The sequence below is a fragment of the Micromonospora sp. NPDC047521 genome (assembly GCF_055587305.1).
Window position 1 is genome coordinate 572,376 of record NZ_JBVJGN010000001.1, and the last position, 113,133, is coordinate 685,508.

108 protein-coding genes and 2 pseudogenes (2 of these 110 running past the window's edge) are annotated in these 113,133 nt (G+C 71.5%); 52 read left to right on the top strand and 58 right to left on the bottom strand.

Translation table 11 applies throughout. The annotated features are described in order from the left end of the window. The 7 genes from ACZ6N8_RS02695 to ACZ6N8_RS02725 form a co-directional block, all read right to left on the bottom strand. A protein-coding gene (locus ACZ6N8_RS02695) for a hypothetical protein (protein ID WP_466007030.1) crosses the window boundary here: on the bottom strand, positions 1-1,577 show its 5' portion. Its footprint begins 115 nt before the window's first position; 1,577 of the gene's 1,692 nt are visible here — the first part of the coding sequence; it begins with the start codon at positions 1,575-1,577; the stop codon falls past the left edge of the window. Positions 1,578-1,642: 65 nt separating this feature from the next. Next, entirely contained in the window at positions 1,643-2,611 is a 969-nt protein-coding gene (locus ACZ6N8_RS02700; protein WP_364370676.1) for an NAD(P)/FAD-dependent oxidoreductase, read from the bottom strand. Between the two features lie 105 nt (positions 2,612-2,716). Continuing rightward, positions 2,717-3,370, bottom strand: coding sequence for a rhomboid family intramembrane serine protease (locus tag ACZ6N8_RS02705; RefSeq protein WP_354817536.1), 654 nt, complete (start codon positions 3,368-3,370; stop codon positions 2,717-2,719). 114 nt (positions 3,371-3,484) lie between these two features. Continuing rightward, complete coding sequence (locus ACZ6N8_RS02710) at positions 3,485-4,162, bottom strand: aggregation-promoting factor C-terminal-like domain-containing protein (protein WP_466007031.1); 678 nt, start codon at positions 4,160-4,162, stop codon at positions 3,485-3,487. Between the two features lie 276 nt (positions 4,163-4,438). Next, entirely contained in the window at positions 4,439-5,854 is a 1,416-nt protein-coding gene (locus ACZ6N8_RS02715) for a PhoH family protein (protein ID WP_466007032.1), read from the bottom strand. A gap of 403 nt (positions 5,855-6,257) precedes the next feature. Beyond that, positions 6,258-6,593 carry a hypothetical protein gene (locus tag ACZ6N8_RS02720; protein ID WP_466007033.1) on the bottom strand — a complete coding sequence of 112 codons (336 nt, stop codon included), beginning with the start codon at positions 6,591-6,593 and terminating at the stop codon, positions 6,258-6,260. Between the two features lie 31 nt (positions 6,594-6,624). After that, on the bottom strand, positions 6,625-6,969 hold the full coding sequence (locus ACZ6N8_RS02725; protein ID WP_145786311.1) for a hypothetical protein: 345 nt from the start codon (positions 6,967-6,969) through the stop codon (positions 6,625-6,627). A 264-nt stretch (positions 6,970-7,233) separates the two neighbouring features. On the opposite strand from ACZ6N8_RS02725, the gene ACZ6N8_RS02730 reads away from it, so the two are divergent. The 3 genes from ACZ6N8_RS02730 to otsB all read left to right on the top strand — a co-directional run bounded on the left by ACZ6N8_RS02730 (position 7,234) and on the right by otsB (position 9,085). After that, on the top strand, positions 7,234-7,677 hold the full coding sequence (locus ACZ6N8_RS02730; protein WP_364368076.1) for an XRE family transcriptional regulator: 444 nt from the start codon (positions 7,234-7,236) through the stop codon (positions 7,675-7,677). Between the two features lie 162 nt (positions 7,678-7,839). Then, on the top strand, positions 7,840-8,193 hold the full coding sequence (locus ACZ6N8_RS02735; protein ID WP_466007034.1) for a hypothetical protein: 354 nt from the start codon (positions 7,840-7,842) through the stop codon (positions 8,191-8,193). 67 nt (positions 8,194-8,260) lie between these two features. After that, entirely contained in the window at positions 8,261-9,085 is an 825-nt protein-coding gene (gene otsB / locus ACZ6N8_RS02740; protein WP_364368082.1) for a trehalose-phosphatase, read from the top strand. A 20-nt stretch (positions 9,086-9,105) separates the two neighbouring features. On the opposite strand, the gene ACZ6N8_RS02745 is transcribed toward otsB, so the two are convergent. The 4 genes from ACZ6N8_RS02745 to ACZ6N8_RS02760 form a co-directional block, all read right to left on the bottom strand. Continuing rightward, positions 9,106-9,876 carry an isoprenyl transferase gene (locus ACZ6N8_RS02745; RefSeq protein WP_139585087.1) on the bottom strand — a complete coding sequence of 257 codons (771 nt, stop codon included), beginning with the start codon at positions 9,874-9,876 and terminating at the stop codon, positions 9,106-9,108. A 31-nt stretch (positions 9,877-9,907) separates the two neighbouring features. Continuing rightward, positions 9,908-11,050, bottom strand: coding sequence for an NAD(P)/FAD-dependent oxidoreductase (locus ACZ6N8_RS02750; RefSeq protein ID WP_466007035.1), 1,143 nt, complete (start codon positions 11,048-11,050; stop codon positions 9,908-9,910). A 495-nt stretch (positions 11,051-11,545) separates the two neighbouring features. Continuing rightward, the gene (locus ACZ6N8_RS02755) at positions 11,546-12,403 is read right to left on the bottom strand and encodes a hypothetical protein (protein ID WP_466007036.1); all 858 of its coding nucleotides are present in this window, start codon (positions 12,401-12,403) and stop codon (positions 11,546-11,548) included. 37 nt (positions 12,404-12,440) lie between these two features. Continuing rightward, positions 12,441-14,285, bottom strand: a complete 1,845-nt coding sequence (locus ACZ6N8_RS02760; RefSeq protein WP_466007037.1) for a phosphoenolpyruvate carboxykinase (GTP) — start codon at positions 14,283-14,285, stop codon at positions 12,441-12,443. A gap of 135 nt (positions 14,286-14,420) precedes the next feature. Between ACZ6N8_RS02760 and ACZ6N8_RS02765 the strand changes: the two are divergent. The 4 genes and pseudogenes from ACZ6N8_RS02765 to ACZ6N8_RS02780 form a co-directional block, all read left to right on the top strand. Next, positions 14,421-14,507: pseudogene (locus tag ACZ6N8_RS02765) on the top strand (GtrA family protein); the annotation flags it as partial. A gap of 18 nt (positions 14,508-14,525) precedes the next feature. Then, entirely contained in the window at positions 14,526-15,260 is a 735-nt protein-coding gene (locus ACZ6N8_RS02770; protein ID WP_466007291.1) for a GtrA family protein, read from the top strand. A gap of 64 nt (positions 15,261-15,324) precedes the next feature. Continuing rightward, positions 15,325-16,026: a GtrA family protein gene (locus ACZ6N8_RS02775; RefSeq protein ID WP_466007038.1), complete on the top strand. Its 702-nt coding sequence runs from the start codon at positions 15,325-15,327 to the stop codon at positions 16,024-16,026. Continuing rightward, positions 16,023-16,661: a MaoC/PaaZ C-terminal domain-containing protein gene (locus ACZ6N8_RS02780; RefSeq protein ID WP_466007039.1), complete on the top strand. Its 639-nt coding sequence runs from the start codon at positions 16,023-16,025 to the stop codon at positions 16,659-16,661. Before ACZ6N8_RS02775 ends, ACZ6N8_RS02780 begins: the two co-directional genes overlap by 4 nt. 44 nt (positions 16,662-16,705) lie before the next feature. Here the strand turns inward: ACZ6N8_RS02780 and ACZ6N8_RS02785 are convergent, their stop codons facing one another. Further along, complete coding sequence (locus ACZ6N8_RS02785; protein ID WP_466007040.1) at positions 16,706-17,278, bottom strand: PH domain-containing protein; 573 nt, start codon at positions 17,276-17,278, stop codon at positions 16,706-16,708. A 196-nt stretch (positions 17,279-17,474) separates the two neighbouring features. Further along, a complete protein-coding gene (locus tag ACZ6N8_RS02790; RefSeq protein WP_466007041.1) occupies positions 17,475-18,350 on the bottom strand; it encodes a biotin--[acetyl-CoA-carboxylase] ligase in 876 nt (291 codons plus the stop codon). Positions 18,351-18,434: 84 nt separating this feature from the next. Here ACZ6N8_RS02790 and ACZ6N8_RS02795 point away from each other — a divergent pair, with 84 nt between their 5' ends. Then, entirely contained in the window at positions 18,435-20,018 is a 1,584-nt protein-coding gene (locus ACZ6N8_RS02795) for an acyl-CoA carboxylase subunit beta (protein WP_466007042.1), read from the top strand. 97 nt (positions 20,019-20,115) lie between these two features. Here ACZ6N8_RS02795 and ACZ6N8_RS02800 read toward each other — a convergent pair whose 3' ends face one another. From ACZ6N8_RS02800 to ACZ6N8_RS02815, 4 genes are all read right to left on the bottom strand, one after another. Further along, positions 20,116-20,970, bottom strand: coding sequence for a hypothetical protein (locus ACZ6N8_RS02800; protein WP_466007043.1), 855 nt, complete (start codon positions 20,968-20,970; stop codon positions 20,116-20,118). After that, complete coding sequence (locus tag ACZ6N8_RS02805) at positions 20,963-21,463, bottom strand: SigE family RNA polymerase sigma factor (RefSeq protein ID WP_466007044.1); 501 nt, start codon at positions 21,461-21,463, stop codon at positions 20,963-20,965. Before ACZ6N8_RS02805 ends, ACZ6N8_RS02800 begins: the two co-directional genes overlap by 8 nt. A gap of 63 nt (positions 21,464-21,526) precedes the next feature. Next, positions 21,527-22,510, bottom strand: a complete 984-nt coding sequence (locus ACZ6N8_RS02810) for a ketopantoate reductase family protein (protein ID WP_466007045.1) — start codon at positions 22,508-22,510, stop codon at positions 21,527-21,529. A gap of 22 nt (positions 22,511-22,532) precedes the next feature. Continuing rightward, the gene (locus ACZ6N8_RS02815) at positions 22,533-23,276 is read right to left on the bottom strand and encodes a M50 family metallopeptidase (protein ID WP_466007046.1); all 744 of its coding nucleotides are present in this window, start codon (positions 23,274-23,276) and stop codon (positions 22,533-22,535) included. A 101-nt stretch (positions 23,277-23,377) separates the two neighbouring features. Here ACZ6N8_RS02815 and ACZ6N8_RS02820 point away from each other — a divergent pair. Then, positions 23,378-23,930: pseudogene (locus tag ACZ6N8_RS02820) on the top strand (Uma2 family endonuclease). Between the two features lie 124 nt (positions 23,931-24,054). Continuing rightward, positions 24,055-24,807, top strand: coding sequence for a GH25 family lysozyme (locus tag ACZ6N8_RS02825; protein ID WP_466007047.1), 753 nt, complete (start codon positions 24,055-24,057; stop codon positions 24,805-24,807). Between the two features lie 82 nt (positions 24,808-24,889). On the opposite strand, the gene ACZ6N8_RS02830 is transcribed toward ACZ6N8_RS02825, so the two are convergent. Both ACZ6N8_RS02830 and ACZ6N8_RS02835 read right to left on the bottom strand, forming a co-directional pair. Next, entirely contained in the window at positions 24,890-25,117 is a 228-nt protein-coding gene (locus ACZ6N8_RS02830; RefSeq protein ID WP_466007048.1) for a hypothetical protein, read from the bottom strand. Positions 25,118-25,182: 65 nt separating this feature from the next. Continuing rightward, positions 25,183-27,141, bottom strand: coding sequence for a serine/threonine-protein kinase (locus tag ACZ6N8_RS02835; protein ID WP_466007049.1), 1,959 nt, complete (start codon positions 27,139-27,141; stop codon positions 25,183-25,185). A gap of 90 nt (positions 27,142-27,231) precedes the next feature. Between ACZ6N8_RS02835 and ACZ6N8_RS02840 the strand changes: the two genes are divergently transcribed. The 6 genes from ACZ6N8_RS02840 (at position 27,232) to ACZ6N8_RS02865 (ending at position 31,893) form a co-directional block, all read left to right on the top strand. Beyond that, on the top strand, positions 27,232-27,426 hold the full coding sequence (locus tag ACZ6N8_RS02840) for an acyl-CoA carboxylase subunit epsilon (RefSeq protein WP_139585073.1): 195 nt from the start codon (positions 27,232-27,234) through the stop codon (positions 27,424-27,426). 86 nt (positions 27,427-27,512) lie between these two features. After that, entirely contained in the window at positions 27,513-27,962 is a 450-nt protein-coding gene (locus ACZ6N8_RS02845) for a hypothetical protein (protein WP_364368129.1), read from the top strand. Continuing rightward, positions 27,959-29,323, top strand: a complete 1,365-nt coding sequence (locus ACZ6N8_RS02850; protein ID WP_466007050.1) for a hypothetical protein — start codon at positions 27,959-27,961, stop codon at positions 29,321-29,323. Before ACZ6N8_RS02845 ends, ACZ6N8_RS02850 begins: the two co-directional genes overlap by 4 nt. 22 nt (positions 29,324-29,345) lie before the next feature. Then, a complete protein-coding gene (gene mycP, locus ACZ6N8_RS02855) occupies positions 29,346-30,482 on the top strand; it encodes a type VII secretion-associated serine protease mycosin (protein ID WP_466007293.1) in 1,137 nt (378 codons plus the stop codon). A 92-nt stretch (positions 30,483-30,574) separates the two neighbouring features. Next, positions 30,575-31,243, top strand: coding sequence for a Maf family protein (locus tag ACZ6N8_RS02860; protein ID WP_466007051.1), 669 nt, complete (start codon positions 30,575-30,577; stop codon positions 31,241-31,243). Then, positions 31,240-31,893 carry an O-methyltransferase gene (locus ACZ6N8_RS02865; protein WP_466007052.1) on the top strand — a complete coding sequence of 218 codons (654 nt, stop codon included), beginning with the start codon at positions 31,240-31,242 and terminating at the stop codon, positions 31,891-31,893. The genes ACZ6N8_RS02860 and ACZ6N8_RS02865 overlap by 4 nt, the downstream gene beginning before the upstream one ends. A 69-nt stretch (positions 31,894-31,962) precedes the next feature. Here the strand turns inward: ACZ6N8_RS02865 and ACZ6N8_RS02870 are convergent, their stop codons facing one another. The 3 genes from ACZ6N8_RS02870 to ACZ6N8_RS02880 all read right to left on the bottom strand — a co-directional run bounded on the left by ACZ6N8_RS02870 (position 31,963) and on the right by ACZ6N8_RS02880 (position 34,430). Beyond that, positions 31,963-32,718, bottom strand: coding sequence for an ABC transporter permease (locus ACZ6N8_RS02870; RefSeq protein WP_466007053.1), 756 nt, complete (start codon positions 32,716-32,718; stop codon positions 31,963-31,965). A gap of 18 nt (positions 32,719-32,736) precedes the next feature. After that, the gene (locus ACZ6N8_RS02875) at positions 32,737-33,696 is read right to left on the bottom strand and encodes an ATP-binding cassette domain-containing protein (protein WP_466007054.1); all 960 of its coding nucleotides are present in this window, start codon (positions 33,694-33,696) and stop codon (positions 32,737-32,739) included. A 122-nt stretch (positions 33,697-33,818) separates the two neighbouring features. After that, complete coding sequence (locus ACZ6N8_RS02880; RefSeq protein ID WP_466007295.1) at positions 33,819-34,430, bottom strand: PadR family transcriptional regulator; 612 nt, start codon at positions 34,428-34,430, stop codon at positions 33,819-33,821. 139 nt (positions 34,431-34,569) lie between these two features. On the opposite strand from ACZ6N8_RS02880, the gene ACZ6N8_RS02885 reads away from it, so the two are divergent. Both ACZ6N8_RS02885 and ACZ6N8_RS02890 read left to right on the top strand, forming a co-directional pair. Beyond that, positions 34,570-36,321, top strand: a complete 1,752-nt coding sequence (locus tag ACZ6N8_RS02885; protein WP_466007055.1) for an acetyl/propionyl/methylcrotonyl-CoA carboxylase subunit alpha — start codon at positions 34,570-34,572, stop codon at positions 36,319-36,321. 69 nt (positions 36,322-36,390) lie between these two features. Further along, positions 36,391-37,830, top strand: a complete 1,440-nt coding sequence (locus tag ACZ6N8_RS02890) for a GuaB1 family IMP dehydrogenase-related protein (protein WP_466007056.1) — start codon at positions 36,391-36,393, stop codon at positions 37,828-37,830. Here the strand turns inward: ACZ6N8_RS02890 and ACZ6N8_RS02895 are convergent. Continuing rightward, positions 37,796-39,427, bottom strand: a complete 1,632-nt coding sequence (locus ACZ6N8_RS02895) for a DHA2 family efflux MFS transporter permease subunit (RefSeq protein WP_466007057.1) — start codon at positions 39,425-39,427, stop codon at positions 37,796-37,798. The two genes, ACZ6N8_RS02890 and ACZ6N8_RS02895, sit on opposite strands and share 35 nt — an antisense overlap. Positions 39,428-39,484: 57 nt before the next feature. Here ACZ6N8_RS02895 and ACZ6N8_RS02900 point away from each other — a divergent pair, with 57 nt between their 5' ends. Beyond that, the gene (locus tag ACZ6N8_RS02900; RefSeq protein ID WP_466007058.1) at positions 39,485-39,973 is read left to right on the top strand and encodes a MarR family winged helix-turn-helix transcriptional regulator; all 489 of its coding nucleotides are present in this window, start codon (positions 39,485-39,487) and stop codon (positions 39,971-39,973) included. Between the two features lie 19 nt (positions 39,974-39,992). Here ACZ6N8_RS02900 and ACZ6N8_RS02905 read toward each other — a convergent pair whose 3' ends face one another. Then, positions 39,993-40,538 (bottom strand): TetR/AcrR family transcriptional regulator, encoded by a 546-nt coding sequence (locus tag ACZ6N8_RS02905; protein WP_466007059.1) that lies wholly within the window; start codon positions 40,536-40,538, stop codon positions 39,993-39,995. An 84-nt stretch (positions 40,539-40,622) separates the two neighbouring features. Here ACZ6N8_RS02905 and ACZ6N8_RS02910 point away from each other — a divergent pair, with 84 nt between their 5' ends. The 4 genes from ACZ6N8_RS02910 to ACZ6N8_RS02925 are packed head-to-tail and all read left to right on the top strand — an operon-like array spanning position 40,623 to position 45,345. Beyond that, positions 40,623-41,069 carry a DoxX family protein gene (locus ACZ6N8_RS02910; RefSeq protein WP_466007060.1) on the top strand — a complete coding sequence of 149 codons (447 nt, stop codon included), beginning with the start codon at positions 40,623-40,625 and terminating at the stop codon, positions 41,067-41,069. A gap of 24 nt (positions 41,070-41,093) precedes the next feature. After that, entirely contained in the window at positions 41,094-41,576 is a 483-nt protein-coding gene (locus tag ACZ6N8_RS02915) for a MarR family winged helix-turn-helix transcriptional regulator (RefSeq protein WP_466007061.1), read from the top strand. Next, positions 41,570-43,303 carry an ABC transporter ATP-binding protein gene (locus tag ACZ6N8_RS02920; protein ID WP_466007062.1) on the top strand — a complete coding sequence of 578 codons (1,734 nt, stop codon included), beginning with the start codon at positions 41,570-41,572 and terminating at the stop codon, positions 43,301-43,303. The genes ACZ6N8_RS02915 and ACZ6N8_RS02920 overlap by 7 nt, the downstream gene beginning before the upstream one ends. Continuing rightward, the gene (locus ACZ6N8_RS02925) at positions 43,300-45,345 is read left to right on the top strand and encodes an ABC transporter ATP-binding protein (protein ID WP_466007063.1); all 2,046 of its coding nucleotides are present in this window, start codon (positions 43,300-43,302) and stop codon (positions 45,343-45,345) included. Before ACZ6N8_RS02920 ends, ACZ6N8_RS02925 begins: the two co-directional genes overlap by 4 nt. A 4-nt stretch (positions 45,346-45,349) precedes the next feature. Here ACZ6N8_RS02925 and thrS read toward each other — a convergent pair whose 3' ends face one another. Continuing rightward, positions 45,350-46,567: a threonine--tRNA ligase gene (gene thrS / locus ACZ6N8_RS02930; RefSeq protein WP_466007064.1), complete on the bottom strand. Its 1,218-nt coding sequence runs from the start codon at positions 46,565-46,567 to the stop codon at positions 45,350-45,352. Positions 46,568-47,084: 517 nt separating this feature from the next. On the opposite strand from thrS, the gene ACZ6N8_RS02935 reads away from it, so the two are divergent. The 5 genes from ACZ6N8_RS02935 to ACZ6N8_RS02955 all read left to right on the top strand — a co-directional run bounded on the left by ACZ6N8_RS02935 (position 47,085) and on the right by ACZ6N8_RS02955 (position 49,783). Next, on the top strand, positions 47,085-47,702 hold the full coding sequence (locus ACZ6N8_RS02935) for a DedA family protein (RefSeq protein WP_466007065.1): 618 nt from the start codon (positions 47,085-47,087) through the stop codon (positions 47,700-47,702). An 80-nt stretch (positions 47,703-47,782) separates the two neighbouring features. Further along, positions 47,783-47,932 (top strand): hypothetical protein, encoded by a 150-nt coding sequence (locus tag ACZ6N8_RS02940; protein ID WP_466007067.1) that lies wholly within the window; start codon positions 47,783-47,785, stop codon positions 47,930-47,932. A gap of 179 nt (positions 47,933-48,111) precedes the next feature. Continuing rightward, entirely contained in the window at positions 48,112-48,444 is a 333-nt protein-coding gene (locus ACZ6N8_RS02945; protein WP_466007068.1) for a helix-turn-helix domain-containing protein, read from the top strand. Positions 48,445-48,544: 100 nt separating this feature from the next. Next, complete coding sequence (locus ACZ6N8_RS02950; RefSeq protein WP_466007070.1) at positions 48,545-49,171, top strand: DUF998 domain-containing protein; 627 nt, start codon at positions 48,545-48,547, stop codon at positions 49,169-49,171. 69 nt (positions 49,172-49,240) lie between these two features. Next, positions 49,241-49,783, top strand: a complete 543-nt coding sequence (locus ACZ6N8_RS02955) for a hypothetical protein (RefSeq protein ID WP_466007071.1) — start codon at positions 49,241-49,243, stop codon at positions 49,781-49,783. Positions 49,784-49,798: 15 nt separating this feature from the next. Here ACZ6N8_RS02955 and ACZ6N8_RS02960 read toward each other — a convergent pair whose 3' ends face one another. Continuing rightward, positions 49,799-51,202 carry an NAD(P)H-quinone dehydrogenase gene (locus ACZ6N8_RS02960; RefSeq protein ID WP_466007073.1) on the bottom strand — a complete coding sequence of 468 codons (1,404 nt, stop codon included), beginning with the start codon at positions 51,200-51,202 and terminating at the stop codon, positions 49,799-49,801. Between the two features lie 106 nt (positions 51,203-51,308). Between ACZ6N8_RS02960 and ACZ6N8_RS02965 the strand changes: the two genes are divergently transcribed. Then, a complete protein-coding gene (locus tag ACZ6N8_RS02965) occupies positions 51,309-51,764 on the top strand; it encodes a gamma-glutamylcyclotransferase family protein (RefSeq protein ID WP_357988726.1) in 456 nt (151 codons plus the stop codon). 72 nt (positions 51,765-51,836) lie between these two features. On the opposite strand, the gene ACZ6N8_RS02970 is transcribed toward ACZ6N8_RS02965, so the two are convergent. The 4 genes from ACZ6N8_RS02970 to ACZ6N8_RS02985 form a co-directional block, all read right to left on the bottom strand. Continuing rightward, the gene (locus ACZ6N8_RS02970) at positions 51,837-52,796 is read right to left on the bottom strand and encodes a GNAT family N-acetyltransferase (RefSeq protein WP_466007075.1); all 960 of its coding nucleotides are present in this window, start codon (positions 52,794-52,796) and stop codon (positions 51,837-51,839) included. A 64-nt stretch (positions 52,797-52,860) separates the two neighbouring features. Then, positions 52,861-53,595, bottom strand: coding sequence for an SCO6745 family protein (locus ACZ6N8_RS02975; protein WP_466007077.1), 735 nt, complete (start codon positions 53,593-53,595; stop codon positions 52,861-52,863). A gap of 74 nt (positions 53,596-53,669) precedes the next feature. Beyond that, positions 53,670-54,614, bottom strand: coding sequence for a hypothetical protein (locus ACZ6N8_RS02980; RefSeq protein ID WP_466007078.1), 945 nt, complete (start codon positions 54,612-54,614; stop codon positions 53,670-53,672). 3 nt (positions 54,615-54,617) lie between these two features. Further along, a complete protein-coding gene (locus ACZ6N8_RS02985; RefSeq protein WP_466007079.1) occupies positions 54,618-55,247 on the bottom strand; it encodes an MBL fold metallo-hydrolase in 630 nt (209 codons plus the stop codon). A 93-nt stretch (positions 55,248-55,340) separates the two neighbouring features. On the opposite strand from ACZ6N8_RS02985, the gene ACZ6N8_RS02990 reads away from it, so the two are divergent. Further along, the gene (locus ACZ6N8_RS02990; RefSeq protein ID WP_466007296.1) at positions 55,341-56,303 is read left to right on the top strand and encodes a DUF4349 domain-containing protein; all 963 of its coding nucleotides are present in this window, start codon (positions 55,341-55,343) and stop codon (positions 56,301-56,303) included. Here ACZ6N8_RS02990 and ACZ6N8_RS02995 read toward each other — a convergent pair. Together ACZ6N8_RS02995 and ACZ6N8_RS03000 are read right to left on the bottom strand one after the other, a co-directional pair. Further along, positions 56,260-57,519 (bottom strand): amidohydrolase, encoded by a 1,260-nt coding sequence (locus tag ACZ6N8_RS02995; RefSeq protein ID WP_466007081.1) that lies wholly within the window; start codon positions 57,517-57,519, stop codon positions 56,260-56,262. The genes ACZ6N8_RS02990 and ACZ6N8_RS02995 overlap by 44 nt on opposite strands. Before the next feature lie 530 nt (positions 57,520-58,049). Then, on the bottom strand, positions 58,050-59,633 hold the full coding sequence (locus tag ACZ6N8_RS03000; protein ID WP_466007083.1) for an acyl-CoA mutase large subunit family protein: 1,584 nt from the start codon (positions 59,631-59,633) through the stop codon (positions 58,050-58,052). A gap of 205 nt (positions 59,634-59,838) precedes the next feature. Here ACZ6N8_RS03000 and ACZ6N8_RS03005 point away from each other — a divergent pair, with 205 nt between their 5' ends. Together ACZ6N8_RS03005 and ACZ6N8_RS03010 are read left to right on the top strand one after the other, a co-directional pair. Next, positions 59,839-61,896, top strand: a complete 2,058-nt coding sequence (locus ACZ6N8_RS03005) for a serine/threonine-protein kinase (RefSeq protein WP_466007085.1) — start codon at positions 59,839-59,841, stop codon at positions 61,894-61,896. Between the two features lie 48 nt (positions 61,897-61,944). Further along, positions 61,945-63,612 (top strand): phospho-sugar mutase, encoded by a 1,668-nt coding sequence (locus ACZ6N8_RS03010; RefSeq protein WP_466007087.1) that lies wholly within the window; start codon positions 61,945-61,947, stop codon positions 63,610-63,612. Between the two features lie 139 nt (positions 63,613-63,751). Here the strand turns inward: ACZ6N8_RS03010 and ACZ6N8_RS03015 are convergent, their stop codons facing one another. Further along, entirely contained in the window at positions 63,752-64,429 is a 678-nt protein-coding gene (locus tag ACZ6N8_RS03015; RefSeq protein WP_466007089.1) for a GOLPH3/VPS74 family protein, read from the bottom strand. 74 nt (positions 64,430-64,503) lie between these two features. Continuing rightward, positions 64,504-65,136 carry a uracil phosphoribosyltransferase gene (upp, locus tag ACZ6N8_RS03020; RefSeq protein ID WP_139585043.1) on the bottom strand — a complete coding sequence of 211 codons (633 nt, stop codon included), beginning with the start codon at positions 65,134-65,136 and terminating at the stop codon, positions 64,504-64,506. Positions 65,137-65,263: 127 nt separating this feature from the next. Here upp and deoC point away from each other — a divergent pair, with 127 nt between their 5' ends. The 10 genes from deoC (at position 65,264) to ACZ6N8_RS03070 (ending at position 77,030) form a co-directional block, all read left to right on the top strand. Then, entirely contained in the window at positions 65,264-66,223 is a 960-nt protein-coding gene (gene deoC, locus ACZ6N8_RS03025; RefSeq protein WP_466007091.1) for a deoxyribose-phosphate aldolase, read from the top strand. 6 nt (positions 66,224-66,229) lie between these two features. Further along, the gene (locus ACZ6N8_RS03030; protein ID WP_364368220.1) at positions 66,230-67,660 is read left to right on the top strand and encodes an aldehyde dehydrogenase family protein; all 1,431 of its coding nucleotides are present in this window, start codon (positions 66,230-66,232) and stop codon (positions 67,658-67,660) included. After that, positions 67,653-68,477 (top strand): aldehyde dehydrogenase family protein, encoded by an 825-nt coding sequence (locus ACZ6N8_RS03035; protein ID WP_364368223.1) that lies wholly within the window; start codon positions 67,653-67,655, stop codon positions 68,475-68,477. Before ACZ6N8_RS03030 ends, ACZ6N8_RS03035 begins: the two co-directional genes overlap by 8 nt. Positions 68,478-68,846: 369 nt before the next feature. Further along, positions 68,847-69,305: a BlaI/MecI/CopY family transcriptional regulator gene (locus tag ACZ6N8_RS03040; protein WP_466007093.1), complete on the top strand. Its 459-nt coding sequence runs from the start codon at positions 68,847-68,849 to the stop codon at positions 69,303-69,305. Positions 69,306-69,313: 8 nt separating this feature from the next. Then, positions 69,314-70,219, top strand: a complete 906-nt coding sequence (locus ACZ6N8_RS03045) for a M56 family metallopeptidase (protein WP_466007095.1) — start codon at positions 69,314-69,316, stop codon at positions 70,217-70,219. 306 nt (positions 70,220-70,525) lie between these two features. Further along, complete coding sequence (locus tag ACZ6N8_RS03050) at positions 70,526-71,779, top strand: cytochrome ubiquinol oxidase subunit I (protein ID WP_466007097.1); 1,254 nt, start codon at positions 70,526-70,528, stop codon at positions 71,777-71,779. An 11-nt stretch (positions 71,780-71,790) separates the two neighbouring features. Next, the gene (locus ACZ6N8_RS03055) at positions 71,791-72,798 is read left to right on the top strand and encodes a cytochrome d ubiquinol oxidase subunit II (protein WP_466007099.1); all 1,008 of its coding nucleotides are present in this window, start codon (positions 71,791-71,793) and stop codon (positions 72,796-72,798) included. Further along, positions 72,795-74,471, top strand: coding sequence for a thiol reductant ABC exporter subunit CydD (gene cydD / locus ACZ6N8_RS03060; RefSeq protein ID WP_466007101.1), 1,677 nt, complete (start codon positions 72,795-72,797; stop codon positions 74,469-74,471). The genes ACZ6N8_RS03055 and cydD overlap by 4 nt, the downstream gene beginning before the upstream one ends. Then, positions 74,468-76,288 carry a thiol reductant ABC exporter subunit CydC gene (gene cydC, locus ACZ6N8_RS03065; RefSeq protein ID WP_466007102.1) on the top strand — a complete coding sequence of 607 codons (1,821 nt, stop codon included), beginning with the start codon at positions 74,468-74,470 and terminating at the stop codon, positions 76,286-76,288. Before cydD ends, cydC begins: the two co-directional genes overlap by 4 nt. 67 nt (positions 76,289-76,355) lie before the next feature. Next, a complete protein-coding gene (locus tag ACZ6N8_RS03070) occupies positions 76,356-77,030 on the top strand; it encodes a permease prefix domain 1-containing protein (protein WP_466007104.1) in 675 nt (224 codons plus the stop codon). Positions 77,031-77,053: 23 nt separating this feature from the next. Here the strand turns inward: ACZ6N8_RS03070 and ACZ6N8_RS03075 are convergent, their stop codons facing one another. Next, positions 77,054-77,395 (bottom strand): PadR family transcriptional regulator, encoded by a 342-nt coding sequence (locus tag ACZ6N8_RS03075; protein ID WP_466007105.1) that lies wholly within the window; start codon positions 77,393-77,395, stop codon positions 77,054-77,056. Between the two features lie 160 nt (positions 77,396-77,555). Here ACZ6N8_RS03075 and ACZ6N8_RS03080 point away from each other — a divergent pair, with 160 nt between their 5' ends. Both ACZ6N8_RS03080 and ACZ6N8_RS03085 read left to right on the top strand, forming a co-directional pair. Then, positions 77,556-78,515 (top strand): DNA primase, encoded by a 960-nt coding sequence (locus tag ACZ6N8_RS03080; RefSeq protein WP_466007106.1) that lies wholly within the window; start codon positions 77,556-77,558, stop codon positions 78,513-78,515. Positions 78,516-78,554: 39 nt separating this feature from the next. Then, on the top strand, positions 78,555-80,963 hold the full coding sequence (locus ACZ6N8_RS03085; protein ID WP_466007298.1) for a transposase: 2,409 nt from the start codon (positions 78,555-78,557) through the stop codon (positions 80,961-80,963). A gap of 186 nt (positions 80,964-81,149) precedes the next feature. Here ACZ6N8_RS03085 and ACZ6N8_RS03090 read toward each other — a convergent pair whose 3' ends face one another. The 4 genes from ACZ6N8_RS03090 to ACZ6N8_RS03105 all read right to left on the bottom strand — a co-directional run bounded on the left by ACZ6N8_RS03090 (position 81,150) and on the right by ACZ6N8_RS03105 (position 86,299). Then, positions 81,150-81,743 carry a GTP-binding protein gene (locus ACZ6N8_RS03090; RefSeq protein WP_466007108.1) on the bottom strand — a complete coding sequence of 198 codons (594 nt, stop codon included), beginning with the start codon at positions 81,741-81,743 and terminating at the stop codon, positions 81,150-81,152. A 1-nt stretch (position 81,744) separates the two neighbouring features. Beyond that, positions 81,745-82,119: a DUF742 domain-containing protein gene (locus tag ACZ6N8_RS03095; RefSeq protein WP_354817333.1), complete on the bottom strand. Its 375-nt coding sequence runs from the start codon at positions 82,117-82,119 to the stop codon at positions 81,745-81,747. A gap of 98 nt (positions 82,120-82,217) precedes the next feature. Continuing rightward, the gene (locus ACZ6N8_RS03100) at positions 82,218-82,622 is read right to left on the bottom strand and encodes a roadblock/LC7 domain-containing protein (RefSeq protein WP_007455462.1); all 405 of its coding nucleotides are present in this window, start codon (positions 82,620-82,622) and stop codon (positions 82,218-82,220) included. Next, positions 82,619-86,299, bottom strand: a complete 3,681-nt coding sequence (locus tag ACZ6N8_RS03105; RefSeq protein WP_466007111.1) for a sensor histidine kinase — start codon at positions 86,297-86,299, stop codon at positions 82,619-82,621. The genes ACZ6N8_RS03100 and ACZ6N8_RS03105 overlap by 4 nt, the downstream gene beginning before the upstream one ends. 460 nt (positions 86,300-86,759) lie before the next feature. Here ACZ6N8_RS03105 and ACZ6N8_RS03110 point away from each other — a divergent pair, with 460 nt between their 5' ends. Continuing rightward, positions 86,760-87,095 carry a hypothetical protein gene (locus tag ACZ6N8_RS03110; RefSeq protein WP_466007113.1) on the top strand — a complete coding sequence of 112 codons (336 nt, stop codon included), beginning with the start codon at positions 86,760-86,762 and terminating at the stop codon, positions 87,093-87,095. A 4-nt stretch (positions 87,096-87,099) separates the two neighbouring features. Here ACZ6N8_RS03110 and ACZ6N8_RS03115 read toward each other — a convergent pair whose 3' ends face one another. Beyond that, positions 87,100-88,173, bottom strand: coding sequence for an adenosine deaminase (locus ACZ6N8_RS03115; RefSeq protein ID WP_466007115.1), 1,074 nt, complete (start codon positions 88,171-88,173; stop codon positions 87,100-87,102). 45 nt (positions 88,174-88,218) lie between these two features. Then, positions 88,219-88,635: a PPOX class F420-dependent oxidoreductase gene (locus ACZ6N8_RS03120; RefSeq protein ID WP_466007116.1), complete on the bottom strand. Its 417-nt coding sequence runs from the start codon at positions 88,633-88,635 to the stop codon at positions 88,219-88,221. A gap of 59 nt (positions 88,636-88,694) precedes the next feature. On the opposite strand from ACZ6N8_RS03120, the gene ACZ6N8_RS03125 reads away from it, so the two are divergent. After that, on the top strand, positions 88,695-89,186 hold the full coding sequence (locus ACZ6N8_RS03125) for a MarR family winged helix-turn-helix transcriptional regulator (RefSeq protein ID WP_364368260.1): 492 nt from the start codon (positions 88,695-88,697) through the stop codon (positions 89,184-89,186). A gap of 1 nt (position 89,187) precedes the next feature. Beyond that, positions 89,188-90,198, top strand: a complete 1,011-nt coding sequence (locus tag ACZ6N8_RS03130; protein WP_466007118.1) for a putative RNA methyltransferase — start codon at positions 89,188-89,190, stop codon at positions 90,196-90,198. A gap of 2 nt (positions 90,199-90,200) precedes the next feature. Here ACZ6N8_RS03130 and ACZ6N8_RS03135 read toward each other — a convergent pair whose 3' ends face one another. The 3 genes from ACZ6N8_RS03135 to ACZ6N8_RS03145 form a co-directional block, all read right to left on the bottom strand. Then, positions 90,201-90,881: a DUF4272 domain-containing protein gene (locus ACZ6N8_RS03135; protein WP_357989575.1), complete on the bottom strand. Its 681-nt coding sequence runs from the start codon at positions 90,879-90,881 to the stop codon at positions 90,201-90,203. A gap of 111 nt (positions 90,882-90,992) precedes the next feature. Continuing rightward, positions 90,993-92,273, bottom strand: coding sequence for a thymidine phosphorylase (locus ACZ6N8_RS03140; protein WP_466007300.1), 1,281 nt, complete (start codon positions 92,271-92,273; stop codon positions 90,993-90,995). Positions 92,274-92,409: 136 nt separating this feature from the next. Beyond that, positions 92,410-93,120, bottom strand: coding sequence for a cytidine deaminase (locus ACZ6N8_RS03145; protein WP_466007120.1), 711 nt, complete (start codon positions 93,118-93,120; stop codon positions 92,410-92,412). A 301-nt stretch (positions 93,121-93,421) separates the two neighbouring features. On the opposite strand from ACZ6N8_RS03145, the gene ACZ6N8_RS03150 reads away from it, so the two are divergent. Continuing rightward, a complete protein-coding gene (locus ACZ6N8_RS03150) occupies positions 93,422-93,904 on the top strand; it encodes a nitroreductase/quinone reductase family protein (RefSeq protein WP_466007302.1) in 483 nt (160 codons plus the stop codon). 57 nt (positions 93,905-93,961) lie between these two features. Here ACZ6N8_RS03150 and ACZ6N8_RS03155 read toward each other — a convergent pair whose 3' ends face one another. From ACZ6N8_RS03155 to ACZ6N8_RS03190, 8 genes are all read right to left on the bottom strand, one after another. Further along, positions 93,962-95,242 (bottom strand): ABC transporter permease, encoded by a 1,281-nt coding sequence (locus ACZ6N8_RS03155; protein ID WP_387111586.1) that lies wholly within the window; start codon positions 95,240-95,242, stop codon positions 93,962-93,964. Between the two features lie 3 nt (positions 95,243-95,245). Further along, on the bottom strand, positions 95,246-96,622 hold the full coding sequence (locus tag ACZ6N8_RS03160; RefSeq protein WP_466007122.1) for an ABC transporter permease: 1,377 nt from the start codon (positions 96,620-96,622) through the stop codon (positions 95,246-95,248). Further along, complete coding sequence (locus ACZ6N8_RS03165) at positions 96,619-98,226, bottom strand: ABC transporter ATP-binding protein (protein WP_466007304.1); 1,608 nt, start codon at positions 98,224-98,226, stop codon at positions 96,619-96,621. The genes ACZ6N8_RS03160 and ACZ6N8_RS03165 overlap by 4 nt, the downstream gene beginning before the upstream one ends. 191 nt (positions 98,227-98,417) lie before the next feature. Then, the gene (locus ACZ6N8_RS03170; RefSeq protein WP_466007305.1) at positions 98,418-99,485 is read right to left on the bottom strand and encodes a BMP family lipoprotein; all 1,068 of its coding nucleotides are present in this window, start codon (positions 99,483-99,485) and stop codon (positions 98,418-98,420) included. Between the two features lie 279 nt (positions 99,486-99,764). Continuing rightward, positions 99,765-100,112: a hypothetical protein gene (locus tag ACZ6N8_RS03175; protein WP_387111581.1), complete on the bottom strand. Its 348-nt coding sequence runs from the start codon at positions 100,110-100,112 to the stop codon at positions 99,765-99,767. A 67-nt stretch (positions 100,113-100,179) separates the two neighbouring features. Further along, positions 100,180-101,091, bottom strand: coding sequence for a sugar ABC transporter permease (locus ACZ6N8_RS03180; protein ID WP_466007124.1), 912 nt, complete (start codon positions 101,089-101,091; stop codon positions 100,180-100,182). After that, positions 101,088-102,728, bottom strand: coding sequence for an ABC transporter permease subunit (locus ACZ6N8_RS03185; protein ID WP_466007126.1), 1,641 nt, complete (start codon positions 102,726-102,728; stop codon positions 101,088-101,090). The genes ACZ6N8_RS03180 and ACZ6N8_RS03185 overlap by 4 nt, the downstream gene beginning before the upstream one ends. Continuing rightward, positions 102,728-103,975, bottom strand: a complete 1,248-nt coding sequence (locus ACZ6N8_RS03190; RefSeq protein ID WP_466007128.1) for a sugar ABC transporter substrate-binding protein — start codon at positions 103,973-103,975, stop codon at positions 102,728-102,730. The genes ACZ6N8_RS03185 and ACZ6N8_RS03190 overlap by 1 nt, the downstream gene beginning before the upstream one ends. 197 nt (positions 103,976-104,172) lie before the next feature. Between ACZ6N8_RS03190 and ACZ6N8_RS03195 the strand changes: the two genes are divergently transcribed. From ACZ6N8_RS03195 to ACZ6N8_RS03205, 3 genes are all read left to right on the top strand, one after another. Continuing rightward, positions 104,173-105,219, top strand: a complete 1,047-nt coding sequence (locus ACZ6N8_RS03195; protein WP_364368295.1) for a LacI family DNA-binding transcriptional regulator — start codon at positions 104,173-104,175, stop codon at positions 105,217-105,219. Between the two features lie 74 nt (positions 105,220-105,293). Next, a complete protein-coding gene (locus ACZ6N8_RS03200; protein ID WP_466007130.1) occupies positions 105,294-106,928 on the top strand; it encodes a glycoside hydrolase family 13 protein in 1,635 nt (544 codons plus the stop codon). A gap of 204 nt (positions 106,929-107,132) precedes the next feature. Then, positions 107,133-107,504 (top strand): VOC family protein, encoded by a 372-nt coding sequence (locus tag ACZ6N8_RS03205; protein ID WP_466007131.1) that lies wholly within the window; start codon positions 107,133-107,135, stop codon positions 107,502-107,504. Between the two features lie 9 nt (positions 107,505-107,513). Here the strand turns inward: ACZ6N8_RS03205 and ACZ6N8_RS03210 are convergent, their stop codons facing one another. The 6 genes from ACZ6N8_RS03210 to ACZ6N8_RS03235 all read right to left on the bottom strand — a co-directional run bounded on the left by ACZ6N8_RS03210 (position 107,514) and on the right by ACZ6N8_RS03235 (position 112,179). Then, a complete protein-coding gene (locus ACZ6N8_RS03210; RefSeq protein ID WP_466007133.1) occupies positions 107,514-107,951 on the bottom strand; it encodes a hypothetical protein in 438 nt (145 codons plus the stop codon). Positions 107,952-108,031: 80 nt separating this feature from the next. Beyond that, complete coding sequence (locus tag ACZ6N8_RS03215; protein WP_466007307.1) at positions 108,032-108,397, bottom strand: GntR family transcriptional regulator; 366 nt, start codon at positions 108,395-108,397, stop codon at positions 108,032-108,034. Between the two features lie 20 nt (positions 108,398-108,417). Continuing rightward, the gene (locus ACZ6N8_RS03220; protein WP_387111561.1) at positions 108,418-109,341 is read right to left on the bottom strand and encodes a YhjD/YihY/BrkB family envelope integrity protein; all 924 of its coding nucleotides are present in this window, start codon (positions 109,339-109,341) and stop codon (positions 108,418-108,420) included. Positions 109,342-109,421: 80 nt separating this feature from the next. Then, complete coding sequence (locus ACZ6N8_RS03225) at positions 109,422-109,991, bottom strand: 2'-5' RNA ligase family protein (protein ID WP_466007135.1); 570 nt, start codon at positions 109,989-109,991, stop codon at positions 109,422-109,424. Between the two features lie 25 nt (positions 109,992-110,016). After that, entirely contained in the window at positions 110,017-111,042 is a 1,026-nt protein-coding gene (gene trpS, locus ACZ6N8_RS03230; protein ID WP_364368312.1) for a tryptophan--tRNA ligase, read from the bottom strand. Between the two features lie 33 nt (positions 111,043-111,075). Beyond that, a complete protein-coding gene (locus tag ACZ6N8_RS03235; protein ID WP_466007136.1) occupies positions 111,076-112,179 on the bottom strand; it encodes a hemolysin family protein in 1,104 nt (367 codons plus the stop codon). A 229-nt stretch (positions 112,180-112,408) separates the two neighbouring features. Here ACZ6N8_RS03235 and galE point away from each other — a divergent pair, with 229 nt between their 5' ends. Beyond that, positions 112,409-113,133 carry the 5' portion of a UDP-glucose 4-epimerase GalE gene (gene galE / locus ACZ6N8_RS03240; RefSeq protein WP_466007309.1) on the top strand. 223 nt of this gene lie beyond the right edge of the window, so the window shows 725 of its 948 coding nt (coding positions 1-725); the start codon lies at positions 112,409-112,411; its stop codon lies off the right edge, out of view.

Genomic DNA, 113,133 nt, shown 5'->3' on the forward strand with positions numbered 1-113,133 from the left:
TACGGCGGGCGCGGCCGGTACCGGCGTTCGTACGCGCGAGCCGGGTCGACAAACCGGGAGATCCGGATGGCAAGCAACACACCCGGCACCGTGGCCAGTAGGGCGATCGCCACAGCGACCCTGCCCTGCGGTGGGTTGCCGAACAGCCAACCGACGAGCGGCAACCCGGCCAGGAGCGCGGTGAGCAGAAGCCCGGTCAGCGCCCAACCGATCCACCGGGATGACGCGCCCTGGTAACGGGCCCGGACGAGCAGAGCCACCGCCGGCAGCACGCCCATCGGCAGCGTGACAGCCGCCAGGGCCATGAACGTGAGGCCGTCGTCCTCACGGTCCCACACCGCGACCAACGGGCTCGCCGCGACAAGCATCGACAGGCCGCCGGCGAACCCCCACCAGCGTGGACCCTCACCGCGGCGGATCGCCAGGTGACCGGCGAGCACGGTGACCGCGCAGCCGAGGGTGAGCGCGAGCGCCACGGCGAGCAGCAGGTCCGTCCGGCGGCCACCGGGGCCGCCGTCCAGCGGGGGCGGATCTTCCCAGCGGGCCTCCTCCGAGTACCGCCCCTCCAGAAAGCCCTTCCGTTGCCACGCGCCATCCGACCCGCGGTGCAGGACGCCGTCCCGGCCGTTGGCTACAAGCACCTCGTGGCCTCCGCCGGCGGCGGGATAGACGATCAGGTCCCGGGAGGCGAAGTGCCGGCTGACGTCACCCGGGTTGTAGGACTGGCGGGCCAGCCCCTCGCGGCGCGCGTCCGACACCTCCCACGCCACCCGCCACGTCGTACCCGCGTCGTCGCTCTGCTCCACCCGCAGGTGACCCTCGACCGCCCGGTAGCACCGCTGCGGCTCGGCCGGCACGCACGCCTGCCGCTGCCCGGCGCCCTGGCCGGACAGCCGCCGCTGCTCGTCGAGGGTGGCGTTGCGCCAGGTGATCCCCCGGTTGTCGCTGACCAACCACGACCCGTCGGCCGGCCGGGTCGGCCAGTCCCGGCTGTTGTATCCCATGCCGGCCGAGATGGCCGGTTGACCGTCGAGCAGCGCGGTGCCCACGGCGTAGGGGTAGTAGACCGCGCTGGTGGCGGCCACCGCCAGCACCGCGGGCGGCAGCACCACAAGCAGCCGGACCGCCCGGGCGGTCCGTCGACGCACCGGCCGGCGGCGCGAACGCGTCCAGCTCCACCAGGCCAGAGCGAGCGCGGGCAGGGTGAGCAGATCGGTCCGATCGGCCCGGACCAGCGACGGACCGGCCAGCACGGTCCACGCCGACGAGGCCAGCTCGGCGGCGTACCCGCTGGATTTGACGACCGCGAACCCGGCGCCAACCGACGCCAGGGCGACAAGCGCGGCGGCCCGGGCGGGCAACCGCGGCACCAGGAGGGTCAGCAGCACCGCGACCAGCGGCGGGGTGAGCACCAGGCCGGCGACGTCGCTCAGCTTGCCGGTCAGCAGGCCCGGGAAGGCCGCCTTCAGCACGTGGTCGTTGACCAGCAGCACGGCCAACGCGAGCAGGGTGCTGGGGTGACAGAGCCAGGACAACGTCGTCGGCGCGCCGTCGCGTGGTGTCTCGGGATCCGTCATCCCCCCAGGGTCGGGGCGGCCAGTCTCGATCCGGACACGGAGCGGTCAGTGTCCGATACCGACGGTCAGCCGGCGTCGGAGGAGTGCCCCGGGAAGAGATGCGCGCTCGGGTCGATGGCCACCGCCGCGTTGTTGACCGCGGTGGCCGCCTCGCCGAAGCCGGTGGCGATCAGCCGGACCTTGCCCGGGTACTCGGTGATGTCACCGGCCGCGAAGACCCGGGGGAGGTTGGTGGCCATGGCGCTGTCCACCAGGATGTGCCGGCGGTCCAGCCGCAGTCCCCATTCGGCGAGAGGGCCCAAATCGGCGGTGAAGCCGAGCGCCGCGACCACCGTGTCGACAGGCAACGTCTCGGTCGCGCCACCGCGCACGGTCACCTCGGCCCCGGTCACCGCGCCCTCTCCGAAGAGCCTGGTGACCTCGGCGTTGACCACCACCCGGACCGGCAGGGACAGCACCCGGGCGACAGTCGAGGCGTGCGCCCGGAACTTCTCCCGCCGGTGTACGAGAGTCACCGAACGGGCCAGCGGTTGCAGAGCCAACGCCCAGTCGAAGGCGGAGTCACCGCCACCGACGATCAGCACGTCCCGATCGGTCAGCTCCGCCGGCTCGGTCACGAAGTAGACGATCCCGCTGCCGGGAGCCGCGTCGGCGCAGGGCAACGGCCGGGGGCTGAAGCTGCCCAGCCCGCCGGTGACCACCACGGCGCCGCAGCCGAGCTGCTCACCACCGGCCAGGCCCAGCACCGGCCGCTCGTCGGCGTACGAGAGCTTCTCGGCCCGGGTGTTGAGCAGGTACTGCGGGCCGAACGGCGCCGCCTGGGCCACGAGGTTCGCCACCAGGTCCCGGCCCTTGACGGCGGGAAACCCGGCCACGTCCAGGATCAGCTTCTCCGGATACATCGCGGTGACCTGACCACCTGGCTCGGGCAGCGCGTCGATCACCGCCACCGACAACCCGCGGAACCCGGCGTAGTACGCGGCGAAGAGGCCGGACGGCCCGGCCCCGATCACGGCGATGTCGACCTCACGCATGGCGTACCGTCGCTTTCCGCTCACGGATCAACGCTTGCAGATCTCGACCGTAGGCGGGTGGTGGCGGTCGGGCAAGCATGTCCCAGAGGCGCGCCGACGAGCAGGTCAGGGCAGGCTGAGTGTGGACCCGGAGTAGTCCGGCCCGTCGACTGTGGGCCGGCGACGACGGAACAGGATCGCGGCGACCACCCCGCCGAGCAGCCCGAACAGGTGCCCCTGCCAGGAGATCCGCTCGTCGGTGGGGAGGATGCCGACGAGCTGCCACCCGTAGAGCAGGCCGACCAGCAGGAAGACCGCGAAGTTCCACCAGCTGCGCTCGACGATGCCCCTGGTGAGCAGGATGCCCAGGTAACCGAAGATCACCCCGCTGGCGCCGACCACCACCGAGTTGGGCGAGCCGGTGAACCAGACGCCGAGCCCGCTGACCAGGATGATGATCAGGGTCGACCAGAGAAACCGACGGGCGCCGGCGGCCAGCACGAACGTGCCGAGCAGGATCAGCGGGATGCTGTTGCTGTACAGGTGGTCGAAGCCGTGGTGTAGGAACGGGGAGAAGAAGACCCCGTCCAGGCCGTCGATGCGGTGCGGGATGATGCCGGCCGTGGCGTCGAGGCCGAACGCGAGCCCCTGGTCGACTGCCTCGATGAGGAAGAGGAACGGGACCACCGCGCACATGGCGACGAAGGCCCGGCCGAGCGCGGCGTAGAACGCCTCGGTGCCGAACCGGAAGGGGTCGCCGCTTGGCGGGTGCAGGCTCACCCCCCAACTGCTATCAGCAAAAAGGGTCCGCCGCCACTCGCGTCCCGTAGGCCCACCTGGTGTACGCGCGACGGCGGGGCGGGTGGTCGCCCACCCGCCCCGCCGTCGACGATGTCAGTAGTGGCCGTTGTTCTGGAAGTAGTTCCAGGCGCCACAGGGCGTCTTGTACCTGCCCTTGATGTAGCCCAGCCCCCACTTGATCTGGGTGGCCGGGTTGGTACGCCAGTCGTCCGCGACCGAGCTCATCTTGCTGCCCGGCAGCGACTGCGGGATGCCGTACGCGCCGGAGGAGGAGTTGCTGGCCTTGTGGTTCCAGCCGCTCTCCTTGGTCCAGAGCTTCTCCAGGCACGGGAACTCGGCGATGCCGAAGCCCGCGTCGATCATCAGCGCGCACCCGGTCTTGCGGTTGCCGCTGTACTCCGCGCAGGACGCGGGGATCGGCCCGTTGTACGGCTTGGCTGCCGCGTTGGCCGCGTCGCGCTCGCGCTTGCGGGACGCCGCCGCAGCCTCGGCCTTGCGGGCCCGCTCGGCGGCCTCCTTGGCGGCCTGCGCCGCCCGCAGCTTGGCCTGGTACTCGGCGGCCCGCTGCCTGGAGACCTGCACCTGGTGCGCGGCGTGCCGCTCGCGCTGGTACGCGAGGTCGGCCTTGTCGACTTCGAGGCTGACCTGTTCGGTCAGGCCCTGTTGCTGGGTTTCCCGGTCTTCGCCCAGGTAGAAGCCACCGGCGACGCCAACGGAGAGCAGCGCGACAGCGGCCGTACGGGCGCCCAACCGGCTCCACAGCCGACTCACGAAGAGGTCCCTTCGTCGGGGGCAAGGACGCGGCGCGGCCCCGGCCACATCTGGCCGTCGGCCGTGCCACGAGCGCCCCGACCGGTTGCCGGCCGCGCCGACGCACCGACCTTCGCCGATGCCGTCCGTCCCGGGACGAACGATCGTCAACGATGCTCATGGTGCGTGGGCGCTCGTGGGACACCATCGCGCACAGTGAGACCGATGGGAAACGGACCGAGCGCTTTGTGATCTGCGCCACACAGAAAATAGGGATAAAACCCTACAAAAGCACCATCACAGCGGGATGTCCTCCAGAAGATCCGTCACCATCGCGGCGATCGGCGACCGCTCCGAACGGCTGAGCGTGACGTGGGCGAAGAGCGGATGACCCTTGAGCGCCTCGATCACGGCGGTCACCCCGTCGTGCCGCCCCACCCGAAGGTTGTCCCGCTGGGCCACGTCGTGCGTGAGCACCACCCGGGAGCCCTGCCCGATCCGGGACAGCACGGTCAGCAGGACCCCCCGCTCCAACGACTGGGCCTCGTCCACGATCACGAAGGCGTCGTGCAGGCTGCGCCCCCGGATGTGGGTCAGCGGCAGCACCTCCAGGATGCCCCGCGACGTGACCTCCTCCAGCACGTTCTCGTGCACCACCGCCCCGAGCGTGTCGAAGACCGCCTGGGCCCACGGCGACATCTTCTCCGACTCCGAACCCGGCAGGTAGCCCAGCTCCTGGCCACCGACTGCGTACAGGGGGCGGAACACGATCACCTTCTTGTGCCGGCGCCGCTCCATCACCGCCTCCAGGCCGGCGCAGAGCGCCAACGCGGACTTGCCCGTGCCGGCCCGCCCGCCCAGCGAGACGATCCCGATCGACTCGTCGAGCAGCAGGTCCAGGGCGACCCGCTGCTCGGCCGACCGGCCGTGCAGCCCGAACGCCTCCCGGTCCCCCCGGACCAGGCGTACCGACTTGTCAGGCAGCACCCGGCCGAGCGCCGAGCCGCGCGTCGAGTGCAGCACCAGGCCGGTGTGGCACGGCAGCCCGGCCGCCTCGTCCACGTCGAGCGTCTCCCCCGCGTACAGCGAAGAGATCTGCTCCTCACCCAGCTCCAGCTCGGACATGCCCGTCCAGGTCGGGTCGCTGGCCTGACCGTGCCGGTACTCGTCGGCCCGCAGGCCCACCGAGGCGGCCTTGACCCGCAGCGGCATGTCCTTGCTGACCAGCGTGACCTCCCGCCCCTCGGCGGCGAGGTTGAGCGCGACGGAGAGGATCCGGGCGTCGTTGCTCTCGGTCCGGAAGCCGGGTGGCAGCACTCCGTCGTCGGTGTGGTTCAGCTCCACCCGCAGGGTGCCGCCGGCGTCGTTGGCGGGCACCGGCGTGTCCAGCCGGCCGTGCCTGACGCGCAGCTCGTCGAGCATCCGCAGCGACTGCCTGGCGAACCAGCCCAGCTCCGGATGGTGCCGCTTGCCCTCCAGCTCGGTGATGACCACCAGCGGCAGCACCACCTCGTGCTCGGCGAACCGGTGGAACGCCGCCGGGTCGGAGAGCAGCACTGACGTGTCCAGGACGAACGCCTGGCCCGATGGTCGCGGCTCCTTGGGGTCGGCCGGCGCGGTCGCCGCCGTACGGCGGCTCCTGGTGGCGCGGCGGGTCGTGGCAGTCGCGGCCGGGGTCTGATCGGCACCGGCGGTGGTACGGCGAGTCGTCACAGGCCTGCTCCGACGGATGGGCACCCGCCACCCGTGTTCCGCCTCCTCCGGTGCCCGGGGACACGGGGTCGGATGCGGAACCCCGTGTGCGAGGTCGCAGATCCGGGCGGACCGGCTGGCTCGGGAGAACCCCGTGCCATGCCTAGACGCTAGCCGCGCCGGACCGTCGCGGCTAGAGGGCGATCGTGGATCTCCGAAGTCGGGCGTGTGAACAGGCACGGGGCACGCCCCGAGTGGACGCGGCGGATCCGGCCGGGATGCATGCCCCCTGCGCGCATCCCGGCCGGTGGGGTCACCGTCACCGGTCTGACGTGACCCCGACGGTGCGTGTCCGCCGCGGACGACGCACCGCGATCGTGGCGCCGGTCGACGGGACCGCGCTCGTGGCGGCCCGCCGGCCGGCTCAGCCGGACCGTCGAACCAGGGTGCCGGTCGGGTGCCGCCCGGTGATCGGGGCGGCCGGCGCGGTGAACGACGAGCCGGTGTAGGTGGTGCCGGGACGGGCGACGGTGCCGGCCGAGCGCGTCACGTCGGCCGGGGACACCGACAGGGCCGACGCGATCGCCGCCTGCGCGTCGCGTCGACGCCGGTTCCAGGCGCCCCGGTCACCGTCGAAGTAGCCCTGCCGGTAGCCGAAGCGGTAGCCGATGCGGTAGCTGAGCTGCCCGTGCAGCCGTCCGGCGGCGTAGCTGGTGGCACCGAGCACCAGGACGAGGAAGACCGCGAGGAACGGGCTCATCGGGCGGCTCCGGCCCGGCCCGGTCGCCGGATCATCGCTCCTCCGGCTCGATGGTGGTCGGGTCCGCGACGAGCAGCCGGTCCAGGTCGTCGGTGCTGACCTCCTCGACCAGCTCGACGCTGATCCGGCAGCCGTCGAGCACGACCTCGGCGACCGAGGACCGGCGGATCTCGCCGCCGGCGTCGTACACGCGGACGCTCAGCTCCGGACAGCCGAGATGGGTACGCCAGGCGTTCCACTCGGTGCGGTCTCCGACACTCAGTGACAGATAGCGGCAGCCTCGGGCGAGGTAGAGGCGCCATGGGGCGGTCAGCCCGGCGGCGACCCCCTCGGCGATCAGCCCGAAGGCCTGGGCTCGGGTGGCGAGCTCGGTCACCACACCCCCTCGGAACCGGGGGCGTGACGCATGTGAGCACCAGTCGTCTCATGCACGTGACACACCGTAGGTTGTCCCATGAGCGTGACAGTATCAGCTTTTCGTCTGTTTACCTCCACCACTACGGGCATCTATTCTGCCCGGGTGAGACCCCTCAAGAGCGGCACTGGATCGTTTACCGGAAATCTGAGCGGCTTGTCACGTTCGCGTGACAGTGGCATGCCCGGACGCACGTCCGCCGATGCCTCGCCGTACGGTCACGAGGTGACCGAGACGGCCAACGCGCGGAAGATCGCCTTCGCCACCTTCGTCCGCCGCGCCCTGGACGAGGCGCGGGCGACAAGGGCCTGGAGCGGCACCGAGGTGTCGCGGCGCACCGGTGTGTCCCGGCAGACCATCAACAGGTGGGTCCGGGGCGACTGGGCCAGCGACCCGGAGGCCGAACGGGTGGTCGCCTTCTGCGAGGGCCTGGGGCTCAACCCGGCCGCCGCCTTCACCGCGCTCGGTTGGGACCGCACCGCGACAGGTCCGCGCGCCGGCCAACCGGCCCCTCCGATGGACCCAGACGTGGAGGCGCTGCTGCGCCGGCTGATCGACCCGAACGTGTCGGACGCGGAGAAGTTCCACATCCGTGAAACCATCAGATACCTCGCATACCGCCCAACGTTGCCGGTCGATGTCCGAAAAAGGGGCAATCAGGCAGGCTAGTTCCTCAGATGGCGAAAGAACGCCTGGTCGGGTTCATTCGTTTCCCTCCGGGGCCGGAACGGGCACGCTAGCGTCCCTATTCGTACTGCTTGGGCTCGTCGTCGGCGGGGGGACGGGACAAGGCCGAACCCAGCCCTGCGGGACAGAAGGAGGGGTCTGTCCATGACCCTGAAGTGGTTGGCAGTCGTGGTCGCCACCGTGTCGATGACACTGTGGGTGACCGGCAACGTGGTGACCCTCGTGGTCAACGGCGGGCAGCTTCCGCTGCTCGTCAACCTTCTCGTGCTCATCACCGCCGGCACCGCGGTCATCCTGGCCGTCGTCGCCGAGCTGCACGAGCGGCTCAACGACCGGATCAGCGCCCTCACCGAGTTCCTGGTGGCACGCCTCAACGAGATCGAGAGCCACACCGGGGACCGCAACACCGGCTTCGTGGAGGGCTACCTGTTGAGCCACGGCCAGGACGCGGCGGTGGTGCCGTTCGGACGGCGTGGTCGGGGAGCCGCCGAACGCTGACCGAGGGCCGCCGAGTGGGTCCGCTCGGCCAGGAATGAGCCCCGGGCGCCGGGGTACGCTGACGCGCGTGCCGCCGTTGAATCTGGGCAATCAGCAGCCGAGGACCCCGTTGAACGCCGACCAGGCCTGGCGAACCACCGCCGGCCGGGCCGCCGGGACGGTCCTCTTCTTCGACTTCGACGGGACACTGGCGCCCGTCGACGACGACCCGACCGCGGTACGCCCCGCTCCCAGGGCGTTGGCCGCGATCGAGGCGCTGGCCCCGGTCGTGCAACGGGTTGCGATCGTCTCCGCCCGACCTGTCGAGTTCCTCCGGGAACGCCTCGGCGGGCTGACCGGCGTGGACCTCTACGGCCTCTACGGGCTGGAGCACAGCCACTCCGACGGCGAGATCGTCACCGAGCCCGCCGCGCTGCCCTGGGTGCCGACGATGGCGGAGCTTGCCGACCTGGCCCGCGCGGAGTTGCCGCCGGGGACACTCGTCGAGTTCAAGCGGCTCTCCGTGGCGCTGCACTGGCGTACGGCGCCGCAGCTGGGCGCGACCGTGCAGCAGTGGGGGCAGGAGCAGGCCGACCGCCTGGGTCTACGGGTGCAGGCGGGGCGGATGGTGCTGGAGCTCAAGCCCCCCGTCGACCGGGACAAGGGCATGGTGATCGGAGAGGTCATCAGGGACGCCACAGGCGCGTGGTATTTCGGCGACGACGTCTCGGACATCAAGGCGTTCGCCGCGCTGCGCGCCCGCGCCGCGGCCGACCCGGACTTCTTCGGTGTCTGCGTGGCGGTCGCCAACCCGGAGACCGGTCACGAGGTGGCCAACGCCGCCGACCTGACCATCGAGTCCCCGGACGCCCTGGGCGACTTCCTCACCGAGGCGCTCACCCACCTGCCCTGACCGGCCCCGGCGGGCCGGGGTCAGGCGCCGTAGCGGCGCTGGCGCGTGGCGTACGAGCGCAGGGCGCGCAGGAAGTCGATGTGCCGGAAATCCGGCCAGTTGAGTTCGCAGAAGTAGAACTCCGAGTGCGCGGACTGCCACAGCATGAACCCGGACAGCCGCTGCTCGCCGCTGGTGCGGATGACCAGGTCGGGGTCGGGCTGGCCGCGCGTGTAGAGGTGCTCGGAGATGTGCTCGACGTCCAGCACCTCGGCCAGTTCCTCGATGGTGCCGCCGGCGGCCGCATGTTCCAGCAGGAGCGAACGGACCGCGTCCGTGATCTCCCGCCGGCCGCCGTACCCCACCGCGATGTTGACCTCCGCGCCGCCGCTGCGGTCGCGGGTGCGTTCCTCGGCGCCCTTGAGCGCCGTCGCGGTCTGCGCCGGCAGCAGGTCGAGCGCACCGACGATGCGCAGTCGCCAGGGGTTGCCCTCCTCGGCCAGCTCCACCACCAGATCCTCGATGATCTTCAGCAGTGGATCCAGTTCGCTGGCCGGTCGGCGCAGGTTGTCGGTGGCGAGCAGGTAGAGGGTCACGTGCCCGATGCCGGCCTGGTCGCACCAGCCGAGGACATGCTTGATCTTCGCCGCGCCGACCCGGTGCCCGTCGTTCGGGTCGACGAAGCCCATCTCCCTCGCCCACCGACGGTTGCCGTCGCACATCACCCCGACGTGCCGGGGCACCGGCTTACCCGCGAGCTTCGCCGTGAGCCGGCGCTCGTACACGGAGTAGATAAGGTTCCGCAGCGTCATCACCTAGCAGCGTAGCGACCCGCCAGCCGGATCACCGCCTCGGAGCCCGATCACCGCCGGGCAGACCGGCGCCGATCATGGCCAGGGTACGAGCGGTGAGCCGCCCGTCACCCAACCCCAACTCGACCACGTCGTCGAAGACCCGGTCGTCCCGACGGGCCGCCCGCACCGCCGCGTCGACCACCCGCCGACGCCGCGCCAGCCACGCCGCCACCGAGCTGTGCCGCAGATGGGTGCCGAGGCGACGGCGCAGCCCGTGTGCGTAGCGGCGGGCGGCGGTCTCGGGCGCACGGGCGGCCGCCGAGCCGGCAAGCGCGCCGGAGAGCAGCGCGTAGAAGATGCCCTCACCGGTGAACGGATTGATCAACGACAGCGCGTCGCCGGCCAGCAGGGTGCGACCCTGCCCCGGTGCGGGTCGGTGGGTGGACAGCGGCAGGTGGTGGGCGCGCAGCGCCGTCACCGTGGCCAGGTCGGTGCCGGGAAGCAGCGCCACCAGCCGGTCCAGCAGGTAGCCGCGGCTCAGCGGCTCGCCCCGCAGCACCTCCCCGTACCCGACGTTCGCCCGCCCGTCGCCGATCGGGAACGACCAGGCGTACGCCGGCCAGCGCGCCTTCGAGGTGACGATGAGCTGCTCGGGTGGCCCGGGCAGCGCCGGAGCGTACCCGCGGATGGCCAGTGCGAGGTGCCGGTCCGGGTTCACCGGATGGCCGAGCGCCCGGCGCACCACCGACCCGGCACCGTCCGCGCCCACCACCACCCGACCGGACACCTCGCCGTCGAGCACCACCCGGTCGGCGCGCGGCTCGACCCGGCGTACGGTGTGCCGCCGCAGCTGCGCCCCGGCGCCCACCGCCGCCGCCACCAGCCGCGCGTCGAAGACCTCCCGGGGCACGGTGTACGCAGGTCGGGGCAACGCCCGGGCCACCGAACCGCCCCCCGGGGCGACCATCCGCAGCGCGGGCAGCGGAGCGTAACCGGCCACTGCCTCGGGCACCCCCAGCTCGGCGAGCACGTCCACCGAGTGCGCCGCGATCCCGTCGCCGCACGCCTTGTCCCGGGGAAAGTCGGCCCGGTCCAGCAGCAGCACACTCGCTCCGGCCCGGCGGGCCGTCAGCGCGGCGGCAGCTCCGGCCGGGCCGGCCCCCACCACCACCACGTCGAACTCGTCGCCCACCACGCGCCTCCCTCCGGCCGACGCGACTGCTCCCGCATCGCCCCACGATTCGCCCGCGCCGGCTGTTGTGACCGACGCCACCCCGCCATCCTGCCCCCTGCCCGCCCGCGCAGACCGCTCCCGCACGGCACCGCCTCGCGGTGCCCGCCAGAGCACCGGCCCGAGACACCCGTCCGAGCACCTGTAGACCTGCCCCACACTGGGCATCGATCACCGCCCTGGAGCGAGCGGACGCCCTCGTCGTTCCAAGGGTGGTCGCCGTCCGAGCCGATCCCCTGGAGCGTGTGCGCATGATCGTGCTCGATCCAGGAAGTAGTGGCCTCCTCGATACGCCGACACCACTACTTCCTGGATCGAGCACGATCTTGGCGCGGGGCGCGGGGCGCGGGGCGCGGGACGCGGGACGCGGGACGCGGGACGCGGGACGCGGGACGCGGGACGCGGGCGCGGGGCGCGGGCGCGGGACGCGGGCGCGGGCGCGGGACGCGGGCGCGGTCAGGCCGGAGCGGCGTCGGGGGCGCGGGCGGCTCGGCGCAGGCCGTAGAACGTGAGCCCGGCGGCGGCGAGCAGCGGGCCACCGTCACGGATCAGGCCGTCGACCCCCAACAGCCACCAGCACAACGGCAGGTCCACCGCGAGGACGACAAGAGTGACGGCGACCAGCAGGCCGCGTGCCCAGTCCTTGCCGCGCATCAGGAACGCCGTGCAGAACAGCACCGCGTAGCTGGCGGCGATGCCGGCCCCGAACCAGAACAGCACCGCCGGTACGGCGCTGAGCCGGCCGTCCAGGATGGAGCCGCCGGCCACCAGCGCCGGCACCAGCATCAGCGGGCTGTAGGTGAACGCCGCCACCCGGCTGGTGAGCAGCCAGGCGCTGGCCTGCGGTCGGCGCGGCGGGGTTTCCCGCCAGGAGATGCCGTCCCGGTCGATGACCAGCCTCGGCCGGTGCCGGACCAGGTGCCCGGCCAGCGCCGACGAACGGTAGAGCAGCCAGACCACCGCCACGCAGAGCGCGGTGAGGACGCCGAAGCCGAGCAGCCCGGGCAGCGGCGGCACGCCCTGCCGGGGCACGATCAGCCGGCCGACCGCGAAGATCGTGGTGACCGCGAGGATCAGCCCGAACGGGCGGGCCACCGTACGGCCCCGCCGGACGTGCCCGATGAGCAGCAGGAAGCCGAACGAGCGCAGCATCGCCCAGCCGGTGCGTACCGCCAGCCCGAAGCCCTGCTCCGGGGCGTACCACCAGTTGAGCAGCTCGACCACGACGGTGGCCGCCGCGGTCGTCGCGAGCAGGAAGGTGAGCACCCGGACGGCGGACGGCCGCCGGACCTCGGTCTCGGCGGCCGTCCTCATGGAATCCGATGATGCCCGCGAAGGGCGTCTTTCACACCTACCGCTGCGGCTGCGCGGCGTCCAGGCGTGCGCGCAGCGCGTCCAACTCGGCCCACAGCACGCCGGGCAGCTTGTCACCGAACTTCTCGAACCACTCGGTGATCATCGGCAGCTCGTTGCGCCACTCCTCCGGGTCGACCTTGAGCGCGATCCGGACGTCCTCCGGAGTCATGTCCAGGCCCTCGACGTCAAGCGCGTCGGGTGCCGGAACCATGCCCACCGGCGTCTCCACCGCGTCGGCCTTGCCCTCGATCCGCTCGACGATCCACTTGAGCACCCGGGAGTTCTCCCCGAAGCCCGGCCAGAGGAACGAGCCCTCCGGGTCCTTGCGGAACCAGTTGACGTAGTAGATCTTCGGCAGTTTCGCCTCGTCGCCGTCGGCGCCCTTGCCCATCTCGATCCAGTGCCTGAAGTAGTCACCCGCGTGGTAGCCGATGAACGGGAGCATCGCCATCGGGTCCCGGCGGACCACACCGACCGCGCCTGACGCGGCGGCGGTCGTCTCCGACGAGAGCGTCGCACCCATGTAGACGCCGTGCACCCAGTCGCGGGCCTCCGTCACCAGCGGGATGGTGTCCTTACGGCGACCGCCGAAGAGGATCGCGTCGATCGGCACCCCGTTGGGGTCGAAGTACTCGTCGGCGAGGATCGGGCACTGGGTGATCGGGGTGCAGAACCGGCTGTTGGCGTGCGAGGAGAGGCCCTCGCTCTCCGGCGTCCAGTCGTTGCCCTTCCAGTCGATCAGGTGCGCCGGCGGCTCACCCATGCCCTCCCACCAGATGTCGCCGTCGTCGGTGAGGCCCACGTTCGTGAAGATCGAGTTGCCCCGGTCCAGCGTGCGCATGGCGTTGGCGTTTGTCTTCCAGTCGGTGCCGGGCGCGACGCCGAACAGGCCGTACTCCGGGTTGACCGCGTAGAGCCGGCCGTCCGGGCCGAACCGCATCCAGGCGATGTCGTCGCCGATGGTCTCGACCTTCCAGCCCGGGATGGTGGGCTCCACCATCGCCAGGTTGGTCTTGCCGCACGCCGAGGGGAAGGCGCCTGCGATGTGGTGGACCTTGCCCTCCGGCGAGGTGATCTTGAGGATCAGCATGTGCTCGGCGAGCCAGCCCTCGTCCCGCCCCATGACGCTGGCGATCCGCAGCGAGTAGCACTTCTTGCCGAGCAGCGAGTTGCCGCCGTAACCCGAGCCGTACGACCAGATCTCCCGGGTCTCCGGGAAGTGCGAGATGTACTTGGTCTCGTTGCACGGCCAGGCCACGTCCTGCTGACCGGGGGCGAGCGGCGCGCCGATCGAGTGCAACGCGTGCACGAAGTCCGCGTCGTTCCCCATCGCCTCGAGGACCTTCGCGCCCATCCGGGTCATGATGCGCATGGACGCGACCACGTACGGGCTGTCGGTGATCTCGACGCCGAACATCGGGCTCTCGGCCTCGACCGGGCCCATCACGAACGGGATGACGTACATCGTGCGGCCCCGCATCGAGCCGCGGTACAACTCGGTCATCGTCCGCTTCATCTCGGCCGGCGCCATCCAGTTGTTGGTGGGGCCGGCGTCCGCCTCGTCGACGGAGCAGATGAAGGTGCGCTCCTCGACCCGGGCGACATCCGTCGGGTCGGTGCGCGCGTAGAACGAGTTGGGCTTCTTCTCCGGGTTCAAACGGATCAGCGTGCCGGCCTCGACCAGTTCATCGGTGAGGCGGCGCCACTCCTCGTCGGACCCGTCCACCCACACGACCCGGTCGGGGGTGGTCAGTTCTGCGACCTCACGGACCCAGGCGAGCAGTTTCGGATGGGACGTCGGGGCCTGATCGATACCCCGCACAACAGCCGGAGCAACCATGACACATCTCCTTGTGGTCGACGCTGACCGATCTATGGGATGCACGAGTCTCAGCGGCGCGATGCGTCGCTTCGTGGAAACCTGGGATTGGGCTCAGCGTAAACCGGGCAGCCTTCCGAGTCAGTGGGACTGGTTGTGAAGAACTGCACAAGGTACGGCCACGCTGCGGCATCACGATCTGATACCCGCTTTCCCGCGCAGTTTCACGCAAATCTTGTTGTGTACCCCGGCCGACGTGAGGTGCGGTCGGTCGTGGACCTGCCCCGCCGACCGATCCGTGGATTCCCGTTCGGAGGCGGGTCAGTCCTCCCATTTGGTTACGCTGTGTGCAGCGGAGGCGCACCCGGTGATCAGCCGGCACGAGCGTCGACGCCCACTCGTCGTTGCTCCCCCGCTGACTGGTCACCAGCCGGTAGGCTCGGCCCTGTGGCCGCCACGATGACCGGGGAGCAACCGGGCCCCCGGCAGACCCGACGGGGTCCGCTTCGGGCGCTGCTCGACCGCTTCGGTCACCTCTTCCGCGAGTTGAGCAAGTTCGCCACGGTGGGCGGGATCGCCTTCCTCCTCGACTTCGCGCTGTTCAACTACCTGACCACCGTGCGCGGGGTCGAGCAGGTGACCGCGAAGACGATCTCCACCGTGATCGCGGCCACCGTCGCCTTCGTCGGTAACCGGTTCTGGACGTGGCGGCACCGCCAGCGCAGCAACCCCGCGCGGGAGTACGCGCTGTTCTTCTTCTTCAACGCAGTCGGTCTCGGCATCGCGGTGGCCTGCCTCGCGATCAGCCGGTACGGGCTGGGCAGCATCTGGCCGTCCGTGTTCCAGACGCCGCTGGCCGACAACATCGCCAGTTTCGTCGTCGGCACGGGCCTCGGCACGCTGTTCCGATTCTGGTCCTACCGGCGGTTCGTCTTCGTCGAAGCGGGAACCCGGACCGTTCCGCAGGTGAAGCACGACCGTGACCACGGGGCGTGACCTGCCGCCCACCTTCGTCCAGCCGGTGATCGCCGGCCTCTCCGACTGCCCTAAGGTGTTTCGCATGCGTCTTGTCCGTCTGCTGCCTGAGCGCTGGCAGAAGTTCATCCACGAGGCGCTCAAGTTCGGCATCGTCGGCGGCATCAACACCGTCATCAATTACGCGGTGTTCAATGTCCTTGCACTTACCGTTTTCGTCAACGGTCAGTTGAAGGCGACAGTGATCGCGACAATCGTCGCCACGATCACGTCATATCTGATGAATCGCCACTGGACGTACCGGGATCGCCCGAAATCGGCACTTCGCCGGGAGTACGTCCTGTTCTTCCTGTTCAACGGTGCCGGCCTGCTTATCGAACTCGGCGCCGTGGCGGCGGCCAAGTACGGGCTCGGCGTACACGGGCTGCTCGCCCTGAACGTGGCGAAGACCGCGGGTGTCCTGCTCGCCACACTGTTCCGGTTCTGGTCCTACCGGACGTTCGTCTTCCAGCCTGTCGCAGCGGCCGAGGCGGAGACCAAGCCCGAGCCGACCTGGCACGACATCCCGCGCGACGAATGGGACACGATGGCCGGCATGGACCCGGTCGCGGAACTCGCCGAGTCCGTCACCGAGCTGGAGGAGGCACAGGCCAGCGACCGTCCGGACCCGAGCGGCACACCCGTTCAGGGCCGGCCCGCACCGCTGACCGCCGGTCTCACCGCCGACCTGGACGCGGCGCTCGCCGCCGAACTGCACGCCGGCACGCGCCGCTCACCCCGCCGGTGACGACACCAGCCGCCCGGTCCGGCACCGGCACTCCCGCCGAACTGTTCTTCGAAGACCTCGTCCCGGGGCTCACCGTCGATCTCGGCGTGGTCACCGTGGACGGCGACGAGATGGTCGCCTTCGCCCGCCGCTTCGACCCGCAGTGGTACCACGTCGACCAGGAACTGGCCGCTGCCAGCCGGCACGGTGGCGTGATCGCCAGCGGCTTCTACACGGTCAGCCTCTTCATGCGGGCGTACGTCGACCACCTGCTGTCCCGGGCGGCGGCGGACGCCTCCCCCGGCCTGGAGGAGCTGCGCTGGCTCGCCCCGGTGCGCGCCGGGGACCGGCTCGCCGTACGGGTCGACGTGATGGGCGCGCGACCGTCGACCGCCCGCCCCGGGCTGGGTACGGCCACCCTCACCGGCACCATGCTCCGCCTCGGCCCGGACGGCCGGCCCGAGCAGGAGGTGCTGCGGACCCGGTTCCGTGGCTGGTTCGCCCTGCGCCCGACCGAGGACGACCCGACCGAGCCCGGTCCGACCGAGCCCGGCCCGGCCGAGGACGATCCGGCCGAGACAGACCGGGCCGGGGCGGACCGGGCCGAGACCAGCGCGACCAGGGCCGAGCCGACCGTGGCCGGACCGACCGGCTGAGACCACCCCGGCGGGTACGCCGGAACGATCTCAGCCGTTCGGGATCAGGTAGTGGTGTCGCGCAGCGGCTTGCCCTCGCGCATGTCGGCGAGGATGTCGCGCATCTCCCCGTCGCCCAGGGAGTGCTTGTCGTGCTGCGCCTCGACCAGCTCGTACAGGGTGGTCTGCACCCGGCTGACCCCCGGCACGTCGGCCAGCACGGACTGGCCGCGTTCGCCTGCCGACTCGATGGTGAGCGTGCCGCAGCCGAGCAGCCGCTCGACGAAGTGCTGGTTCATCGAGTGGTCGTTGATCCGGGTGAGCGGCAGGTCCCTCCGGTCGCGGGAGAAGACACCCTGCTGGAGCAGCACGCGTTCGTTGGTGAACAGGTAGTGGGTGGTCCGCCAGACCAGGAACGGCCACAGACCGAGCCACAGCACCGCGACCAGGGCGATCACGCCGATCACGGCCAGCGCGATCGAACCCCCGCTGGTCTCGGGCAGCAGGAGCACGCCGACCACCACCGCCGCGATGGCGAGCACCAGCACCACGATCGGCCGGATCAGCGCCTTCCAGTGCGGGTGCAGGTGCAGCACGACGTGCTCGTCCTTGGTGAGCACGTCTTCGGGAAACGCCACGACAACCTCCAACGCCATTTACTCGACGCGCAGACGGTAAACCCCCCAAGCCCCACCACAACATCCGCCACGCGGCCCCACCCCACCTCCCGCGATCTTGCACTTTCGGTCGCCGTTACGCGGCCTCTGCCCGTTTCGCCGGGACAGAAACTGCAAGATCGCGGAAGGGGGGCGGGGGCGGGGCGGGGGCGGGGGGTTAGCGGAGGTGGAGGACGTCTCCGGCGGATACGACGCGGGTTCCGGTGGGGGTGGTCAGTTGGAGCTGGCCGTCGTTGTCGATGCCGGTGGCGGTGCCGGTCAGGTCCTCGCCGTTGGGCAGCAGGACGCGTACCTCGCGGCCGATCGTCGCGCAGGCCGCCACGTACGCGTCGCGCAGGCCGCTGGCCACGGCGTCCCCGCCGGCGGAACGCCAGCGGTCGTACCAGTCGGCAAGGGCCCGCAGCAGAGCCCGCAGCAGCGGATCCCGGTCGGTGGCCGTCGCGCCGGCCAGTTGCAGCGAGGTGGCCGGCAGCCCGGTCGGGTTCACCGGCAACTCGTCGGCGCGCAGGGTCACGTTGAGGCCGACGCCGAGGACGATGGCCGGCGGTTGGGCCGAAGAGCGCCCGGGCACCGCCTCGGCCAGCACGCCGGCGCACTTGGCGTCGCCGATGAGCAGGTCGTTGGGCCACTTGAGGGTGGCCTCCAACTCGGCCAACCGGGCCACCGCGTCGACAAGCGCGACGCCGGCGAGCAGCGGCAGCCACCCGTACGCCGTGGATGGCACCGCGACCCAGCCGCGGTCCGGCACCGCTTCGCCGGGCCGCAGCAGCACGCTGGTGGCGATTCCGGCGCGCGGCGGTGACTGCCAGACCCGGCCGCGTCGACCACGGCCGGCGGTCTGCCGTTCCGCGACCACCACCAGGCCCTCCGGCTCGCCCGCCGCGGCGGCCTCGGCCACGTCCGCGTTGGTGGAGCCGGTCTCGGCGTGCAGCTCCAGGCGGGCCCACGGCCCGTTCGGCGCGACAAGCGCGCGCCGCAGCCGGGCCGCCGACAGCGGCGGTCGATCCAGATCGGTGTACGGGGAGCCCGGCATCCCGTCAGCCTACGGCGACGCCCGGGGAGGCATTGAGGCGTACTGCACAGCCGCGTCGACCTGAACCATCGTTATATTCCCTGGGTGACTACCGAGACCGGGACCAACATCCACAGCACCGCGGGCAAGCTGGCGGACCTGGAGCGCCGGGTCGACGAGGCGGTGCACGCCGGGTCGGCGCGCGCCGTCGAGAAGCAGCACGCGCGGGGCAAGAAGACCGCCCGCGAGCGGATCGAGATGCTGCTTGACGAGGGCTCCTTCGTCGAGCTGGACGAGCTGGCCCGGCACCGGTCCACGGCGTTCGGGCTGGAGCGCAACCGCCCGTACGGCGATGGCGTGGTGACCGGGTACGGCACGGTGGACGGCCGGCAGGTGTGCGTCTTCGCCCAGGACTTCACGGTCTTCGGCGGCTCGCTCGGCGAGGTCTTCGGCGAGAAGATCGTCAAGGTGATGGACCTGGCCATGAAGATCGGCTGCCCGGTCGTGGGCATCAACGACTCCGGTGGCGCCCGCATCCAGGAGGGCGTGGTGTCGCTCGGCCTGTACGGGGAGATCTTCTTCCGCAACGTCCGCGCGTCCGGGGTCATCCCGCAGATCTCGCTGGTGATGGGACCCTGCGCCGGCGGCGCGGTCTACTCCCCGGCCGTCACCGACTTCACCGTGATGGTCGACCAGACCTCGCACATGTTCATCACCGGCCCCGACGTGATCAAGACGGTGACCGGCGAGGACGTCGGCATGGAGGAGCTGGGCGGGGCCCGAACGCACAACACCCGCAGCGGCAACGCGCACTACCTCGCCACCGACGAGGACGACGCTGTCGACTACGTCAAGGCGCTGCTGTCGTACCTGCCGTCGAACAACCTCGACGAGCCGGTGGTCTTCGAGGCGCCCGCCGACCTGACGATCACCGACGAGGACCGCGAGCTGGACACGCTCGTCCCGGACTCGGCGAACCAGCCGTACGACATCCACACAGTCATCGAGCACGTCCTGGACGACGGGGAGTTCCTGGAGGTCCAGCCGCTCTACGCGCAGAACATCGTGGTCGGCTACGGCCGGGTGGAGGGCCGCCCGGTCGGCGTGGTCGCCAACCAGCCGATGCACTTCGCCGGCACCCTGGACATCGCCGCCTCGGAGAAGGCCGCCCGCTTCGTGCGCACCTGCGACGCGTTCAACATCCCGGTGCTGACCTTCGTGGACGTGCCCGGCTTCCTGCCCGGCACCGGCCAGGAGTGGGACGGCATCATCCGCCGGGGTGCCAAGCTCATCTACGCGTACGCCGAGGCGACAGTCCCGAAGGTCACCGTGATCACCCGCAAGGCGTACGGCGGGGCGTACGACGTGATGGGTTCCAAGCACCTCGGCGCGGACCTGAACTTCGCCTGGCCCACCGCGCAGATCGCCGTGATGGGCGCGCAGGGTGCGGTGAACATCCTCTACCGCTCGGAGTTGGCAGGCGCCGAAGACCCGGCGGCGGTCCGCGCCGAGAAGATCGCCGAGTACGAGGACACCCTGGCCAACCCGTACGTGGCAGCCGAGCGCGGGTACATCGACTCGGTGATCCCGCCGCACGAGACGCGCACCCAGATCGTCCGGGCGCTGCGTGTCCTGCGCACCAAGCGGGAGACGCTGCCGCCGAAGAAGCACGGCAACATCCCGCTCTGATCGGCTTCTGCTCTGCTCGCTTGATCCGCGCAACTTCGGGGAAACTGCTGCTTCCTGGCGCCGGGAGGCGGCAACATCCCTGAAGTTGTGCGGACGGTCAGCAGGCCGGGTTGGCGGCGACGCACATCCGGGCCGCCGCCGCCACGGCGAGCTGGACGAGTTCCGGTTCGCCGCCGTCCTGCAGGTTCCGGAGCACCGAGACGGTGTCGCCGACGCGGACGACGGCCACGAGGACCGGCGGCGGGTCCTTGGCGAACGGCTGCCCGGTCTGCACGTCCCGGGGGGCGGTGAGCGTGTTTCGCAGGATCGCGGCGTCGTCCCCGGCGAAGCCCCGCCGTGCCACCGCCCACCGGTGGACCACCTCCATCGTGTGCGGGCTGTCCGGTGTCTGCCACTGCTCGATGCTCCGCCACTGGGTGCACGGGGCGATCACGTCGTCCAGACCGGCGAGGACCTGCCTGGCCGTCTCGGGCTCCAGCCGGTAGAGGTCCTGCATCATCAGCGCGTCGCCCTCCACCAGGTCACCCGGAGCATGCTTGCGCATGAGGGTCTGTGAACGGGACACGATCGACGCCTGCCAGCCGTCCGATCGCCCCTGGCTCGTCCGGCAGTAGCCGAGTGTGTTCTCCAGCCGGACCGGCTCAGCGAGACCGGACTGGCTGAGCTGTACGTAGACCGGCTGCGGCAGGTCGGCCGGCTGCAGCAGCGCGTCGAGGGGGATCTCGTGCCGCATTGGCGACGCCGGGGCGCCCGACTGAATCGCTGGCGGGGACGTCCGGGGCGCGGCGACCGCCCCGGCGGACGCCCCGGCGACGGCCAGGACGACGCTGGCCGCCACGATCCGACGCTGGCTGCGGCGGCGGGCCCGGGCGCGGATCTCCGCCGGCTCGGGCCAGCGCACGTCAGCCAGCTCCCGCTGGATCTGTTCGACGATCGTCAAGTCGTCACGCATCGGTGGCCTCCTTGCGGTCAGAGACGGCGAGCAGGGCGGCGAGCGCGGTACGCCCCCGGGAGAGTCGGGCCTTGACCGTGCCCACCGGGGCCGCGGTCTCCCGCGCCACCTCGGCGACCGGCATGCCCACCAGGTAGTACAGGGCGATGGCGGTGCGCTGCTCCTCGGGCAGTAGGCGCAGCGCGGCGACCACCTCGACGGTGTCGGTGCCCGGCCCGGGGACCGTCTCGGTGGCCCCGTGCCGCAGGTACGCGCGGGCGCGGCTGCGCAGGCTGCGCCAGCGGCTGACCGCGATCCGGCTGGCCACCACCCGTACCCACGCCTCCGGGTCGTCGTACCCGCTGATCGTCGACCAGCGCTGCCAGGCCCGGATGTACGCCTCCTGCACCGCGTCCTGAGCCTCCACCCGGTCGCCGGTGAGGGCGTAGACGAAACCGAGCAGCCGTTGTCGGCTCCCCCGGTAGAACTCGTCGAACCCGTCGACGTCCGGCACCCCGCTACCTCCCCGTGTCGGTCGCAGGGAACACGCGCCGGGCAGGGCCGTCGGTTGCCCCGGTCAGGCGATCATCTTCTCCAGCTCGGCGAGCGGGAACTCGCCGGCCGGGATCCGCTCCCGGGCGGCCCGCCGTACCGCCCGCTGCACCGCCGCGTTGGCCGGCGTCGGTACGCCGTGCAGCCGACCGAGCAGGACGACCTCCCCGTTGAGGTGGTCGACCTCCGTTGAGCCGGTGCGCCGGGCGAGGCTCTGCCAGGTGGAGCCGCCGGATCGGGCCTCGCCGGCCACCGGGCGCTGCCCGACCAGGTCGCCGCGTTCGGCCTTCTCCTCCTGCGGGGAGGTGTGCGCGATGCCCGCTGCGGCGAGTACGGCGACGCCCTCGGCGCGTACCCGCTCGGCAAGCGCGTCGGGGATGTCCTGCCCGAGCAGCGCCTGGAGGCCGTTGCCGAGGTTGCTGAGCAGCTTGCCGTACTTCCAGCGCAGCACGTCCTCGCGTACTGGCGCGACGAATCCGGCGGCGGTCAGGTCGGCGGCGACGGCCCGGTCGGTGTCGTCGGCACCGTCCGGGTACCGCCCGATGTGGAGCATCCCCGGATGCGGATACCCGTTTGCCACCACCACTCCCGGTTGCAGGTGGGTGGCCGGCAACCAGACGCAGACGGGGTGCACGTCGGCGAAGAGCCGTAGCGCGGCCCGCTCGTTCGCCACCCCGTTCTGCGCGGTGACGAGCGGCAACCGCTCGCCCGCCGTACCGCCGCCGGCCACCGGCGCGTCCACCCAGGCGGCCAACGCCCCGGCGGTGTCCTGCGACTTCACGGTGAGGACCAGAACCGTGTCGGCGGGCAGGGGACGGTCACCGGGCCGGTCCACGGCGTCGAGCCGGACGGTGATGTCACCGTCGGGCTGGCGCAGGGTCAGGCCTCGATCGCGGATCGCTTCCAGGTGCGTCCCGCGGGCCACAAGCGTCACGTCGCGGCCGGCCTCGGCCAGCCGTGCCCCGATCGTTCCGCCAACCGCGCCGGCCCCGATGATCACGTATCGCATGGCCCCATTCTGCCCGGTGCGGCTAGAGGGTCAGGCCGGCGCTGGTGAGGATCGGGCCCGCCAACAACAGGGCGCCGGTGGCCAGGGCTGCGACGTTGACCAGGGCGAAGACCATGACCCAGAAGAACGCCGGGAACGGGGTCAGCCCGGCGAGCTGGTCGGCGTCCGAGGCGGGCATCCGGCCGCGCGAGCGCAGCCGTTGCAGCTCCACCACCGGCCGCACCCCACCGAGCAGCAGGAACCACACCCCGGCGTACGCGAACGCGGCCTGGACCTGCGGCGTCGCGTACCAGGAGACGGCGAACACCAGCGCGCCGGTGACCAGCAACGACACCACGCCGAAGGCGTTGCGGATCATGACGAGCATGGCGAGCAGCAGTGCCACCGCCACCCAGAGCAGCAGGGTGATCCGGTTGCCGCCGAGCAACCAGGCGCCTGCCAACCCGACAAGCGGCGGGGCGACGTAGCCGGCGAGCAGGGTCAGGATCATGCCAGGTCCGGTGGGTCGACCGGCGGAGAGCGTCAGCCCAGACGTGTCCGAGTGCAGCCGGATTCCGCGCAGCTTGCGGCCGGTGAGCAGGGCGACGAGCGCGTGCCCGCCCTCGTGGGCGATGGTGATGGCGTTGCGGGCGATCCGCCACGGCAGACGCGTGGACACCACCACCAGCGCGACGGCCGCGGTGATCAGTACCAGCAGCGGGGGCGGGTCCGGCTGCGCGTCGAACAGCGTTTCCCACATGTCGCCCAGCCCGTCGATCGACATCATGGGGCGCGAGCCTACCGGCGGCGTTCCGTGTCGCTGCCGAGGCGTCGGCTCGTATCCTGTGAGACTGATCGGGTGGCGAGTGAAGCGGGAGGTGAGCGCCGGTGAGGGCGGAACCCCTGGGACACCACGTCGGGCTCTGGACCGAGGCCGACTACTTCGCCCTGGGTGAGACCCCGGACCGGATCGAGCTGCTCGACGGAAGCCTGATCGTGAGCCCTGCCCCGAGCAAGCGGCACCAGTTGGTGTCGTGGGAACTCGTCTACAGCCTGCGTCGAGCGGTGCGACCGCAACCCCTCCTCGTCTTCGAGGCCGTCAACGTTCGGCTCGGGGTGGATCGGATCGTCATCCCCGATGTGGTTGTCGCGGACACCGACGACGAGGGCACGGCAGTGGAGGCCGCCGAGGTGGTGCTCGTCTGCGGGATCGTCTCGCCCGGCAACGCGGCTGCCGACCGGCTGGTCAAGATGCAGCTCTACGCCATCGCGCGAATCCCCTGGTATCTGCTCGTCGAGCAGGACGGGGGACGGTCACTCGTTGCGGCTGTTCCGGCTGGACGGTGAGCACTACGTCGAGGACCAGGTGGCCAAACCCGGCGAGACGCTGACCGTCGTGGAGCCGTTCCGTTGGCAGCTCGACCCGGCCACCCTGCGCTGACCCGTGCCGCCCTGGCGCAGCTCTCGTACGCCCCGTCCATGAAGCTTTTTTCAGCCGCTCTTGTGATCTAGGGCACTTACCTCCAAAGATGGGTGTCGATAGAACGACGTCCTTGGAGGCACTCATGGCCCGTACCCGATCATCGCTGCGCCGCGCACTCGCGGCCGGCCTCACCGTCCTCGCCACCGCGGCGGCGGCCCTGGTCGCAACCGCCGGACCGGCGGCCGCCGCCACCACACCGGGTGTCGACGTATCCAACTACCAGGGCGCCATCAACTGGACCAGCGTCCGCAACGCGGGCATCCAGTTCGCCTTCATCAAGGCGACCGAGGGCACCAGCTACAAGGACCCGCGCTTCAACACGAACTACGTCAACGCGTACAACGCCGGGGTGATCCGCGGGGCGTACCACTTCGCCCGGCCGAACATCTCCGCCGGCTCCACCCAGGCCAACTACCTGGCGTCCAACGGTGGCGCGTGGTCGGCGGACAGCCGCACCCTGCCGGCGGCGCTGGACATCGAGGGCAACCCGTACGCCGGTGGCTACTGCTACGGCCTGAGCACCACCGGGATGCGCAACTGGATCCAGGACTTCCTGAACACCTACCGCTCGCGCACCGGCCGGTACGCGGTCATCTACACCACCGCGAGCTGGTGGAACCAGTGCACCGGCAGCTGGACCGGCCCGTGGGCGAACCACCCGCTCTGGCTGGCCCGCTGGGCGAGCGCGCCGGGCGCCCTGCCGGCCGGCGCGTCGGTGTGGAGCTTCTGGCAGTACACCAGCACGGGAGCCGTCTCCGGGATCAGCGGCAACGTGGACCGCAACTACTGGAACGGTGACCGCAGTCGGCTGATCGCACTGGCCAACAACACCTGACCGAGCCGTTGGCGGCAGCGGGATCGACGGTCACCACACGGTCGACAATCGGTCCGGCTGCCGCCACACAATCGGTTTCGGGTCAGGCTCGCCGTCGGCTCATCGCCGGCACTGGAGTCTCATCGGGAGTCAGCGCACCCCGCCGGGTCAGCCGCCACGCGCCGACCCCGCAGACGGCAACGGCCACGACGCTGAGCAGTGCGATGAACGCCGGAACCCCCACGGCAACCAGCAGCAGAACCGCGTCGCCGAACGCGACGAGCATCCACAGTGCCAGCCGGGGCCGAGCATCCCTCCGTCGGTAACCCATGTCGTACCTCCTTCCGTCGTCGAAGGTCAATTACCCCGGACGACGGAAGGTCATGCGAATCAATTTCAGTCCTTGCGGTCGGGCACGAAACCCTTGGCGATCCGGTCGAAGTTCGGCAGGTTGGCCTGCCAGTCCTTCTCCGCGATCTCCCACCGCATGGCGTACCCGCGGTTGCTGGCCGTCACGAAGCCCCGGTTGCGGACGTGGATCCGTTGCCCGTCCCGGGTCTCCAGCCACTCCCAGTCGGCACACGTCTTCCAGAAGGTGCACCGCTTGATGCCAATGAGCTGGTAGTCGTTGACGAGGTTCTTGCGGCCACCCTCGATGCTCTGCCAGTCGACGTACGCGTCCTTCTTCGGGTTCGGGGTCCACTGCACCAGCAGCTCGCCCGGCCCGTTGGACTGGTCGAAGACGACCTGGTCGCTCTTGGGCTGGCTGCGCACCCACCCGTCGGGGATCGGCAGGGTGAAGCCTGCCGGGTCCTTGTGCAGCTTCCAGCCAGCCGGCAGCGCGTTGGGGTCGACCGACGGCGTGGCCGATGCGGTCGGGCTGGGAGGGCCGCTCGTCGGCGCGGGCGCCGCCGGGGCGCTCGTCGGCGCCGGCGCGGACGTCGCGGCAGCCCCCGTCGGGCCGGCCTGCGGAGTGTCGTCGTCGCCCTTGGTGAGCATCGGAACGATCACCACGAGGCCGATCAGCAGCACGGCCACCAGGGCGCCGATCAGGAGGTTGCGCCGGGTGTTGTTCGGTTTCGTGCCGTCCGACGGCGGCACCGCCGCACGCCCGGCCGGACTCACCGGGGGCATCACCGACGTCGGGGTCGACGGTTTGCGCTGCTCAGGCGCCACCGGTGGACCGTCCACGACTGTCGGCTCGTCGTCGTCGGCGTCGTTCGTCGTACCCCCGCCGGAGGTGCTGGCCGCGGCCGTGACGGGCGCGGTGGGGTCGGCGTCGGGCGTGGCTGGCGGGTCGATCGTCGCGGTGGGCTCAGCCGGCACCAGTGCGGTCGGCTCGGCGTCGGCACCGGACGGCACGGTGGCCGTCGGCGTCGCGTCGGCGGAGGTCTCCGCGACGGGCGGCGGCGACACCGGCCGGTTCGAGGAATCCTCGGCGGGGCGCGGGGCCGGCACGACCGGCACGCGCGGCTCGCGCGGACCATTCGGACCGGGCCGGCGTACGCCATCGAGCAGCGAGATCGAGCGCGACCGCTTGCCGCCGGCGCGGCGCAGCAGCCGTTCCGCCACCTCGGCGTTGATCCGCTCGTTCGGGTCCTTACGCAGCAGCCCGTTGAGCACGGCCTTGAGCGGGCCGGCGTTCTTCGGCGGCGGGATCGGCTCGGTGGCCAGCGCGGCCAGGGTGCCGATCGCCGACGGCCGGGCGTACGGCGACTTGCCCTCGACGGCCGCGTAGAGCGTCGCGCCCAGCGACCACAGGTCGGCCTCCGGCCCGGCGGTGCCGTCCCGGGCCCGCTCCGGCGAGATGTACGCGGGCGAGCCGAGGACCATGCCGGTGCGGGTGACGTTCGGGTCGCCCGGAATGGTGGCGAGACCGAAATCGGTCAACACCACCCGGCCGTCCTCGCCGAGCAGCACGTTGCCCGGCTTCACGTCGCGGTGCATGACGCCCGCCTTGTGGGCCGCGTTCAGGGCGCCCAGCACACCGAGGCCGATCTCGACCGCGCGGGCCACCGGCACCGGGCCGTCCTCGGCGAGCGTGTCCTGCAACGATTTCGACGCCACGTACTCCATGACGATCCACGGATCGCCGTCGGTGCGTAGCACGTCGAAGATGCGCACGACGTTGGCGTGGTTGAGCCGGGCGATGGCCCGCGCCTCCCGCAGAGAGCGTTCCCGCATCTCGCGGCGTTCCTCGTCGGTGAGCCCGGGCGGCGGCACCAACTCCTTGATGGCCACGTCCCGGTGCAGCACCTCGTCGCGCGCCTTCCACACCCGGCCCATGCCGCCCTGGCCGAGCGGCGACAGAAGCCGGTATCGGTCAGCGACGAGTTGGGGAAGCGCGTTCGACATCGGTGAGACGGTACCCGGACCGTCCGACCGTCACACCGCCGGCACGCCACTGTGCGTCTCCCGTAACTTCCGGCCGCGTACCCTGGCGGCATGTCTGCCGAAGAGCCGCTGTTCCGGGTCGTCCGCGGCGTGCCCACCGCCGAGGAGTTGGCTGCCCTGGTGGGGGCCATCGTCGTCCGGTCCCGGCCGGCCGCCACCCCCGCGCCGACGGCCGTTTCCACCTGGGCCCGCAGCGCCCGGCCGGCCAGCCCCCGCACCTGGCGCACCGCCGGCCTGCCCCGCTGACACGACCCGCCACCGGGGGCTGCCAGGGTCGCGGGAAGCCGTTAACCTCACTCAGGGAAACGGTGTGGTGACGGTAGGGAGGATCGATGATCCCCGAAGAGGACGGGCCAGCACCCTGGCTGCGCAACTACGGCGGTATCGAGGCTGACATCCGTCAACTCCGGGACTTCGCCGACCAGCTCGCCGCCGAGGTCGAACGCAACTACGCGCCGCACCTGCCGTACATCGCCGCCGACATGTCAGCCGAGATACCCAACCCCTGCGACGCCTTCGTCGAGCTGGTCACGTTCCTGCACGCCCACCACGAGACACAGCAGGCGACCGCCGACATGGTGTACGCCGTCCGAGGCGCCACCGGCCACCTCGCCGCAGCCGCCGACCGCGTCGCCACCCGGTACGCCGACACCGACGCCTTCTCCGCCGCCCGGGTCGTCGACGTGCGACAGGCCCTCGCCGACCCGGGCGCCGTACTGCCCGACACCCCCGCGCCCACACCGATGCTCAGCGACCCCACCGGGCCGGTGGTGCTCCCATGAACGAACGGGGCAACAGCCGCACCGCCGGCACCAACTGGCAGCTCATGGACGTCAACAGCATGTGGGCGTGCCTCCAGGACCACGACACCGCCAACCACTGGAAACAGGTCGCCGGCTGGCGCAAGGTCTGCGACCTGGCACAGATCCACCTCGGGCGGCTCCAGGAATACCGGCGAGGGCTCGCCACGGCCTGGCCCCCCGAAACCAGCGCCGCCTCCCGCACGTACCTCGCCCAACTCGACGAACTCATCGACAAGGTCCGGCACACCCACGACGCCGCCGCCGCCAACTACACCGCGCTGTCCGCCGCCACCCAGGCCATCGGCACCACCCGCGCCGCGCTCCGCAAGATCTACGAGGAGTACGCGGACAAACTCCAGCAGAAGCAGGCGTACGAGACGACGGCGGCCGACCCTAAGGCGATCATGGGGAACCGGGTCACCGAGCCACCTGTGACCGACGCGGAACTGGAACGGCTGAACGTGCAGGCGCGGCGCATGATGTTCGGCCTCAGCGGCGAACTCCAACAAGCCCAAGCAACCCTCCAAAAACCACCGCCGCCACCGAAAGGCAAACCAGTCGCTGACCAGGCGAACCCGGATGTCTACGGCGAAAGTATGGGACCACTCATTCCCCCGATCGTGCCCGTCCCGGCGCGGAAACCTGCCGGAGGCAGATCGGCCATAACAACCGAGCCCGTTTCCATGCCGAATGTTCCAGGCGCTGGGCCCATACTTGGCGCTGCAAGCGGCGGGTCACCTGGCGCAGTGACGAACGCCGGCTCAGGTCTTGGGTCCACGCCACCAACGCTGGCAGGATCAACATCCATCCTCGGACCGCAACCACTCTCACCTAAAGTCGCCCCCATTGCTGGACCTTCGAGAGCCGCTGATTCGCACCTCCCTCAGATCGACCGCCCGACCGGAGGCAATGCACCACCACATGCAACGTCGCCAGCGCAACCGCGTTCAATGCTGCCTGGTGGTCTGATCGGGGGGATACCCGGGGCCGGAATTGGTCAGCCAGGTGCGAGCACATCACCTCGTCGCATTAACCCGGTGGGCGGCGTGATAGGTGGCGGAGGTGCCGGCACCGGACCTACAGGCGGAGCGGGATCGAGGCCGGGCAGCGGTCGTAATGTCGGCCTCTCAAGCGGGTTCACGCCATTCGGTGGAGCCCCGAACATGAGCCCAGGCGGTGGCGTGCCTCGTCCGACTCCACGGGAAAGCGACCGGGATAAGAGCCGTCCGTGGGACCCTGATCACCCCTGGGAAACTGAGCAGGGTGTCGAGCCAGTGGTCCGTCCGCCAGACAAGCAGGGTCCGATCGACCCCGGCCCTGCCATCGGCTTTGACCGATAAGCCACATGCCGCCTGGAGGGCCATAGTCAGTGCGAGCGCCGCGGCCGTCGTACTGCAACTCCCGCTGGCAACAGACGCAAATGCCGCACCTGAAGCTCAAGAAATCGAGAGAATTCGCGGCGATCAGTGGCATCTGGGCTATCTTCATGTAAGGGATGCGCAGAAGATCAGTCGAGGCAGTGGGGTTATCGTGGCAGTGCCAGACACCGGCGTTTACGATCACCCCGATCTGCGGAGCAACCTGCTTTCCGGCACAGACATCACTTCCGACAACACTGGCGACGGTAAAACCGATTCAAGTAGCCATGGCACTGGAATGGCGGGCCTGATCGCTGCCCATGGACGTGGCGACAACAAAGGAGCGCTTGGCATCGCCCCAGGATCCAGCCTTCTGCCTATTCGGATCCAGGTGGCGGATGAAGAAGGCGACAGCGACGACCTTGCTGCGGGAATCGAGTATGCTGTTTCTCGCGGGGCCAAAATCATCAGCATCTCTTCTGTCGCTGGCCCGAATCGGAATCTACAGAAAGCCGTGGAAAGTGCCATACAGGCGGACGTCCTTATGATCGCGGCGGCAGGCAATCTTCCACGTGACCGGTACGTCAGCTTTCCGGCCTCATACCCGGGTGTCATTGCCGTCGGCGGAATCGATCGCAATGGAAACCGTGCTGCCATGTCCGTGACCGGGCCGGAAATTGATGTGGTTGCGCCAGCGGTCGACATCTACAGCACGAGCATCAACGGCAAGTACCGGAAAGGCACCGGCACCTCGGACGCGACAGCGATCGTGGCGGGGGCTGCGGCGTTGATCAGGTCGAAGTACCCCTACCTGCCGGCGCGGGAGGTCGCGCATCGACTCACGGCCACGGCCGTCGACAAGGGTCCGCCTGGTCGTGACGACGAGTACGGGTACGGCGTGATCGATCTTGTGGCGGCGCTGACGGCAGACGTACCCCCATTGGGTTTTAAGTCGGCGAGCGCTCCGGCCGGTGCTGGGGCGAGTACGACGGCTGGCGCTCGTCCTGGTGATGACGACGATGGTGCGACCGTTCGTGGCCTGGTCACTCTCGCGGTGATCGTGGCCGCTGGCGTCGGTTGGGCGTTGGTGGTGCGACGTCGTCGGCGCGGTGATGATCCGCCGCCCAGGATCAGTCGCTGACCGACCCGAGCGCGAAGGGGTACGGGAGGCCGGAGCGCGCCAGTGGGCGTCGGCCCACGCCGGGCAGCCCCGCAGCCGGTACCGTCGGGGTCGTGTCTGAATCTCTGCCGCTCCGCCTCGTGCTCGCCTCGGCGAGCCCTGCCCGTCGTAAGTCTCTCCAGGCCGCCGGCATCGAGCCGGACGTGCTGGTCAGTGGGGTGGATGAGTCGCTTGTGGTGACCGACCGGGCCGAGGATCTGTGCCTGGAGTTGGCGCGGCTCAAGGCGCAGGCCGTGCTGACCCGGCTGAACGCCGACGTCGACCAGCGGACGCTGGTGATCGGCTGTGACTCGGTGCTGGCGTTCGACGGGGAGATCCTCGGCAAGCCGGCCGACCCGGCGGAGGCGACCCGGCGGTGGCTGCGGATGCGGGGACGCAGCGGCGTTCTGCACAGCGGGCACTGCCTGATCGACATGGCCGCCGGACGGCGCGCGGAGGCGGTGGCCTCGACGACCGTTCACTTCGCGGACATCAGCGACGACGAGATCGCCGCGTACGTGGCCACCGGTGAACCGTTGGCGGTGGCCGGCGCGTTCACGATCGACGGGCTGGGCGGGCCGTTCGTGGAGCGGATCGAGGGTGACCCGGGCACGGTTGTCGGGCTGTCGATGCCGCTGCTGCGCCGGCTCCTCGCCGAGTTGGATCTGAGGATCACCGACCTGTGGACGAAGGTCGCGCCGGGCGGCCAATCCGTGGAGCCGCTCGGTAACGTCCGGTCATGACAACCAAGTCGATTCCGCTCACCGACGAGCTGCACGCGTACCTGGTCGCGCACGGCGCCCCGCCGGACGAGATCATCCGGGACCTGGCCGAGGAGACCCGGTCGGTGCTGCCGGAGCACGCCACCATGCAGGTGGCGCCGGAGCAGGCCGCCTTCCTCACGTTCCTCACCCGGCTGCTCGACGTGCGGCAGGCCGTCGAGGTCGGCACGTTCACCGGGCTGTCGTCACTGGCCATCGCGCGTGGGCTGCCCGAGGGTGGGCGGCTTACCTGCTTCGACATCTCCGAGGAGTTCACCGGCATTGCCCGGCGCTACTGGGCCCGCGCCGGCGTGCAGGACCGGATCGACCTGCGTATCGGCCCGGCCGGGGAGACGCTGCGGGAGCTGCCGAACGAGCGCTTCCTGGACTTCGCGTTCATCGACGCGGACAAGACTGGCTACCCGGTGTACTGGGCGGAGCTGGTGCCCCGGATGCGTCCGGGCGGGGTGATCGCTGTCGACAACGTGCTGCGCGGCGGTCGGGTGATCGCCCCGCGGGACGCCAACGATCGGGCCATCGCCGCGTTCAACGACGAGGTCCTGGCCGACGTACGGGTGGATCCGGTGATGCTGCCGATCGCGGACGGCCTCACTCTCGCCCGGGTGCGCTAAACACGACGACCCCACGCGGACCGGGGTGCCCCCGCAACGACTAAGGGGCACCCCGGTGCGCGCGAGCCGTCAGCGGACGCTGCGGGCGAACTGGCGTGCCGCCCAGAAGACACCCAACGCGGCGAGGACCGCGGTGATGGTGAGGCCCTGCCAGACCTTGTCGCTGCTCAGGTCACCGGCGAACAACGCACGGGTGCCGTCGACCGCCCAGGAGAACGGGTTCCAGTCGGCGATGCCCTGCAACCAGCCGGGCGCGAAGGTCAGCGGCAGCAGGATGCCGGACAGCAGCAGCACCGGCTGGGCCACCGTGTTCATCAGCGGGGCCAGCGCGTCCTCACTCTTGACCTTGAGCGCGACGCCGTACGAGACGGCCGAGGTCATCAGCGCGATCAGGGCGAGCATCAGGTACGCCAGCAGCAGGTCACCGATGAACACCCGCAGGTCGAACAGGAGCGCCAGCAGGGTGATGATGACCGCCTGCACGATGAGCGAGACCACATCGCGCAGCGAGCGACCGAGCAGCAGGGCGAGCCGGCTGATCGGGGTGACCCGGGAGCGTTCGATGACGCCGGCGCGCAGCTCGGCGATCAGGCCGAAGCCCTGGAACAGGCCACCGAAGATGGCCAGCAGCACCAGCAGGCCGGGTACGAAGATCTTGTAGGCGGCGGCCTGGGTGGGCGCGTTCAGCGCCGGCTTGAGCAGCGGGGCGAAGAGCAGCAGGTACATGACCGGCTGGAAGACGCCGACGAAGACCCAGACCGGGTTGCGCAGCAGGAGTTGGGTCTGGCGCTGGAAGATCAGCCACGTGTCACGGGCGAATTTCATGAGAGTCGTCTCCGGTGGTCAGGACTCGCGCAGCGAGCGGCCGGTCTTGGTGAGGAAGACGTCGTCGAGGCTGGGACGGTGCAGCTCGATCGAGCGCAGCTCCAGCCCGGCGTGGTCGAGTCGGCGCAGCACCTGCGGGATGGCGGTGGCGCCCTCGTCGACGTAGAGACGCAGGCCGCCCTCGTCGGCGGTCTCCAGCTTGTTGACGTACGGCTCGCCGTCGAGCGTCTGCGCTGCCTGCGGGGTGGCGGCCAGGTCGAGGCCGACCAGCACCACGTCGCCGGAGATCTCCCTCTTCAGCTCGACCGGGGTGCCCTCGGCCACCACCTCGCCGTGATCCATGATCGCGATCCGGTCGCAGAGCGCGTCGGCCTCGTCCAGGTAGTGCGTGGTGATGAAGACTGTCATCCCGTCGCTGCGCAGGCGCCGGATCTCGTCCCACATGTGCGCGCGGCTCTGCGGGTCGAGGCCGGTGGTCGGCTCGTCCAGGAAGACGACCTTCGGCTCGTGGATGATGCCGAGCGCGATCTCGACCCGCCGGCGCTGACCGCCGGAGTAGGTCTTGCACTTGCGGTCGGCGTACTCGGTGAGCTGGAAGGCGTCCAGCGCGCGGACGGCGCGCTGCTGCGCGTCGGCCTTGCCGATGCCGTACATCCGGGCGTGCAGGACCAGCTCCTCGCGGGCGGTGGACTCGTCCCACGTGCTGCCGCCCTGCGGGACGTACCCGATGCGACGCCGGACCTCCGCCGGATCCTTGCGCAGGTCGGCGCCGGCGATGGTGGCCTCACCACCGTCGGGCTCGATGAGCGTGGCGAGCATCCGCAGTGTGGTGGTCTTGCCGGCGCCGTTCGGGCCGAGGAAGCCGAAGATCTCGCCCTCGGCGACCTCGAGGTTGACCCCCCGCACGGCGTCGACCGTCTTCGTCTCTCGACCCGCGCGGGAGCGGAACGACTTCCGCAGCCCTCTGGTCTCGATCATTTCTGCTCCTGGTCGGTCTGGCCGGCCGGGCCGGCCGTCGAGTGGGAACGACGCCGGACGGCGCACTCCCCCGCTGTGCCGAGAGCAGGCTAACGCGATATAACTCTTGTAGTCAACGTTGATTATTTCGCGTTGGGGTCGATCCGCTCCTCGCCGTCCCGCCGACCCGACCAACCCTCGGCGTTCGCCAGTTCAGCAGGCAGGTACGACACGCCGCTCTCGATCCGCTCGGCGATCCGCTCGCACCACGTCATCTCCGCCTCCGCCCGCGCCGACCACAGCTCGAACATCCAACTGACGTGCACCGGCTTGGTGTTGCGCACCCAGTCCGACTGGAGCGAGGCGCGCATCGACTCGATGCCGGCCCGCAGCAGGTTGGCCCGGTTGCGCAGCGCCGCCGCCGCCTCGGACCGCGGCATCGCGGGCAAGAAGGAGAAGGCGGCCGTGAACGGGTCGACCGGCTCGGTGAAGTTCCACCAGAGGTTGCGCAGCAGAGTCTCGAACTCGTCCTCCCCCTTGGGGGTCACCTCGTAGGTTGTGCGAGCCGGCCGGGCACCTACCTGCTCGGTGGCGACCGTCCGCAGCAGACCCTCCTCGGTGAGCTTGCGCAGCGCGTGGTAGATCGATCCGGGCTGCACGTTCGCCCACTTGTCGGCGCTCCAGCTCAGCAGCTCGCGGCGCACGTCGTAGCCGTGCACGGGCTGCATCCACCGCACCAGACCGAGGATCATCATTCGAGTCGAGGACACCCCACAAGCGTAATAGCCAAGTTTGACTAAGGTCAGTGCCACATCCCACACTGAGCGATCGTTAGGGCCACCACAGGTGGCCGATACACTCCCCGTCAGTAACTTCCCGGGAGGAGCCACGAAGGTGCGCAAGGTACTCATCGCCAACCGCGGCGAGATCGCCGTCCGGGTCATCCGCGCCTGCCGTGACGCCGGCCTGGGCAGCGTCGCCGTGTACGCGGACTCCGACCGCGACGCCCTGCACGCCACCCTCGCGGACGAGGCGTACGCGCTGGGCGGGGACAGCGCGACCGAGACGTACCTGCGCATCGACAAGCTGCTCGACGTGGCCGCCCGGTCCGGCGCGGACGCCGTACACCCGGGTTACGGGTTCCTGTCCGAGAACGCCGACTTCGCCCAGGCGGTCATCGACGCCGGGCTGACCTGGATCGGCCCCACCCCACAGGCGATCCGCGACCTGGGTGACAAGGTCACCGCGCGGCACATCGCGCAGCGCGCCGGCGCTCCGCTGGTCCCCGGCACGCCGGACCCGGTCGCGAGCCCGGACGAGGTGATGGCGTTCGCCGTCGACCACGGCCTGCCGGTCGCCATCAAGGCCGCCTTCGGTGGTGGCGGGCGCGGTCTCAAGGTGGCCCGGACCATGGAGGAGATCCCCCAGCTCTTCGAGTCGGCCACCCGGGAGGCGGTCGCCGCGTTCGGTCGGGGCGAGTGCTTCGTCGAGCGGTACCTGGACCAGCCCCGGCACGTCGAGGCGCAGGTCCTCGCCGACCAGCACGGCAACGTGATCGTGGTGGGCACCCGGGACTGCTCGTTGCAGCGACGTCACCAGAAGCTCGTCGAGGAGGCGCCCGCGCCGTTCCTCACCGACGCCCAGCGGGCGCAGATCCACGACAGCGCCAAGGCGATCTGCCGCGAGGCCGGCTACCACGGCGCCGGCACCGTCGAGTACCTGGTCGGCAGGGACGGCACGATCTCCTTCCTGGAGGTCAACACCCGCCTCCAGGTCGAGCACCCGGTCACCGAGGAGACCGCCGGCATCGACCTGGTCCGTGAGCAGTTCCGGATCGCCGACGGTGAGAAGCTGCGGATCACCGAGGACCCGACGCCGCGCGGGCACGCCATCGAGTTCCGGATCAACGGCGAGGACCCGGGCCGCAACTTCCTGCCCGCCCCGGGCACGGTCACCGCGCTACGGCTGCCCACCGGCCCGGGCGTGCGTGTGGACACCGGCATCTCGGCCGGCGACGTGATCGGCGGCAACTTCGACTCACTGCTCGCCAAGGTGATCATCACGGGCGAGACGCGGACCGAGGCGCTGGAGCGCGCCCGCCGCGCGCTCGACGAGATGGTCGTCGACGGCATGGCCACCGCGCTGCCGTTCCACCGCCTGGTCGTGCGGGACGAGGCGTTCACCGCCGAGCCGTTCACCGTGCACACCAGGTGGATCGAGACCGAGTTCCACAACACCGTGCCGCCGTTCGCCGCCGCCGCCGGCACCGCCGAGGCGCCTGCCGAACGCGACACCGTCGTGGTCGAGGTCGGTGGCAAGCGCCTCGAGGTGAGCCTTCCTGCCGGCTTCGGCGGGGGTACGACCACCGCGGCACCAGCCTCGCGTAAGCCGAGCCGACGTGGCGGCGGCGCCAAGGCCGGTGCTCCGGTCAGCGGCGACGCGTTGACCTCGCCGATGCAGGGCACCATCGTCAAGATCGCGGTGGCGGACGGCGACACGGTGGCCGAGGGCGACCTGGTGGTGGTGCTGGAGGCGATGAAGATGGAGCAGCCGTTGCACGCCCACAAGGCGGGTACGGTAAGCGGCCTGACCGCCGAGGTGGGTGCCGTGATCACCTCCGGCGCCGCGATCTGCACCATCGCGTGACGGGCTGGTCGCGGGTGGTTTCGGACACCACCGGCGGCGGGACGGACCACGAGCGGCAATGATGGCCGGGTGCGGTTCCTTCACGGCGCGGTCCCCGCGCACGACCTGACCTACACCGACGTCTTCATGGCGCCGGCCCGTTCCGACCTGGGCTCCCGGCTCGACGTGGACCTGTCCACCGGCGACGGCACCGGCACCACCATCCCGCTTGTCGTGTCGAACATGACCGCGGTCGCCGGCCGGCGGATGGCCGAGACGGTGGCCCGGCGTGGCGCGATCGCGGTGATCCCGCAGGACATCCCGATCGAGGTGGTGGCGAACGTCGTCGCCTGGGTCAAGCAGCGCCACCTGGTCTACGACACCCCGATCACCCTGGGCCCGACCGAGACCGTCGGCGACGCCATCCACCTGCTGCCGAAGCGGTCGCACGGCGCGGTGATCGTGGTCGACGAGGCGGGCCGGCCGGTGGGTGTGGTCACCGAGGCGGACACCTTGGGCGTGGACCGGTTCGCCCAGTTGCGGCACGTGATGTCCACCGAGCTGCACACCGTTCCGGCGGACGCGGACCCGCGTACCGGCTTCGACAGACTCTCGGCGGGCCGTCGCCGGCTCGCCCCGGTGGTGGACGCCGACGGCCGGCTGGTCGGGGTGCTGACCCGGCAGGGCGCCCTGCGCGCCACCCTCTACACACCGGCGGTGGACGACCGGGGCCGGCTGCGTATCGCGGCGGCGGTCGGGATCAACGGTGACGTCACAGGCAAGGCCGCCGCGCTGCTGGAGGCCGGGGTGGACACGCTTGTCGTGGACACCGCGCACGGCCACCAGGAGCGGATGATCTCCGCGTTGCGGGCGGTCCGCAAGCTGGACCCGGGCGTCCCGGTGGCGGCCGGCAACGTGGTCACCGCCGAGGGCGTACGCGACCTCGTCGAGGCGGGCGCCGACATCATCAAGGTCGGCGTCGGGCCGGGCGCGATGTGCACCACCCGGATGATGACCGGGGTGGGCCGGCCGCAGTTCTCCGCCGTGCTGGACTGCTCGACGGCCGCCCGTCAGTTGGGCCGGCACGTCTGGGCTGACGGCGGGGTGCGGCACCCCCGCGACGTCGCGCTCGCGCTCGCCGCCGGCGCGTCGAACGTGATGGTCGGCTCCTGGTTCGCCGGCACCTACGAGTCGCCAGGTGACCTCTACACCGAGCCGGACGGGCGTCGGTACAAGGAGAGCTTCGGGATGGCCTCGGCGCGGGCGGTAAGCGCCCGTACCGCCGACGACAGCCCGTACGACCGGGCCCGCAAGGCGGTGTTCGAGGAGGGCATCTCCTCGGCCCGGATGTACCTGGACCCGACCCGGCCCGGTGTCGAGGACCTGATCGACGAGATCATCGCCGGTGTCCGCAGCGCCTTCACCTACGCCGGCGCACGGAACCTGACGCAGTTCCACGAGCGGGCGGTGGTGGGTGTGCAGAGCGCCGCCGGTTTCACCGAGGGGATGCCCCTGCCGACGAGCTGGTAGCAGCGTCGACCGGTGCTTGTGGCTCGGGGCGGGTCCGGGGCAGCCGGGCGCAGGCCACCAGGCCGATCAGGAGGAAGCCGGCGGCGGCGAAGGCGGCGTACCGGGTCGCGTCGGAGAAGGCGATGCGGGCTTCCTGGGCGATCGGTGCGGTGCGCGGGTCGTCGGCCAGGCCGCCGATGGCGGCCCCGGCGCTCTCCTTGACCGCCGTGACCACCTGGTCCCGCTGGCCGGCGTCGAGCCCCGGCTGGTCGGCCAGCCGGTCGCCGAGGATGCCGCCGAGGCTGGCGAAGAGAACGGTGCCGAGTACGGCGATGCCGAGCGCCGAGCCGACCTGCCGGGCGGTGCTCTGGACGCCGGAGCCCTGCCCGCTGCGCCGCACCGGCACCTCGGAGAGCGACACGCCTGTCAGTTGGGCGGTGGCCATTCCGACGCCGATGCCGTAGACGAACAGGAAGCCCAGCGGAGCCCACCAGCTGGTGTCCGGCGCGACGACCAGACCCAGTCCGGCGACCCCTACCAGTTCGGCGGCGACGCCGAGCTGGACGACCCTCGCGGCGCCGAGGCGCTGGGTGAGTGGAGCGCCGATGCCGCTGGCGAGGAAGCTGCCGACGGCGAGTGGCAGCAGCGCCAGTCCGGTGTCGAACGCGCTGTAGCCGAGCACGTTCTGGTACCACAGGGGAAGCGCGAAGAGCAGCCCGAACTCGCCGAGGCTGACGATGGCGGCGGCAAGGACGCCGTTGCGGAACGACCCGATCCCGAACAGCGACAGGTCGAGCAGGGCGGGGCGGCCGGCGCGGTTGCGGCGGAGCTGGTGACCGAGGAAGACGGCGAGCGCGGCGAGGCCGAGCAGACCGGCCACCGGGACGGGCGAGAGCGTGAGGTTCCAGTCCAGCCCGAAGAGGCTGAACGGCTTCTCCCGCTGCCACCAGCCGTAGGTACGCCCCTCGATGAGGGCGAAGACGACACCTGTCATGCCGATCACGGAGAGCAGCGCGCCGACGATGTCGATGCCCCGCTCGGCGCGGTCGTCGCGGGACTCGGCGACCAGCGCGAGGGTCACCGCGACGACGGCCAGGCCGACCGGGACGTTGATGCCGAAGGCCCAGCGCCACGAGTACTCGGTGGTCAGCCAGCCGCCCAGCAGCGGGCCGAGGGCCGCCGCGCCGCCGATGGTGGAGCCCCAGACGGCGAAGGCGATGCCCCTGTCCCGGCCTGTGAAGTTGGCGTTGAGCAGCGACAGCGAGGTGGGCAGCATCATCGCGCCGCCGACGCCCTGGAGCACCCGGGAGGCGATCAGGGTCTCGCCGGAGCCGGCCAGCGCGGCGAGCACGCTTGCCGCCACGAAGACGACCACCCCGGCGACGAACATCCGGCGGCGTCCGGACCGGTCGGCGAGCCGACCGGCGACCAGCAGCAGCGCCGCGAAGACCAGGGTGTACGCCTCCTGGACCCACTGCGCGTCGGTGGAGGTGATGTCGAGGTCCCTGATGATCTGCGGGACGGCGACGTTCACGATCGTCGCGTCCACGATGATCATCGCGACGCCCAGGCTGATTGCGAACAGTCCCCACCAGCGTCCGCGCCCGTGCTCGGCCATGTTCAGCTCCTTCTTGTAGCTAGATTTTCTAGCTACCCGAGCTGCTAGCTTTTACCCATGGCGCGGCCTTCGTCAACCCCAACGAGTGAGACGGCCCGCGCTCTGCGTGAGCTGCTGCGTGTCGCCGGCGACACCCGGGGGGCACTCGCCCGCCGGCTGGGGATCGGCACCACCGACGCGGCGGCCATCGACCACCTGATCTCCAGCTCCGAGCCGCTCGGCCCGGTCGAGTTGGGCCACCGGCTGGGCATCCGTTCCGCGTCGGCCACGACCCTGGTGGACCGCCTGGTGCAGGCCGGGCACGTACGCCGCGCGCCGCACCCGCACGACAGGCGCCGTCTCGCGCTCGAAGTGACAGAGCACGCCTACGACGAGGTCCTGATGGCTCTGCGACCGATGCTCGTCGGCGTGGACCAGGTGGTGAGCCGGTTGACCCCGGAACAGGCGGTGGCTACCACCGCGTTCCTGCGGGCGATCACCGAGGTGATGCGGGGGTACGTCGCCACCGCGCCTACCGACAAGCAGGTGGGCGGCCCGCAGACCTGACCCGGGGGCTCGGGACCGGTCAGCCGAACAGGCGCCGCAGCACCGCGCGGGCGGCGTCGTCCGGATCGGCGCCCACCCGGTCCGGCAGGGCACCGGCCAGCCAGAGGGTGGCGAAGCCGTGGGCTATCGACCAGGCTGCGAGCGCGTCCCGGTCGGTGTCGGCTGTGGACAGTGTCGCCACTCCCGAGCGGAGCGCGGCACCGGAGCGTCCCCGTGCGGCGACCAGCTCGGCATCATCGGCCCGGTACAGCTCGGGCCGGAACATCACCTCGAAGTGCGCGCGGTGCCGGACGGCGAAGTCGACGTACGCCACGCCGGCGGCCAGCAGGTCGTCGGCGGTCTCCAGCGCCTCGGCCAGCAGGTCGAAGCCCTCGGCTGCCAGTGCGGTGAGCAGGCCGGCCTTGTCGCCGAAGTGGTGTGCCGGCGCGGCGTGCGAGACGCCGGCCCGGCGGGCGAGGTCGCGCAGGCTCAGGGCCGTCGGGCCGGCCTCGTCGATCGCCTCCACGGCGGCGGCGAGCAGGGTGCGACGGAGGTCGCCGTGGTGGTAGCCGCGCGACGAGGTCATGCGGCGATCCTATCTTGCCATTGACAAGATGCCACTTCGGCACGCAATCTTGTCACTGACAAGTTCAGACCGAGGAGGATCCTGATGGCACCCCTGATCGCCCTTGTGGTCGGCACCGCGCTGGCCCGGCTCGCCGGCCTGGCCGGCATCTCCGCACTCGACGGCTGGCACCCGGCCCTGCGGGTCGGGCTGGCCCTGATGTTCGTGCTGACCGGCGTCGCGCACTTCGCCGGGCAGCGCCGGGCCGACCTGATCGCGATGGTCCCGCCCCGACTGCCCCACCCCGATCTGCTGGTCACCCTCACCGGGGTGCTGGAGCTGGTGGGCGCGGTCGGCCTGCTCGTTCCGGCCACCGCCCGCTGGACCGCCGCCGGGCTGGGCCTGCTGATGCTCGCGATGTTCCCGGCCAACGTGTCGGCCGCACGCCGGAAGCTGACCCTCGCCGGACGACCGGTCACCCCGCTCGGGCAGCGCACCGTCCTGCAGGTCGTGTTCGTCGCCACGGCTGCCGTTATTTCGTTTGGCCCCTGACTATCAGGGAGCTAATGTGCCCTCGTGGAACTCGTCACCCTCCAGGACGTGCCGCTGGGTCGGCTGCTCGTGGTCGCCGGGCACCTCGTCGGGCAGCGCTGGAACCGCTACCTCGCCGAGGAGCACGGCCTCACCCAGGCCGGCATGGTCACCCTGATGACGCTCGCCCGACACGGCGAACTGCCCCACCGCGAGGTCGCCGAGAAGGGGTTCGTACGCCCCGCGACCCTCACCGGCATCGTCGACACACTGGCCCGCGACGGGCTCGTCGAACGACAGCGCGACGACAGCGACAGGCGCAGCATCCGGCTCGCCATCACCCCCGCCGGGCGGGAGCGCGTCGCCGCGCTCGGCGCACTCATGCATTCCGGACGTCCCCTCACCTCGGTCGACGCCGACCCGGCGAAGGCCCAGGTCATCCGGGAGTTCCTGCTCGAGGTCATCGGCAGCGGGGACGACCCGCGGATGGCCGCACGACCCACCGACACGAAGGACCCGGCGTGCTGATCCGACTACTGCGCGGCCAACTGCGCACCTATCAGAGACCGCTGCTGGCGGTGGTGCTGCTCCAGTTCGTGGGCACCATGGCCTCGCTCTACCTGCCCAGCCTCAACGCGGACATCATCGACCAGGGCGTGGCCCGGGGCGACACCGACTACATCGTGCGCACCGGCGGCTGGATGCTGCTGGTCAGCCTCATCCAGATCGTCTGCTCGATCGCCGCCGTCTACCTCGGCGCGCGGGTCGCGATGGGCTTCGGCCGGGACGTACGCGCCAGGCTGTTCGGGCACGTCAACCGCTTCTCCGCCCGCGAGGTGGCCCGGTTCGGGGCGCCGTCGCTGATCACCCGCAACACCAACGACGTGCAACAGGTGCAGATGCTCGTGCTGATGAGCTGCACCATGCTCGTCGCGGCACCGATCATGAGCGTCGGCGGTGTGTTCATGGCGCTGCGCGAGGACATCGGGCTGTCCTGGCTGATGCTGGTGAGCGTGCCGGTGCTGGCCATCACCCTCGGCTCGATCATCCGCCGGATGGTGCCGGGCTTCCGGCTCATGCAGACCCGGATCGACACGGTCAACCGGGTGCTGCGCGAGCAGATCACCGGCATCCGGGTGGTCCGCGCGTTCGTCCGTGAGCCGTACGAGACGGACCGCTTCGGCGTCGCCAACGCCGACCTGACAGCTACCGCGCTGCGTACCGGACGGCTCCTGGCGTTGATCTTCCCGGTGGTCATGCTGGTGCTGAACGTCTCAAGCGTGGCGGTGCTCTGGTTCGGCGCGCAGCGGGTGGACTCCGGCGCGATCCAGGTCGGCGCGCTCACCGCGTTCCTGCAGTACCTGATGCAGATCCTGATGGCCGTGATGATGGCGACCTTCATGCTGATGATGGTGCCCCGGGCCGCGGTCTGCGCCGAGCGGATCACCGAGGTGCTGGACACCGACTCCTCCGTGGTACCCGCGGCCGAGCCGGTCACCGAACTGCCCACCCGCGCCGAGTTGGAGCTGCGCGGCGTGCGCTTCCAGTACCCGGGAGCTGTCGACCCGGTGCTGCGGGACATCTCCTTCCGGGCCACACCGGGCACCACCACGGCGATCATCGGCAGCACCGGCGCGGGCAAGACGACACTGCTGTCGCTCATCCCCCGCCTGGTCGACGTCACCGCCGGCGCCGTGCTCGTCGACGGTGTGGACGTCCGCGAGTTGGCCCCCGACGAGCTGTGGCGTCGGATCGGGCTGGTGCCGCAACGGCCGTACCTGTTCACCGGCACGGTCGCCAGCAACCTGCGCTACGGCAACCCGGACGCCACCGACGAGGAACTGTGGACGGCGCTGGAGATCGCCCAGGCGCGGGACTTCGTGGCCCAGATGCCCGGCGGGCTGGACGCGCCGATCGCCCAGGGCGGCAGCACCGTCTCCGGTGGGCAGCGGCAACGCCTCGCCATCGCCAGGGCCCTGGTCCGCAAGCCGGAGATCTACCTGTTCGACGACTCGTTCTCCGCGCTGGACCTCGGCACCGACGCGCGGCTGCGGGCGGCCCTGCGGCCGGTCACCGCGCAGTCCGCGGTGGTGATCGTGGCCCAGCGGGTCTCCACGATCGTGGACGCCGACCAGATCATCGTTCTCGAGGACGGAGGGGTCGTCGGAGTGGGACGACACGCGGAGCTTCTGAAGACCTGCCCGACGTACGCCGAGATCGTGGCCTCCCAGCAGACGACGGAGGTGCCGGCATGACCGAGCGCGAGACGCCGCCCACCGCGGCCGTACCCGAGCAGAAGTCGGCACCCGACGGCCCGACGCCCAAGCGGCTGCCTCCGGGCCGGCAGGGCGGTGGACCTGCGTGGATGGGCGCCGGCATGCCCGCCGAGAAGTCGATGAACTTCGGCCCGTCCGCCAGACGGCTGCTCGGTCGACTCCGCCCGCACCGGCTGCACCTGGCGGCGATCATCACGTTGGCCCTGGTGAGCGTCGGGTTCAGTGTGGCCGGGCCGAAGATCCTCGGCCACGCCACCGACCTGATCTTCACAGGTGTGATCGGTCGGCAACTGCCGGCGGGCACCACCACCGAGCAGGCCGTCGCCGCCGCGCGTGCCAGCGGAAACGCCAGCTTCGCCGACATGCTGGCCCGGATGGACGTGGTGCCCGGGGTGGGCATCGACTTCGACGCCCTGAGCCGGGTGCTGCTGTTGGCGCTCGGGCTCTACCTCGCGGCCAGCCTGCTCATGTGGTGGCAGGGCTGGCTGCTCAACGGGGTCGTCCAGCGGACCGTGCTGCGGCTGCGCGCCGAGGTGGAGGAGAAGCTCAACAGGCTGCCGCTGCCCTACTTCGACAGGCAGCCCCGGGGTGAGCTGCTCAGCCGGGTCACCAACGACATCGACAACATCTCCACGAGCCTCCAGCAGACCCTCAGTCAGCTGCTCACGTCCCTGCTGACAGTCATCGGCGTGCTGGCGGTGATGTTCTGGATCTCGCCGCTTCTGGCCCTGGTGGCCCTGGTCGCCGTACCGCTGTCGGTGCTCGTCACCCAGCGGATCGCCAAGCGTTCACAGAAGCAGTTCATCGCGCAGTGGACGCACACTGGCGAGCTGAACGGCCAGATCGAGGAGGCGTACACGGGCCACGAGCTGGTGAAGGTCTTCGGTCGCCAGCGTGAGGTGGAGGCCGCGTTCCACGCCAAGAACGAGGAGTTGTTCCGGGCCAGCTTCGGCGCCCAGTTCATCTCCGGGATCATCATGCCGTCGATGATGTTCATCGGGAACCTGAGCTACGTGGCCATCGCCGTGGTCGGTGGGCTGCGGGTCGCCTCCGGCACGATGAGCCTCGGCGACGTGCAGGCGTTCATCCAGTACTCCCGCCAGTTCACCCAACCGCTCACCCAGCTCGCCTCGATGGCCAACCTGCTCCAGTCCGGGGTGGCGTCGGCCGAACGGGTCTTCGCGGTCCTCGACGCCGACGAGCAGACGCCCGACCCGGCCGAGCCGGCACGGGTGGCCGACCCGCACGGCCGGGTCGAGTTCGAACACGTCTCGTTCCGCTACGAGCCGGACAAGCCGCTGCTCGACGACCTGTCGCTTGTCGCCGAGCCGGGTCACACGGTGGCCATCGTCGGGCCGACAGGCGCCGGCAAGACCACACTTGTCAACCTGGTCATGCGCTTCTACGAGCTGGACGCCGGCCGGATCACGCTCGACGGCGTGGACATCACCACGATGCGCCGCGACGACCTGCGCGGCCGGATCGGCATGGTGCTCCAGGACACCTGGCTCTTCGGCGGCACCATCCGCGACAACATCGCCTACGGACGGCCGGAGGCCACCGAGGACGAGATCGTGGCGGCGGCGCGGGCCACCTTCGTGGACCGGTTCGTCCGCAGCCTGCCCGACGGCTACGACACGGTCATCGACGAGGAGGGCAGCAACGTCAGCGCCGGCGAGAAGCAGCTCATCACCATCGCCCGCGCGTTCCTGGCCGAACCGTCGCTGCTGATCCTCGACGAGGCCACCAGCTCGGTGGACACCCGCACCGAGGTGCTGCTCCAGCGGGCGATGGCGGCGCTGCGCTCGGACCGCACCAGCTTCGTCATCGCGCACCGGCTCTCCACCATCCGCGACGCCGACCTGATCCTGATGATGGAGAACGGCCGGATCGTCGAGCAGGGCACCCACGAGCAGTTGCTCGCCGCCCAGGGCGCGTACCACCGGCTCTACCGCTCCCAGTTCACCGGGGCGGTGGTCGACGAGGAGCCGGCCACCGCCGCACAACCGGCGTCGGTCTGACGTGTCAGTCCGGGGGGAGCAGATCCGCCGAGCGGGCCGCGACCTGCCCGCCGATCAGGGCGAGCGCGGCGCCGGCGGGCATCGGGGCCAGGGCGTCGCCGCCGCGCAGGCGCAGCGCGAGGTGCCCGTCGGCCACCTCCCGGGCACCCAGTACCCCGAGGTACGGGACGCGGCGGCGGGCCGCGTCCCGGACCCGGGCGCCCAACGAGCCGGCCGCGTCGACCTCGACCCGCAGGCCGGCGTCGACGGCCTTCCGGGCCAGCTCCTTCGCCGCGTCGACCTGCCCGGCGTCCACCGGCAGCAGCACCATCTGGACCGGCGCGTACCAGGCCGGGAAGGCCCCCTCGTGCACCTCGATGAGGTACGCGAACAGGCGCTCCATGCTGCCGACCAGACTGCGGTGCACCATGACCGGCCGACGTCTGCCGCCGTCCGAATCGGTGTACGACAGGTCGAACCGCTCCGGCTTGTCGAAGTCGAGTTGGATGGTGGAGATGGTCGACTCCCGGCCGGCCGCGTCGACGATCTGGATGTCGATCTTCGGACCGTAGAAGGCTGCCTCCCCGGGCGCCTCGACGTACTCCACCCCGGCCAGCGCCCCCCGGAGCAGATCCTCGGCGTGCGCCCACTGCGCGTCGTCTCCGACGTACTTCTCGCCCGGTCCGCGCAGCGACAGCCGGAACCCGGCCGGGCGGACGCCGAGCGCGGCGTGCGCCGCCCGGATCAGCCCCAGGATCTCGGCGACCTCCGCGCCCACCTGCTCCGGCGCGCAGAAGGTGTGCGCGTCGTTGAGCGAGATGGCGCGTACCCGGGACAGCCCGCCGAGCACCCCGGAGCGCTCCGAGCGGTACATTCCGCCCAGCTCCGCGACCCGCAGCGGCAACTCCCGGTAGGAGCGGCCCCGGGCCCGGAACACCAGCGCGTGGTGCGGGCAGAGCGCCGGCCGGAGCACGAACTCGTCGTCGGCGCTGAGCCGCATCGGCGGGAACATGTCGTCGGCGAAGTAGCCGAGGTGCCCGGAGAGTTCGAAGAGTTCACGCTTGCCCAGCGGCGGCGAGTAGACGTGCTGGTGACCGGAGCGACGCTCCAACTCCCTGACGTACTCCTCGACGGCGTGCCGGGCGGCGGCGCCGGCGGGCAGCCAGATCGGCAGGCCGGCGCCGGCCAGCGGATCGGAGACGAAGAGGTCCAGCTCGCGGCCGAGCCTACGGTGGTCGATCATGTCGGGCTCCTGGTTCGGGTACGACCCGGAGGCGACCTGGACACCGAACGCCGCGCGGCCCTCGGAGGCGGATCGCCCCGGGGCCTGGTCGACTGTGGTGACGTCAGAGCGGCGCGCCGGGGACACCCGGCGTCGCGGTCACCACTACCGCTCTGCGCATACGGCGACGCTACCCGCGGGGCGCCCGGGGGCGCATTCGGATTTACGGCGGCGCGCAAGAGGTGGGCCGCCGGCGCGGGACCCGCCGGCGGCCCTGGCGGCTCGAAATCGTCAGGAACGGGGGACCCGACGGGCGGAGCCGCGCCGACAACGGTACGCCGACGGCCGCCGATCCGCCGACCGCTCCGGCGGTGGTGGGACGGTCCCCGGAACCGTCACCCGAGGTCCGTTCGCCTCGTTGAACCGGGGTGGCCTGGCCGTGTCGACGGTCACGCCGGGCCGGGGCTGTCCACGGTGACGCCGGACACGCCGTCAGGCTCGAGACACCCAATCGGCCGCATCCGGCGAGGTGGCAGGCGTGCCCGAACTACTGACTGACGTCGCATCGCCGGCGTGGGCGTACCTGGTGCTGCTCGCTCTGCTGATCGCGGACGCCTTCGTCCCGGTGATCCCCACCCAGATCGTCATGATCACCAGCGGTGCGCTCACCGTCTACGGCGGGCTCAGCCTGCCGGTCACCATCGCCGTCGGCGCGCTCGGCGTGTTCGCCGGTGACCTGGCCTGCTACCTGCTCGGTCGAGGCGCTCCCGACCGCAGGGCGCCCCGGCACGCGGAGCCGAGCCGGGCCCGCCGGATGGCCAACCGGGTCACCCAGGGGCTCCGACAACCAGGGCCGATGGTGATCCTGCTGTGCCGGTTCGTGCCCGGCGGTCGAATGGCGGCCTGCTTCTCGGCCGGCCGCAGCCGCTACCCGTACCGGCTGTTCGTGCTGTACGAGGCGGTCGCAGCGCTGGGCTGGGCCACGTACGGCGCGCTTGTCGGGCACCTCGGCGGCACCGCGCTCACCGAGTCGGCGTGGCGGCTGGCCATCATCGCCACCGCCGCGGCGGCCGGCTTCGCCGCGGCCGGATGGGGCATGACCCTGATCAGCGCCCGCCACGCCCGCGCCGCCGCCGCCGAACTTCCCCTGGACTGAGTGTCGCCGGACCCGCCGGGTATAAGCTGGGCTTATATTGACGTGATGTGGGACGTCAAACTTCATCCCGAGGTCGAGGAGTGGTTTCTCGACCTCGGCAGGACGGAACCCGCCGCGCCGACCTCATCAGCGAGGCCATCGATCTTCTCGCCGAACACGGGCCGGCACTCGGGCGTCCCCTGGTGGACCGGCTCAAGGGAAGCATCTTTCACCACATGAAGGAGCTGTGACCCGGATCGGCCGGCTCCACAGAGGTCCGCATGATCTTCGCCTCTGATCCCGTTGGAGAAGCGGTCTTCCTGGTCGCCGGCGACAAGTCGGGCCAGTGGCAGAGTCGGTACAAGACGGCGGTCCCGTTGGCGGACGACCGGTTCCAGGAGCACCTCTCCAGGCTGAAGGAAGTGCGGAGATGACCGATGGAGTGGACTGGCGGGACGTCCGGGTCAAGGCCCGAGAGCTCAATCCGTCCTGGGAACATCCGGACCGGGTCGCACGACGGGCCCACCACCGTGAGCAGATGCTGGCATCGGTGAGTGGTGCCCAACTGGCAGAGATCCGAAAGCACCTGGGTATGACCCAGGCCCAACTGGCCGAGGCAGCGGGGTTGACCCAGGCCAGGATCAGCCAGATCGAAAACGGCGAGCACACCGGCCTGGACACTCTCCGCGCCTACGTCACAGGCCTGGGCGGTCACCTCGACGTCGTCGCGCGGATCGGGAACATCCGACTGAACGTCGCCTGATCTGACGACGACGTTGCGGGGCCTCTAGGGGTGGTCCCGGGGGAGGATTTCGGTGGGCGTCCCGGATCCGGCTGGGGTGCCCGCGGCGACAGGCTGAAGCATGCCTGGAACCCGGAACACCGGTCTGCTGGCCCTCGGCGGGATCGCCGTGGCGACGCTGCTCACCGTGATCGGTCACCTGGAAGTCAACGACGACCTCAACCCGTGGGCGCTGACCATCAGCGACTTCGCCGTCTCCGACCGAGGGGGCGTCATCGACGTCGCCATGGTGGTGTTGGCGCTCGCCACCGTGGCACTGCTCCACGGCCTGCGCCGTACGGGCCCACCCGGACCGCGCTCCGGTCGGACGGCCGAGTTGCTGCTCGGCGCGTGGGTGGCCGGGCTGCTGCTGGCCGCGGTGGTGCCGACGAACGAACCGGGCACCGCCATGACCACGGCCGCGTACCTGCACCGGTACGCCTCGGTGGTCGCCTTCCTGGCGCTCCCGGCCGGCGGCTGGCTGCTCGCCCGGCGCGATCAGCTGACGCCCGCCGCCCGCTGGTTGCGCGGACTGGCGGTGGCCAGTCTCGCCCTGGCCGCGGCCATGGTCTGGTCGGCGTACCCCGGCGACCGCATGTTGATCGGGCTGGCCGAGCGACTACTCATCCTCACCGAGGTCGGCGTACTGACGGCGGTGGCGCTCGTCCTCGCCCATTCCGGCCCGTCGAGGCGCGTCACCACCGGTTAGGCTCCCGCTTCCGGAAATGACGAAGGGGCGGGCTCAGTGAGGGTCAGGAAACGGCCGATCCAGCGGACAGTGACCCTGCTGCTCCTCCTGGCGTCGGCGACGGGCTGCGCCACGGCGGACCCGGCGGTCGCCCGGCGGGCCGACAACTCGCCGAGCGCCACCCCCGCCACACCGTCGGCACCGGCCGAACGCCCCCGGCTCTGCGGTGCCCCGCCGCCGGCCGAGGCTGACGAGTTCCGGTTCAACCGCGACGCCGCCCGGCGTGACCCGCTGGTCGGCGTAGGCCCGACGGCCTACACGGGCGGCATCGCGTCCTACGACGACCTGGACGTCGGCGAGTTGGCGGAACTGCTCGAGCTACGGTTCGTCGACCCGTACGACAGGCAGAACGCCGCGCCGACGGTGTGGGAGATCTTCCGCTTCCTGTGCGCGCATCCCGACGTCCGGGCGGCCGGTTACGTGGTCAGCCTGGACCGCGAGGACTACCGGACCTCGATCGAGAGCATCTACGCCGAACGGATCGACGCCGCCCTGACCGCCGACGCCACGACGTTCTGCGCCACGGCCGAGGCGATCACCGTGGAAGACCACCTGGAGTGCTTCTGGGACTGAGCCCGTCGAGTCGGACTACTCCAGCGCGTGGAGCATCAGCTGGCGGGCGGCCTCGGTGATCGAACCGGACAGGCTCGGGTAGATGGTGATGGTCTGTGCCAGCTCGTTGACCGTCAGATTGTTCTCCACGGCCATCGTGATCGGCAGGATCAGCTCGCTGGCCTTCGGCGCGACCACCACACCGCCGATCACCTGACCACTGGCCGGCCGGCAGAACAACTTCACGAAGCCGTCGGAGAGGTCGTCCATCTTGGCCCGGGCGTTGCCGGACAGCGGCAGCATCACCTGCCGGGCCGGCACCTTCCCGGCGTCCACCTCGTCCTGCGAGACACCCACGGTGGCCAGCTCCGGGTCGGTGAAGACGTTCGCCGCGACGGTCCGCAGCCGCAGCGGGCGGACCGCCTCACCGAGCGCGTGCCACATCGCGATCCGGCCCTGCATGGCGGCGACGCTGGCCAGCAGCAGAACGCCCGTGCAGTCACCGGCCGCGTAGATGCCCGGCACGTTGGTGCGGGAGACCCGGTCGACGGTGACGTAGCCGCCCCGGCCCAGCTCCACGCCGTACTCGGCGAGGCCCAGGTTGGCCGTGTTCGGGATCGAACCGACAGCGATCAGGGCGTGCGAGCCGGTGACCCTGCGGCCGTCGGACAGCTCCACCTCGACACCGTCGGCGGTACGGCGCACCGCGTCGGCCCGGGAGTTGTTGAGGATCTCCATGCCCCGGTTACGGAACACCCGCTCGATGGCGGACGCCGCGTCGGCGTCCTCGTGCGGCATCACCCGGTCCCGGCTGGAGACCAGTGTGACCTCGACACCCATGGCGAGGTACGCGCTGGCGAACTCCGCGCCCGTCACACCGGAACCGACAACGATCAGGTGCTCGGGCAGCTCGGGCAGGTCGTACACCTGACGCCAGGTCAGGATGCGCTCGCCGTCCGGCACGGCGGTGGGCAGCTGCCGGGGCGTCGAACCGGTGGCCACCAGCACGGAGGACGCGGCGATCGAGTATTCCTCGGAACCGTCGGCGGGGGTGACGACGACCCGGTGGGTGTGCCCGAGAGCGTCCTCACCGAGCCGGGCCGTGCCGGCCACGAAGGTGACCCCCGCCTTGAGCAGCTTGGCGTGGATGTCGGCGGACTGCGCGAGCGCCAGCCTCTTGACCCGCTCGTGCACCGCCCGCGCGTCGACGGTGACCGCCTCCAGGCCGTCCGAGTGCACACCGAACTCCTCGGTGTCCCGGTAGCCGGTGACCACCCCCGAGCTGGCGATGAAGGTCTTGGACGGTACGCAGTCGGAGAGCACACACGCCCCGCCCGCACCGTCGGCCTCCACGACGGTGACATCGGCGTCCAGCTGGGCGGCGACGAGGGCCGCCTCGTACCCGGCCGGCCCCCCGCCGATGATCACGATCCGGCTCACAGCGTTCGCCCTTCGTTGATGCTCACAGTGACTTTCTTCTCCCGAACGCACCCGACACGCACAGTCGTATTCTCCCCCACCCGTCCGCCGGGCTATCGTCATCGCCGTGCGTCATCACGCCGCCTACGGCTCAAACCTTGATCCCGCCCGGATGCGCGCCTACTGCCCGCACTCGCCGATGGTGGGCACCGGCTGGCTGGAGGGGTGGCGGCTGACGTTCGCCGGGGCGGACGTCATCGGCTGGGAGGGCGCGGTGAGCACAGTCGTCGAGTCCCCAGGTGACCGGGTGTTCGTGGCGATCTACGACATCCACCCGTACGACGCGGCCCAGCTCGACGAGCTGGAGGGGGCGACCGCCGACACGTACCGCAAGCTGCACGTGCGGGTCTCCACGCTCGACGGCGACGTCACCGCGTGGATCTACGTGTTCAACGGGTACGAGGGTGGCCTGCCGACGTCGTGGTATCTGTCCGAGATCGCGAACGCCGCCGAGAAGGCGGGCGCGCCGGACGACTACGTCACCGAGCTGCGGTCCCGCCCCACCGGCACCGCCTCCGCGTAGCGCGTATCCCACGCCCCCAGTCTGCAACCATCACCGACAGGCGCGTCCGTCGGGCCCCACCGGCGTCGTCAATCACACACCGGCCGCCGGGACGGACAGCTCGTACATGTCGGTCCAGTGGGTCTCCCGCAGGCCCACGGACAGGTAGAGCGACAACGGCGTGGTCGGGTTGGTGAGATCCACGCCGAGGCCGGCCGCCGCCCGACCCTTCTCGGCGTAGCGGGCGAAGGCGCGGCGCAGCAACGCCGCACCCACACCCCGCCGACGGTACGCGGGCAGCACCGACAGGGTCTTCACCCAGCCCGACTGCTGGTCGAGCGCCTGGTCCGAGGACTGCAACGCGCCGGCGGGCACGCCGTCCACCTCGGCGACGAACCACTCGTCCCAGGCGGTCAGGTCACCGATCCGGGCCCGCCACCGCTCGTACGACAGCGGTTCGTGATCAGGGGTGTCGCCGAAGGCGATGTCGTGGATCCGGTGGAACTCCCGCAGGTCGGCGTCGTCGTCGGGGCGTACCTGACGGACCGTAACCCCGGGTGGCGGCGGTGGCTCGGCGGGCAGGTCGGCAAGCGTGCGGCGCATCCGGACATACCGCTTGGCAAGGGTGAACCCGGCGGCGCGCAGGTCCCGTTCCCAGTCGCGTTCCGGGGCGAAGACCGCGCACCGGACGGTGAGGGCGGGCAGGCCGCGCTCGGCTGCCCGTTCGGCGATCCGGTCGAGTTGCCGGGCCAGCAGCGGCGCCCGGAGCGCGGCGCCCCGGGTCGGGTCGACGTACACCTCCAGGAACTCCCGGCCGACACCTGTCGGGTTGTCCACTGTCGCCCAGCCGACCACTGTGTCGTCCGGGTCCACGGCCAGCCAGGAGTCCCGTGTCGGGTCGAAGAAGGGCGCCGTGAGCGACGCCGTGACGTCCTCGGCGTCGAAGTCGGGGTGCCCGATGGCGAAGGTGTCGGCGGCGTGCACCACCGCGAGGATCGCCGGAACGTCGTCGAGTGTGGGTCGGCGCGCGGTCCAACCTGCGGGGAGGGTCACGGCAGGTCATCCTGGCAGCCGATCGGCTCCGGCGCCGCCCATTTTTTCGTCGCCGCCGCCCGGCTCAGCCGAGGTCGGCCCGCGTCCGGTGCAGCAGTTCCACAAGCTCGGCGCCGTCGGCCGGGCCGAGCGCCGCGAACGCCGGCGCGGCCAACCGGTTGGTCACCGCCTCCGCCCACAGCCGCCGACGCACCAGGGGCCCGATCGGCGGGTACGGAGGGGACCAGCCGCAGGCCACCGCGCCGGCCTCCCCCTCCGGCCCGGCCAGCACCGCCTCCAGCGGGGTCATCCCGGCGGCGCGCACGGCCAGCAGGTACGCGCCGGTGAAGTGTTCGCGGAGCAGCCGCAACCCGGCGGCGGTCCGGGCGCCCGGGGTGTTCTCCGGTAGCGGCATGGCCCGCCAGGCGGCAAAGAGCGGCATCCCGCTGGCGTCCGCGGCTCCCACCGCCCGCTCGACGAGCGCGGAGAGGCGTTCGGTCCCGGGCAGCGGACCGAGCTGCTGGGTGCCCCACCGGCAGCACTCGGCGAAACTCGCGGCGGCCACCTCGACCGGGCGGACGGTCCGGGCGGCGGCGTCCCAGCCGTCGGCGACCGCGTCCGGCGCGACGAAGCCGAGGGCGGCGGCGGCCGTCTCGGCCCGTACGTCGCCGAGCGCGCCGGCCCGGCCGCTGATGTAGAACGCCCAGCCGGAGATGCCGAGCAGCCGGGCCCGCCGCAGCGTGGTCGGGCTACGGCTGAACGCGTCGCCCAGATCGAGCACGACGGGTTTGCTGGCGGCGGCGACCTGTTCCGGTGTCATCCGAGCGCCCACCCCGGCCCGCTCCGGCCCGGAACCGCCGGACCGCAGGCCCGCTCGTCGTCGTCCATCGATCGTCAGTCTGCCGCGCCACCGGCGGAGTCCGCAGTCCCCTCTTCGGCCGCCAACGCCTCCACCGCCGCCTCGACCTCGCCGGCTCGCCGCCGGGCCGCCGTGACCGCCCGCTCGGCCGCGCGCCTGGCGAGTTTGGCCCGGCTGAGGTCCTGCTCGGCGACCGCCCGCCGGCGCTCCAACTCGGCCAGCTCGGCCTCGATCGTGTCCAGCGCCTCGGCGCCGTCCCGCTCCTGCCCGCTCGCCTCGGTCAACTCGGCCTCGGCCCGCTGCTGATCGGCACGGGCCCTGGCGAGTTCCCGGTCCAGCGCCCGGCGCTGCCGGTCCCGTTCGGCGCGGGCGGCCCGCGCCGCGCGCTCGGCCGCCCGGTCGGGAGCCGCCTCGGTGCGGACGCGCCTGGTTGCCGGCTGGCGCGGCTCCGGCTTCTCCTCGGTGCCGGTGACCAGACGCAGCTGAGGTCGGGGCACCTCGCCGAAGCCGGCGTACGTGGCCGACCTGAGCAGGCGCCCGGCCCGGACCTGTTCGGCGACCTCGGCGTCGGACAGCGCCGCGTTGAGAGTTGTCTCCACCTCGGCCAGCGGCAGCTTGCCGACGGGCGGCGCGTCGGGCTCCGCAGCGGCGAGCTTGCGGACCTCGGCGACCAGGGCGCCGACCACGGCCCGACGCTGGGCGGACAACTCCCGCAGCCGGGGCCCGCGCAGGTCCCGCTGGGCGGACCGCAGCGCGTCCGCGAGCTGCACCAGGTCGGCGACCAGCTCGGGACGGCGGATCGCGAGCAGGTTCACCAGCCAGGCGGCCACCGTGGGACGACGCAGCCGGGCCAGTTCCCGGGCGGACTTCGGGTCGCCGGCCCGCCGGGCCTCGGCCACGGCAGCGTCCCGGGCGGCCACGAACCGGTCCGGCGGAATGCGGTAGAGCTGTCGTACCAGCTCCGGGGAGGGGCCGGGCATCGCTCAGACGTCCACCCGGCTACCGGGCTCCAGCCGCTGGTACTCGGTGCCTGACATCGCCGTGTACTGCCGGTTGAGCACACCCAGCCCGTTGTCGTTGAGCAGCCCGTCGTGCAGGGCGTACGCGCGTCGGGGTGCGACCGCCCGGATGAAGTCGAGGACCTCGGAGAACTTCGACCAGGGGGCGTGGATCGGCGCGAAGAGCGTGTCCACAGGTGTCTCCTCCGGCACCACGAGGGCGTCACCGGGGTGGTAGACCACGTCGTTGATCAGGTAGCCGAGGTTGTCGATCACCGGGATGTCCGGGTGGATCACCGCGTGCTTCCCGCCGTACGCCCGGATGGGGATGCCGGCGGCGGTGAACGACTCGCCGGTCGTGACCGGGTGCAGCGCCTCGGCCGCGTCACCGAGGGTGCCGGCGATCGCGGCGGGCCCGTGGATCGGGAACGGCCGCCTGTCGAGTTCCAGGCGCACCGCCGCCAGGTCGAGGTGGTCGGGATGCTCGTGGGTGATCAGCACCGCGTCGGCACCGTCCAACGCCGCCGGATCGCTGAACACCCCCGGATCGACGACCAGCACTCCCCCGTCGTGTTCCACCCGGAGGCAGGAGTGCGCGTACTTGGTGAGCCGCATCGTGACTCCTCGATTATCGAATCGTGACGTCCTCAGCGCAGTCTGCCGGAACCAGCCGCCGCGCGCGCCACGTCCGAGGTATCGCCACACCGGCTGACAACGATGGGAGCGGGGATGGACAAACGGGAGGGACGACGCCGCGGCGCACTGCTGGCGGCGACGACACTGGTGGCGGCGCTGGCCGTGACGGGCTGCGGTGCCGGCGACGACAGCGGGGCACGGGACAGCGCGGGTTCGGCGGCGAAGGCGCCGGTCGTCGGCGGCGAGGCGGGCCGGGACGCCGCAGCGGAAGCGCCGGGGGCCGCCGGAGCCGGCGCACCGGACCTGCGGGTCGACCAGCGGGCGATCATCTACACCGGAACGATGCGGGTGCAGGTCGACAATGTGGACGCGGCCGCCCGCGAGGTCGCCGCCGTGGCCACCCGGGCCGGCGGCTTCGTCGGCGGTGACCAGCGACGCAGCGCCGACGCCGACGCGGTGGCGGAGTTGGAGCTGCGGGTGCCGGCGGCGAGGTTCACAGGCGTGGTGGACGAGATCGCGAAGCTCGGCCGGCAGCAGAGCCGGGAGATCAGCACCCAGGACGTCACCGAGGAGACCGTCGACCTGGACGCCCGGATCACCAGTCAGCGTGCCCGGGTGGACAGCGCCCGCCGGTTGCTGGCCCGCGCCACCTCGATCGCCGACCTGGTGTCGTTGGAGAACGAGCTGGGTCGCCGGGAGGCCGACCTGGCCTCGCTGGAGGCCAAGAAGCGACGCCTCGCCGACCTGACCGCCCTCTCCACGGTCACCGTGTCGCTGGCCGGGCCGGCCGCGAAGGCCACCGAGGAGAAGGCCGAGACCGGCTTCCTGGTCGGGCTCCGGGGCGGCTGGAAGGCCTTCGTCGTCTCGATGACCGTCCTGCTCACGGTGCTGGGCGCGCTGCTGCCGTGGCTGGTGGCGCTCGGCGTACCGCTTGCGGTGCTGCTGGTCGTGCTGCGACGGCGGCGGAAGTCACCGGCCCTTGTCGCTCCGGTCAGCGCGCCGCCGCCAGTGCCCGCAGCGCGGTCTGCACCATGACGCGTACGCCTGCCGGGATGGCGCCCTCGTCCACGTCGAACGACGCGCGGTGCAGGTCGACGTTGGGGCCGGAACGTCCCACGCCGAGGCGGGCGAGTGCGCCGGGGACGTACTCCAGATACCAGGAGAAGTCCTCGCCACCCATGCTCTGCGGCGTCTCGGCGATCCCCTCCGGGCCGAGGGCGGCGCCGGTGGCGGCGGTCAGCACCTGGATGGCCCGGGAGTCGTTGCACACAGGTGGCCGGCCGCGCAGGTACTCCAGGTCGACAGTCGCGCCGGTCGGGGCGATCACGTCCCGGACCACCTGAGCGACGATCTTCGGGGCCTGCTCCCAGGTGTCGCGGTCCATCACCCGCAGGGTGCCGGACGCGCTGGCCTCGGACGGGATGACGTTGTAGCGGGTGCCGGCCGAGGCGTGGCCGAAGACCAGCAGCAGGCCGCTGTTGGCCGGCACCCGGCGGCTGACCAGGGCGGGCACCTCGGTGATCAGCCGACCGAGCGCGTCGACCAGGTCGACGGTCAGGTGCGGACGGGCGGTGTGCCCGCCGGGGCCGGAGAGCCGGACGGTGACGTTGTCGGCGGCCGCGGTGATCGGGCCGACCCGCAGGCCGACCTGGCCGACCGGCAGGTTCGGGTCGCAGTGCAGGGCGAAGATCTGCACCACGTCGTCCAGGCCACCTGCCTCGATGACCTCCAGCGAACCGCAGGGCAGGATCTCCTCGGCCGGCTGGAAGATCAGCCGGACCCGGCCGTCCAGCTCACCGAGGTCGGCGAGCTGGGCCAGCAGCATGCCGACGCCGAGCATGATCGTGGTGTGCACGTCGTGGCCGCAGGCGTGGCAGACGCCCTCCACGGTGGACCGGTAGGGCACGTCCTTGGAGTCGTCAAGCGGCAGCGCGTCGATGTCGGCGCGAAGCGCCACGACCGGACCGTCGGGGCGGCCGTTGATGTCGCAGATCACGCCGTTGCCCTTGGGCAGCAGCCGAGGTTGCAGGCCAGCCAGGGACAGCTCCCGTGCGATCAGGGCGGCCGTCTCGAACTCCGTGCCGGACAGCTCGGGGTGCGAGTGGATGTGACGGCGCGTGGCGATCAGCCCGGGTACCCGGAGCGCCAGGAGGTGGTCCAGGTCGCTGGGCAGCGGCTGGGACCCGGGCGGCGGCTCCGGCCAGGACGACGCCAGCTGGCTGCCGGTCGGCAGCGTCAACGCACTCGTCACGTCGAATTCTCGATCACTAGAAATGGATGGATCATCGGGAACAGCAGACAGCCTAGACCTCCGGCGGTGACGCTGCGCAACCTCGTTCCGGTAATGATCGGACCGCGCAGCGTCACGTATGCCCTGCTGAGAACGCTCGGAGAGGTGCGGGACAGCAGGTAGATCGCGGTCGAAGGCCGTCATCTGCCCCTCACCTCCTACAACGCGTAACCGATTCCGGCGGTCACGAATCTCGGTGCCGGTCACCGGCCCCTGTTGCGAATTGTCGCATTAGTCGGGGTGATGAACTGACACTCCGACAATTAGCCGACCACGCTCCGCAACGAGCCGGAAAGACGCTCACACGCACGGGACCACCGTCACCGCACAGGGTGTGCGTCCCGACGACCCGGTCGAGGTACCCGCAAACCGCGGTGGGCACACCGCAAACGCCCCCGCGAGGGCCACGCCGCCCAGGGGTTCCGCCCTCCACGGTAGCTCCGCCGAAGCCCGCAAACACCCCTTGACCTGGGAAAACGACAGAAGGACGATCAGAACCGATCGGTCGGCCGGTACAGCCCCCACGCCTCGCGCAGCATCCCGCAGACCTCACCCACCGTGGCGCGGGCCCGCAGCGCCTCCTTCATCGGGTACAGCACGTTCTCCGTACCGTCGGCGGCGGCCCGCAGGTCGGCGAGCGCCCGCGCCACCGCGTCGGCGTCCCGCTCGGCGCGCAACCGCGCCAGCCGCTCGGCCTGCGCCGCCTCGATCGCCGGGTCAACCCGCAACGGCTCGTACGGCTCCTCCTCGTCCACCGTGAACCGGTTGAGCCCCACCACCACCCGCTCACCCGAGTCGATCTCCTGGGCGATCCGGTACGCGGACTGCTCGATCTCCCGCTTCTGGAACCCGGCCTCGATGGCGTCCACCGCCGACCCGTGGTCCGCCACCCGTTCCATCAGCTCCACGGCGGCGGCCTCGATCTCGGCGGTCATCGCCTCCACCACGTACGAGCCGGCGAACGGGTCCACCGTGGCGGTCAGGTCCGTCTCGTACGCCAGCACCTGCTGGGTCCGCAGCGCGAGCCGGGCGGCCTTCTCGGTGGGCAGCGCGATGGCCTCGTCGAAGCTGTTGGTGTGCAGCGACTGGGTGCCGCCGAGCACCGCGCCCAACCCCTGCACCGCCACCCGGACCAGGTTGACCTCGGGCTGCTGCGCGGTGAGCTGCACGCCGGCGGTCTGGGTGTGGAACCGCAGCATCATCGACTTCGGATCCTTGGCGCCGAAGTCGTCACGCATCAGTCGGGCCCAGATCCGCCGGGCGGCGCGGAACTTCGCCACCTCCTCCAGCAGCGTGGTGCGGGCCACGAAGAAGAACGACAGCCGGGGCGCGAAGTCGTCCACGGCGAGCCCGGCGGCGAGCGCCGCCCGCACGTACTCCACGCCGTTGGCCAGGGTGAACGCAATCTCCTGCGCGGGCGTCGCGCCGGCCTCGGCCATGTGGTAGCCGGAGATGGAGATGGTGTTCCACTTCGGCACCTCCTTGCGGCAGTACGCGAACGTGTCGGCCACCAGGCGCAGCGACGGCTTCGGCGGGAAGATGTACGTCCCCCGGGCGATGTACTCCTTGAGGATGTCGTTCTGGATGGTCCCGTTGAGCGCCGCGCCGGGCACCCCGTTCTCCTCGGCCACGAGCTGGTAGAGCAGCAGCAGCACCGAGCCGGGCGCGTTGATGGTCATCGAGGTGGACACCTTGTCCAGCGGGATGTCGGCGAAGAGCAGCCGCATGTCCTCAATGGAGTCGATGGCCACGCCGACCTTGCCGACCTCGCCGTGCGCGATCGGCTCGTCGGAGTCGTAGCCCATCTGGGTCGGCAGGTCGAACGCGACCGACAGGCCCATGGTGCCGGCCCGCAACAGCTGGTGGTACCGCGCGTTGGACTCGGTGGCGGTGCCGAAGCCGGCGTACTGGCGCATGGTCCACGGGCGGGAGGTGTACATGGTGGGGTAGACGCCCCGGGTGTACGGGAATTCGCCGGGACCGCCCAGCCGGGAGTCCAGGTCCTCCGGAAGGTCGGCACCCGTGTAGACGCCCTTGATCGGAAAACCGGACTCGCTTGACCGCCGTTCGCTCATCCCCGGATGGTAGGACGCCTGAGCATGTCGTCGGGTGAGGGATACCGCACAGTGCGTCCCGACCGGTCGACAGGAGGTGAACGACAGGGCACGTTCTGTCGACTTCGATAAACGCCCGTCGCGTCGGCTTTCATATCGGGCGTCGGACCCAGCAAGATAGGGGGGTTGTGTCCCAGCCCCCTCGATTTCCCCCGGTGGCTTTTCTGTGACTCAGATCCCGACGTGGAGCGGCGGACCAGTCAGTCCCGCCAACGGCCGCGCAGCACCCGGCACCACCATCGGTGACCGGTACTCGCTGCGGTCCTCGGTGGGCAACGGCGGCATGGGTACGGTCTGGCGCGCCACAGACACGTTGCTTCGCCGTGACGTGGCGGTGAAGGAGGTCGTCCTGCCCCCGGGGCTGGCCCCCAGCGACCGCGACGCCATGTACGAGCGCACCCTGCGCGAGGCCCGCGCCGCCGCCGCGATCCAGCACCCGGCAGTGGTGCAGGTGTACGACGTGGTCACCGAGGCCGGTCGCCCGTGGATCGTGATGGAGCTGCTGGACGCGCGCAGCCTCGCCGACATGGTGATCGAGGACGGTCCGGTCGCTCCCCGCGCCGTCGCCAAGATCGGCATCGCGCTGCTCGGGGCGCTGGAGGTCGCGCACGCGATCGGCGTGCTGCACCGCGACGTCAAGCCGGCCAACGTGCTGATCTGCACCGACGGCCGCTGCGTGCTCACCGACTTCGGTGTGGCCCGGATGCCCACCGACGTGCAGCTCACCACCCCCGGCATGGTGCTCGGCTCCCCGCACTTCATCTCGCCCGAGCGGGCCATGGGCCAGGAGTTCGGCCCACCGAGCGACCTGTTCTCGCTGGGTGTGACGCTCTACACGGCGGTCGAGGGCCGGCCGCCGTTCGACAAGGGCGACCCGATCGAGACCATGCACGCCGTGGTCGAGGACCCGCCGGCCCCGCCGCAGCGCAGCGGCCCGCTGACCCGGGTGCTGATGGGCCTGCTGGAGAAGGACCCGGCCCGCCGGCTGGACGTGCACACCTCCCGGGCCATGCTCCGCGAGCTGCTCGCCGGCCCGCTGGGCAGCACCGCCACCGCAGTGCACTCGGTCACCGACCCGTACGCCGTGGTGCCGGTGCAGCAGCGCCCCGCACCCGTACACCCGCCGGCGCAGCCGGAGCCCAAGCCGGACAACCAGATCGGCGGCCGGGCGATGCTGGCCCCCGAAGAGTCCCTGACCGACCGGCTGGCGGCGCTGCGTCGCGGCGAACGCCCGCCGCCTGCCGCTCCCGCCGGCGCCGCCGGGCTCGACGAGACCAGCGCCGACGCGCTGGCCGGTCCGCTGCACACCCCGACCGGCGCGATGCCCGCCCCCGGGCGGCCCGTCGTCGGGCGCACCTACGGCGGCAACGCCGACGCCACCCAGCGGGTGGACGCCGGGGCGCACCCGGACGCCACCCAGCGGGTCACCTACGGCAACCAGTCCGACGCCACCCAGCAGGTCGGGTACGGCGGCGCGCCGGAGGCCACCCAGCGCGTCGGGGGCACCTACGGCGGCGGCAACCAGTGGTCGGTGCCGGGCACCGGTCAGCCCTGGACGACGCAGGCCCCGTCGGGCGGCGGCGCGCTCGACAAGGTCCGTGCCACCGGGGGCCAACTGGTCAGCACGGTCAAGGGCTGGCCACGCAAGGTCCAGCTGGCCGCGGCCGGCGGGCTGGCCGTCGTGCTGCTGATCACCGTGGTGGCGCTCTCCGGCGGCGACGATCCGGCCCCGAGCGCGCCGCAGGCGCAGCCCACTCCGTCCGCCGCCGCGGGGCCGGGCGTGGAGATGCAGGAGCACGCCGCCCGCGGCATCCAGGTCATGGTGCCGAAGGGCTGGAAGAAGGCCACCGGCGGTTCCTACACCGACTACATCGACCCGGAGGACAGCGGCCGCAAGGTCCGCATCATCACCGAGAAGTGGTCCAGCAGCTCCACCCGGTGGGCGGAGACGGCCGAGAACGGCCTCAAGACCAGGAGCACCTCCTGCGTCAAGCCGTACGCCCAGATCAGCGCCACGGAGACGGAGCTGGCCAGCAAGCCGGCAGCCGAATTCGAGTACACATGTGGCGAGGGCGACACCATGCGGCACGGCGTCTGGCGTGGTCTGGCGCAGGGCGGCAAGGCGTACTCGTTCTACCTGACCGCCACCGACGCCAAGTTCGCCGAGAGCAAGCCCATCTTCGACGAGATGGTGCGCACGTTCCAGCTCACCGGGGACGGCTGAGCCGGAGGGAACCGACAGCGGTGATCCGCCGCCGTGCTATCAAGGGGCATGGCGGCGGACACCACTGACATCGACGACATTCGTGAGCAAGCCCGGCGCTGGCTGGCCGACGACCCGGACCCGGCCAGCCGGGACGAGCTGACGGCGGTGCTCGACGCGCTGCCGTCGAGCGCCCCCGACCTGGCCGACCGGTTCGCCGGGCCGCTCACCTTCGGCACCGCGGGCCTGCGTGGGCCGCTGCGCGCCGGCCCGAACGGGATGAACCTGGCAGTGGTCACCCGGGCCGCCGCCGGCCTGGTCGACTGGCTCGCCGCGCAGGGCGGCACCGGCCCCCTGGTGATCGGGTACGACGCCCGGCACGGCTCCCGGCAGTTCGCCGAGCGCACCGCCCAGGTGGCCACCGGGGCTGGGCGTCCCGCGCTGCTGCTGCCGCGCCCACTGCCCACCCCCGTCCTGGCGTACGCGGTGCGCCAGCTCGGCGCGGTCGCCGGCGTGATGGTGACGGCCAGCCACAACCCTCCGCAGGACAACGGCTACAAGGTCTACCTGGGTGCCGAGCTGGGCGGCGAGCTGGGCGCGGGAGCGCAGATCGTGCCTCCCGCAGACGCCGGCATCGAGGCGGCCATCCGGGCGGTCGGCCCGCTCACCGAGGTGCCGCTGGGCGCGCCCGGCCAGGTGCTCGGCGACGACCTGGTCGCGTCGTACGTCGAACGGGCGACAGCGGTGATCGACCCGGACGGGTCGCGGGACCTGAGCGTGGCGTACACCCCGCTGCACGGGGTGGGCGCGGCGGTGCTCACCGCCGCGTTCGCCCGCGCCGGTTTCCCGGTGCCCGGTGTGGTGCCCGACCAGGCCGAGCCGGACCCGGAGTTCCCCACCGTGTCGTTCCCCAACCCTGAGGAGCCGGGAGCGGTGGACCGGCTGATCGCCCTGGCCGACTCGACCGGCGCGGATCTCGCCATCGCCAACGACCCGGACGCGGACCGCTGCGCCGTGGTGGTCCGTGACGACCGCGACGGCTGGCGGATGCTGCGCGGCGACGAGGTCGGTGTCCTGCTCGCCGACCACCTGATGCGGCGCGGGGTGACCGGGCTGTACGCGACGACGATCGTCTCGTCGTCCCTGCTGCGGGCCATGTGCGCCGCCCGGGGCCTGCCGTACGACGAGACGCTCACCGGCTTCAAGTGGATCGTCCGGGCCGGCGGCGGGAGCGCGCCACTGGTCTTCGGCTACGAGGAGGCGCTGGGCTACTGCGTCGCCCCGCAGCACGTACGGGACAAGGACGGCATCACGGCCGCGCTCACCGTGGCGGAACTCGCCGCCGGCCTCAAGGCGCAGGGTCGTACGCTCACCGACCGGCTGGACGAGCTCGCTGCGGAGTTCGGCGTGCACCACACCGACCAGCTCTCGGTCCGGGTTGACGACCTGCGGCTGATCGCCGACGCGATGGCCCGGATCCGGGCGGCCACCCCGAGGACGCTGCTCGGGCAGCCGGTGGACGGCGCCAAGGATCTGCTGCCCGAGTCGGACGTGGTGATCCTGCGCACCGCGGCGGCCCGGGTGGTGATCCGCCCGTCCGGGACCGAGCCGAAGCTCAAGGCGTACCTCGAGGTGGTGGAGCCGGTGGCCGGCGGCGATGTCGCCGCCGCTCGGGCCCGGGCTGGCGCGGCGATCGCGCGGCTGCGGGCCGACGTCGCCGCCGCCCTCGGCATCTGACCGCGCCCGACCCCACCCCCACCCACCTGTCCCGTTCCCTTTGCTCTGCTTCAACGGAGGCAACACGCGGCGGCCGTTTGTGTTGCGCGGGTTGAAGCACAGCAAAGGGGGCGCCGGGGATGGGGGCGGGCCCCGACGGTCAGGCGCGCTTGCCGAGCGCCGCGTCGACCGCCGTGGCCAGGGCGGCAACGACCAGACCGACCGACGGGCGGACCACCGAGTCGTCGGCGCTCACCTCGCCGGAGAACCCGGCGCCGGTGGCGATCTCCTCCAGCCGGCGGCGGGCGTCGGCTGCGGTCTCGCCGCTCATCCCCAGCGCGGTCTCCATCCGCAGCACCACGACCAGGGTGGCGAGCGCGGCTGTCCGCTCGTCCGGGGCCGCCGCGCCGGTCAGCGCCTCGGTGAGCCGCTGGCGGGTGTCCGCCTCGACGGACCTGTCCACCACCGGGTAGCGGTGCACGTGGATGAAGCCCAGCTCGGTCTCGTCGACATCCCTGACGACACCCTGGGTGCACAGGTCACCGAGGATCCTGTCGCGCAGGCCGTGTCGTAGACGCTGCACCCAGGACGCCGGCGTGTGCGGTGTGTCGGCGGCGATCCGGCCCAGCACCTCGTCGGCGACCGGCTCGCCGGTGGGCGTCGGGTCGACCACGGTCAGGGAGCCGTCGGCGTACGCGATCCGACCGGCCAGGGCCAGCTCGACCAGCACCGCCGCGGCCATGCCGAGGTCCAGGCTGATCCGCGGCATGGTCGCCTTGCCGGTCGTGTCGTCGTAGGCGAGGAGCAGCAACTCCTCGGCGAGCGCAACACCAGTCATGGCCGGAGACGCTAGCGGGTCCACGCCATACCGCGCGCGAACCCGCCGGACCCGGCACCGACCGGGGTAACGCGTCAGAACCGGGGCATGCCGCCGAACTGGCGGTCGCCGGCGTCGCCGAGGCCCGGGACGATGAACTTGCGGTCGTTCAGCCCCTCGTCGATCGAGGCCGTGACCAGGCGCAACGGCAGACCGGAGCGTTCCAGGCGCTCGATGCCGACAGGCGCGGCGAGGACGCAGAGCACAGTGATGTCGGTGCAGCCGCGGTCGGCGAGCAGCCGGCAGCAGTGCTCCAGCGAGCCGCCTGTGGCAAGCATCGGGTCGAGCACCAGCACCGGCAGACCGGCCAGGTCGCGGGGCAGCGACTCCATGTACGCGCGCGGCTCGTACGTCTCCTCGTCGCGGGCCAGACCGACGAAGCCCATCGAGGACTCCGGCAGCAGGCCCAGCGCGGCGTCCGCCATACCCAACCCGGCCCGCAGCACCGGGACCAGCAGCGGCGGGTTCGCCAGCCGGGTGCCCTCGGTGCCGGTGACGGGCGTCTGCACCGGGTACCGCTCTACGGGGAAGGAACGCGCCGCCTCGTACACCAGCATGGTGGTCAGTTCGTGCAGCGACGCCCGAAACGTCGACGAATCGGTGCGCGCGTCCCGCATGGCGGTCAGCCGGGCCTGGGCCAGCGGGTGGTCAATGACGTGTACGTCCACGATCGCTCAACCTACCGGTCCGGTCGGTGCCGCGGTGCGGCTGCGCTCGGTGCAGCGACGCCGCTCACGTCGGAGCGGCCCGGCGTGACCAAGATCACTCAGCTGTTTCGTGCGTAGACTTCGTGGCATGACGGCGACAACGACGTCGGCCCGGTCGGAGCTCTCCGAGCTGGGACGATCCGAGACCGCTCTGCGGACCTTCCTGCACGGCCTGCCCGGCGTGGACCAGGTCGGCGCGGAGCAGCGGGCGGCACAGCTCGGCACCCGCTCCATCAAGACCACCGCCAAGGCGCAGGCGATCGACCTGGCGATCCGCATGGTCGACCTGACGACCCTGGAGGGCGCGGACACCCCCGGCAAGGTGCGCGCGCTTGCCGCGAAGGCGCTGCGCCCCGACCCGGCCGACCCGTCGTGCCCGCACGTCGGCGCGGTCTGCGTCTACCCGGCGATGGTCCCCCACGTCGCCGAGGTGCTGCGCGGAAGCGGTGTGCACCTGGCGAGCGTGGCGACGGCGTTCCCGTCCGGTCAGGCGCCGCTGGAGATCAAGCTCGCCGACACCCGGGCCGCCGTCGCGGCCGGCGCCGACGAGATCGACATGGTGATCAACCGGGGTGCGTTCCTGGCCGGGCGCTACTCCGAGGTCTACGACGAGATCGTGGCCACCAAGGAGGCCTCCGGGGACGCCCACCTCAAGGTGATCCTGGAGACCGGCGAGCTGGCCACCTACGACAACGTGCGCCGCGCCTCGTGGCTGGCCATGCTGGCCGGCGGCGACTTCATCAAGACCTCCACCGGCAAGGTCCCCGTCGCGGCCACGCTGCCGGTGACCCTGGTGATGCTGGAGGCGGTCCGCGACTTCCGCGCCGCCACCGGGCGGCAGGTCGGCGTGAAGCCGGCCGGCGGCATCAAGACCACCAAGGACGCGATCAAGTACCTGGTGATGGTCAACGAGACCGTCGGCGCGGACTGGCTCGACCCGGACTGGTTCCGCTTCGGCGCGTCCAGCCTGCTCAACGACCTGCTGATGCAGCGCACCAAGCTGACGACCGGCACCTACGCCGGTCCCGACTACTTCACCCTGGACTGATAGCCGATGTTCGAATACGCCCCCGCCCCCGAGTCCCGCTCGGTGGTGGACCTCAAACCCTCGTACGGGCTGTTCATCGACGGTACGTTCGTCGACCCGACCGACGGTGGCAGCTTCAAGTCGATCAACCCCGCCTCGGAGGAGGTGCTGGCCGAGATCGCCGAGGCCGGCGCCGAGGACGTGGAGCGTGCGGTACGCGCCGCCCGCAAGGCGTACGACAAGGTCTGGGGTCCGATGCCGGGCCGCGACCGGGCGAAGTACCTGTTCCGGATCGCGCGCCTCATCCAGGAGCGCTCCCGTGAACTGGCCGTCCTCGAGTCCCTCGACAACGGCAAGCCGATCCGGGAGTCGCGCGACGTCGATCTGCCGCTGGTCGCCGCGCACTTCTTCTACTACGCCGGTTGGGCCGACAAGCTCCCGTACGCCGGATTCGGGCCGAACCCGCAGCCGATCGGCGTGGCCGCGCAGGTCATCCCGTGGAACTTCCCGCTGCTCATGCTGGCCTGGAAGATCGCCCCGGCGCTCGCGGCGGGCAACACGGTGGTGCTCAAGCCCGCCGAGACCACCCCGCTGACGGCGCTGCTGTTCGCCGAGATCTGCCAGCAGGCCGAACTGCCGGCCGGTGTGGTCAACATCGTCACCGGCGCCGGCGACACCGGTCGCGCGCTTGTCGAGCACCCCGGCGTGGACAAGGTCGCGTTCACCGGCTCGACCGAGGTCGGCCGGGCCATCGCCCGGTCCGTCGCCGGCACCCGCAAGAAGCTCACCCTGGAACTGGGCGGCAAGGCCGCCAACATCGTCTTCGACGACGCGCCAATCGACCAGGCCGTCGAGGGCATCGTCAACGGCATCTTCTTCAACCAGGGGCACGTCTGCTGCGCCGGGTCCCGCCTGCTGGTGCAGGAGAACGTCGCCGACCGGGTGCTGGAGTCGTTGAAGCGGCGGATGGCCCTGCTGCGCGTCGGCGACCCGCTGGACAAGAACACCGACGTCGGGGCGATCAACTCGGCCGCCCAACTGGAGCGGATCCGCGAGCTGTCCGACGCCGGCTCGGCCGAGGGCGCCGAGCGCTGGTCGCCGCCGTGCGACCTGCCCGAGCGTGGCTTCTGGTTCGCGCCGACCATTTTCACCGGGGTCACCCAGGCGCACCGGATCGCCCGCGAGGAGATCTTCGGGCCGGTGCTGTCGGTGCTCACCTTCCGCACCCCGGCCGAGGCCGTCGAGAAGGCCAACAACACACCGTACGGGCTGTCGGCGGGGATCTGGACCGACAAGGGCTCCCGGATCCTGTGGATGGCCGACCGGCTGCGCGCCGGCGTCGTCTGGGCCAACACGTTCAACAAGTTCGACCCCACCTCGCCGTTCGGTGGCTACAAGGAGTCGGGCTACGGTCGCGAGGGCGGCCGGCACGGGCTGGAGGGCTACCTCAATGTCTGAGCGGGTCGCGGTACGCAAGACGTACAAGCTCTTCATCGGCGGGAAGTTCCCGCGCAGCGAGTCGGGACGGTCGTATCTCGTGCAGTCCTCGAATGTGTCACTGGCCTCCCGCAAGGACGCCCGGGACGCGGTGGTCGCCGCCCGCGCCGCCGTGAAGGGTTGGGCCGGGGCGACCGCGTACAACAGGGGTCAGATCCTCTACCGGGCCGCCGAGATGCTGGAGGGCCGCCGCGAGCAGTTCGTGGCCCTGGGCATCCCCGGCGACGAAGTGGACGCGGCAGTGGACCGCTGGGTCTGGTACGCCGGCTGGGCCGACAAGCTCGCCCAGGTGTACGGCGGCGCCAACCCGGTCGCCGGCCCGTACTTCAACATCTCCGCGCCGGAGCCGACCGGGGTGGTCGCCGTGGTCGCCCCGGAACGTCCGGCGCTGCTCGGCCTGGTCAGCGTGATCGCCCCGGCGATCGTCACAGGCAACACGGTTGTCGTCGCGGCGTCGCCGTCCGAGCCCCTGGCGGCGGTCACGCTTGCCGAGGTGCTCGCCACGTCCGACCTGCCCGGCGGGGTGGTCAACATCCTCACCGGCGCGATCACCGAGACCGCGCCGACGCTTGCCGCGCACATGGACGTCAACGCGATCGACCTGACCGGGGTGACCGACACCGAGCTGGCCACCGAGCTGGAGGTCAAGGCCGCCGAGAACCTCAAGCGGGTGCTCCGGCCGGCGCCGACCGAGCACGACTGGTCCGCCGACCCGGGTCTGGCCCGGATGACGTCCCTGCTGGAGACGAAGACGGTCTGGCACCCCAAGGGGGTGTGATTCGCTCCCGGCCTCTTGGTTTTCCGGGGAGCCCTGCCCACTCCGGGCGGTCACGCTTGATCCCTGCGTGGGCAGGGCTCCCCCGAGAACCTGACGTGGGCCGGGTTCGTCGGGTGGGTCAGCTCACGGGTTCTGCCTCGGGTTGGGTTGCCGCCCCTCCCCTCCTTGCCCTGCCCCGCCACCGGCAGCCCAAGATCTGCACAAGAACAGGGATGTTGCGCGGATCTTCGGCCGGCCCGACGGTCTTGGTTGGTGATCATGGGTTGACGGGTGTTCGATCTCGCTCGGCCGGTCAGCCTCATGATCAGCCCCGGGGTTGGGGGTGGGCGCGGGAGGTAAGGGTCTACTACCGGGGGTAGGATTGGTTTTGTGACTCGGTTGGGCGATCTTGAGCGTGCGGTGATGGACGTGCTGTGGGACGTGGTCCCGGGCACGTCGGACGGCGTGACCGTACGCGAGGTGGCCGACGCGCTCGACGGCCGCGAGCTGGCGTACACGACTGTGATGACCGTCCTGGACCGGCTCGCCGGCAAGGGCATGGTGCAGCGCGAACGCGAGGGCCGGGCCTGGCGGTACCGGCCGGCGGCGAGCCGTGAGGCGCACATCGCCCAGCTGATGCTCGACGCCCTCGACCTGGGCGGCAGCCGGGACGCCGCGCTCGTGCGTTTCGCCCGCTCGGTCACCGGCACCGAGGCCGAGGTGCTGCGCGCGGCGCTGGGCAGCGAGGCCGGACTGACCGGGCCGGGCACCACTGGCGGGGCCGAGCTGACCGACCGCGTGGACGGGCCGGCGGGCCGGCGGACGGCCGACGAGGCAGCGGAGCGGTAGGGCGCGCCATGGCGTACGCCGTGCACTTCGCCGCCACCATGCTGGCCTGCTATCTGACCGCTCAGGTGCTGGCCCGCTCGACCTGGACGTGGCGCAGCCCCCGGGTGGCGATCGTCTGCTGGCAGGCGGTCGGCCTGGCGCTGGGCCTGTCCGCGATGGGCCTGCCGATGGCGCTCGGGTTGAGCGCGTACGACCTGCCGACCGGAAGCGCGCTGCTCGCCCTGGCCTCCGATCTCGCGCACGGCACCCTGCCCGTCGGGGAGACCGCCTTCCACCTGGCGGGTGTCGGGGTCGGCTTCGGGATCGGCGCGGTACTGCTCGCCACGACAGTGCGCAGCATCCACGGCACGGTCCGCGCCCAGCGCCGCCACCGGGACCTGCTCACCCTCGTCGCCCGGGACGACCCGGCCGCACCCGGCGCGCTCGTGCTGGATCATCCGAGCGCCGCCGCCTACTGCCTGCCGGGCGTGAAGCCGCAGGTGGTGGTGAGTGCCGGCACGTTGAGCCTGCTGGACCGGGCGGAGCTGGCCGCGGTGCTCAGCCACGAGCGGGCGCACGCCCACGAGCGGCACGACCTGGTACTGCTGCCGTTCACCGCGCTCTGCCGGGCGTTGCCGTGGTTCGGCTGGGTCCGCGAGGCGCACGAGCGGGTCGCCCTGCTGGTCGAGATGCGCGCCGACGACAAGGCGCGCGAGCTGCACGCCGAGGCGCCCCTCGCGGGCGCGCTGCGCCGGTTCGCCGCCGCCGGTCACCGGATCACCCCGGCCGGCGCGCTGGGCGTGGGCGACCGGGATCTGGACGTACGGGTGCAGCGCCTGCTGGTCAGTGACCGGCCGCCCCGGGTGCTCGGTGCCACCGCCCTCGCGGTCGCCACCACCCTGGTCGCCCTCCCGGTGACGCTCTTCCTCAGCTGACGCGCCAACCCCGACCCCGCACCCGCTGCCGGGTTGACGGCGTGGATGTCGCTGCCTGGTAAGCCAGGTGGTCGAGCCTCCCTTTGCTCTGCTTCAACCGAGGCAACACATTTTGGGCAGAGCCGCCGCCTGGGTTGAAGCAGAGCAAAGGCGGCGGAACGAGGGCGGCCCCGCAGCACCTTCCCGACAAGCGCATCTACTACACCGCGTCGTAATATTGTCTACGACAGGGCGTAGTAGGCAGACATGTAGCCATACTACGTGTAGTGTGGCTACGACAAGGGAGCCAACCTACGGAGGCCGGCCATGGACACCCTGCTCCTCGCCCGCCTGCAGTTCGCCACCACAACCTCGATCCACTTCCTGTTCGTGGTGGTCACGCTCGGGCTGGTGACCCTGCTGGTCGGGATGCAGACCGCCTGGGTGCTCACCGGCAACCCCAGGTGGGAGCGGCTGACGCGCTACTGGGGCCAGCTCTACGTCATCAACTACGTGCTCGGCATCGCCACAGGCATCGTGATGGAGTTCCAGTTCGGGCTGAACTGGAGCGGCCTGTCGCGCTACGTCGGAAACGTCTTCGGTGCGCCACTGGCCATCGAGACACTCGTGGCGTTCTTCCTGGAGTCCACGTTCCTCGGGATGTGGATCTTCGGGTGGCACCGGCTCCGCAGGGGCGTCCACCTCGCGCTGCTCTGGGGCGTGGCGCTCACCGCGTACGCCTCGGCGTTCTGGATCATGGTGGCCAACTCCTGGCTGCAACACCCGGTCGGGTACGAGGTCCGCGACGGCATCGCCCACCTCACCGACTTCGGCGCGCTGCTCACCAACCCCAGCCTCGGCATGGCGTTCGGGCACGTGGTCTCGGCCGCGTTGCTTGTCGGCGGGATGCTGATGGCGGCCGTCAGCGCCTGGCACCTGATCCGCCGTACGCCCGACTTCGTGCTCTTCCGCACCTCACTGCGGATCGGCCTGGTCACCTCGGCGCTGGCGATCAGCCTGGTGCAGGGCTTCGGCTTCGCCCAGTTCGGCCCGGTCGGCGGTGTGCAGCCGACCAAGTTCGGCGGCCAGAGCCCGGAGGCGCAGGCGCTGATCGCCGAGTGGGCCACCCGGTTCGGCCCCGGCGACTACACGCCACCGGTGCTGGCGAACGTCGGGCTAGGCTTCATGATCCTGATCGGCTTCACGCTCGGCTGCGTCTGGTTCCTGCTGCCGCTGCTCTTCCGCGACTGGGTGATCCGGCTGCGCTTCCCGCTCTGGCTGATCCTGCTCGCCCTGCCGCTTCCGTTCGTCGCGGTGATCCTCGGCTGGATCGCCCGTGAGGTAGGCCGTCAGCCCTGGGTGGCGTACGGGCTGCTCCCCACCGAGCAGGCCGTCTCCCCGGTCGGCGCACCGGTGATGCTCGCCTCGCTGATCGGCTTCAGCCTGCTGCTCGGCACCCTCGCGGTCACCAACTGGGTGCTGCTCGCCAGGCACGCGGCGCGCGGCGCGGACGACCCGGCGCTCGGCCGTCCCCCGGCGCCGCCCACCGAGCCGGCCCATCCCGAACCCGCCCTCGCCTGAGGAGATCACCCGTGGACCTCGCCTGGTACGCCCTGCTCGGCCTCTTCTTCGCCGGCTACCTGGTGCTCGCCGGCTTCGACTACGGCGTCGGGCTGCTGCTCGCCCGTGGTGGCGGCCCGGCCGGGCGGCGGGCTGCCCTCACCGCACTCGGCCCGTTCTTCCTCGGCAACGAGGTCTGGCTGGTGGCGGCGGTGGGGATCCTCTTCGGCGCGTTCCCGATGCTGGAGGGCGAGCTGCTGTCCGGCTGCTATCCGGCGGTCGCCGGAGCGCTGGTCGGGGTCGTCCTGGTCACCGTCGGTGTGCAGTTGCGCAGCCGGCCGGCCGACGAGCGGGACCGGGCGCGCTGGGACCGGGTCGTGGTGATCGGGAGCGTGCTCGCCGCACTGGGCTGGGGCGCCCTGCTCGCCGCGCTGCTGCAGGGTGTTCCCCGCCAGGCCGACGGGCACCTGACCGGTGTGGCGCACCTGGCCACCCCGTTCACGGCCGCCGCCGGGCTGACCATGGTCGCGCTTGTCGCGGTGCACGGTGCGACATTCCTCACGCTGCGACTGCCGGCCGCCGACGCCGCAGTGGTCGGCCGCACCGCCCGCCGGCTGGTGCCGGTGGCGCTCACCGCGGTCGCCGTGGCCACCGTCGTGGGCCTGCTCTCCGTTCGGGTACGCGACAGCGTCCAACGGCCTGCGGTGGCCGTACTCCTGCCGGTGCTGCTGGTGGCGGCGCTGCTGGCGGCCCGCGCGGCGCTCAGCCGACGGCGGCCGGGGTGGGCTCTGGCGGCGACAGGCATGGCCCTGGCGATGCCTGTGGCGCTGGTCGGCGCGGCCCTGTGGCCCTACGTGCTGGTGTCCACGACCGACCCGGCCGCCTCGCTGACGGTGGCCGACGCGGCCGCGAGCACGCCGACGCTACGGCTGCTCGCCTGGGTGGCGCTGCCGCTGCTGCCGGCCCTACTAGGCTTCCAGGCAATGTGCTTGTGGGTTTTCCGGGGACGGACCGACGGCAGGGCACCGGTGTACTGGTGAACCGCCGTCCCTTCGACCCGCGTCTCCTGCGCCGGGTCCCCGCGGCCCGGCGCGACCTCGCCGTGCTCGCGCTGCTGGGTGTGCTCGCCGCCGGGCTGATCGTGGCGCAGGCCACCGCGCTGGCGGCGGTGCTGGCCACCGCCTTCGACGGGCGGCTGGACCGGCCGGCGCTGGCCGGCTTCCTGGCCACTGTCGCCGCCCGGTCGGCACTGGTCTGGGCACAGGGCACGGTGTCGGCGCGGGTCGCCGCCACGGTCAAGGCCACGTTGCGCGCCGACCTGCTCGGCGCGGTCGGTCGGCACGGGCCGGGCTGGGTGGCCGGGCAGCGGGCCGGTCAGCTCGCCACCCTGGCCGGGCGTGGACTGGACGCGCTCGACGCGTACTTCACCGGGTACCTGCCGCAGCTGGTGCTCAGCGTGACGGTGCCGCTCGCCGTGCTGGCCCGGATCGTCCTCGCCGACTGGAGTTCGGCGCTGATCATCGCGTTGACGCTGCCGCTGATCCCGGTCTTCGGCGCGCTGCTGGGCTGGCAGGCGCAGGCCGCCACCGAACGGCAGTGGCGCCGGCTCTCCCTGCTGGGTGGGCACTTCCTGGACATGGTCGCCGGGCTGCCCACGCTGCGCGCGTTCGGCCGCGCCCGGGCGCAGACCGAGGTCGTCCGCCGGATGGCCGACGGGCACCGGGTCGCCACAATGAAGACCCTGCGGATCGCGTTCCTGTCGGCGCTGGTGCTTGAGCTGGTCGCCACGCTGTCGGTGGCGCTGGTCGCGGTGCCTGTCGGCATCCGGCTGCTCGGCGGCGGCCTGGCCCTCCAGACGGCGCTGCTGGTGCTGCTGCTCACCCCGGAGGCGTACCTGCCGCTGCGGGCCGCCGGCAGCCGCTTCCACGCCAGCATGGAGGGGTTGGCCGCACTGGACGAGGCGCTCACCATCTCGGCGACGCCCACCACGCCCCGGGCGGCCGAGGGCGCGGCCACCCCCGACGGGCGGGGCGAGATCCGGTTCGAGTCGGTGACCGTGGCGTACGAGCGGACCACAGCGCTGCGCGACGTGACCCTGACCATCAGGCCCGGTGAGCGGATCGCGATCATCGGCCCGAGCGGCGCCGGCAAGAGCACTCTGCTCGGCCTGCTGCTCGGCTTCGTGACCCCGACCAGCGGCCGGATCACCGTGGACGGCGTGGACCTCGCCGCCGCCGACCCGGACGCCTGGCGTCGGCAGCTCGCCTGGGTGCCGCAGCGCGCCCACCTCTTCGCCGCGTCGCTGGCCGACAACATCCGCCTCGGCGCACCTGACACCCCGACCGAGGCGCTCACCGCTGCGGTACGCGACGCCGCCCTCGACGACGTGGTGGCCGCCCTGCCGGACGGCCTGGACACGCTGCTCGGCGAACGCGGCCACGGGCTGTCCAGCGGGCAACGGCAACGGGTGGCCCTGGCCCGCGCGTTCCTGCGCGACGCCCCGGTGGTGCTGCTCGACGAGCCCACCGCCCGCCTGGACACCGCCTCCGAGACGGTGGTGCTCGACGCCACCCGCCGGCTGGTCGCCGGACGGACGGCGCTGCTCGTCGCGCACCGGCCGGCGCTGCTGGCCGACGCCGACCGGATCCTGCGGATCGAGGACGGTCGGCTCACCGAGCTGACACCGGCGTCGACCGGAAAGGTGGCCCGATGACCGCGGCACCCGGGCCACCTAGCCGCGGGCCGGACCCGGTGGACCCCACGCCGGACATCGGCTCGCCACCGGCCGGGCGGACGGCCGCCGAACGGGCGGTGCTGCGACTGGCCCGGCCGTACCTGGGCCGGCTCGTCGGCGCAGGGCTGCTCGCCGCCGCCACCGAGTTCGCCGGGCTCGCCCTGATGGCCACCGCGACCTGGCTGCTGATGAGCGCCGCCGGTCAGCCGCCCCTGGACCGGCTCACCGTGGCGATCGTCGCGGTCCGGGCCCTCGCGATCAGCCGGGGCGTCTTCCGCTACACCGAACGGCTCGCCGGGCACGACGCGGTGCTCCGCATGATCACCGACGTACGGGCCCGGGTCTTCGCCACCCTCGCCGCCCGCCGCACCGCCGGGCACCGCTCGGGGGACGTGCTGAGCCGGCTGGTCTCCGACGTCGAAGCCGTCCAGGATCTGCTGCTGCGGGTGCTGGTGCCCGGCTCGGCGGCGGCGCTTGTCGGTGTGCTGGCCGTGGGAGGCGCGACGCTGATCTCGCCGCTGGCCGGCGCGGCGCTCGCCGTCGGGCTGCTCGTCGCCGGGGTGGCGCTGCCCGCACTGGCCACGGTCGTCACCAGACGCAGCGCGGCAGAGGTGGCCCCGCTGCGCGGCGCGCTCGCCACCGACGCGGTCGACCTCACCCACGGCGCCGCCGACCTGGCCGCGGTCGGCGCCACCGACGCCGCCCTGCGCGCCGCCGGGCAGCGGGCCGACCGGCTGGCCCGGCTGGAACGCCGGCTGGCCGCCACCGGGTTCGCGGTGGACGCGGCAGGGGTGCTTGTCGCCGGGCTGACCGCCGGCGCGGTGGTGCTCGCCGCGCTGGCCGCCGACGTACCGGGTGTGCTGGTCGGTGTGCTCGCCGTCGGCTCGCTGGCCGCCGTCGAGGTGGCGCTGGTCCTGGTCGCGGCGGCCCGACAGTGGACCCAACTGCGCCCCGGACTGACCCGGGTGGCCGCCCTGCTCGACGAGGACACGCCCACTCCCCCGACCGCCGAGGACAGCGCTCACCCCGCCGGCCCGTACGACCTGCGCTTCGTCGAGCTGACCGTGCGGTACCGGGCCGGTGCCGCACCCGCCCTGGACGGCATCGACCTGGACCTGCCCGCCGGTCGACGGATCGCGGTGGTCGGCCCGAGCGGCGCCGGCAAGAGCACCCTGGCCGCCGTGCTGACCGGCGCGGTCCGGCCCTCGTCCGGGCGAGTCGAGCTGGGCGGCCGCGACCTGTCGGCGTACACCGAGCAGGAGCTGCCCCGCGCGGTCGGCGGGCTGCTCGCCGAGGCGTACGTCTTCCACGCGACGGTGCGGGAGAACCTCCTGCTCGGGCGCGCGGACGCGGGCGACGACGAGCTGGCCGCCGCCACCGCCGCCGCGGGTCTGCTGGACTGGGTACGCGCCCAGCCGGCGGGTTGGGACACAGTGGTCGGCGAGGAGGGCGGCCAGCTCTCCGGTGGTCAGCGGCAACGGCTCGCGCTCGCCCGGGCGCTGCTCGCCGCGCCACCCGTGCTGGTGCTCGACGAGCCCACCGAGGGACTGGACCCGGCCGCGGCGGACGCGGTGCTCGCCTCCGCCCTGGCCGCCACCCCCGCCGGGCACTCGGTGCTGCTGATCAGTCACCGGCTCAGCGGCCTGGCCGAGCTGGACGAGATCGTCGTCCTCGACGGCGGCCGGGTGATCCAGCGGGGCCGGCACGTCGACCTGGTCGCCGCCCCCGGCTGGTACCGGGACCAGTGGCTGCTCCAGGAGGCGGCCGAACGCGGGTACCTGGCGCTCGCCCCCTGAGCCGGCTCGGGGACGGACCAGGGTTCCCCCGGACGTCGGCGCCTCGAAGTCGTGGCAGGGTGGTGCCATGCCGCGCTGTGAGGACGTGTTGGTCGACGAGCACCTGCGCAAACTGGCCGCCAGGTTGCAGGGTCCGGCGCGCCTGAAGTCCGACCTGCTCACCGAGGCCCGGCACGGGTTGCTGGACGCCGTCGAGGCGTACCGGGAGAGCGGGGTGCCGCCCACCGAGGCGCAGCGCCGGGCGGTGGCCGAGTTCGGCTCGCCGGCGCAGCTGCTGCCGTCCTGGCAGGCCGAGCTGGCGACGGCCGCCCTGCGCGGGTTCGCCCTGCGGATGTTGGCGATCGCCGGGGTGGGGGTGGCCGCCGGCGACCTGACCTGGCGCGGGGCGAGCTGGAGCGACGGTCCCCGCCCGCCGGCCGTCTACCTGCTGCTCTCCGCCACGGTCAACTGGATCTGGGTGGGCGCGCTGCTGCTCTCCGTGGCCGGCCTGCTGGTGGTCGCGGCGAGCGCCCGTACGGCACGACCGGGCCTGGCCGCCGCGCAGCGCGCGGTGGGTGCCGGCCTGACCGGTGTGCTGGTCCTCGGGGCGCTCGCCGGCGGGGCGCTCTTCGCCTGGTCACTCGGCCTCTGGGACGCGGCGTTGAGCTGGCCTCCGATGATCATCGGCGTGGTGCTGGCCGGGGCCGCCTACTTCTCGCTGGCCCGCGCGGCACGCGGCTGGGTGCTGGCCACCGCGCGCTGAGACGTGCGCGGCCGCACCGGGACTCAGACCGGGGCGCCGGGCGCGGTGCCGGGGTCGAGGAAGCGGCCGACCGTCGACTGGAACTCGCGCCAGCCGGCGCGCTCCCCGGCCAGCGCCCGCCGGCCGGCGTCGGTGAGCTGGTACGTCCGCCGCTCCCGCCCGTTGACAGTGCTCCACGTGCTCGCCACGTGCCCGGCCCGCTCCAGCCGCCGCAGCGCCGGATAGATGGTGCCGGTGGGCAGGTCGAGGCTGCCGTCACTGCGCGCCCGCAGGGCCTCGATGATTGCGTACCCGTGCAGCGCGCCCTGTTCGAGGACGGCGAGCAGCAGGGCGTCGAGGTGGCCGTGCAGCGCCTGGGCCTTCATGTGTAGCTACGCTACTTGTTAGGCGGCCGGTGCGCCACCGGTGGCGATCCGCAGGCCCGGGCGGTACGGAAAGACGCCATCGGGGTGCGGGCTCCGGTCTTCCCGAGCAGCCGACTAGGGTATGTGCCCAGAGTCACTCGCCGGTCCGAGACACCGGCGGGTGGGCAACCCGAAGCACACGGAGGTCAGCGTGGCCCGCCAGTCGCCCCAACGGCCCGACGCCGACGAGCCCGAGCTCGACGACACCACCGGCGTGGCCGAGCCAGATGACACCGAGGACACCGGCCGCGCGTCGACGTCGGCCGACCGGTCGCTCTGGGACGAGGTGCGGATCGACCCGGTGGAGATCGCCCTGCCCGCCGGCACCGGCTTCACGCTGCGCGCATACCGGCCGGCGGGGGAGCTGACCCCCACCGACGTCACCGAGCGCGACCAGGACGACCCGTTCCTCGCCCGCCGTCAGGTGATCGAGGAGGAGGACGACGAGACGGTAGTCATCCTCGACGAGGAGTTGGCCGAGGAGTTCGCCGAGAGCGACGAGGACGAGCCGTCGCGGCGCCGCCGGGACGCCGACGCGACAGGCGACAGCGAGACCGACGGGGCCGACGACGACGCCACGGACGAGGCGGACGACGAGGAGGTGCCCGTCTTCCTCAGCCACCGGGGCAAGCTGCTGCTGTTCAAGACGCCCGAGTCGCTTGTCAGCTTCATCCGGTCCGGTGCGCCAAACGATCTGTCTCAACTGGACAGCTGGAATGAATTGTCCGAACGGGTGGAGCCGGCAGATATCGCGCCTCTCGACGAGGACACGTACGAGCTGGACCTCGTCGTGGAGAACCTGCGCGGCGGTCACGACGCCTGGGATTCGACCCTGCTGATCGAGGCCGGCGAGATCGCGCGTGACCTGTCGTACGCGTTGCGGCTGCCTGCGGTACTCGACATGCTCTCCGCCGGCTCCAGCCTCGACAACCTGGACGAGGCGCTGCGGGCGACGGTCAGCGGCGGGATCGGCGGCTTCATGGGCCGTCGGCGGCTGAAGAAGATCGGGGCGCAGACCGCAAGTTTGGGCTGGCGGACCATTGTCGGCAAGATCTCTGCGGTGGTGGACTGGCGCGACTGACCCGTTCCGGGGAGCATCAGTTGCTGGCAGAGGAAAGACCTGTCCCGGGAGGAGGACGACGCCGTGGCGCTCGTGCGCGTGTACTGCGGTCTGGCCTCGGCGGATTCGGCTGACCGACCGGCCTCGGCCGGTTCGACGCTGACGTCCGCTGTGGTCGATGACGCAGGCCGTCTGCTGCATGTCTGCGAGATCAGCGACGACGCCGCTGGCTACGCCCAGCTCGTCGCGCTGCTCGTGGAGCGGTCGGGCGGGCCGAGCGGTGCGGCCATCGCCGCCGACAGCGACGACCACACGGTCACCTCGCTGTTGAGCGCGGCGGGTCGACCCCTGGCGATCGCCGACGACGACTCGGTGGACGACTTCGCCGAGCGGTTCGCCGACGACGACTCGCTCGAGGAGATGCAGTCACCGCCTGCCGAACGACGCGCCGTGGGCCTGGCCCGCGCGTTGCAGGCGGGCGCGCTCTCCGCTGTCACGCTGCCCGCACCCCGGGACCTGGCCGGCTACAAGCAGGTGCTCGCCGCGCACGCCGCGCTTGCCAGCGGTCGGCACTCCGCCGCCGTGGCGCTGCGCGAGGTCCTGCGCGAGCTGTACCCGGCGGCGCTGCGCGCGTACCCGGATCCGGCCGAGCCGGTCTCCCTGGCGGTGCTTGACGCGCTTCCCGAGCCGGGCATGCTCGGCGGCACAGTGGCCCGCGGTCGTGAGGTGTCCGTCGCGGCGGACGCCATCGCCGCGCACCTCGCCGCGGACGGGGTGGCCGACGCCGACGAGATCAACGACGCGGTTACCGCGCTGCGGGTCGCCATCTCCGAGACGCCCCGCCGGGCGGCGGTGAACCGGGCGCTCACCTCTGCGGTGGCCGAGACGGTCCGCCAGGCGGTCGCCTCGGTCCGGGCCTGCGACGCCGGCTGCGAGGCGCTGGTGAGCGCTCTCGGCGCCCGCGTGAGCGCGCCCGCGCCGGCCCCCGGTCGACGCGCCGCCGCCCGCCGTGGCGAATCGGTCGGCGAGCTGTCCGGCCTCGGCAGCACCGGCGCCGGCCTGAACAACACCAGCGCTGGCCTGCGGGCGGTCCGGCCGACGCCGGTCGCCGCCGAGCAGGCCCCCAGCGTGGGCCGGCGGAGCCGTCCCGAGCCCGCCCCGGGCAGCGCGCCACTGGCCACGCCCCGCCCGCTCGGGCCACCACCTGTCGCCCCGGCTCCCGTCACCCCTCCCCCTGTCGCACCCGCGCCGGTGGCTCCGGCCGCCGTCGCCGGCCCGCCGGTGTCCCCACTGCCGGTGCGCGGCGAGCCGAGTCGGATCGACGGTCCGACCAACCGGCCGGTCTCCTCGCCGCCGCCCCCGCCACCCGGGATCACCCCGATCGCCCCGACGCAGCGCGGCGCGGTGCCGCCGGCCGAGGCGGGCGAACCGTTCCGCCCGACGCTGACCACCGCCGCGATCAACCACGCGCGGGCCGAGCGGCAACGCACAGTCATCCCGCCCCGCCCGAAGACCAACGGCGAACCCCGGCCGAGCCACCAGCAGCTCCCGGTGGACGAGCCGCCGACCGGCGGGTTCAGCGTCACCGACCTCAGCATCCCCGTGCCGGCGCCCCGGCCCGGCCAGGAGTCTCCGCCGCCGGGGTCCCGGGCCAACTGGCCGCTGGTCAACAACCCGGAGGACCCGAGCGACAGCTCGGCGAACAACCCGGTCGCCTACCCGTACGGCGGGGGTCGGGGCGTCGACGCCCCGACCGACCCGGGTCGGGCCGACGGCCGGGTCACCCCGCCCTGGCTCGCTGACGACCTGCCCCAGGAGCCGCCCATGCTGCGGCTGGTGGAGCCGCCGCCGCTGGCCGACCGGGCGCTGCGCGAAGGGCTCAACCAGCCCGCCGACGCGCACCTGGACACGCCGCCGCTGCGGCTTGTCGACCGGGAGCAGGCAGCTCGCGGCGGCCGTCCCGCGCCGCGCGCCGAGCGGGTGGCCGAGCACCGGCCGTCGCCGCCTGTCGAGCACCGGCCGCCGCCGGTGGCCGACGAGGGCGACGGCGACCTGTTGATTTTCGCCCAGGCGAAGTCGGCCTGGTTCGTCGGCCAGACCGAGGAAACCGACCTGGACTGGTCGACCACCGCCGACACCGGATGGCAGGCAGCCGAGCAGGCGGCCCGCCCGGCGGTGGGCGCCGAGACGACGGCGGGGCTGCCGAAGCGGGTGCCACAGGCCAACCTGGTCCCCGGTTCCCCGCTGCGCGAGGAGCGTCCACTGCGGATAGTGCGTGACGCGGCGAGCCTCGCGGAGAACACCACAGGCTACTTCCGTGGCTGGCGCCGCGGGCAGGAGATCGGCGGGTTCGCGGTGGGCGGCCGGCCGGGTCGCGAGGCCGCCGGCGGCTGGGACTTCAGCCGCGACCACGGTGACCGCGACGACGATCGGGAGTACGAGTACCGCTCCGCCGGCTACCAGTCCTGACCCCACAGTCCTCAAGCGCCGATCGCGCCCTCAGTCAGCCGACTGGGGGCGCGATTCGTGTACCGGGTGAGCCGCGAGCAGGACCACGCACACGTCTGCGCCGGCCGTCGACGTGACGGCCGGCGCTGGGCAGGCTGTGGTGCCCGGTGGCGGCCGGAGCCACCACCGGGCATGGAACCGTCCCGGTCAGGCCGGGGCGACGGCGCGCGTACGGCGCATGGTGAGCACGTACTCGACTAGCGAGATCAGCACGTGCTTCGTCGACTCCCGGTTACGGGCGTCGCAGGCCACCACCGGCACGTCGCTGGAGATCGCCAAGGCGTCCCGGACGTCCTGCGGGTCGTGGTACTGCATCCCGTCGAAGCAGTTGATGGCGACCAGGTACGGCAGCCGCCGGTGCTCGAAGAAGTCGATCGCCGCGAAGCAGTCGGCCAGCCGGCGGGTGTCCACCAGCACGACAGCGCCGATGGCACCCCGGACCAGTTCGTCCCACATGAACCAGAACCGGGTCTGACCCGGCGTACCGAACAGGTACAGGATCAGGTCACGGTCGATCGAGATCCGGCCGAAGTCCATGGCCACCGTGGTCGTCGTCTTGCCCGGCACCTGCCGGGTGTCGAAGACGCCCACACCGGCCGAGGTCATGATGGCCTCGGTGGTCAGCGGCGTGATCTCCGAGACCGAGCCGACCAGCGTCGTCTTACCGACGCCGAATCCACCGGCGATAACGATCTTCGCCGACGTCACGCGGCCGCTCGGGTTCGGCGGGCGGTGCGACATGTCAGAGCCTGCGAAGTCCACTCAGCACCCTCTCCAGCAGTTCAGTGCCCACCGCGTCGTCGGAGTCGTCCAGGATGGTCGGCTCGTGGACCGCGACCAGGCCGTCCGTCGCCATGTCGGCGATGAGCACCCGGGCCACACCGAGCGGGAGCTGCATCCGCGCCGCGATCTCGGCGAGCGATTGCACGCGTCCGTCACACAGCGCGGCGATGTACTGGTGTTCGCGACCACCACCGTTGCCATTGGCAGCGGCGCGACCGCGCACCGTCGTCTCGACGAGCGCCTCCAGCGCGATGTCCAGCCGGGGGCGGGTGCGACCACGGGTCACGGCGTATGGACGGACCAACGCTCCGGTCGGTTCGTCACGATCGGCCATGTCGCCGCTCACCTCCTTCGCACCCGGCACCGGCTCCCACCGGTGGAACTCGTCGTTGTCGTCCTTGCAGTTGCGCCGACCTCACGATCGGCCGAGCGTCAGCCCAGCATCCCCGCGGCCGCACGCGGCTGCGGGGTCAGCGCGTCGCCCACCCGGTCGACCAGCAGCGCCATCTCGTAGCCGACCTGGCCCACGTCGGAGCTGCGAGCGGCCAGCACGGCGAAGGACGAGCCGTCCGAGATGGACATCAGGAACAGGAAGCCATTGTCCATCTCCACGACGGTCTGCAGCACAGCGCCTCCCTCGAAGCAGCGGGCTGCTCCCTGGGTGAGGCTGACCAGGCCGGACGCGATGGCGGCCAACTGGTCGGCCCGGTCCCGGGGCAGGTCCCGTGACGACGCGAGAAGCAGGCCGTCCGCCGAGACGGCGACCGCGTGTGCGACACCGGGTACCCGGTCGGCGAAGTTGGCCAGCAGCCAACCAAGATCCTGCGTAGTTGTCATCCTTCTTGCTCCTTCTGCCCGCTCCCGGCCGCTGGGCCTGAGCCAGACTGCGAGGATTGCTGCCCTCCCGGAGTCGCCTCCGGGCTGGTCGGGTTGTCCGAGGTGCTACGCCCTCGCTGCACGCCCCGGTGGTAGGCGGAGAGCAGGCCACGGACCGCCTCCGGGGAGCGCCGCTGGACCGAGGTGGTGGGCTTCTCCACCGCGCCCGGCACGAGCTGCGCCATCGGCTTGCGCTTCGGCAGACCGGTAGTCGTGGTCTCGGCCACCGGCACCGCGCTTGCCGCTGCCGAGGCGGCACGCCAGCCGTCGTCGGCGGCGGTCTGCCAGCCGTTGGTCTGCTGCTGCTGTTGGGGCCGGCGGTTCGGCAGGCTCTCGGCGAGGCTGGGGCGTGCGCCCCCGTTCGCTGTCGACCCGTTGTCCCGCGGCGCTCCTCCGGCCGTCGGAGTGTCTGCCATCGGTGTGTTACCTGTCGTCCCGGGTGGTGTCTTGTGGACTGCCGGTCCGCTCGCCTCGACCGTGGCGAACTGTTGCGTCGCGGCGCCGCCGCCGTTCGTCGCCGGCTTGGCGGCTGCCGCCGCCTCCTCCGGACCCGGACGGCGGGTGCGGAACCAGGCCGACTCGAGCTCCCGGAAGATCGGCAGCTCCATCGTCTCGTCCGCGTACCGTTGCCGGTTCTGGGCCTGCGGCTGCTGCGGCGCCGGCCGGCTCTGTGCGGCCGGAGCCGGAGCGGGGGCCGGGGCGGGGGTCTGAGCGGGGGCCGGGGCCGGCGGCTGGGCCGCGGCGGCCGGCTGGTCGCCGGGGCGGGGCACCCGCGGCAGCTCCGTCGTCATGTCCAGGGCGGCGGCGAGCCGCTCGGGCACCGGCGGGGTCGCCGCCTCGCGCTCGCCACCCGGCACCGGCGGCCAGGCCGGAGGTGCCGGAGCGCTGGGCGCCTGGGCGGGCGGGGCGGAACGGGGCACGAAACCGCTGAACGACTGGCCCGAGGAGGCCGGCGGCGCCGAGTACGGCTGACCGGACGCCGGCGAGGCCGACACCGGGGACGCCGACACCGGCGGACCGGCGTACGGCTGACCGGAGGCCGGGGCGGCGGACACCGGCGGGCCACCGTACGGCGCACCCGAGTACGGCTGACCGGAGTACGGCTGACCGGATGCCGGCGAGGCGGAGACCGGCGCGCCGGAGTACGGCTGCGCGGAGACCGGCGGCGCCGAGTACGGGTGTGCCTCCGGGCTGCTGGGCAGCTGGCGCGGGATGGACTGCTGCTGGCCGGCGGTCGAGGAGTCGTCGCCGGCCCGGCGCTGCGGCAGCGGGTCGATCGGCTGGCCGTTGGCCGGCCGGGGCGTGAACCCGTCGCCGCCGTTGACACCGTTCGTACCGGCCGCGCCGGTCAGGTCGGACCAGGCCGGCATCGAGCGGTACCCACCGGAGTTGGCGGGCGTGCCGGTGCCGTTGCGCGGCGCCGGGTCGAACGGCCGACCGCCGAGGGTGACCTGGTTGCCGGACGACTCGCTGGGGCGGGGACCGTTGCCCAGCGCGGGCAGCGCACCGAAGGTGGGCACGGGCCCACCCTGCTGGCCGCCGTAGGCGGGCGCGGGGCCACCCTGCTGGGCGCCGTAGGCGGGCGCGGGCCCACCCTGCTGGGCACCGCCGCCGACCGCGGGCAGGGCCGGGGGCTGCTGCACCCGACCGGAGAGCGCGCGGGGCACCAGCACCGAGGTGGGCAGCGTGACGTCGGCGACAGTGCCGCGGTCGGAGCCGGGACGCAGCTCGACCCGGACGCCGTGCCGGGACGCCAGTCGGGCGACCACGACCAGGCCCATCATCCGGGAGACTGCCACGTCCACCTGCGGCGGAGTCGCCAGTCGCTCGTTGAGGTCCTGCAACTGCTCACGGCTGATCCCGATGCCGCGGTCCTCGACGTAGAGCGAGGCGCGGTCGCCGACCCGGCGGGCCTCGACCATCACCTGCGAGTCCGGCGGCGAGAACGCGGTGGCGTTGTCGAACAACTCGGCGACGAGGTGCACGAGGTCGTTCACGGCGTGCGCGGCAACCTCGATGTCACGGTCGATGACCCCGAACTCGATCCGGGTGTAGTGCTCGACCTCGGACTGCGCGGCGCGCAGCACGTCGATGAGGGCTGCCGGCTCGCGCTGCACGCGGGTGGAGTCGGCACCGGCGAGCACCAGCAGGTTTTCGTCGTTGCGGCGCATCCGGGTGGCCAGGTGGTCGAGCTGGAACAGCTCGGCCAGGCGGTCCGGGTCCTCCTCGCCGCGCTCCAGCCGGTCGAGGTGCCCGATGAGGCGGTCGACCAGGATCTGGGAACGGCGGGCCAGGTTGACGAACATGGTCGCGACGGAGGCGCGCAGCGCCGCCTGCTCGGCGGCCGTGCGGACCGCCTCCAGGTGGACGGCGTTGAACGCCTCGGTCACCTGGCCGAACTCGTCCTTGCTGCGGACGGGCAGCGGCTCGGCGATCTGGTTGGCCAACTGCACCGGGGAGAGCTGCCCGACGACCTGCGGGTCGCGCAGCCGGGCCACCGCCTGCGGCAGGCCGTACTGGGCGACGGACAGGGCGCCCTGGCGCAGCTCACGCAGCGAACGGGCCATCGAGCGGGCGACCAGGTAGGCGAAGAGGATGGCCAGCAGCAGCATGCTGAGCAGCAGGCCGGTCTCCAGGAAGACCTGACGCTGGACGTCGGAGCGCAGGCTGTCGGCCTCGGCGACCACGTCGTTGTCGAGCTTCGTCTCGACGGAGCGGATCAGCTTCGCGTTCGCCGTCATGGCGGATTCCCACTGGTCCGGGCCGAACGGCGCGCCGCGCATGTCGCCCGTGACGTTGCCGTCGATCCAGCCGGTGTAGTTCTGTGCCTCCCGGCGGTCACCGCCGGCGACCGTCTGGTCGTGGAACTTCGCCTCGTCCGGGCTGGCGACGGCCTTGAAGCTCTGCAGTGCCTGCTGCTGACCGGTGCCGCTGGCGATGTAGTCGGTGCGCAGCACAGGGGTCATCCGCTGCTGGCCGAGCGCGCGGTGGACGACGACCCGGCGTGCGGAGAGGAACTCCTTCTCCCGGGCGACCGCCGCGGCGGCGCGCATCCGGTCGCTCAGGTCGTTGTCACCGGCGAGCTGCGTGGCCGAGTCACGGATGGCGAGCAGGTCGCTGATCAGGCCCTCGTACGCCTGGATCGTCTCGGTGAGCTTGAGCTTGCCGCTGAACACCTGGCTGCGGACGCCCGGCAGGTCCTTCAGCGACTGGTCGATCCCGTCGAGCTGGCTCTCCAGGCTGCTCGGCAGGTCCTCGACCTCGGCGCGCTGCTGCCGGTAGGGGCCGGTCCTCTGGTCCACCCGGGAGTTCACCCGGTTGTAGGCCTCCTGGTACTGGGCCTTCGGCTGGGTCCCGGCTGCCTGGAGCAGCAGCACGGCGGCTGTCCGCTCGTCCTGCAGTGTGTCGACCAGGTCGCCCGAGTAGCTCGACAGGTTGGCCAGGTCGCCCGCTCGGTTGGCATTGCTGAGGGTTTCCAGGTGGTCGACGAGACCACTGGTGCCCACGACGACCGTGGCGATGGTCGGCACGATCATGATGAGACCGAGCTTTGACCAGATCGGCATGTCCCGGAGCCGGCTGGCCGGCCGGCGCAGCCGCGACAGGAAGGAGCCCGCCGTCTTTGGCCGTTTGCTCACGTCACCGCCCTCGCGATTACAGCTTGAACGCGTTGCCCCGGGCAACGCTCAGCGACCGACCCGGCGGGTCGGACCCCCGAGATTCCATCACGACGCCCGGCAAGAAGAAAGCCCAGGTTGTCACCCGCCGAAGGTGTGATGAGATGTTGATACGATTTGATAGCAGTCCGTCTGGTCGGAGTAACTGAAGGTAATGAAACATCCGCACCGCGTTGTCCTGCTCGCCGGCCCTTCTGGCTCCGGAAAGTCGTACATAGCGCAGCAAACCGGCTTGCCGGTGCTCTGCCTGGACGACTTCTACAAAGACGGCGATGACCCTACGTTGCCGCACCGAAACGGCCAGGTCGATTGGGAATCACCCGACTCCTGGGACGCCCTGACCGCCGTGGAAACCATTGCCCAACTGGCGCGCCACGGACGGGCCGATGTGCCGGTTTATGCGATCGGCGCAGATCGAAGGGTGGCCACCCGGCCATTTGATGTCGCCGGATCGCCAATTTTCGTCGCGGAGGGGATCTTCGCCGCCGAGATCGTCGAGGAGTGCCGCAGCCGGGGGCTGCTCGCCGGTGCGTACGCGCTGCGCCGCCCGCGCGGAGCGACGTTCGTCCGCCGGCTGGCCCGCGATCTCGCCGAACAGCGCAAGGCTCCCCGGGTGCTGGTGCGGCGCGGGGTGGCGTTGCTACGGGCCGAGCCCGCCGTGCTGCGCCGGCAGACCGGGCTCGGCGCCGAGGCGGCCCGCGCGCGGGAGGTGCTGCGCCGGGTGGCCGGCCTGCTCGCCGGCCACCCGCACGGCTGAGGAGTCAGGCCAGCAGCTTGGCGTACGCCGGCTTGATCACCTCGTCGATGATCCGCAGCCGTTCGTCGAACGGGATGAAGGCGCTCTTCATCGCGTTGATGGTGAACCACTGCAACTCCCGCCAGCCGTAGCCGAAGGTCTCCACCAGCAGCGACATCTCGCGTGACATCGAGGTGCCGCTCATCAGCCGGTTGTCGGTGTTGACGGTGGCCCGGAACCGCAGGTCCCGCAGCAGGCCGATCGGGTGGTCGGCGATCGAGTCCACCGCGCCGGTCTGCACGTTCGACGACGGGCACAGCTCCAGCGGGATGCGCTTGTCCCGCACGTACGCGGCCAGCCGGCCCAGCGTGCCGTCGGGCGCGATGTCGTCGACGATGCGTACGCCGTGGCCGAGCCGGTCCGCGCCGCACCACTGGATCGCCTGCCAGATCGACGGCAGGCCGAACGCCTCGCCCGCGTGGATGGTGAAGTGGAAGTTCTCCCGTTGCAGGTATTCGAAGGCGTCCAGGTGCCGGGTGGGCGGGAAGCCCGCCTCGGCGCCGGCGATGTCGAAGCCGACCACCCCTGCGTCGCGGTGCCGTACCGCCAGCTCGGCGATCTCCTGGGAGCGGGCGGCGTGCCGCATCGCGGTGAGCAGGGTGCCCACCCGGATGGTCAGACCCGCCTCGACGGCCTGGGCGGTGCCCTCGGCGAACCCGGCGAGGACGGCCTCGACCACCTCGTCGAGGCTCAGGTCCCTCTCCAGGTGCTGTTCGGGGGCGAAGCGCACCTCGGCGTAGACCACGCCGTCGGCGGCCAGGTCGAACGCGCACTCGCGGGCCACCCGGCGCAGCGCCGGGGCGGTCTGCATGACCGCCACCGTGTGCGCGAACGTCTCGAGGTAGCGCTCCAGCGAGCCGGAGTCGGCCGCCTCGACGAACCAGCGTCCGAGCGCGTCCGGGTCGGTGGTGGGCAGCTCGTGGCCGACCTCCGCCGCCAGCTCGACGATCGTCGCGGGCCGCAGTCCGCCGTCGAGGTGGTCGTGCAGCAGCGCCTTCGGGACCTTGACGATGTCCTCGTACCGGATAGTTGCGACCATGCTCCGACCCTAGTCAGCCCGCCGGGGCCGGCCACGCCAGCCCGCTCATCCGGGCCTGCCGTAGACCCGGTCGACGGCGAGCCGCAGGACGACCCGCCCGTCGGCGACCATTGCGGCGCGGTAGTCCGCCCAGTCCGGGTGTTCACCGCGGATCCCCCGGTAGACCTCGACCAGTTCGTCGACCGCCGCGTAGCCGGTGGCCGTGGCCGGCTCGGTGAACGTCACAGTTCCCTCGGCTACCGCGTACGCGCCGCCGTCGGCGGTGGTGACGTGGAAGCTGGCCCGCGGGTCGCGGCGCAGGTTGCGGACCTTCGCCCGGTCGTCGGTGGTGGAGCAGCGGATCAGTCCCGGTTCGGCCAGGTAGTCGAGGGTGGACAGTTGGGGTCGGCCGTCGCGGCGCAGGGTGACGAGCACTCCGCGCCCCCGGGCGCCGAAGAGGTCCCACAGCGGATTCGTTGACATGTCATCGACCGTAGGAGGCGATTGGATGACATGTCAACCAAGACGCTAGGCTGAGCGGCATGGAGGGGACCAGGTGGCTCGACGAACGGGAGGACCGCGCTTGGCGTGGCTACCGCCGGATGCGCCGCCTGCTCGACCTGGAGCTGGCCCGGGAGCTGACCCAGGACGCCGGCCTGTCCGAGCCGGACTACGACGTGCTCTCCGACCTGTCCGAGACGCCGCAGGGCCGGCTGCGCCTCAGCGAACTGGCGGACCGGATGCTCTGGTCCCGCAGCCGGCTCTCGCACCACCTCACCCGGATGCAGCAGCGCGGTCTGGTGACCCGGGAGGAGTGCCCGGACGACGCGCGCGGCGCGATCGTCGTACTCACCCCGGCCGGTCGGGACGCCATCGAGGCCGCCGCCGCCGGCCACGTCACCGCAGTCCGTCAGCACTTCCTCGACCTGCTCACCCCGGCCGAGGTCGAGGCGCTCGGCGCGTTCACCCATCGGGTCGTCGACCACCTCGCGCAGAACCGCGCGCCACGCCCCCGACGCGGCACGGAGGCCTGACGTGGACCCGCGCATCCTCGACCGGCTGCGCTGCCCGGTCTGCGGCGAGCCGCTGGCCGAGGCGACCGCCGGCACCGCCCGCGCGCTGCGCTGCCCGCGCCGGCACAGCTTCGACATCGCCCGACAGGGGTACGTCAACCTGCTCGCCGGTCGGGCCCCGCACGTCGGTGACACCGCGGAGATGGTCACGGCCCGCGTGGACTTCCAGGCCGCCGGACACTACGACGTCATCTCGGCCGCCCTCGCCGCTGCCGCGACGGAGGCCGTCGCCCGGTTCCGCGCGTCGGCCGCGACGCCCACGGAACCTGCCCCGTCCACCCTTTGCTCTGCTTCAACCGACGCAACGGTTTCCGGACCGAACCATCGCGTGGAGGTAAGCAGAGCAAAGGACCCAACGGCAGGGGTACGGGTCGAACCGCCGGACCCCCACGTCGGGGCGTACCCCCTGGTGGTGGATGCCGGCGCCGGGACCGGCCGGTACCTCGGCGCGGTGCTGGCGGCGCTGCCCGACGCCGTGGGTCTGGCCCTGGACGTCTCCAAGCCGGCGCTGCGCCGCGCCGCCCGGGCGCATCCACGGGCCGCGGCGGCCCTCGCCGACACCTGGCAGCGGCTGCCCCTTGCCGACGGCTCGACGGCCGTGCTGCTGAACGTCTTCGCCCCCCGCAACGGGCCGGAGTTCCACCGGGTGCTCGACCCGGCCGGCACGCTGCTGGTGGTCACCCCCGCCGCCGACCACCTCGGCGAACTCGTGGACGCCCTCGACCTGCTACGGGTCGACCCGGACAAGGCCGACCGGGTGGCCGCCAACCTGGGCGGGCACTTCACCCCGGCCAGCTCGACAGTGCACCGCGCCGAGCTGACACTCACCCGCACCGAGGTCGCCACCCTGGTGGGGATGGGTCCGAGTGCCTGGCACACCGACCCGCACGCCCTCGCCGCCCGGATGGCCGCGCTGCCCGAGCCGGTCCGGGTGACAGTGGCCGTCCGGCTCGACGCCCACCGGCCCCGCTGACCTCACGTGGAGAGGTCGACCTCTTCCCAGCCGGGCGGCTCGTCGTGGTACGGCCCGCGCAGGATCACCGCCCACTCCAGCGCCCACCGCCGCTGGCCGATCGCGTTCGCGTCGACCAGCCCCGGAGCCCGCCGGCCGGCGCGCTCGGTCTCCAGGTAGGCCCAGTCCAGGCAGTAGTGCAGATCCAGCAGCGCAGCCGCGTCAGCCGGATGCTGCGGCGCGGTGAGGATGCGTGCCTGCCAACGCGGAAAGGTCTCCCCCTCGGCGATGTGCGGCAACCGTTCCACCAGCCGCTCGTCCACGGCCAGGGTCGGGTCCAGCTGCTTGCTCAACCCGAGCACCCAGGCCAGCGCGAAGAGCGCGTCGTGGTGCAGCACGAACGAGCGGTGGTCACCCTTGCCGCCCATCACGAACTGCCACTCCGGCGGCGTGACCATGTCGACCAGATGCGAACCGAGCAGCCAGCTCATCGCCGCCTGCGGTGGCATCCCGAAACAGCGGGCCAGGATCAGGTGCAGGACGGCGATCCGCGCCTCGATCTCCGGCGTCGGACGCAACTCGATCGCATCGCCCGGCTCCCACACGAGTGGAAACTGGGCCGGCGGCAGCGGCAGGCCGAGCCGGGACAGCTCGTCCAGGCTCGCCTCACGCACCTCACGCGGGTCGGGGGCAGGTACGGTCACGGGGCAACTTCCTGTCTGATCACGCCGGCGCAGGGCCGGTTATCCCCCCTTGGCCTGCGACAATAGCGCTCCCAGGTGACCGGCACCACGCCCACCCCGACCCGCGTCCGGTCAGCCGATCCGCTCGATGACAAGTGGCGTCACGGCAGGGGCGGTCGACGCGATCCGCACCGCGCGCGCCGCCTCGGTCAGCGCCGCCGGGATCCGCGTGGCGTCGTCCGCGCGCAACTCGTACAGCGGGTCACCGGCCCGTACGGCGTCACCCGGACGCCTGTGCAGCACCACACCGGCCGGCACGCTCACCGGGTCTTCCTTGCGGGCCCGGCCCGCGCCGAGCCGCCACGCCGCAACCCCCATGGCGTACGCGTCGACGGACGCGACGTACCCGTCCTGCTCGGCGCGGACCACCTCGACCTCGGCGGCGCTGGGCATCGGGGCGTCCGGGTCGCCGCCCTGCGCCCGGATCATCGCCCGCCACGAGTCCATCGCCCGGCCGTCGCGCAGTGCCGCCTCCGGGTCGGCGTCCGGGAGGCCTGCGGCGGTGAGCATCTCCCGGGCCAGGGCCACCGTCAGCTCCACCACGTCCGCCGGGCCACCGCCGGCCAGCACCTCCACCGACTCGGTCACCTCGACGGCGTTGCCGATCGCCAGGCCCAGCGGGGTGGACATGTCGGTGAGCAGGGCGACGGTCCGTACGCCGTGCGCACCGCCCAACTCCACCATCGTCCGGGCCAGTTCACGTGCCTGGTCGACGGACTTCATGAAGGCACCGGAGCCGACCTTGACGTCGAGGACCAGCGCGCCGGTGCCCTCGGCGATCTTCTTGCTCATGATCGAGCTGGCGATCAGGGGGATCGCCTCCACGGTGCCTGTCACGTCGCGAAGCGCGTACAGCTTGCGGTCGGCGGGGGCGAGCCCGGCGCCGGCCGCGCAGATCACCGCGCCGACCTCGTCGAGCTGGGCGATGAACTCGTCGTTGCTCACAGTGGCCCGCCAGCCGGGGATGGACTCCAGCTTGTCGAGCGTGCCGCCGGTGTGCCCGAGGCCGCGCCCGCTGAGCTGGGGAACGGCAGCGCCGCACGCGGCCACCAACGGGGTGAGCGGCAGAGTGATCTTGTCGCCGACGCCGCCCGTGGAGTGCTTGTCGACAGTGGGCCGGCGTACCGCCGACAGGTCCAGCCGCTCACCGCTGGCGATCATCGCGGCGGTCCACCTGGCGATCTCCGGCCCGGTCATGCCGTTCAGCAGGATCGCCATGGCCAGCGCGGACATCTGCTCGTCGGCGACAACCCCCCTGGTGTACGCGTCGACCACCCAGTCGATCTGGGCGTCCGACAGCACGCCCCCGTCCCGCTTGACCCGAATGACGTCAACAGCAGCAAAACTCATCAGAAGATCTTCCCCAGTCTTTGGAAATCCCGACCCACGGACCGACCGCAAGCACCGAGGGGATTGGACCGGCCGTGCCCGGCGGAGGGATCAAGCCTGACCGCCCGGAGCCGGGCACGGTCGGCCCAATCCCCCAAGCTCAGCCACCAGACCACCGAACCGGGATCTCCAAAGGTGGCTCCCCCTCACCGGCCCAGAAGATCGTGCCGGTCTCGTCGACCACGACCACCCTGGGCGAGCGGGCCAGGCCCCAGGCGATCGCCTCGGCCGTGTCGTCCCAGCTCGGCGCCTCCTCCAGCACACCTGTCTCGGCGCCGGCGTCGTCTCCGGCCGACCGCTCCCAGTACGCCGTCCAGACCTGCTGGCCCGCGGACATGTCCGGGTGCACGAAGACGGTGCCCCGTCCGCGCCAGGCGGCAAGCCGCTCGGGAACCACAGGCACCGGCGTCTCGCCCGTCACCGACTCCAGGTCCTCGACACCGAAGGCGTGTGGCAGCAACTCGTCCATCCGCAGTGGGCGGGGCCTGGCCTCGATCAGGCACTCCGGCCCGCCGTGTTCCCAGAGCAGTTGCCGGCACCTGCCGCACGGCATCAGCGGCTCACCTGTGGCGTCGACGCAGGAGAGCGCGACGAGCCGGCCGCCGCCGGTGGCGTGCAGGCTGGAGACGACACCGCACTCCGCGCACAGCGTCACGCCGTACGCGGCGTTCTCGACGTTGCAGCCGACCACGATCCGGCCGTCGTCGACCAGGGCGGCCGCACCGACCGGAAACGTCGAGTACGGCGCGTACGCGTGCCGCATCGCCTCGGTGGCAGCGGCGCGCAGCCGCGCCCAGTCAATGTCGGTCATGCCATCATTCTGCCGAAGCACCCCAGGTCAGAAGCGGGCAGGGCCGGTTCCGTGAGCCCGACGCGGCCGTGCCGGGGTGAGCCCGACAGGTCGGCCCTGCCCGGCAGCGGTGGTCGGCGGCAAGTCGACAGCCCCGGTCGCGGGGGTGACCGCCTCGGAGGAAGAGGACGTTCGACCCTGCATCTTCCGCTCGCGATGGCCAACCCTGAATCCGGAGCATTGGAGACGGGCCGCCCGGGGGGGGGGAGACGTGATGGCGAAGTTGGGGAGCTGGCCGTTGTCCGAGGACACTCTTCGTCGGATGTACGCGGGGGGCCGCGGTAATACCGCTGCCCGCCGGTTCGCCCGGTTCTGGGCGGCTGTCTACAGTGCGGGTCTGCACCCGAGGCGCTGGGTCACGCTCGAGGTCGTGGGGCGGCGTACCGGTCGGATCACCCGGTTCCCGCTGGGTATGGCCGACTGGCAGGGCGACTGGTATCTGGTGCCGATGCTGGGCGAGGACTGCAACTGGGTCCGGAACGTCCGTGCGGCAGGCGGCCTGGTGACCATTCAGCACGGGCGATCCCGGGTCTGCCAGCTGGTCGAGGTGTCGGTCGACGAGCGCGCGCCGATCCTCAAGCGCTATCTGGCGAAGGTCCCCGGAGCCAGGCCGCACATCCCCGTCGACCGGCACGCGCCGCTGACCGAGTTCGCGGCGATCGCGGCACGCTACCCGGCGTTCCGTGTCGAGTCGGCACCCGCCAGCAGCCCGAACCCCGGTGGCGGAAGGCCGGCGAAGTCGTGATGAACGGCGCCGACCTCGCTGTGCCCGACGGGAGTCCCGCCGGGCACAGCTCACGCGTCAGCCCTTGATGTAGGGCTTGCCGTCGGCGGCTGGCGCCCGGACCCGGCCGACCAGCCCGGCGACCGCGAGGATGGTCGCCAGGTAGGGCAGCATGGCCAGGAACTGGCTGGGGATCGAGCTGTTGATGGCACCCAGGTAGGTGGCGAGCTGGTCGGCGAAGCCGAAGAAGAGCGCGGCGAGCAGCGCCCCGGTCGGGTTCCATCGGCCGAAGATCAGCGCGGCCAGCGCGATGAACCCCTTGCCGCCGATCATGTTCTTGGTGAACGAGTAGAGCGCCAGGGTGTACGACGCGCCGCCGATGCCGGCGACCACGCCCGCCAGCAGCACGTTGCGGTAGCGCACCCGCAGCACCTTGACGCCGAGGGTGTCGGCGGCGGTCGGGTGTTCGCCGACCGAGCGGGTACGCAGCCCCCACCGGGTGCGGAACAGCCCGATGTGGATCACCAGGACCAGCAGCAGGCCGAGGTAGAGGAAGATGTTGCCGCGGAACAGCGCCGGCCCGAGCACCGGGATGTCCTTGAGCAGCGGGATCTCCCAGTTGCTGAAGCGGGGCGCGCTGTTGTATTTGTCCGCGTCGGTCTGCATCAGCCGCTCGTAGAGGAAGCCTGTGACGCCGACCGCCAGCAGGTTCAGCACGATGCCCATGACGACCTGGTCGACCAGGTAGCGGATGGCGAAGACGGCGAGCAGCAGCGAGATGAACGCGCCGCCGATCGCGGCGGCGACCAGGCCCACCCACACGTTTCCGGAGAGACTGCCGAACAGCGCGCCACTGAACGCGCCCATCAGCAGCTGGCCCTCGATCGCCACGTTGACCACACCGGAGCGCTCGCAGAGCACCCCGGCGAGCGCACCGAAGATCAACGGCAGGGCCAGGATGAAGGTGCCCCGGATGATGTTGACAAGCGGCATGAAGTTCTGCCCGGCCGGAGCCGCGGAGACCTGCCAGCAGAGGAAGGAGAGCACGAAGCCGACCAGCCCGACGGCGAGCACGGGCAGGAACCACCGCTTCGGCACTCCGGCGAGCAGCGCCGCGCCGGCGGCGATCGCGATGATCCCGAACAGGATCGCCCCGATGGTGCCGTTGATCTCCAGTGCGGTACCGGCGGCGTCGTCGCTGAGCGTGAACCGGGCCTGCTGGTCGGTGGCGAGGGCTCCGAAGAGCACCGCCGCCAGCAGACCGAGCGCCAACAGCGTGAGGCCGACCTTGCGGCTACGGGTCCAGAAGCCCTCGTCGACCGGGGCGACCGCGACGTCGGGGACAGCCATGGTGGACATGAGTTACCAGCCCTTCGCCAGGCTCGTCTGCAACCGGGCGGCGCGTGCGGCCCGGAGCTGGAAGATCGCCTTCACCAGGGCCGGCGCGGCGATGAAGATGACGATCAGCGCCTGGAGCACTGTCACCAACTCCAGGGAGATCCCCGAGTACGACTGCATCCGGTTGCCGCCGGCCTGGAGCGCGCCGAACAGCAGCGCGGCCAGCAGCACGCCCCACGGCTTCACCCGGCCGAGCAGCGCCACGAGGATGCCGTCGAAGCCGATCTGCGCGACGACAAGCGGCGTCAGGGCGCTGGCGGTGGAGCCGAGCACCATGTTCGAGCCGCCCAGGCCGGCCAGGATCCCGGAGAACACCATGATCAGGATGTACGTCCGGGTGACGCTGATGCCAGCGGTACGGGCGGCGTCCGGGTTGGCGCCCACCGCGCGCAGCTCGAAGCCGAGCGTCGAGCGGTTGAGCAGCCAGGCGACCGCCCAGGTGGCCACGACGGCGAGCAGGATGCCTGCGTGCACCCGCAGGTTGTCGCCGAGCAGTCGGGGCAGTTGGGCGGAGCTGTCCACGGCCCTGCTGATCGCGTCGGTACGGTTCGGGTCCTGCACGCCGTTCTGCACGATCAGCCAGGTCAGGAAGTACGTGGCGACGTAGTTGAGCATGATCGTGTTGATCACCTCGTGCGCGCCGGCGCGCGCCTTGAGGATGCCCGGGATGAATCCCCAGAGCGCACCACCGAGGGCGCCGGCGAGCACTGCCACCAGCAGGTGCAGGCCAGGCGGCAGGGGCAGCAGGAAACCGGCCACCGCCGCCAGGATCACGCCGATCGTCGCCTGACCCTGCGCGCCGATGTTGAACAGGCCACCGCGGAAGGCCAGCGCGACCGCCAGACCGGTGAAGACCAGCGGCGCGGTGTAGGTGAGTGTCTCGGAGATCGGCGCCAGCACGGCCTGCCAGCCGTTGCTGCCGTTCAACCAGCCGGAGAACGCCTCCGGGTCGAAGACCGAACCCTTGAACAGGTTCGCGTACGCCTCGCTGACAAGCGTCCAGCTCGCGTTGAGCGCGTCGCTCGGGCGGGCGGTGATGTAGGTGTACGTGTGCAGCACGTCCGGATCGGAAACGATCATCAGCACCGCGCCGACAACGATCGCCAGCACCAACGACAGCAGGGTCACAGTGAACGTGTTGGCGGCCCAGAGGTTGTCCAGGAACAACCGGCCCAGGGACGGCTTCGGTTCCGCCTCCGGGTCGGGCTTCGACGACGCCTGGCGGGTCGGCTCGGTCGCCGACTCGGCCTGTTCGGTGTTGCCGAGCGCGTTCTGCGCGGCCTGCGCCTCGCTCGCCGGTTCCTTGTCCGGCGAGCCGGACTGCGGGGTGGGGTCGCTCATGCCTCGTCCTCGTTCGCGGAGCCCGCGTCGCTCGCCGGGCTCCCGTCGGTGGCCGCGCCGTCGGTCGGCTCGGCGTCCGTGCCGTGCTCGTGGGCGGCGTCCGGGCTGATGCCGGCCATCAGCAGGCCGATCTCCTCGCGCGGGGTGTCCGGGCCGACGATGCCGATGATCCGGCCGCGGTACATCACCGCGATCCGGTCGGCGAGCCCGATCACCTCGTCCAGCTCGCTGGAGACCACCATGACGGCGGTTCCGACGTCCCGCTCGTGGATGATCCGGCTGTGGATGAACTCGATGGACCCGACGTCGACGCCGCGGGTCGGTTGGGCGGCGATGAAGAGCTTCAGCGGCCGGGACAGCTCCCGGGCCACGATCACCTTCTGCTGGTTGCCGCCGGAGAGGGTGCCCACCGGCGCCTCCGCCGATGAGGTACGGACGTCGAACTGCTCGATCCGTTCCTTGGCCGACGAGGCGATCGCGTCAGGCTTGAGCGCGAGCCCGCTGCCGAACGGCGGGCGGTCGTAGATGTCCAGCACGAGGTTCTCCGCGACGCTGAACTCCTTGACCAGGCCGTCGACGCTGCGGTCCTCGGGCACGTAGCCGACGCCCGCGCGGAGCACCTTCTTCGTCTTCCAGCCGTCGATGCGGTCGCCGGCCAGGCTGACCGTGCCGGCCAGCACCGGGCGCAGGCCCATGATCGCCTCGATCAGCTCGGTCTGACCGTTGCCCTGTACGCCCGCCACGCCGAGCACCTCGCCCGCGCGGACGGTCAGGTCCACCCCGTCGACGGCGCGGATCTGCCTGTCGTCGTCGACGACGAGCCCCTCGACCTCCAGCACCGGCTCACCAGGCGTGGCCGGGGACTTGTCCACGGTGAGCCGGACGTTGCGGCCGACCATCAGCGCGGCCAGCTCGTCCCGGCTGGCCTCCGGCGAGGCGGTGCCGACTGTCTTCCCGCGCCGGATCACCGTGATCCGGTCGGCGATGGCCTTGACCTCGCCGAGCTTGTGGGTGATGAAGACGATCGACTTGCCCGCCGCCTTGAGCGACCGCATGACGGTCAGCAGTTCCTCGGTCTCCTGCGGGGTGAGCACCGCCGTCGGCTCGTCCAGGATGAGCAGGTCGACGTCCCGCGTCAGCGCCTTGACGATCTCCACGCGCTGCTGGATGCCGACCGGCAGGTCCTCGATCACCGCGTCCGGGTCGACCCGCAGGTTGTAGCGCTCGGACACCTCGGTGACCTCGCGCCGGGCGCGTCGCCGGTCCAGGAAGCCGGCGATGCCGCCCTTTACCTGCTCGGCGCCGAGCATGATGTTCTCGGCCACGGTGAACACGGGCACCAGCATGAAGTGCTGGTGCACCATGCCGATCCCGGCCGCGATCGCGTCGGAGGGGCCCTTCAGCTTCAGCGGCGCGCCGTCGACCAGGATCTCGCCCTCGTCGGGCTGGTAGAGCCCGTAGAGCACGTTCATCAGTGTCGACTTGCCCGCGCCGTTCTCGCCGAGCAGGGCATGGATCTCTCCAGGCTCCACCGTCAGATCGATGTGGTCGTTGGCGACCAGATCACCGAACCGTTTGGTGATGCCGCGCAGTTCGAGTCTCAGCGCAACCTCCTGGAGTGCGAGCGATGGTGCAGCGTAGCTGCCGTCAACCCGGCCCGACCGGCCCGGCCACCGTTGGTGCGCGATCGGCCGCCCCGACCCCACGGGTCACCCCGCAGGGCCAGAGCGGCCGGTCGGTCCTGCCTGTTTCCCGCCGACCGTCCGATGATCTCACCGGACGGATCGGCCGGGCGTCACTTGGTCGGCTGAGCCTTCGAGGTGACGGTGATGGTGCCGGCGGCGATGTCCGCCTTGATCTTGTCGACCTCGGCCTTCAGCTCGGCCGGAACCTTGCTGTCGAAGTCGTGGTACGGGGCGATCGAGACGCCGGTGTTGGCCAGGGTGCCCACGAAGCCCGGCTTGGCCTCCAGCTTCTCGCCACCGGCGGCCTTCAGCACGGCCTCCTTGACGGCCTCCGGGATGTTCTTGACGACCGTGGTGACGATCGCCGAGCAGTCCGGGGTGCTCTCGCAGCCGTCGACGTCCACCCAGATGGTGCTGTACTTGCCGCCCGAGGCCTTGGCCGCGGCGGTGGTGCCGAGGCCGGAGCCGCCGGCGACCGGCATGATGATGTCCGCGCCCTGGGCGACCAGCGCGTCGGAGACCTTCTTGCCCTCGTCCTGCTTGGCGAAGTCGTTGGTGAAGGAGCCCTTCTGGGTCTCCTTGTTCCAACCCAGCGCCTGGACGTTCTTGCCCTTGGTCTTGTTGTAGTGCGCCACGCCGTCGACGAAGCCGTCCATGAAGATGGTCACGGGCGGGATCGGCAGGCCGCCGTAGGTGCCCACCTTGCCGGTCTTGCTCATCCCGGCGGCGAGGTAGCCGGCCTGGAACGCGGCCTGGGCGGTGTCGAACTGCATCGGGTAGACGTTCGCGTCACCCGGGTTCGCGTCGACGATGCCGAACTGCTGGTTCGGGTTCGCCTTGGCGATCTTCGAGGTGGCGTCGCCCATCAGGCCACCGACGGCCAGGATGAAGTCGCACTTCTGGTTGACGTACTGCGTCAGGTTCGGCTCGTAGTCGGCCTCGGCCTTCGACGCGACGTACTTGATGTCGATGTTGTCGTTGGCGGCCTTGGCCTCCTGCAGACCCTTCCAGGCCGAGGTGTTGAACGACTTGTCGTCGATGCCGCCGACGTCGGTCACCATGCAGGCGCTGAACTTCTTGGCGCCACTGCCGGCGTTGTTGTCATCATCGGGGGCCTCGCCACAAGCGGCGGCCGTGAGCAGAAGCCCACCCGCCGCGAAGATCGAGGCGATCCGCATCCCACGCACCGAGCGCAAGACGTCTCCTTCCCATTGCACACCGCGCCTAGTGCGGTGGCAGCCCATCAGCCGACCTGCGGGTGTGCCGCCGGCTGTCCCACGTTACGGACGGGAGCGTACGCCCGCGCCCACCCACCGGCCGACAATCGTGCACGACTGTTGAGCGCCTGTTACCCGGGTGTAACCCTTGGGTGGGACAAATCACTGTTAGTGCTGGTAGGTGAGCGCCGGGGCGTCCCGAACGTCCGGTTCGCGGAGGACTGACCCCCCGCCCGGACGCTACCGCCAGAAGACCGCCACCGCCGCGTTGACCAGGGTCAGGCCGACGATCGCGAGGAAGTGGCCGCGGTTGACCACGTCCCGCTTCCGGGAGAAGAAGACCATGACGAAGATCAGCAGCGCGATGACCAACTTCGTCACAAGTTTCGCCGGGTCGGGCTCGGCGTCACCGCCGCCGCGCAGAGGCGCGGAGAGCCCGATGCCGGTGAGCAACTGGATCACCGCGCCCCAGAGCATGGCGGCGTTGATCCGCAGCTTGCCGGTGACGTACTGGGCGATCGCGCCGCCGAGCAGCAGAGCGAAGCCGACCAGATGGACATAGAGGAGAATCAGTCTCAGTGCTTCCACGCCGCCCATCCTCCCCTATCAACGACAGTTTGTAGTAGTGGGGTCGGCAGGTCGGCGCGTCGTCGGCTCATCCCTTGACGGCGCCGCTGGTGAGGCCGGAGACGATGAAGCGCTGGAGGAACTGGAACACCAGCACCGTGGGGATCGCGGTGAGCAGGGTGCCAGCGGCGAAGATCCCGAAGTTGGTGTTCCGCTCGCCGCCCTGCAACATGCCCCGCATGCCGACCGCGAGGGTCTTCGCGTCGGTGTCGGTGAGGAAGACGCTCGCCATCAGGAACTCGTTGATGGTGTTGATGAAGGCGAGCAGCCCGGTCACCGCGAGGATCGGCGCCACCAGCGGCAGCAGGATCCGGAAGAAGACCTGTGCGTGCGAGGCGCCGTCCATGGTTGCCGACTCGTCCAACTCCCGGGGCAACGTGTCGAAGAAGCCCTTCATCAGCCAGGTGTTCACGCCCAGCGCGCCACCCATGTAGAGCAGCAGCAGTCCCCACGGGGTGTTGAAGCCGATCGCCGGCCACAGGTCCGTGATCGTGCCGAAGATCAGGAAGATCGCCACGATCGCCAGGAACTGCGGAAACATCTGGATCAACAGCAGCGACAGCAACCCCACCCGTCGCCCCTGGAACCGCATCCGGGAGAAGGCGTACGCCGCGAGCGCGGAGAGCAGGACCGAGGCGAACGAGGCGCCCCCGGCGATGAGAAGCGAGTTCAGGAACCAGTTGGCGAACCCGGTTCGCGCGAACAGGTCCCCGAAGTTCCCGAACGACACCCCGCCGGTCGGCACCAACTCGGTCGAGGAGAGGGTGCCGAGCGGGTTGAGCGCCGCCGAGACGACGAACACGAGCGGGAAGAGACTGAACAGCACGCCGAGCAGGCCGACCAGGTGCCGCCAGCCGACCTGGGCGAACCAGCGGTTCCTCCGCCTCCCCGCGGTACGGCCGACCGCCGTCGGGCGGCCCGCGCCGGTGAGTGTGGTCACGAGTACACCTCCTCCTGTTGGCGGGTCCGCCGGAAGCTGACCGCCGAGACCACCGCGACGATGGCGAAGATGAACAGCGAGATCGCCGCGGCGAAGCCGAACTGCGCGGCCTGCCCACCGAACGCCAGCCGGTAGGTGTAGGTGATCAGCAGGTCGGTGGCGCCGTTGGTGGGGTTGTCCGCCGGGAACGGCGCGCCCTCGGTGGTCAGGTAGATCGCGTTGAAGTTGTTGAAGTTGAACGCGAACGACGAGATCAGCAGCGGTGAGAGCGCGACAAGCAGCAGCGGCAGGGTGACAGCCCGGAACGACTGCCAGGGTGACGCCCCGTCGACCGAGGTGGCCTCGGTCAGCTCCCGCGGGATGGCCTGGAGCGCGCCGGTGGCCACCAGGAACATGTACGGGTAGCCGAGCCAGAGCTGCACCAGGATCACGGCGGCGCGGGCCGACCAGTCCTGCCCGAACCAGTCGATGCCCAACCCGAACAGGTTGTTGATCAGCCCGAAGTCCGTGTTGAACATGTCCCGCCAGACCAGCAGCATCGCGAAGGACGGCATGGCGTACGGCAGGATCAGCAACATCCGGTAGAGGTTGGTGCCCCGCATCCGGGGCGAGTGCAGCGCGAGCGCGATAAGCATGCCGAGGATGAACGTGCCGCCGGTGGAACCGATCGCGAAGGCGAAGTTCCAGATCAGCGTGGCGAGGAACGGCCCGGAGATCCGCTCGTCGGTGAGCACGCGGGTGAAGTTGGACAGCCCGACGTCCACCTTCCAGCCCTGGGCCAGGCGTTCACCGTCGGCGGCGACAAACGCGCCGACCTCGCCGTCCGCCGTCCAGGTCTTACCGCTGTCGCTGTCGGAGACACAGTCACAGCCCGCGTCGTACGCCCGCACGGCTTTGCCCTCGTACACCCGGGACAGGCCGGAGGAGCGCAGCGCGCCGCCGGCGGTCGGCACCACCAGGTCGGTGATGTCCTTGCTGCGGGCGCTGGCCTGGCCGATGGTCAGCACTGTGTAGCCGTCGGCGGCGGTGACCTTCCCGCCGGGGGCGACAGTGACCGCGCCGGCGTCGAGCGGGCGCAGGCCCCGGGTGTCGCCGACGGAGACCGTGTTGGTCTGCGGGTCGGTGACCAGGAAGACCAGGGCGCCGGTGGCGGGGTCACCCTTGGTTGCCACGGACATCGGGAACTGGGCGGAGCCCGGGACCTGCTTGACCGAGGAACTCTGGATCGCGACGATCGCGTCGTCCTTGCTGCCGCGGTGGCCGTCGCCGAAGTTGGTGAATGCCGTGCTCGCGGTGTAGAGCACAGGCACGACCTGGAACGCGATCAGGAAGAGCGTGCCCGGTACGAGGTATTTCGCCGGCACGTGGCGACGACCCAGGTACAGGTAGAACAGCGCACCGGTGGTCAGCACCAGCACCGCCAACCAGACCCACTTCTCGGCCTCCACGAGCGGGAAGGCCGCCCAGATCGCGATGCCGGCCACCAGGCCGAGCAGGACCACCTTCGCGGCGAGGCCGGCCGCGGTGATCGGCGCGTGGTTCCGCGCGGAACGGGACGTGCGCGGGGACCCGGTGCCCACGGGCCCCCGGCCCGGGGCCTGCTGGGCAGACCCCGGGCCGGACAACGGTGTGCTCATTACTTGATCGAGCCGGCGATCGTCTTGCCGGCCGCGGTGACCGTGCTGGCCGGGTCGGCGCCGCCGATGACGGCGGCCTCGGCCTTACCGAAGGGGTCCCAGATCGCGGCCATGGCCGGGATGGCCGGGAGCACCTGGCCGTCCTTACCCGCCTCGATGAACTTGGCCAGGTCCGGGTCGCTGCCCTTGACCTGGTCCAGCGCGGCGGTCAGCGCTGGCGGGCGCGGGTCGGCCTGGTAGAGCGCCACGGCCAGCTCCGGCTTGGCGACGTAGTTGACGACGAACTCCTGGGCGAGAGCCTTGTTCTTGCCCTTGGCAGCCACGTAGAAGGACTGCACGCCCACGAACGGCGCGGCCGCCTTGCCGCCGGCGAAGCCGGGAACGGCGGAGACGTCGTACGTGATGCCGGCCTTCTTGACGTCGGCGACCGCCCACGGGCCGGAGACCAGGTACGCGCACTTCTTGCCGGTGAAGGTGGCGGTCGAGTTGGTGTCGGCGATCGAGCGCTTCAGCACGCCCTCGCCCTTCTCGCCGAGCGCGGCGATCTTCTTGAACGCCTCGATCGACTCCGGCTTGCCCACGCCCAGGTCCTTCGGGTCGTAGTCGCCGTTCGCGGTGGTGCCGAAGAGGTAACCGCCGGCCGAGGCGTACAGCGGGTAGATGTGGTACGCGTCGCCCTTCTGGCCGACCTGGAGGCACAGCGTCTCGGTGACCTTCTTCTGCGCCTTGAGCTGCTTGCCGGTGGCGACCAGGTCCTCGATGGTCTTCGGCGCCTCGGGGGCCAGCTCGGTGTTGCGGATCAGCGCCAGGTTCTCCTGCGCGTACGGCACGCCGTAGAGCTGGCCGTTGAAGGTGACGGCCTTGATGGCGGTCTCGTTGAAGGCGGCCTTCTGCTCGTCGGGCAGCTGCACCGGGTCGATGGCACCGTTCTGGACCAGGTTGCCGATCCAGTCGTGAGCGCCGATCACCACGTCCGGGCCACCGCCCTGGCTGGACACGGTCACGAAGTTGTTCTGGAGGTCCTCGTTCGGGACGGCCTGGACCTCGACGGTGACGCCGTTCTCCTGGCCGAACTTCTCGGCGAACGGCTTGAGGGCCGCGGTCCGCTTGTCGTCCGCCCAGATGACCAGTTTGCCGCCGGCGGCCTTGGGGGACTGCTTCGCGGCCGGCTCGTCGCTGTCGCCACAGCCGGAGGCGGCGAGCGCCAGGGCGAAGAGGGCGACCACACCCGCGGTACGGATGCGCATCGGTACTCCTGTCGTCATGGCGGGTCCGCCCGGGGGAAGGGCGGCCCGCCGTGGAATGCTGGAATTTCTTGCCACCCGGCGCCGACGTGCTGCGCCGCAGCTTGCGTATGTTGCGGGGACGTTAGCAAGACGTTGCAGATAATGGAAGCGCTTGCAGAGTGCCCCGCAAGAACTTGCCGGTGGGCTAAAGTGCCGCCATGCGCGCTCGACTGTCCGACATCGCCCAGCAGGCCGAAGTCAGCGAGGCCACGGTGTCGCGGGTGCTCAACGACCGCCCCGGCGTGGCCCCGGAGACCCGCCAGGCCGTCCTCACCGCCCTCGACGTGCTCGGCTACGAGCGCCCGGCCCGGCTGCGCAAACGCAGCGCCGGGCTGGTCGGCCTGGTGGTGCCGGAGCTGGACAACCCGATCTTCCCGGCCTTCGCCCAGGTCATCGAGTCGACCCTGGCGCAGAGTGGGTTCACACCTGTGCTCTGCACCCAGACCGCAGGTGGCGTCACCGAGGACGAGTACGTGGAGATGCTGCTGGACCGGCAGGTCTCCGGCATCGTCTTCGTCTCCGGCCTGCACGCCGACACCGCCGCCAACCACGACCGCTACCGGGCGCTGATCGCCCGCCCGCTGCCGGTCGTGATGATCAACGGGTACGTGCCGGGCATCGGCGCGCCCTTCGTCTCCTGCGACGACCGCGAGGCAGCCGAACTGGCCGTGGCTCACCTCGTCGCACTCGGCCACCGGCGGATCGGCCTGATCACCGGCCCGGACCGGTTCGTACCGGTGCGGCGCAAGGTGGCCGGTTGGCGTGCGGCGATGACGCGGCTGGCCGGCGTGGCAGAGGCCGACCTGGGCCCGCTCGCCGAGCTGTCACTGTTCGGTGTGGAGGGTGGCGAGGCGGCTGCCGGCCGCCTGCTCGACCGTGGCGTCACCGCGGTGGTCTGCGGTTCGGACCTGATGGCGCTCGGCGCGGTCCGGGCGGCCCGGCAGCGCGGCCTGACCGTTCCGGGTGACCTCTCCGTGCTCGGGTACGACGACTCGCCGTTGATGGCCTTCACCGACCCGCCGCTGACCACCATGCGCCAGCCGGTGACCGCGATGGCTGTCGCGGCGGTCCGGGCCCTGGTGGACGAGATCAACGGGCACGGCGCCCCGCACTCGGAGTACCTGTTCCGCCCGGAGCTGGTGGTGCGCGGCTCGACGGCTGTCGCCCCGGCTGCCGTGCGATTCCCTTACGCAAGATCTGCTTGACTCTTGCAGGGCGCGGCCGGCATATTGCTCAGACAGTCGCGCCCGAGCACGAGACAGACGGGGAACGTCAACCCATGACCGCAAGCACCGCCACCCCGACCCACCCCGCCGACGACTGGTGGCGCGCCGCGGTCGTCTACCAGGTGTACGTCCGCAGCTTCGCCGACAGTGACGGCGACGGCGTCGGCGACCTCCAGGGGATCCGGCAACGCCTGCCGTACCTGCACGACCTCGGGGTGGACGCGCTCTGGTTGACCCCGTTCTACACGTCCCCCATGGTCGACGGCGGATACGACGTCGCCGACTACCGCGACGTCGACCCGATGTTCGGTACGCTCGCCGACTTCGACGCGATGATCGCCGACGCGCACGCCCTCGGTCTGCGGATCATCGTCGACCTGGTGCCCAACCACACGTCCAGCGCGCACCGCTGGTTCGTCGACGCCCTCGCCGCCGGCCCGGGCTCACCGGAGCGGGCCCGCTACCTGTTCGCCGACGGTCGGGGCGAGCGGGGCGAGCTGCCGCCGAACGACTGGGAGAGCATCTTCGGCGGCCCGGCCTGGACCCGCGTCGCCGACGGCCAGTGGTACCTGCACCTGTTCGACTCCGCCCAGCCGGACCTCAACTGGCGTCATCAGGAGGTCCGCACCGAGTTCGAGGACGTGCTGCGGTTCTGGCTCGACCGGGGCGTGGACGGCTTCCGCATCGACGTCGCCCACGGCATGATCAAGGCCGAAGGGCTGCCGGACGTCGGCTTCAGCACGATGACCACCGGCCAGCGTCAGGTCGAGCTGCTCGGCAAGGGCCGCCTGCCCTACTTCGACCAGGACGAGGTGCACGAGATCTACCGCGCCTGGCGGCCCATCCTGGACAGCTACCCCGGCGGGCGGATGGCGGTGGCCGAGGCGTGGGCCGAGACCCCGCAGCGGCTCGCCCGCTACATCGGCCCGGACGAGCTGCACCAGGCGTTCAGCTTCGACTTCCTCGACGCCACCTGGTCGGCCGACTCGTTCCGCAAGGTGATCGACACCGCGCTGGCCGAGGCGACAGTGGTCGGCGCACCCACCACCTGGGTGCTGTCCAACCACGACAAGCAGCGCCACGTCACCCGCTACGGCGACGGGGCCGAGGGTCTACGCCGGGCCCGCGCGGCCAGCCTGCTGATGCTCGCCCTGCCCGGCTGCGCCTACCTCTACCAGGGTGAGGAGCTGGGCCTTCCCGAGGTGCTCGACCTGCCCGACGAACTGCGCCAGGACCCGGCGTTCCTGCGCACCGGCGAGAGCCGCGACGGCTGTCGGGTGCCCATCCCGTGGACCGGCGAGCTGGCGCCGTACGGCTTCGGCCCGGCCGGCAGCGAGTTGAGCTGGCTGCCCGCCCCCGCCACCTGGCGGGCGCTGTCCGTCGCCGCGCAGACCGGCGTGCCCGGCTCGACGCTGGAGCTGTACCGGACCGCGCTGCGGATCCGCCGCGACCATCCGGCGCTCGCCGCCGACGCCGGTGGGGTCACCTGGCTGGAGACCGGCCCCGGCGTGCTCGCCTTCTCCCGCGCCAACGGCCAAGCGGTGCTGACCTGCGTGGTCAACCTCAGCGGAGCGCCGGTCCTGATCGACGGGTACGGCCAGCCGGTCGTCGCCAGCGACACGCTCACCGGGCAGGGCTCCGGCCATCTGCTCGGAGTTGACGCCGCCGCCTGGTTGGAACGCCGCTGAGCGGGTAACCCGTTCTCGACCTGGTCGTCCGTCGTGCCCCGCGCCAACGGGCGACTGGGCTACCGGCCCCTTGTGGTGGGGGGTGAGGTGGCGCCGGCGCCACGCGGAGTTGACTCCGCGCGGCGCCGGTGTCCGTCTGCGCCGACGTGTGCGGCGGCGCCGCCGTGGGTACCGCACCGGGCACCGACGCTACGGAGGTGACCCATGGCGGTACGCGTGGCACAGTGCACGATCGACGTCGAGGACCTGGACCTGATGGTCCCGTTCTGGTCGGCGGCACTCGGCTACGAGGTCGAACAGGGCGACGACGGCAGCGCCAAGCTGTGGCCGTCGGGGCAGCCGTCCGGGCCCGCGCCCACCATCTGGTTGCAGGGCTCCGGCGCCCCCAAGCGGGGCAAGAACCGTCTGCACCTCGACCTGGTCGCCGACGACGACCCGCAGACCGAGGTACGACGCCTCGTCGACCTCGGCGCACGGCACGTCGACGTCGGGCAGACCGGCACCGAGGGGTTCACCGTCCTCGCCGACCCCGAGGGCAACGAGTTCTGCGTGCTGGACGGCCCGCCGACCCGCTGAGCAGCCGCGTCACTTCGCGGTGAGCAGCGCCGCGATCCGGGTGAAGCCCTCGCGTACCTCGGCCTCGTCCGGCGGTTCGGCGGGCTCGCCGTGACCCGCCTCGTCGGCGGCGGCGTCCAACTCCTCGTCGATCACGTCCTCGAAGTCGCCGTACAGGTCGGCCCCCTCGACCTGACTGGCCTCGTCCTCGGCGGCGACCTGCGCTGCGGCGATCTCGCTGCGGATCTCGTCGGCGGACAGCGCCGGCAGCAGTGGTTCCACCACCGCCATCAGCTGCTCCTCGGCAACCACCGCCTCGGCCAGCGCCAGCGCGTGCGGCCGCTCGTACGGCCCGCAGACCACCGGCTCCCACTCGTCGAGATCGCCGAGCGGGCCGAAGGTGATGATCCACGGAAGCCCGAGCAGCGGCGAGTCGGCCGGCAGGTCAAGTGTCATGAGTGCGCCCACCGGCTCATCATCGCCGCGAACGCGAGCGCCGGACACGGTTTCCCCGCAGGACCGCCCGTCCGGCGGCCGATCCGGGGCGGTCAGCCGGGGCGGGCCGCGTCCAGAGCGGCACGGACCAGCGCGAGAGCGGTGGCGGGCGGTACGCCCAGCCGGGCCGCCTCGGCCGCGTAGCCGGCGGCAGCCCGCTGGAGCCGGTCCACCGCGTCGTCCCGGCCCGGAGCGACGAAGGTGCCGTTGCGCCCCCTGGTCTCCAGCAGACCTGCCGTCTCCAGCTCGCGGTACGCCCGGGCCACCGTGTTCGCGGCCAGCCGCAGGTCGGCGGCGAGCTGCCGGACGGTGGGCAGTCGGCTGCCAACAGGGAGCCGACCGTCGCCGATCAACTCGGCGAGTTGCACGCGTACCTGCTCGTACGGGGGCACCGCCGAGTCCGGGTCGACCGAGATCATCACCTGCGCACCCTCCGCCATCAGCCCGCGCCGCCCGGCGTACCGGGATCGGTGTCCTCGTCGAGTTTCGCCGCCGGAGCGCCCTCCGCCAGGTCCACCACCCGCCCGTTCGTGCTGGTCGCGAGCAGCGCGGCCCCGAACAACACCAACTGGTTGAGCAGGTAGAGGTAGAGCAGCAGACCGACGGCGCCGGCCACCACCGTGTACGCCGGGTTCCGTTCGGTGCGCACCACGTAGTAGCGGCCCACGGTGTTGAGCAGCGTGATGCCTATCGCGACGAGCAGCACCACCGGCCGCAGTCGGGACCGGCTCATCCGCAGCCGGGGCACCGCGAGCAGCAGGGCGGTGGCGAGCACCGCGTTGACCAGCACGCTGAGCACCGCGCTGACAGTGGTCAGCCCCACCGATCCGGTGCTGCGCAGCAGGAAGCGCAGCAGCGATTCCAGCGCGTCCACGGCCGCCACCGAGACGCCCAGGAGCACGAAGACGCCGATCATCACGCCGAGGTCGACAAGCCGTCGGATCACCAGGTTGCCGGGCTGCTGGTTGAGCGCGTACATCAGTCGCTGCGAGGAGCGGATCGCCTCCACCCAGCCGATCCCGGTGAAGACCAGGATGACCAGACCCACCACGCCCACCGTGCCGCTGGAGTTGGCGATCTGCTGCGCGTCGAGGAACGGCAGGTTCTCCTTGAGGAAGTCGGCAGCCGCCGCGCTCACCTCGTCGTTGTCCTCAAGGATCGCCCCGAAGATCGAGTACGCGACCAGGGCGAGGGCGAACACCGCGAAGAAGCCGTAGTAGGCGATCGCCGCCGCCAGCCGCCCGGCCAACACCTCGCCGTAGAGCGTTCCGGCCCGCCACAGGTGGTCGAAGAGACCGGAGCGGCCACGCGCGGCACTCACCCAGCGGTCGATGCCCGCCTCGATCTGGCCGATCACGTTCACGCGATCATCCTCGCCGATCTTTCACCGCCGTAGTGGCAACCCGGCTTGCGATGCTCGCCGACCGGCGCGTCGCCGGCCGGTCAGTCGCCGAGCCGGAAGTCCCGACGCGGCTGCCACCGGGCCTGCCCGCTGTGCGAGAAGAGGGTGAACGCCTCGACCTCGAACATCGCCGAGAAGTCCGCAAGATCCTCGTACGCCTTGTCCAGTGCCTCGGGCGCGACGTCCTGCGCGACGGTGACGTGCGGATGGTACGGGAAGCGGGTCTGACGGTGCAGGCCCGGCGCGGCGGCGATGGCCGCGGCCAGCAGCTCGCACTCGCTGATCCCGGCGGCCACCGCGACGAAGACCACCTGCGTCACCGGACGGAACGTGCCGGTGCCCCGCAGGTGCAGCGCGAACGGCAGGTGCGCGGCGGCGACGGCGGCCAGGTGTTGCTCGATGGCGGGCAGGTTGGCCGTCGGGATCTCGGTCGGCCCGAGCAGCGTCACGTGCGCGGGCACCGCGAGCGGGTCACCTGCCTCGATCCGTCGCCGGGTGAGCTGGCCGCCCCACGGCTCCGGGATGTCCACCGCGATGCCGATCTGGATGGTGTCGCCGGTGGGCGGCACCCCGCCACTGCGATCCACGCTCCGCGCCGCCTTCTCGGCCACCGACCCGCCCACCTGTCCCGCGGCGCTATTCGCCGCGCACCGGCGGGAAGAAACCGACCCGCTCGTACGCGGACCGCAGCGTCGGCCCGGCCACCGCCCGGGCCTTCTCGGCACCGGCGGCGAGCAGCTTGTCCAGCTGCGCCGGGTCGTCCAGGTACGTGCGGGTGCGCTCCTGGATCGGGCGGACGAACTCCGCCACCACCTCGGCCAGCTCCTTCTTGAGGTCGCCGTAACCGCGACCGGCGTACGCGGCCACCAGTTCGTCGATGCCGCGACCGCTGAGCGCGGAGTGGATGGTCAGCAGGTTGGAGACGCCGGGCTTGGTCTCGGTGTCGAAGACGATCTCCCGACCGGTGTCGGTCACCGCCGAGCGGATCTTCTTGGCCGAGCGGGCCGGGTCGTCCAACAGGTCGATGATGCCGGCCGGCGAGGACGACGACTTGGACATCTTCGCCGTCGGCTCCTGCAGGTCGGTGATCTTCGCGGTGTCCTTGACGATGTGCGGCGCCGGCACCGTGAACGTCGTACCGAACAGCGAGTTGAACCGCTGGGCCAGATCCCGGGAGAGTTCCAGGTGCTGGCGCTGGTCCTCGCCGACCGGCACCGCGTTGGCCTGGTAGAGCAGGATGTCGGCAGCCTGCAGGATCGGGTAGGTGAAGAGCCCGACGCTGGCCCGCTCGTTGCCCTGCTTCTGCGACTTGTCCTTGAACTGCGTCATCCGGCTGGCCTCGCCGAAGCCGGTGATGCAGCCGAGCACCCAGGCCAGCTGCGGGTGCTCGGGCACCTGCGACTGCACGAACAAAGTGCTGCGCTCCGGGTCCAGACCGACCGCGAAGAGTTGCGCGGCCGCCACCCTGGTCCGCTGCCGCAGCACCGCCGGGTCGTGCCCAGCGGTGATGGCGTGCAGGTCCACCACGCAGTAGAACGCGTCGTGGGTTTCCTGAAGGGCCACCCAGTGCCGTACCGCCCCGAGGTAGTTGCCGAGGTGGAACGAGTCGGCCGTCGGCTGGATGCCGGAGAAGACGCGGGGACGGGCGGGTACGTCGGACATGGCGATAATTCTGTCAGCAAGCAACCCGGTCCGTCATGACGGGCCGGCGGGTCGGCCCCGGCCCGCCGGTGCGGGGGCGCTGACCTCGTACGGCTCCCCCGTGTCCTCCCGGCGGGCCGGGGCGCGGCCCCGCTGCCCCGCCACCGGATCCCGAGGGTTCCCGCCGACGACGTCCTGCCGCTGCTCCACGGTCCGCACGGCGGCGACCGCGAGACGGGCCACCCGCCGTCCGTCCAACGCCAGCACCCGCAGCGACCAGCCGCCGGGCGGGTCGGGAGCACCCGCGTCGACCGGCTCACCGGGCACCGGCACCTCGTCTCCGGTGACCGGCAGCCGCCCCAGCGCGGCCATCACGAAGCCACCCACCGTCTCGTACGGCCCGGCGGGCAGCACCACACCGGTCCGCTCGGCGAAGTCGGACAGGTTGAGTCGTCCGTCCACCACGGCGGGCAGCCCGGGGTGCACCGGGTCGGGGGCGTCGTCGTACTCGTCGTGGATCTCGCCGATCAGTTCCTCGATCAGGTCCTCCAGGGTGACGATCCCGGCCGTGCCGCCGTACTCGTCGACCACCACGGCCAGGTGCTGGCCCTCGCGGCGCATCTCGGTGAGCGCGGCAAGCACCCGTTTGCTGCCGGGCAGCCGCTTCACCTCGCGGCTCAGCTCGCCGACAGTGGCGCACCTGTCGACGTCCGGGCGCAGCAGCAGGTCGCGCAGGTGCACGAAGCCCACCACGTCGTCGTGGGTGCCGTCGGTGACCGGATAGCGGGTGTGCGTCTCGGCGCGGACGATCCGGGCGGCCTCGGCGATGGTCAGTCGGGCGGGGAGGAAGACCACTTCGGTGCGGGGCATCATCACCTCGCGGACGAGGCTGGCACCGGCAACCAGGACCTCGTCGATGATCCGCCGCTCGTCCGGGTCGAGCACGGTGTTCGCCGCCACGAGGTCCCGCAGTTCGGCTTCGGTGATGCGTTCCCGGCCGGCCGCCGGGCCGGCGCCGAGCAGGTCGGTGACGAGGCGGCTGGCGCCGTCGGCGGTGCGGACGAGAACCCGGGCGACGGCCCGGGCGAGCGGGCCTGGGTCGCGGCGGGGCCGCCCCCGCGCGCGTCGCCGGAGCCCGGTACGGGCCGCTTCCCGCATGACAGAGATGGTAGACACCGGCGGCCCACTCCACCGGGATTGTGCGAGTCTGTTCGATCGTGAAAGATTATGATGGAATGGTGCTGGCGGCACGCTCGGTCGAGGTGCCCGCCGCAGCCGTAGGGTGATCACCGAAGGGCCAGCCCCGGGCGGGGTCGAATCAGGAGGCAACGACGTGAAACTGCTCGTCACCGGGGGCGCCGGCTTCATCGGCAGCGTGGTGACCCGGATGCTGCTGGACGCGGGGCACGACGTCGTCGTCCTGGACGACCTGCGTACCGGCCACCGCGAGGCACTCGCCCCCGACGCCACCCATGTCGAGGCGTCCATCCACGACGCCGCACGGATCGTCACCCCCGAGGCCGGCTTCGACGGCGTGCTGCACTTCGCCGCCCTGATCGCCGCCGGCGAGTCGATGGTCAAGCCCGAGCTGTACTGGCAGAACAACACAGTCGGCACGCTCGCCCTGATCGACGCCGTACGGGCTGCCCGGGTGCCCAGGATGGTCTTCTCCTCCACCGCCGCCGTCTACGGCAACCCCACCGAACTGCCCATCCCGGAAGCCGCCGTCAAGGCGCCCACCAACACGTACGGCGCCACGAAACTCGCCGCCGACATGGCGCTCACCTCCGAGGCGGTCGCGCACGGGCTGGCCGCGGTCTCGCTGCGCTACTTCAACGTGGCCGGGGCGTACCTCGACGGCACCGTCCCGCTCGGCGAACGGCACGACCCGGAGACACACCTGATCCCGATCGCGCTCGAGGTCGCGGCCGGCCGGCGCGAGAAGCTCCAGCTCTTCGGCGACGACTACCCCACTGTGGACGGCACCTGCGTCCGCGACTACATCCACGTCGCCGACCTGGCCCGCGCCCACCTGCTGGCGTTGGACGCCGCCACCTCCGGCCAGCACCGGATCTACAACCTGGGCAACGGCAACGGCTTCACCAACCGCCA

Coding starts and splice junctions, on each gene's coding strand:
- ACZ6N8_RS02700 (WP_364370676.1), bottom strand. CDS start 2,611: ATGCGTGAGGTCGACATCGCCGTGATCGGGGCCGGGCCGTCCGGCCTC.
- ACZ6N8_RS02720 (WP_466007033.1), bottom strand. CDS start 6,593: ATGAGCCCGTTCCTCGCGGTCTTCCTCGTCCTGGTGCTCGGTGCCACC.
- ACZ6N8_RS02735 (WP_466007034.1), top strand. CDS start 7,840: ATGACCCTGAAGTGGTTGGCAGTCGTGGTCGCCACCGTGTCGATGACA.
- ACZ6N8_RS02745 (WP_139585087.1), bottom strand. CDS start 9,876: ATGACGCTGCGGAACCTTATCTACTCCGTGTACGAGCGCCGGCTCACG.
- ACZ6N8_RS02755 (WP_466007036.1), bottom strand. CDS start 12,403: ATGAGGACGGCCGCCGAGACCGAGGTCCGGCGGCCGTCCGCCGTCCGG.
- ACZ6N8_RS02760 (WP_466007037.1), bottom strand. CDS start 14,285: ATGGTTGCTCCGGCTGTTGTGCGGGGTATCGATCAGGCCCCGACGTCC.
- ACZ6N8_RS02775 (WP_466007038.1), top strand. CDS start 15,325: ATGCGTCTTGTCCGTCTGCTGCCTGAGCGCTGGCAGAAGTTCATCCAC.
- ACZ6N8_RS02790 (WP_466007041.1), bottom strand. CDS start 18,350: ATGCCGGGCTCCCCGTACACCGATCTGGATCGACCGCCGCTGTCGGCG.
- ACZ6N8_RS02800 (WP_466007043.1), bottom strand. CDS start 20,970: ATGCGTGACGACTTGACGATCGTCGAACAGATCCAGCGGGAGCTGGCT.
- ACZ6N8_RS02810 (WP_466007045.1), bottom strand. CDS start 22,510: ATGCGATACGTGATCATCGGGGCCGGCGCGGTTGGCGGAACGATCGGG.
- ACZ6N8_RS02815 (WP_466007046.1), bottom strand. CDS start 23,276: ATGATGTCGATCGACGGGCTGGGCGACATGTGGGAAACGCTGTTCGAC.
- ACZ6N8_RS02825 (WP_466007047.1), top strand. CDS start 24,055: ATGGCCCGTACCCGATCATCGCTGCGCCGCGCACTCGCGGCCGGCCTC.
- ACZ6N8_RS02830 (WP_466007048.1), bottom strand. CDS start 25,117: ATGGGTTACCGACGGAGGGATGCTCGGCCCCGGCTGGCACTGTGGATG.
- ACZ6N8_RS02835 (WP_466007049.1), bottom strand. CDS start 27,141: ATGTCGAACGCGCTTCCCCAACTCGTCGCTGACCGATACCGGCTTCTG.
- ACZ6N8_RS02840 (WP_139585073.1), top strand. CDS start 27,232: ATGTCTGCCGAAGAGCCGCTGTTCCGGGTCGTCCGCGGCGTGCCCACC.
- ACZ6N8_RS02845 (WP_364368129.1), top strand. CDS start 27,513: ATGATCCCCGAAGAGGACGGGCCAGCACCCTGGCTGCGCAACTACGGC.
- ACZ6N8_RS02850 (WP_466007050.1), top strand. CDS start 27,959: ATGAACGAACGGGGCAACAGCCGCACCGCCGGCACCAACTGGCAGCTC.
- ACZ6N8_RS02865 (WP_466007052.1), top strand. CDS start 31,240: ATGACAACCAAGTCGATTCCGCTCACCGACGAGCTGCACGCGTACCTG.
- ACZ6N8_RS02870 (WP_466007053.1), bottom strand. CDS start 32,718: ATGAAATTCGCCCGTGACACGTGGCTGATCTTCCAGCGCCAGACCCAA.
- ACZ6N8_RS02875 (WP_466007054.1), bottom strand. CDS start 33,696: ATGATCGAGACCAGAGGGCTGCGGAAGTCGTTCCGCTCCCGCGCGGGT.
- ACZ6N8_RS02880 (WP_466007295.1), bottom strand. CDS start 34,430: ATGATGATCCTCGGTCTGGTGCGGTGGATGCAGCCCGTGCACGGCTAC.
- ACZ6N8_RS02895 (WP_466007057.1), bottom strand. CDS start 39,427: ATGGCCGAGCACGGGCGCGGACGCTGGTGGGGACTGTTCGCAATCAGC.
- ACZ6N8_RS02900 (WP_466007058.1), top strand. CDS start 39,485: ATGGCGCGGCCTTCGTCAACCCCAACGAGTGAGACGGCCCGCGCTCTG.
- ACZ6N8_RS02905 (WP_466007059.1), bottom strand. CDS start 40,538: ATGACCTCGTCGCGCGGCTACCACCACGGCGACCTCCGTCGCACCCTG.
- ACZ6N8_RS02910 (WP_466007060.1), top strand. CDS start 40,623: ATGGCACCCCTGATCGCCCTTGTGGTCGGCACCGCGCTGGCCCGGCTC.
- ACZ6N8_RS02925 (WP_466007063.1), top strand. CDS start 43,300: ATGACCGAGCGCGAGACGCCGCCCACCGCGGCCGTACCCGAGCAGAAG.
- thrS (WP_466007064.1), bottom strand. CDS start 46,567: ATGATCGACCACCGTAGGCTCGGCCGCGAGCTGGACCTCTTCGTCTCC.
- ACZ6N8_RS02945 (WP_466007068.1), top strand. CDS start 48,112: ATGACCGATGGAGTGGACTGGCGGGACGTCCGGGTCAAGGCCCGAGAG.
- ACZ6N8_RS02950 (WP_466007070.1), top strand. CDS start 48,545: ATGCCTGGAACCCGGAACACCGGTCTGCTGGCCCTCGGCGGGATCGCC.
- ACZ6N8_RS02975 (WP_466007077.1), bottom strand. CDS start 53,595: ATGACACCGGAACAGGTCGCCGCCGCCAGCAAACCCGTCGTGCTCGAT.
- ACZ6N8_RS02980 (WP_466007078.1), bottom strand. CDS start 54,614: ATGCCCGGCCCCTCCCCGGAGCTGGTACGACAGCTCTACCGCATTCCG.
- ACZ6N8_RS02985 (WP_466007079.1), bottom strand. CDS start 55,247: ATGCGGCTCACCAAGTACGCGCACTCCTGCCTCCGGGTGGAACACGAC.
- ACZ6N8_RS03000 (WP_466007083.1), bottom strand. CDS start 59,633: ATGAGCGAACGGCGGTCAAGCGAGTCCGGTTTTCCGATCAAGGGCGTC.
- ACZ6N8_RS03010 (WP_466007087.1), top strand. CDS start 61,945: ATGGCGGCGGACACCACTGACATCGACGACATTCGTGAGCAAGCCCGG.
- ACZ6N8_RS03015 (WP_466007089.1), bottom strand. CDS start 64,429: ATGACTGGTGTTGCGCTCGCCGAGGAGTTGCTGCTCCTCGCCTACGAC.
- deoC (WP_466007091.1), top strand. CDS start 65,264: ATGACGGCGACAACGACGTCGGCCCGGTCGGAGCTCTCCGAGCTGGGA.
- ACZ6N8_RS03030 (WP_364368220.1), top strand. CDS start 66,230: ATGTTCGAATACGCCCCCGCCCCCGAGTCCCGCTCGGTGGTGGACCTC.
- ACZ6N8_RS03035 (WP_364368223.1), top strand. CDS start 67,653: ATGTCTGAGCGGGTCGCGGTACGCAAGACGTACAAGCTCTTCATCGGC.
- ACZ6N8_RS03045 (WP_466007095.1), top strand. CDS start 69,314: ATGGCGTACGCCGTGCACTTCGCCGCCACCATGCTGGCCTGCTATCTG.
- ACZ6N8_RS03050 (WP_466007097.1), top strand. CDS start 70,526: ATGGACACCCTGCTCCTCGCCCGCCTGCAGTTCGCCACCACAACCTCG.
- cydC (WP_466007102.1), top strand. CDS start 74,468: ATGACCGCGGCACCCGGGCCACCTAGCCGCGGGCCGGACCCGGTGGAC.
- ACZ6N8_RS03070 (WP_466007104.1), top strand. CDS start 76,356: ATGCCGCGCTGTGAGGACGTGTTGGTCGACGAGCACCTGCGCAAACTG.
- ACZ6N8_RS03075 (WP_466007105.1), bottom strand. CDS start 77,395: ATGAAGGCCCAGGCGCTGCACGGCCACCTCGACGCCCTGCTGCTCGCC.
- ACZ6N8_RS03090 (WP_466007108.1), bottom strand. CDS start 81,743: ATGTCGCACCGCCCGCCGAACCCGAGCGGCCGCGTGACGTCGGCGAAG.
- ACZ6N8_RS03095 (WP_354817333.1), bottom strand. CDS start 82,119: ATGGCCGATCGTGACGAACCGACCGGAGCGTTGGTCCGTCCATACGCC.
- ACZ6N8_RS03100 (WP_007455462.1), bottom strand. CDS start 82,622: ATGACAACTACGCAGGATCTTGGTTGGCTGCTGGCCAACTTCGCCGAC.
- ACZ6N8_RS03115 (WP_466007115.1), bottom strand. CDS start 88,173: ATGGTCGCAACTATCCGGTACGAGGACATCGTCAAGGTCCCGAAGGCG.
- ACZ6N8_RS03120 (WP_466007116.1), bottom strand. CDS start 88,635: ATGTCAACGAATCCGCTGTGGGACCTCTTCGGCGCCCGGGGGCGCGGA.
- ACZ6N8_RS03125 (WP_364368260.1), top strand. CDS start 88,695: ATGGAGGGGACCAGGTGGCTCGACGAACGGGAGGACCGCGCTTGGCGT.
- ACZ6N8_RS03145 (WP_466007120.1), bottom strand. CDS start 93,120: ATGACCGACATTGACTGGGCGCGGCTGCGCGCCGCTGCCACCGAGGCG.
- ACZ6N8_RS03150 (WP_466007302.1), top strand. CDS start 93,422: ATGTACGCGGGGGGCCGCGGTAATACCGCTGCCCGCCGGTTCGCCCGG.
- ACZ6N8_RS03155 (WP_387111586.1), bottom strand. CDS start 95,242: ATGTCCACCATGGCTGTCCCCGACGTCGCGGTCGCCCCGGTCGACGAG.
- ACZ6N8_RS03160 (WP_466007122.1), bottom strand. CDS start 96,622: ATGAGCGACCCCACCCCGCAGTCCGGCTCGCCGGACAAGGAACCGGCG.
- ACZ6N8_RS03170 (WP_466007305.1), bottom strand. CDS start 99,485: ATGCGGATCGCCTCGATCTTCGCGGCGGGTGGGCTTCTGCTCACGGCC.
- ACZ6N8_RS03185 (WP_466007126.1), bottom strand. CDS start 102,728: ATGAGCACACCGTTGTCCGGCCCGGGGTCTGCCCAGCAGGCCCCGGGC.
- ACZ6N8_RS03190 (WP_466007128.1), bottom strand. CDS start 103,975: ATGCGCATCCGTACCGCGGGTGTGGTCGCCCTCTTCGCCCTGGCGCTC.
- ACZ6N8_RS03195 (WP_364368295.1), top strand. CDS start 104,173: ATGCGCGCTCGACTGTCCGACATCGCCCAGCAGGCCGAAGTCAGCGAG.
- ACZ6N8_RS03200 (WP_466007130.1), top strand. CDS start 105,294: ATGACCGCAAGCACCGCCACCCCGACCCACCCCGCCGACGACTGGTGG.
- ACZ6N8_RS03205 (WP_466007131.1), top strand. CDS start 107,133: ATGGCGGTACGCGTGGCACAGTGCACGATCGACGTCGAGGACCTGGAC.
- ACZ6N8_RS03215 (WP_466007307.1), bottom strand. CDS start 108,397: ATGATCTCGGTCGACCCGGACTCGGCGGTGCCCCCGTACGAGCAGGTA.
- trpS (WP_364368312.1), bottom strand. CDS start 111,042: ATGTCCGACGTACCCGCCCGTCCCCGCGTCTTCTCCGGCATCCAGCCG.
- ACZ6N8_RS03235 (WP_466007136.1), bottom strand. CDS start 112,179: ATGCGGGAAGCGGCCCGTACCGGGCTCCGGCGACGCGCGCGGGGGCGG.